116 protein-coding genes and 3 pseudogenes (2 of these 119 only partly in view) are annotated in these 111,764 nt (G+C 72.1%); 64 read left to right on the top strand and 55 right to left on the bottom strand.

Translation table 11 applies throughout. The features are described 5' to 3' along the window. The 5 genes in view from IE207_RS07320 to IE207_RS07300 are tightly spaced (at most 40 nt apart) and all read right to left on the bottom strand, a layout consistent with a single transcriptional unit that may run on beyond the window. Positions 1-130, bottom strand: the start of a protein-coding gene (locus IE207_RS07320; RefSeq protein WP_190183195.1) for a TadE/TadG family type IV pilus assembly protein. The gene continues 242 nt to the left of window position 1, outside the view; the window shows 130 of its 372 coding nt (coding positions 1-130); the start codon lies at positions 128-130; its stop codon lies beyond the left edge, outside the window. A gap of 1 nt (position 131) precedes the next feature. Beyond that, on the bottom strand, positions 132-464 hold the full coding sequence (locus tag IE207_RS07315; protein ID WP_229873437.1) for a TadE family protein: 333 nt from the start codon (positions 462-464) through the stop codon (positions 132-134). Positions 465-498: 34 nt separating this feature from the next. After that, on the bottom strand, positions 499-1,764 hold the full coding sequence (locus IE207_RS07310; protein WP_190183194.1) for a CpaE/TadZ family protein: 1,266 nt from the start codon (positions 1,762-1,764) through the stop codon (positions 499-501). 7 nt (positions 1,765-1,771) lie between these two features. Next, a complete protein-coding gene (cpaB, locus tag IE207_RS07305; RefSeq protein ID WP_190183193.1) occupies positions 1,772-2,473 on the bottom strand; it encodes a Flp pilus assembly protein CpaB in 702 nt (233 codons plus the stop codon). 40 nt (positions 2,474-2,513) lie between these two features. Then, positions 2,514-3,425 carry a hypothetical protein gene (locus IE207_RS07300; protein ID WP_190183192.1) on the bottom strand — a complete coding sequence of 304 codons (912 nt, stop codon included), beginning with the start codon at positions 3,423-3,425 and terminating at the stop codon, positions 2,514-2,516. 360 nt (positions 3,426-3,785) lie between these two features. Between IE207_RS07300 and IE207_RS07295 the strand changes: the two genes are divergently transcribed. Both IE207_RS07295 and IE207_RS07290 read left to right on the top strand, forming a co-directional pair. Then, complete coding sequence (locus tag IE207_RS07295) at positions 3,786-5,480, top strand: chitinase (RefSeq protein WP_190183191.1); 1,695 nt, start codon at positions 3,786-3,788, stop codon at positions 5,478-5,480. Between the two features lie 139 nt (positions 5,481-5,619). Continuing rightward, positions 5,620-6,957 (top strand): M14 family metallopeptidase, encoded by a 1,338-nt coding sequence (locus IE207_RS07290; protein WP_190183190.1) that lies wholly within the window; start codon positions 5,620-5,622, stop codon positions 6,955-6,957. A 93-nt stretch (positions 6,958-7,050) separates the two neighbouring features. Here the strand turns inward: IE207_RS07290 and IE207_RS07285 are convergent, their stop codons facing one another. Then, the gene (locus IE207_RS07285) at positions 7,051-7,461 is read right to left on the bottom strand and encodes a RidA family protein (RefSeq protein WP_190183189.1); all 411 of its coding nucleotides are present in this window, start codon (positions 7,459-7,461) and stop codon (positions 7,051-7,053) included. A 173-nt stretch (positions 7,462-7,634) separates the two neighbouring features. On the opposite strand from IE207_RS07285, the gene IE207_RS07280 reads away from it, so the two are divergent. The 10 genes and pseudogenes from IE207_RS07280 to IE207_RS07240 all read left to right on the top strand — a co-directional run bounded on the left by IE207_RS07280 (position 7,635) and on the right by IE207_RS07240 (position 16,054). Next, entirely contained in the window at positions 7,635-8,915 is a 1,281-nt protein-coding gene (locus IE207_RS07280; RefSeq protein WP_190183188.1) for an amino acid deaminase, read from the top strand. Positions 8,916-8,923: 8 nt separating this feature from the next. Next, positions 8,924-10,486, top strand: coding sequence for an N-acyl-D-amino-acid deacylase family protein (locus IE207_RS07275; protein ID WP_190183187.1), 1,563 nt, complete (start codon positions 8,924-8,926; stop codon positions 10,484-10,486). Positions 10,487-10,556: 70 nt separating this feature from the next. Then, positions 10,557-11,567, top strand: coding sequence for a YdcF family protein (locus IE207_RS07270; protein ID WP_190183186.1), 1,011 nt, complete (start codon positions 10,557-10,559; stop codon positions 11,565-11,567). Positions 11,568-11,680: 113 nt separating this feature from the next. Beyond that, complete coding sequence (locus IE207_RS07265) at positions 11,681-11,875, top strand: hypothetical protein (RefSeq protein WP_190183185.1); 195 nt, start codon at positions 11,681-11,683, stop codon at positions 11,873-11,875. A gap of 150 nt (positions 11,876-12,025) precedes the next feature. After that, positions 12,026-12,508, top strand: a complete 483-nt coding sequence (locus IE207_RS07260; RefSeq protein ID WP_229873436.1) for a nitroreductase/quinone reductase family protein — start codon at positions 12,026-12,028, stop codon at positions 12,506-12,508. Between the two features lie 37 nt (positions 12,509-12,545). Then, positions 12,546-12,872: pseudogene (locus IE207_RS33730) on the top strand (DUF6083 domain-containing protein); the annotation flags it as partial. Between the two features lie 91 nt (positions 12,873-12,963). Further along, positions 12,964-13,608: a TetR/AcrR family transcriptional regulator gene (locus tag IE207_RS07255; protein ID WP_190183184.1), complete on the top strand. Its 645-nt coding sequence runs from the start codon at positions 12,964-12,966 to the stop codon at positions 13,606-13,608. Beyond that, a complete protein-coding gene (locus tag IE207_RS07250; protein ID WP_190183183.1) occupies positions 13,605-14,135 on the top strand; it encodes a dihydrofolate reductase family protein in 531 nt (176 codons plus the stop codon). The genes IE207_RS07255 and IE207_RS07250 overlap by 4 nt, the downstream gene beginning before the upstream one ends. A 191-nt stretch (positions 14,136-14,326) precedes the next feature. Then, the gene (locus tag IE207_RS07245) at positions 14,327-15,538 is read left to right on the top strand and encodes a pyridoxal phosphate-dependent aminotransferase (protein ID WP_190183182.1); all 1,212 of its coding nucleotides are present in this window, start codon (positions 14,327-14,329) and stop codon (positions 15,536-15,538) included. 123 nt (positions 15,539-15,661) lie between these two features. After that, positions 15,662-16,054: an SCO4983 family protein gene (locus IE207_RS07240; RefSeq protein ID WP_190183181.1), complete on the top strand. Its 393-nt coding sequence runs from the start codon at positions 15,662-15,664 to the stop codon at positions 16,052-16,054. A 67-nt stretch (positions 16,055-16,121) separates the two neighbouring features. On the opposite strand, the gene IE207_RS07235 is transcribed toward IE207_RS07240, so the two are convergent. After that, a complete protein-coding gene (locus tag IE207_RS07235) occupies positions 16,122-16,337 on the bottom strand; it encodes a hypothetical protein (protein WP_308433563.1) in 216 nt (71 codons plus the stop codon). A gap of 364 nt (positions 16,338-16,701) precedes the next feature. On the opposite strand from IE207_RS07235, the gene IE207_RS07230 reads away from it, so the two are divergent. Then, positions 16,702-17,958, top strand: coding sequence for a helix-turn-helix domain-containing protein (locus IE207_RS07230; protein WP_190183179.1), 1,257 nt, complete (start codon positions 16,702-16,704; stop codon positions 17,956-17,958). A gap of 14 nt (positions 17,959-17,972) precedes the next feature. Beyond that, entirely contained in the window at positions 17,973-18,338 is a 366-nt protein-coding gene (locus IE207_RS07225; protein ID WP_190183178.1) for a hypothetical protein, read from the top strand. On the opposite strand, the gene IE207_RS07220 is transcribed toward IE207_RS07225, so the two are convergent. After that, positions 18,339-18,689: a hypothetical protein gene (locus IE207_RS07220; RefSeq protein WP_190183177.1), complete on the bottom strand. Its 351-nt coding sequence runs from the start codon at positions 18,687-18,689 to the stop codon at positions 18,339-18,341. Between the two features lies 1 nt (position 18,690). On the opposite strand from IE207_RS07220, the gene IE207_RS07215 reads away from it, so the two are divergent. After that, positions 18,691-19,032 (top strand): hypothetical protein, encoded by a 342-nt coding sequence (locus IE207_RS07215; protein ID WP_190183176.1) that lies wholly within the window; start codon positions 18,691-18,693, stop codon positions 19,030-19,032. A gap of 106 nt (positions 19,033-19,138) precedes the next feature. On the opposite strand, the gene IE207_RS07210 is transcribed toward IE207_RS07215, so the two are convergent. Further along, the gene (locus IE207_RS07210) at positions 19,139-19,552 is read right to left on the bottom strand and encodes a hypothetical protein (protein ID WP_190183175.1); all 414 of its coding nucleotides are present in this window, start codon (positions 19,550-19,552) and stop codon (positions 19,139-19,141) included. Positions 19,553-19,689: 137 nt separating this feature from the next. On the opposite strand from IE207_RS07210, the gene IE207_RS07205 reads away from it, so the two are divergent. The 4 genes from IE207_RS07205 to IE207_RS07190 are packed head-to-tail and all read left to right on the top strand — an operon-like array spanning position 19,690 to position 24,194. After that, complete coding sequence (locus IE207_RS07205) at positions 19,690-20,796, top strand: substrate-binding domain-containing protein (protein ID WP_229873433.1); 1,107 nt, start codon at positions 19,690-19,692, stop codon at positions 20,794-20,796. After that, on the top strand, positions 20,793-21,995 hold the full coding sequence (locus tag IE207_RS07200) for a toxic anion resistance protein (RefSeq protein ID WP_190183173.1): 1,203 nt from the start codon (positions 20,793-20,795) through the stop codon (positions 21,993-21,995). Before IE207_RS07205 ends, IE207_RS07200 begins: the two co-directional genes overlap by 4 nt. Then, entirely contained in the window at positions 21,995-23,593 is a 1,599-nt protein-coding gene (locus tag IE207_RS07195; RefSeq protein ID WP_373304690.1) for an extracellular solute-binding protein, read from the top strand. Before IE207_RS07200 ends, IE207_RS07195 begins: the two co-directional genes overlap by 1 nt. Then, a complete protein-coding gene (locus tag IE207_RS07190) occupies positions 23,580-24,194 on the top strand; it encodes a hypothetical protein (protein WP_190183171.1) in 615 nt (204 codons plus the stop codon). The genes IE207_RS07195 and IE207_RS07190 overlap by 14 nt, the downstream gene beginning before the upstream one ends. Positions 24,195-24,251: 57 nt before the next feature. Here the strand turns inward: IE207_RS07190 and IE207_RS07185 are convergent, their stop codons facing one another. After that, positions 24,252-26,090, bottom strand: coding sequence for a phosphoenolpyruvate carboxykinase (GTP) (locus IE207_RS07185; RefSeq protein WP_190183170.1), 1,839 nt, complete (start codon positions 26,088-26,090; stop codon positions 24,252-24,254). Between the two features lie 220 nt (positions 26,091-26,310). Between IE207_RS07185 and trhA the strand changes: the two genes are divergently transcribed. Next, positions 26,311-27,003, top strand: a complete 693-nt coding sequence (gene trhA / locus IE207_RS07180; protein ID WP_190183169.1) for a PAQR family membrane homeostasis protein TrhA — start codon at positions 26,311-26,313, stop codon at positions 27,001-27,003. 9 nt (positions 27,004-27,012) lie between these two features. On the opposite strand, the gene IE207_RS07175 is transcribed toward trhA, so the two are convergent. Further along, positions 27,013-29,067, bottom strand: coding sequence for a thioredoxin domain-containing protein (locus tag IE207_RS07175; protein WP_190183168.1), 2,055 nt, complete (start codon positions 29,065-29,067; stop codon positions 27,013-27,015). Positions 29,068-29,276: 209 nt separating this feature from the next. On the opposite strand from IE207_RS07175, the gene IE207_RS07170 reads away from it, so the two are divergent. Then, entirely contained in the window at positions 29,277-32,516 is a 3,240-nt protein-coding gene (locus tag IE207_RS07170; protein ID WP_190183167.1) for a tetratricopeptide repeat protein, read from the top strand. A 44-nt stretch (positions 32,517-32,560) separates the two neighbouring features. On the opposite strand, the gene IE207_RS07165 is transcribed toward IE207_RS07170, so the two are convergent. Together IE207_RS07165 and mca are read right to left on the bottom strand one after the other, a co-directional pair. Then, positions 32,561-32,788: a hypothetical protein gene (locus tag IE207_RS07165; RefSeq protein WP_190183166.1), complete on the bottom strand. Its 228-nt coding sequence runs from the start codon at positions 32,786-32,788 to the stop codon at positions 32,561-32,563. A gap of 2 nt (positions 32,789-32,790) precedes the next feature. Next, positions 32,791-33,672 (bottom strand): mycothiol conjugate amidase Mca, encoded by an 882-nt coding sequence (mca, locus tag IE207_RS07160; protein WP_190183165.1) that lies wholly within the window; start codon positions 33,670-33,672, stop codon positions 32,791-32,793. 133 nt (positions 33,673-33,805) lie between these two features. Here mca and IE207_RS07155 point away from each other — a divergent pair, with 133 nt between their 5' ends. After that, a complete protein-coding gene (locus IE207_RS07155) occupies positions 33,806-34,216 on the top strand; it encodes a DUF4307 domain-containing protein (RefSeq protein ID WP_190183164.1) in 411 nt (136 codons plus the stop codon). 214 nt (positions 34,217-34,430) lie between these two features. Then, positions 34,431-34,928, top strand: a complete 498-nt coding sequence (gene greA, locus IE207_RS07150; protein ID WP_190183163.1) for a transcription elongation factor GreA — start codon at positions 34,431-34,433, stop codon at positions 34,926-34,928. Between the two features lie 97 nt (positions 34,929-35,025). Here the strand turns inward: greA and IE207_RS07145 are convergent, their stop codons facing one another. The 3 genes from IE207_RS07145 to ilvA all read right to left on the bottom strand — a co-directional run bounded on the left by IE207_RS07145 (position 35,026) and on the right by ilvA (position 38,251). Further along, positions 35,026-35,886: an ABC transporter permease gene (locus tag IE207_RS07145; RefSeq protein ID WP_190183162.1), complete on the bottom strand. Its 861-nt coding sequence runs from the start codon at positions 35,884-35,886 to the stop codon at positions 35,026-35,028. Further along, positions 35,883-36,920, bottom strand: a complete 1,038-nt coding sequence (locus IE207_RS07140; RefSeq protein ID WP_190183161.1) for an ATP-binding cassette domain-containing protein — start codon at positions 36,918-36,920, stop codon at positions 35,883-35,885. The genes IE207_RS07145 and IE207_RS07140 overlap by 4 nt, the downstream gene beginning before the upstream one ends. Before the next feature lie 95 nt (positions 36,921-37,015). Beyond that, positions 37,016-38,251, bottom strand: coding sequence for a threonine ammonia-lyase (gene ilvA / locus IE207_RS07135; protein ID WP_190183160.1), 1,236 nt, complete (start codon positions 38,249-38,251; stop codon positions 37,016-37,018). 299 nt (positions 38,252-38,550) lie between these two features. Here ilvA and IE207_RS07130 point away from each other — a divergent pair, with 299 nt between their 5' ends. The 3 genes from IE207_RS07130 to IE207_RS07120 all read left to right on the top strand — a co-directional run bounded on the left by IE207_RS07130 (position 38,551) and on the right by IE207_RS07120 (position 39,854). Next, the gene (locus IE207_RS07130) at positions 38,551-39,072 is read left to right on the top strand and encodes a MarR family winged helix-turn-helix transcriptional regulator (protein ID WP_190183159.1); all 522 of its coding nucleotides are present in this window, start codon (positions 38,551-38,553) and stop codon (positions 39,070-39,072) included. 81 nt (positions 39,073-39,153) lie between these two features. Beyond that, a complete protein-coding gene (locus IE207_RS07125; RefSeq protein ID WP_190183158.1) occupies positions 39,154-39,603 on the top strand; it encodes a sigma factor-like helix-turn-helix DNA-binding protein in 450 nt (149 codons plus the stop codon). Next, the gene (locus IE207_RS07120) at positions 39,600-39,854 is read left to right on the top strand and encodes a hypothetical protein (protein ID WP_190183157.1); all 255 of its coding nucleotides are present in this window, start codon (positions 39,600-39,602) and stop codon (positions 39,852-39,854) included. The genes IE207_RS07125 and IE207_RS07120 overlap by 4 nt, the downstream gene beginning before the upstream one ends. 35 nt (positions 39,855-39,889) lie before the next feature. Here the strand turns inward: IE207_RS07120 and IE207_RS07115 are convergent, their stop codons facing one another. After that, positions 39,890-41,047: a cystathionine gamma-synthase gene (locus IE207_RS07115; RefSeq protein WP_190183156.1), complete on the bottom strand. Its 1,158-nt coding sequence runs from the start codon at positions 41,045-41,047 to the stop codon at positions 39,890-39,892. A 124-nt stretch (positions 41,048-41,171) separates the two neighbouring features. Here IE207_RS07115 and IE207_RS07110 point away from each other — a divergent pair, with 124 nt between their 5' ends. The 3 genes from IE207_RS07110 (at position 41,172) to IE207_RS07100 (ending at position 43,692) form a co-directional block, all read left to right on the top strand. Then, positions 41,172-42,278: a hypothetical protein gene (locus tag IE207_RS07110; protein WP_190183155.1), complete on the top strand. Its 1,107-nt coding sequence runs from the start codon at positions 41,172-41,174 to the stop codon at positions 42,276-42,278. Positions 42,279-42,415: 137 nt separating this feature from the next. Next, on the top strand, positions 42,416-43,090 hold the full coding sequence (gene msrA / locus IE207_RS07105) for a peptide-methionine (S)-S-oxide reductase MsrA (protein ID WP_190183154.1): 675 nt from the start codon (positions 42,416-42,418) through the stop codon (positions 43,088-43,090). Continuing rightward, positions 43,087-43,692 (top strand): DUF3885 domain-containing protein, encoded by a 606-nt coding sequence (locus tag IE207_RS07100; RefSeq protein ID WP_229873431.1) that lies wholly within the window; start codon positions 43,087-43,089, stop codon positions 43,690-43,692. Before msrA ends, IE207_RS07100 begins: the two co-directional genes overlap by 4 nt. Here IE207_RS07100 and IE207_RS33000 read toward each other — a convergent pair whose 3' ends face one another. Next, positions 43,693-43,926 carry a hypothetical protein gene (locus IE207_RS33000; RefSeq protein ID WP_229873430.1) on the bottom strand — a complete coding sequence of 78 codons (234 nt, stop codon included), beginning with the start codon at positions 43,924-43,926 and terminating at the stop codon, positions 43,693-43,695. Between the two features lie 406 nt (positions 43,927-44,332). Here IE207_RS33000 and IE207_RS07090 point away from each other — a divergent pair, with 406 nt between their 5' ends. The 7 genes and pseudogenes from IE207_RS07090 to IE207_RS33940 all read left to right on the top strand — a co-directional run. Then, positions 44,333-44,539, top strand: coding sequence for a hypothetical protein (locus IE207_RS07090; RefSeq protein ID WP_060178883.1), 207 nt, complete (start codon positions 44,333-44,335; stop codon positions 44,537-44,539). Further along, on the top strand, positions 44,526-45,035 hold the full coding sequence (locus tag IE207_RS07085; RefSeq protein ID WP_190183153.1) for a DUF6879 family protein: 510 nt from the start codon (positions 44,526-44,528) through the stop codon (positions 45,033-45,035). Before IE207_RS07090 ends, IE207_RS07085 begins: the two co-directional genes overlap by 14 nt. A gap of 23 nt (positions 45,036-45,058) precedes the next feature. Continuing rightward, positions 45,059-45,865 (top strand): helix-turn-helix domain-containing protein, encoded by an 807-nt coding sequence (locus IE207_RS07080; protein ID WP_268250180.1) that lies wholly within the window; start codon positions 45,059-45,061, stop codon positions 45,863-45,865. Positions 45,866-46,135: 270 nt separating this feature from the next. Next, positions 46,136-46,378, top strand: coding sequence for a hypothetical protein (locus tag IE207_RS07075; protein WP_229873429.1), 243 nt, complete (start codon positions 46,136-46,138; stop codon positions 46,376-46,378). A 14-nt stretch (positions 46,379-46,392) separates the two neighbouring features. After that, entirely contained in the window at positions 46,393-46,617 is a 225-nt protein-coding gene (locus tag IE207_RS07070; protein WP_190183151.1) for a DUF397 domain-containing protein, read from the top strand. An 80-nt stretch (positions 46,618-46,697) separates the two neighbouring features. Next, entirely contained in the window at positions 46,698-47,174 is a 477-nt protein-coding gene (locus IE207_RS32990) for a hypothetical protein (protein WP_229873428.1), read from the top strand. A gap of 134 nt (positions 47,175-47,308) precedes the next feature. Beyond that, positions 47,309-47,377 (top strand): annotated as a pseudogene (locus IE207_RS33940) (peptide-methionine (S)-S-oxide reductase MsrA); the annotation flags it as partial. 32 nt (positions 47,378-47,409) lie between these two features. On the opposite strand, the gene IE207_RS07065 reads toward IE207_RS33940, so the two are convergent. Beyond that, entirely contained in the window at positions 47,410-48,474 is a 1,065-nt protein-coding gene (locus IE207_RS07065) for an NAD(P)-dependent alcohol dehydrogenase (protein ID WP_190183150.1), read from the bottom strand. Between the two features lie 148 nt (positions 48,475-48,622). Between IE207_RS07065 and IE207_RS07060 the strand changes: the two genes are divergently transcribed. Then, entirely contained in the window at positions 48,623-49,519 is an 897-nt protein-coding gene (locus IE207_RS07060) for a helix-turn-helix domain-containing protein (protein ID WP_190183149.1), read from the top strand. Between the two features lie 180 nt (positions 49,520-49,699). On the opposite strand, the gene IE207_RS07055 is transcribed toward IE207_RS07060, so the two are convergent. Further along, a complete protein-coding gene (locus tag IE207_RS07055; protein ID WP_190183148.1) occupies positions 49,700-50,971 on the bottom strand; it encodes a L,D-transpeptidase in 1,272 nt (423 codons plus the stop codon). Between the two features lie 146 nt (positions 50,972-51,117). Beyond that, complete coding sequence (locus IE207_RS07050) at positions 51,118-51,405, bottom strand: hypothetical protein (RefSeq protein WP_229873427.1); 288 nt, start codon at positions 51,403-51,405, stop codon at positions 51,118-51,120. 165 nt (positions 51,406-51,570) lie between these two features. Between IE207_RS07050 and IE207_RS32985 the strand changes: the two genes are divergently transcribed. Further along, positions 51,571-51,984 (top strand): hypothetical protein, encoded by a 414-nt coding sequence (locus IE207_RS32985; protein ID WP_229873425.1) that lies wholly within the window; start codon positions 51,571-51,573, stop codon positions 51,982-51,984. A 65-nt stretch (positions 51,985-52,049) separates the two neighbouring features. On the opposite strand, the gene hutH is transcribed toward IE207_RS32985, so the two are convergent. The 5 genes from hutH to IE207_RS07020 all read right to left on the bottom strand — a co-directional run bounded on the left by hutH (position 52,050) and on the right by IE207_RS07020 (position 57,966). Beyond that, positions 52,050-53,591 carry a histidine ammonia-lyase gene (gene hutH / locus IE207_RS07040; RefSeq protein ID WP_190183610.1) on the bottom strand — a complete coding sequence of 514 codons (1,542 nt, stop codon included), beginning with the start codon at positions 53,589-53,591 and terminating at the stop codon, positions 52,050-52,052. Between the two features lie 83 nt (positions 53,592-53,674). Next, positions 53,675-54,787 carry a GGDEF domain-containing protein gene (locus tag IE207_RS07035; RefSeq protein ID WP_190183146.1) on the bottom strand — a complete coding sequence of 371 codons (1,113 nt, stop codon included), beginning with the start codon at positions 54,785-54,787 and terminating at the stop codon, positions 53,675-53,677. A gap of 94 nt (positions 54,788-54,881) precedes the next feature. Then, on the bottom strand, positions 54,882-55,682 hold the full coding sequence (locus IE207_RS07030) for an enoyl-CoA hydratase/isomerase family protein (protein WP_190183609.1): 801 nt from the start codon (positions 55,680-55,682) through the stop codon (positions 54,882-54,884). A gap of 41 nt (positions 55,683-55,723) precedes the next feature. Further along, positions 55,724-56,893, bottom strand: coding sequence for an adenylate/guanylate cyclase domain-containing protein (locus IE207_RS07025; protein WP_190183145.1), 1,170 nt, complete (start codon positions 56,891-56,893; stop codon positions 55,724-55,726). Positions 56,894-57,060: 167 nt separating this feature from the next. After that, positions 57,061-57,966, bottom strand: coding sequence for a biotin--[acetyl-CoA-carboxylase] ligase (locus IE207_RS07020; RefSeq protein WP_190183144.1), 906 nt, complete (start codon positions 57,964-57,966; stop codon positions 57,061-57,063). A 130-nt stretch (positions 57,967-58,096) separates the two neighbouring features. Here IE207_RS07020 and IE207_RS07015 point away from each other — a divergent pair, with 130 nt between their 5' ends. From IE207_RS07015 to IE207_RS07005, 4 genes are all read left to right on the top strand, one after another. Continuing rightward, complete coding sequence (locus IE207_RS07015) at positions 58,097-59,692, top strand: acyl-CoA carboxylase subunit beta (RefSeq protein WP_190183143.1); 1,596 nt, start codon at positions 58,097-58,099, stop codon at positions 59,690-59,692. Positions 59,693-59,707: 15 nt separating this feature from the next. Continuing rightward, entirely contained in the window at positions 59,708-59,914 is a 207-nt protein-coding gene (locus tag IE207_RS07010; RefSeq protein WP_190183608.1) for an acyl-CoA carboxylase epsilon subunit, read from the top strand. A gap of 114 nt (positions 59,915-60,028) precedes the next feature. Beyond that, the gene (gene mmpB / locus IE207_RS33725; RefSeq protein WP_268250178.1) at positions 60,029-60,163 is read left to right on the top strand and encodes a morphogenic membrane protein MmpB; all 135 of its coding nucleotides are present in this window, start codon (positions 60,029-60,031) and stop codon (positions 60,161-60,163) included. A gap of 34 nt (positions 60,164-60,197) precedes the next feature. Then, positions 60,198-60,815 carry a nucleoside triphosphate pyrophosphatase gene (locus IE207_RS07005; RefSeq protein ID WP_190183142.1) on the top strand — a complete coding sequence of 206 codons (618 nt, stop codon included), beginning with the start codon at positions 60,198-60,200 and terminating at the stop codon, positions 60,813-60,815. Here IE207_RS07005 and IE207_RS07000 read toward each other — a convergent pair. Further along, positions 60,796-61,257: a hypothetical protein gene (locus tag IE207_RS07000; RefSeq protein ID WP_229873423.1), complete on the bottom strand. Its 462-nt coding sequence runs from the start codon at positions 61,255-61,257 to the stop codon at positions 60,796-60,798. The two genes, IE207_RS07005 and IE207_RS07000, sit on opposite strands and share 20 nt — an antisense overlap. Before the next feature lie 391 nt (positions 61,258-61,648). Between IE207_RS07000 and IE207_RS06995 the strand changes: the two genes are divergently transcribed. Beyond that, entirely contained in the window at positions 61,649-63,412 is a 1,764-nt protein-coding gene (locus tag IE207_RS06995) for an acetyl/propionyl/methylcrotonyl-CoA carboxylase subunit alpha (RefSeq protein ID WP_190183141.1), read from the top strand. 179 nt (positions 63,413-63,591) lie between these two features. On the opposite strand, the gene IE207_RS06990 is transcribed toward IE207_RS06995, so the two are convergent. Further along, on the bottom strand, positions 63,592-64,545 hold the full coding sequence (locus IE207_RS06990) for a DeoR/GlpR family DNA-binding transcription regulator (RefSeq protein WP_190183140.1): 954 nt from the start codon (positions 64,543-64,545) through the stop codon (positions 63,592-63,594). Between the two features lie 175 nt (positions 64,546-64,720). Continuing rightward, positions 64,721-66,160 carry an NAD(P)H-quinone dehydrogenase gene (locus tag IE207_RS06985; protein ID WP_190183139.1) on the bottom strand — a complete coding sequence of 480 codons (1,440 nt, stop codon included), beginning with the start codon at positions 66,158-66,160 and terminating at the stop codon, positions 64,721-64,723. A gap of 220 nt (positions 66,161-66,380) precedes the next feature. Here IE207_RS06985 and IE207_RS06980 point away from each other — a divergent pair, with 220 nt between their 5' ends. The 5 genes from IE207_RS06980 to IE207_RS06960 all read left to right on the top strand — a co-directional run bounded on the left by IE207_RS06980 (position 66,381) and on the right by IE207_RS06960 (position 70,714). After that, positions 66,381-66,818 (top strand): gamma-glutamylcyclotransferase family protein, encoded by a 438-nt coding sequence (locus IE207_RS06980; RefSeq protein ID WP_030231145.1) that lies wholly within the window; start codon positions 66,381-66,383, stop codon positions 66,816-66,818. Positions 66,819-66,929: 111 nt separating this feature from the next. Beyond that, the gene (locus IE207_RS06975) at positions 66,930-67,736 is read left to right on the top strand and encodes a purine-nucleoside phosphorylase (RefSeq protein WP_190183138.1); all 807 of its coding nucleotides are present in this window, start codon (positions 66,930-66,932) and stop codon (positions 67,734-67,736) included. A gap of 37 nt (positions 67,737-67,773) precedes the next feature. Further along, positions 67,774-69,414 carry a phospho-sugar mutase gene (locus tag IE207_RS06970; RefSeq protein ID WP_190183607.1) on the top strand — a complete coding sequence of 547 codons (1,641 nt, stop codon included), beginning with the start codon at positions 67,774-67,776 and terminating at the stop codon, positions 69,412-69,414. 125 nt (positions 69,415-69,539) lie between these two features. Continuing rightward, positions 69,540-70,307, top strand: coding sequence for an SDR family NAD(P)-dependent oxidoreductase (locus IE207_RS06965; protein WP_190183137.1), 768 nt, complete (start codon positions 69,540-69,542; stop codon positions 70,305-70,307). A gap of 26 nt (positions 70,308-70,333) precedes the next feature. After that, on the top strand, positions 70,334-70,714 hold the full coding sequence (locus IE207_RS06960) for a MerR family transcriptional regulator (protein WP_195826305.1): 381 nt from the start codon (positions 70,334-70,336) through the stop codon (positions 70,712-70,714). Positions 70,715-70,742: 28 nt separating this feature from the next. On the opposite strand, the gene IE207_RS06955 is transcribed toward IE207_RS06960, so the two are convergent. Genes IE207_RS06955 through afsQ1 form a run of 3 tightly spaced genes read right to left on the bottom strand, consistent with a single transcriptional unit; the run spans position 70,743 to position 73,532 of the window. Next, on the bottom strand, positions 70,743-71,375 hold the full coding sequence (locus tag IE207_RS06955) for a hypothetical protein (RefSeq protein WP_229873422.1): 633 nt from the start codon (positions 71,373-71,375) through the stop codon (positions 70,743-70,745). Next, positions 71,365-72,957 carry a sensor histidine kinase gene (locus IE207_RS06950; RefSeq protein ID WP_373304689.1) on the bottom strand — a complete coding sequence of 531 codons (1,593 nt, stop codon included), beginning with the start codon at positions 72,955-72,957 and terminating at the stop codon, positions 71,365-71,367. The genes IE207_RS06955 and IE207_RS06950 overlap by 11 nt, the downstream gene beginning before the upstream one ends. Further along, positions 72,855-73,532 carry a two-component system response regulator AfsQ1 gene (gene afsQ1, locus IE207_RS06945; protein WP_180291024.1) on the bottom strand — a complete coding sequence of 226 codons (678 nt, stop codon included), beginning with the start codon at positions 73,530-73,532 and terminating at the stop codon, positions 72,855-72,857. The genes IE207_RS06950 and afsQ1 overlap by 103 nt, the downstream gene beginning before the upstream one ends. Positions 73,533-73,702: 170 nt before the next feature. Between afsQ1 and IE207_RS06940 the strand changes: the two genes are divergently transcribed. Next, the gene (locus IE207_RS06940; RefSeq protein ID WP_190183135.1) at positions 73,703-74,395 is read left to right on the top strand and encodes a SigE family RNA polymerase sigma factor; all 693 of its coding nucleotides are present in this window, start codon (positions 73,703-73,705) and stop codon (positions 74,393-74,395) included. Positions 74,396-74,768: 373 nt separating this feature from the next. Here IE207_RS06940 and IE207_RS06935 read toward each other — a convergent pair whose 3' ends face one another. Further along, positions 74,769-75,401 carry a uridine kinase family protein gene (locus IE207_RS06935; RefSeq protein WP_190183134.1) on the bottom strand — a complete coding sequence of 211 codons (633 nt, stop codon included), beginning with the start codon at positions 75,399-75,401 and terminating at the stop codon, positions 74,769-74,771. 155 nt (positions 75,402-75,556) lie between these two features. Here IE207_RS06935 and IE207_RS06930 point away from each other — a divergent pair, with 155 nt between their 5' ends. Then, the gene (locus tag IE207_RS06930) at positions 75,557-75,883 is read left to right on the top strand and encodes a hypothetical protein (RefSeq protein ID WP_190183133.1); all 327 of its coding nucleotides are present in this window, start codon (positions 75,557-75,559) and stop codon (positions 75,881-75,883) included. A gap of 69 nt (positions 75,884-75,952) precedes the next feature. Here the strand turns inward: IE207_RS06930 and IE207_RS06925 are convergent, their stop codons facing one another. From IE207_RS06925 to deoC, 3 genes are read right to left on the bottom strand one after another with little or no spacing between them, the layout of a single operon-like run. Beyond that, positions 75,953-76,849: an aldehyde dehydrogenase family protein gene (locus IE207_RS06925; RefSeq protein WP_190183132.1), complete on the bottom strand. Its 897-nt coding sequence runs from the start codon at positions 76,847-76,849 to the stop codon at positions 75,953-75,955. Next, on the bottom strand, positions 76,842-78,278 hold the full coding sequence (locus tag IE207_RS06920) for an aldehyde dehydrogenase family protein (RefSeq protein WP_190183131.1): 1,437 nt from the start codon (positions 78,276-78,278) through the stop codon (positions 76,842-76,844). The genes IE207_RS06925 and IE207_RS06920 overlap by 8 nt, the downstream gene beginning before the upstream one ends. 5 nt (positions 78,279-78,283) lie before the next feature. After that, the gene (deoC, locus tag IE207_RS06915; RefSeq protein WP_190183604.1) at positions 78,284-79,246 is read right to left on the bottom strand and encodes a deoxyribose-phosphate aldolase; all 963 of its coding nucleotides are present in this window, start codon (positions 79,244-79,246) and stop codon (positions 78,284-78,286) included. A 305-nt stretch (positions 79,247-79,551) separates the two neighbouring features. On the opposite strand from deoC, the gene IE207_RS06910 reads away from it, so the two are divergent. The 5 genes from IE207_RS06910 to IE207_RS06890 all read left to right on the top strand — a co-directional run bounded on the left by IE207_RS06910 (position 79,552) and on the right by IE207_RS06890 (position 82,818). Beyond that, on the top strand, positions 79,552-80,589 hold the full coding sequence (locus tag IE207_RS06910; protein ID WP_190183130.1) for a hypothetical protein: 1,038 nt from the start codon (positions 79,552-79,554) through the stop codon (positions 80,587-80,589). An 83-nt stretch (positions 80,590-80,672) separates the two neighbouring features. After that, complete coding sequence (locus IE207_RS06905) at positions 80,673-81,278, top strand: class F sortase (protein WP_190183129.1); 606 nt, start codon at positions 80,673-80,675, stop codon at positions 81,276-81,278. Positions 81,279-81,303: 25 nt separating this feature from the next. Next, positions 81,304-81,933 carry a PH domain-containing protein gene (locus IE207_RS06900; RefSeq protein WP_190183128.1) on the top strand — a complete coding sequence of 210 codons (630 nt, stop codon included), beginning with the start codon at positions 81,304-81,306 and terminating at the stop codon, positions 81,931-81,933. A 69-nt stretch (positions 81,934-82,002) separates the two neighbouring features. Beyond that, the gene (locus IE207_RS06895) at positions 82,003-82,563 is read left to right on the top strand and encodes a VanZ family protein (protein WP_190183127.1); all 561 of its coding nucleotides are present in this window, start codon (positions 82,003-82,005) and stop codon (positions 82,561-82,563) included. 42 nt (positions 82,564-82,605) lie between these two features. Beyond that, positions 82,606-82,818, top strand: coding sequence for a PspC domain-containing protein (locus tag IE207_RS06890; protein ID WP_190183126.1), 213 nt, complete (start codon positions 82,606-82,608; stop codon positions 82,816-82,818). A 25-nt stretch (positions 82,819-82,843) separates the two neighbouring features. Here IE207_RS06890 and IE207_RS06885 read toward each other — a convergent pair whose 3' ends face one another. From IE207_RS06885 to IE207_RS06875, 3 genes are all read right to left on the bottom strand, one after another. Next, complete coding sequence (locus IE207_RS06885; RefSeq protein ID WP_190183125.1) at positions 82,844-83,608, bottom strand: hypothetical protein; 765 nt, start codon at positions 83,606-83,608, stop codon at positions 82,844-82,846. A gap of 154 nt (positions 83,609-83,762) precedes the next feature. Next, on the bottom strand, positions 83,763-84,026 hold the full coding sequence (locus IE207_RS06880) for a hypothetical protein (RefSeq protein WP_190183124.1): 264 nt from the start codon (positions 84,024-84,026) through the stop codon (positions 83,763-83,765). Positions 84,027-84,164: 138 nt separating this feature from the next. After that, positions 84,165-85,313, bottom strand: coding sequence for an adenosine deaminase (locus IE207_RS06875; protein WP_190183123.1), 1,149 nt, complete (start codon positions 85,311-85,313; stop codon positions 84,165-84,167). A 114-nt stretch (positions 85,314-85,427) separates the two neighbouring features. Between IE207_RS06875 and IE207_RS06870 the strand changes: the two genes are divergently transcribed. The 3 genes from IE207_RS06870 (at position 85,428) to IE207_RS06860 (ending at position 87,956) form a co-directional block, all read left to right on the top strand. Beyond that, positions 85,428-86,141, top strand: a complete 714-nt coding sequence (locus IE207_RS06870; RefSeq protein ID WP_190183122.1) for an alpha/beta hydrolase — start codon at positions 85,428-85,430, stop codon at positions 86,139-86,141. A 92-nt stretch (positions 86,142-86,233) separates the two neighbouring features. Next, positions 86,234-86,602: a cupin domain-containing protein gene (locus IE207_RS06865; protein WP_190183121.1), complete on the top strand. Its 369-nt coding sequence runs from the start codon at positions 86,234-86,236 to the stop codon at positions 86,600-86,602. A 247-nt stretch (positions 86,603-86,849) separates the two neighbouring features. Then, complete coding sequence (locus IE207_RS06860; RefSeq protein ID WP_229873420.1) at positions 86,850-87,956, top strand: helix-turn-helix domain-containing protein; 1,107 nt, start codon at positions 86,850-86,852, stop codon at positions 87,954-87,956. Here IE207_RS06860 and IE207_RS06855 read toward each other — a convergent pair. Then, the gene (locus IE207_RS06855) at positions 87,907-88,833 is read right to left on the bottom strand and encodes a LysR family transcriptional regulator (protein WP_190183120.1); all 927 of its coding nucleotides are present in this window, start codon (positions 88,831-88,833) and stop codon (positions 87,907-87,909) included. The genes IE207_RS06860 and IE207_RS06855 overlap by 50 nt on opposite strands. 99 nt (positions 88,834-88,932) lie before the next feature. Here IE207_RS06855 and IE207_RS06850 point away from each other — a divergent pair, with 99 nt between their 5' ends. The 3 genes from IE207_RS06850 to IE207_RS06840 all read left to right on the top strand — a co-directional run bounded on the left by IE207_RS06850 (position 88,933) and on the right by IE207_RS06840 (position 92,159). After that, positions 88,933-90,213, top strand: coding sequence for an MFS transporter (locus IE207_RS06850; RefSeq protein ID WP_190183119.1), 1,281 nt, complete (start codon positions 88,933-88,935; stop codon positions 90,211-90,213). 179 nt (positions 90,214-90,392) lie between these two features. Beyond that, a complete protein-coding gene (locus IE207_RS06845) occupies positions 90,393-91,058 on the top strand; it encodes a L,D-transpeptidase family protein (RefSeq protein WP_229873521.1) in 666 nt (221 codons plus the stop codon). 93 nt (positions 91,059-91,151) lie between these two features. Next, positions 91,152-92,159, top strand: coding sequence for a sigma-70 family RNA polymerase sigma factor (locus IE207_RS06840; RefSeq protein WP_190183118.1), 1,008 nt, complete (start codon positions 91,152-91,154; stop codon positions 92,157-92,159). Here the strand turns inward: IE207_RS06840 and IE207_RS06835 are convergent. From IE207_RS06835 to IE207_RS06785, 12 genes and pseudogenes are all read right to left on the bottom strand, one after another. Further along, on the bottom strand, positions 92,046-92,381 hold the full coding sequence (locus tag IE207_RS06835; RefSeq protein WP_229873419.1) for an STAS domain-containing protein: 336 nt from the start codon (positions 92,379-92,381) through the stop codon (positions 92,046-92,048). The two genes, IE207_RS06840 and IE207_RS06835, sit on opposite strands and share 114 nt — an antisense overlap. A gap of 114 nt (positions 92,382-92,495) precedes the next feature. After that, positions 92,496-93,773 carry a thymidine phosphorylase gene (locus IE207_RS06830; protein WP_190183116.1) on the bottom strand — a complete coding sequence of 426 codons (1,278 nt, stop codon included), beginning with the start codon at positions 93,771-93,773 and terminating at the stop codon, positions 92,496-92,498. 101 nt (positions 93,774-93,874) lie between these two features. Continuing rightward, positions 93,875-94,273, bottom strand: a complete 399-nt coding sequence (locus tag IE207_RS06825; protein WP_190183115.1) for a cytidine deaminase — start codon at positions 94,271-94,273, stop codon at positions 93,875-93,877. Next, positions 94,270-95,535 (bottom strand): ABC transporter permease, encoded by a 1,266-nt coding sequence (locus IE207_RS06820; protein ID WP_190183114.1) that lies wholly within the window; start codon positions 95,533-95,535, stop codon positions 94,270-94,272. The genes IE207_RS06825 and IE207_RS06820 overlap by 4 nt, the downstream gene beginning before the upstream one ends. Continuing rightward, positions 95,532-96,647: an ABC transporter permease gene (locus IE207_RS06815; protein ID WP_190183113.1), complete on the bottom strand. Its 1,116-nt coding sequence runs from the start codon at positions 96,645-96,647 to the stop codon at positions 95,532-95,534. Before IE207_RS06815 ends, IE207_RS06820 begins: the two co-directional genes overlap by 4 nt. After that, on the bottom strand, positions 96,644-98,308 hold the full coding sequence (locus IE207_RS06810; RefSeq protein WP_373304688.1) for an ABC transporter ATP-binding protein: 1,665 nt from the start codon (positions 98,306-98,308) through the stop codon (positions 96,644-96,646). The genes IE207_RS06815 and IE207_RS06810 overlap by 4 nt, the downstream gene beginning before the upstream one ends. A 205-nt stretch (positions 98,309-98,513) precedes the next feature. Further along, complete coding sequence (locus IE207_RS06805) at positions 98,514-99,578, bottom strand: BMP family lipoprotein (protein WP_190183112.1); 1,065 nt, start codon at positions 99,576-99,578, stop codon at positions 98,514-98,516. Between the two features lie 229 nt (positions 99,579-99,807). Then, the gene (locus tag IE207_RS06800) at positions 99,808-101,052 is read right to left on the bottom strand and encodes an amidohydrolase (protein WP_190183600.1); all 1,245 of its coding nucleotides are present in this window, start codon (positions 101,050-101,052) and stop codon (positions 99,808-99,810) included. A gap of 137 nt (positions 101,053-101,189) precedes the next feature. Further along, complete coding sequence (locus IE207_RS06795) at positions 101,190-102,335, bottom strand: hypothetical protein (protein ID WP_229873414.1); 1,146 nt, start codon at positions 102,333-102,335, stop codon at positions 101,190-101,192. Between the two features lie 36 nt (positions 102,336-102,371). After that, a complete protein-coding gene (locus IE207_RS32980; protein WP_229873518.1) occupies positions 102,372-103,277 on the bottom strand; it encodes an N-acetylneuraminate synthase family protein in 906 nt (301 codons plus the stop codon). A gap of 369 nt (positions 103,278-103,646) precedes the next feature. After that, positions 103,647-104,003 (bottom strand): annotated as a pseudogene (locus tag IE207_RS32975) (cytidylyltransferase domain-containing protein); the annotation flags it as partial. A 197-nt stretch (positions 104,004-104,200) separates the two neighbouring features. After that, complete coding sequence (locus IE207_RS06785; RefSeq protein ID WP_190183109.1) at positions 104,201-105,553, bottom strand: DUF6716 putative glycosyltransferase; 1,353 nt, start codon at positions 105,551-105,553, stop codon at positions 104,201-104,203. Positions 105,554-105,708: 155 nt separating this feature from the next. On the opposite strand from IE207_RS06785, the gene IE207_RS06780 reads away from it, so the two are divergent. Both IE207_RS06780 and IE207_RS06775 read left to right on the top strand, forming a co-directional pair. Then, a complete protein-coding gene (locus IE207_RS06780; RefSeq protein WP_190183108.1) occupies positions 105,709-106,686 on the top strand; it encodes a glycosyltransferase family 2 protein in 978 nt (325 codons plus the stop codon). Beyond that, the gene (locus tag IE207_RS06775) at positions 106,683-107,990 is read left to right on the top strand and encodes a polysialyltransferase family glycosyltransferase (protein WP_190183107.1); all 1,308 of its coding nucleotides are present in this window, start codon (positions 106,683-106,685) and stop codon (positions 107,988-107,990) included. The genes IE207_RS06780 and IE207_RS06775 overlap by 4 nt, the downstream gene beginning before the upstream one ends. A 17-nt stretch (positions 107,991-108,007) precedes the next feature. Here the strand turns inward: IE207_RS06775 and leuE are convergent, their stop codons facing one another. After that, positions 108,008-108,652: a leucine efflux protein LeuE gene (leuE, locus tag IE207_RS06770; RefSeq protein WP_190183106.1), complete on the bottom strand. Its 645-nt coding sequence runs from the start codon at positions 108,650-108,652 to the stop codon at positions 108,008-108,010. Positions 108,653-108,738: 86 nt separating this feature from the next. After that, positions 108,739-110,331: an acyl-CoA mutase large subunit family protein gene (locus tag IE207_RS06765; RefSeq protein ID WP_190183105.1), complete on the bottom strand. Its 1,593-nt coding sequence runs from the start codon at positions 110,329-110,331 to the stop codon at positions 108,739-108,741. Between the two features lie 159 nt (positions 110,332-110,490). On the opposite strand from IE207_RS06765, the gene IE207_RS06760 reads away from it, so the two are divergent. After that, positions 110,491-111,369: a L,D-transpeptidase family protein gene (locus IE207_RS06760; protein ID WP_190183104.1), complete on the top strand. Its 879-nt coding sequence runs from the start codon at positions 110,491-110,493 to the stop codon at positions 111,367-111,369. A 208-nt stretch (positions 111,370-111,577) separates the two neighbouring features. Here the strand turns inward: IE207_RS06760 and IE207_RS06755 are convergent, their stop codons facing one another. Beyond that, on the bottom strand, positions 111,578-111,764 hold the end of the coding sequence (locus IE207_RS06755; protein WP_190183103.1) for a hypothetical protein. Its footprint extends 839 nt past the window's final position; only the last 187 of its 1,026 coding nucleotides appear in the window; the start codon falls outside the window, past its right edge; it ends in the stop codon at positions 111,578-111,580.

Raw genomic sequence — 111,764 nt, 5'->3', positions numbered from 1 at the left:
GGTGGACGTACCCGACCCAGCCGAGCTGGATGCCGCACAGCGCGACGAAGAGCAGGATGGGGATGAAGCCGATGTACTCCAGGGCCACTTGGCCCCGGTCGGGCGTACCACCGCGCCGGGTCCGCCTCATCTCACTCCCCCTCCTTCTCCTGTGACGAGCCGCCTTCGCCCGTGATGGGAACGCCGATGTCGAGCCCGGGGAACAGCACGGGGACGTGGAGACTCACGGTCGCCTTGTAGATGTCCCCCGCGCTCCCGCAGGAGACCTGCACGGCCCAGGCGTCCCCGATGTGCCTGCGCGCCGCCGCCCCGCAGGCGGCTTCGCCGTGCACGGCTCCGACCCGCGCCGCCTCGTCGGCCGCGTTGCCGGCCAGTGAGAACGCGTACCCGATCAGGACGCACTCCCACACCGCCGCGACGAGCAGCAGGATCAGGGGCACCATGCCGACGAACTCGACGGCCACCTGTCCACGGTCCCGGCTCCGCGCGGCCACGGCCTCACCCCTCCCGGCCCCGGCGGAGCCGGGCCAGTGGTCCGGCCGCCGCCCGTACGGCCAGTTCGGCGGAGGGGGATTCGGCGGAGGCGGTGGCCGGGGCGGACAGCAGGCCGAGTTCCCCCGCCAGCTTCCACAGAGCCTGCTTGACCGTCGATCGGTTGTCGAGGTCCTGGACACGGCCCGCGTCCACCACCGCCTGGAGCTCCTTGAACGCGGCGGGGACCGGGGTGCGGGTGACCCGGGTCCCGGTGATCTTCTCGATCAGGGCGGGCTGGATCTCCGTGTGCCTGCTCCAGCGGTTGACGACCATGACGGTGTCCTCGGCCTTGCGGACCTGGAGCCGCTCCCACATCCGCACCAGCCGCTTGGCGGCCCGCACCGCGACCACGTCGGGGGTGGTGACCAGGACGGCGACCTCGGCCAGCTCCACGGCGGCCGCGTTGGCCCCGGTGACCTGGGTCCCGCAGTCGATGACGACCAGCTCGTAGCGGGCGCGCAGGGCGGCGATGACGAGCCGGGCGGCCCGTTCGTCGACCTCCTCGCCCCGCTCGCCGTCGCCCGGGGCCAGCAGCAGCGCCAGCCCGGTGCGGTCGTCGTACACGGCGTCCTGGAGGACCCGGGGGGAGATGTCCTGGATCCCGGCGAGGTCGGCGACGGAGCGGCGGAACTGGACGTCGAGGTACGAGCCGACGTCCCCGGCCTGGAGGTCCAGGTCCACCAGGGCCGTACGGCGCCCGGAGGCGGCCGCGGCGAGGGCGAACTGCACCGCCGTGAAGGTGGTTCCGACGCCGCCCTTGGCTCCGGCGACGGTCACCACCCGGCCGCCGGGGCCGGTCGGCTGCTGCTGGCCCCCGCCCAGGTGGCGGCGCACGCCCGCGGACCACTGTGCGGCGGCCTGGACGCGGGCGGCCAGTTCCTCGTAGGTGACGGGCAGTCCGATCAGGCCGCGCGCCCCGGAGTCCATGGCGGCGGAGAACAGGGAGGGTCCCGCGTCGGACGACAGCAGGACCACGCCCACCGCCGGGAAGCGCAGGGCGACCTCGCGGATGAGTTCCAGGGCGGGCAGCGGGCCGATCCGCTCGTGGACGAGGACGACCTCGGGCAGGGCGTCGACGGACTCGGCGGCGAGCCGCGCCAACGTGTCGAGCAGGGCCGTCGAGTCGGTGACGGGCCCGGCCGGTTCGGCGGCCGGGAGCCGGCCCAGGAGGGTGGTGATGAGGCGGGCGGCGTCCGGGTCGCCGGCCGCGGGGAGGATTCGGGTGCTCATCCGGGCCTCACTTGTCCCCGTCGAGGGTGTACGTGCGCTCGCCCGGGCCGGGAGCCGACTCGGTACCGGGGGCCACCAGGGCCAGCCGTACGTGCTCGGCGAACGACTCGGCGTACGCGACGCGCTGGGTGTCCTTGGTGTTCAGGGCGAAGGTGATCGGGACCGCCTCGGCGGGGCCCTTCTTGTCGCTGTCCTTCTCCAGGGGGGTGAGCTTGCCGACGTTCAGGACGCGGGCGTTGGCGACGATGATCACCGAGCGGGAGGGATCGGTGTCCTTGGCGCCCTTGAAGGTGGCGATGATGTTGACCTTGGCGCCGGAGGTGATCTTGCCGGCCACGCCGGTCGCGGCGTCGATCATGATCGCGATCTCCTGCTCGCCCGGCTGGAGCTGCGGCCTGTCGACGAACATGTCCTGCTGGAGGAGGGAGCCCTTCTTGAGCGTGGTGAGGGCGATCTTGCCCTTGAGTGCGCCGAGGTCGGTGACGGCGGTCTCGGACAGCCACCGCTTGGGGACCTTGACCTCCTCGAACTGGCCGGCGCCGAGGGGGCTGTAGGGGGCGATGTCCCCCTTCACGCGGTAGGCGACGACCTCGGACCCGACCTTGGAGTTGACGTCGCCGATCACCACGAGGACCCCGGCGAACGCCGCGAGCGCGCACAGGACGGACAGCAGCAGCAAGATGACGCCGCGGCGCTGGCGTGAGTTCATGAGCCGTACTACCTCGCCGTTCTTCGTTCGTTCGGGCCGGTCAGAGTCGGGATCTGGACGGTGCGGCGCTCTGCCCGCCGACGGGCGGCGGCGCCGGTGGCGGCGCGGTCAGCGGGGCCGAGCAGAAGCCGCAGCGGTCGCCGATGAGTTCCATTCCGCACCAGCGGCACTCCTCGCGGCGGACCGAGGCGACGAGCTGGTAGAGCACGGACGGGTCCGGGATCGCGGCGGCGAACTCGACGAGTTTCGCGGTCGCCCACCAGGCGGCCGAGTCGGCGGGCAGCGGGTTCTCCATGACGCCCGCGACCTGCCAGGCGGGCGCCAGTTCGGCCGCCACCCAGTCGGAGGCGAGCTGGCCGCGGGCGAAGGTGAGGTGCGTGACGAAGCCGGGTCCGGGCGGCAGTACGGCGCCGCCGCCCGCGTGCGCGCCCGAGGAGGCCACGGGCGCCAGCCTGGCGAGGTGGGGCGTGGGGTGCGCGAGTACGGCGAACTGGGCGCCCGGTGACCAGGACCGGGCGTGGGCCTTGAGCCCGACCGGCACCCGGTCCAGTTTGGCGACGCTGCCCAGCAGGGCGCCCGCGTAGATGTAGTGCGACAGCAGCCGGGCCGCCGAGGCGAGGACCCCGGGGCTGAACTCGCAGACGCTGAGCTGACGCAGCTGACGTACCAGCAGGGCCACGCCCAGCGGCGGCAGGTCGGCCCCGACGAGCGCCATGCGGTCGGTTTCCAGGATGGCCCGTACGGTGTGCAGCCGCCGCACGGTCGCGGCGGGCAGCCAGGACGGCACGACGACCACGAGGTGGCCGTGCGCCTCCAGCAGGGCGGTGGTCTCGGCGAGCGCCCCTTCGAGGCCGAGCTGCCCGGGCGGGCGCAGGACGGCGGCGCCCGGGGTGTGCCGGTCGGGGGCCGGCAGCACCAGGTCGGCGCTGGTGACAGCAATGGCGGTCGGCACGCGAATCCCCCCGTTCACCCCGTACACCGCGGTCTTCGCCCGCCCGCCGCGCGGCATCCACCTCCGCGCACGAACGGCGCGACCGCGCACGACCAGCGCACTTCCCCCCTGCGTCAGCACCATATCCGCGTCGTCCGCGGTGGGGCAGGGCCTTGGTGATTCCCGTGCCGCGAGCACATGTCACAGGTGACCGGAAACCAGGACAACAGGGACCGGACGAGCGGGGGAACTGCGCTGATTTCAGGCCACATTGACAAGACTATTGACACGGGGATTGGTCTGGACCAACTTGGCTCCCGGGGTCCCCCACGTGCCCCCGTCACCCCGTTCACATCCCCTTCTCCCCCCACCGGAGCCTTCGTGAACCGCATACGCTCCCTCGCCCTGCCCCTCGCCGCCAGCCTTGCCGCCGGCGCCCTGACCGCCGTCACCGCCGGTACGGCACAAGCCGCCGACGTCAACGTCGTCCGTAACGGAGGCTTCGAGTCCGGCCTGGCCGACTGGTCCTGCACGGGCGGCAGCGGCGCCGCCGTCACCTCCCCCGTCTTCTCGGGCAGCGGCGCCCTCAGGGCCACCCCGGCCGGCCAGGACAGCGCCCAGTGCTCCCAGACCGTCACGGTCAAGCCGAATTCCACGTACACGCTCAGCGCGCAGGTGCAGGGCTCGTACGTGTACCTCGGCGCGACCGGGACCGGCACCCAGGACGTGTCCACCTGGACCCCGGGCTCCGGCGGCGGCTGGCAGAAGCTGTCCACCACCTTCTCCACCGGACCGAACACCACCAAGGTCACCGTCTGGACGCACGGCTGGTACGGCCAGCCGGCCTACACGGTGGACGAATTCAGCGTCTTCGGCCCGGACGGGGGCGGCGGCACCGACCCCGGTCCGAGCGTCCCGGGGGCGCCCTCGGGGCCCGCCGTTTCCGGTCAGAGCGCGAGCGCCCTCACCCTTTCGTGGAACGCGGTCAGCGGCGCGAGCGGCTATTACGTGTATCAGGACGGCGTCCGCGTCCGTACCGTCGCCGCCTCCCCCGTCCAGCTCACCGGGCTCACCGCCGCCACCTCGTACTCGCTCCAGGTGAGCGCGTACAACGCGGCGGGCGAGGGTCCGAGGTCGGCGGCGGTGACCGGGACCACCACCGGCGGCGGCAACCCGAACCCCAATCCTGCGGTGCCCAAGCACGCCCTGACGGGCTATTGGCAGAACTTCAACAACGGCGCGACCGTCCAGAAGATCTCGGACGTCTCCGCGCAGTACGACATCATCGCCGTCTCCTTCGCCGACGCCACGACCACGCCGGGTGCCATCTCCTTCACCCTGGACTCGGCCGGCCTGGGCGGTTACACGGTGGCGCAGTTCAAGGCGGACGTCGCGGCGAAGAAGGCGGCCGGGAAGTCGGTCGTCCTCTCGATCGGCGGCGAGAAGGGCACCATCTCGGTGGGCGACTCCGCCTCCGCGAACAACCTGGCGAACTCGGCGTACGCGCTGATGCAGGAGTACGGTTTCAGCGGCATCGACATCGACCTGGAGAACGGCCTCAACCCGACCTACATGACGCAGGCGCTGCGCTCGCTGTCCGCCAAGGCCGGGTCGTCGTTCGTGCTGACGATGGCGCCGCAGACGATCGACATGCAGTCGACGGCGGGCGGCTATTTCAAGACGGCGCTGAACGTCAAGGACATCCTGACCGTCGTCAACATGCAGTACTACAACAGCGGCTCGATGAACGGCTGTGACGGCAAGGTCTACTCCCAGGGGACGGTGGACTTCCTCACGGCCCTCGCCTGCATCCAGCTGGAGGGCGGCCTCGACCCCTCGCAGGTGGGCCTCGGCGTCCCCGCCTCGCCCAGCGGCGCGGGCAGCGGCTACGTCTCGCCGGCCATCGTGAACAACGCCCTGGACTGCCTCGCGCGCGGCACGAACTGCGGGTCCTTCAAGCCGTCGAAGACCTACCCGGGGCTGCGCGGCGCGATGACCTGGTCGACCAACTGGGACGCCAAGGCGGGTAGCGCTTGGTCCGACACGGTGGGTCCGAAGGTCCACGCGCTCCCGTAGGCGGTACGTGTGGGGGTGACCGGCGACCGACCGGCCCGACCGCTTTTTGGCCGGTTTCGGCTTCTTGACCCGGACATGCCATGAGAGCACGCTGTGCGCGTCCGCACGGCTACCCCCACACTCCCACCCAGGAGAACGCATGCGGCTCCACAACCGTCGGAGGGCCGCCGTCACGGCGGCCCTCCTGGCCCTGGCCCTCGGCGCACCCGCCTACGGGATGAGCGCGACGGCCGCCCCGCCACCCAGCCCCTCGACCGCCACCCAGGACGAGTCCATCGCCCAGTACGAGGTCCAGGGCCCGGCCACGGCGGCCGAACGCACCGCCCTGCTGCGCACCGGCGTCTCGATCGACGAGGTGGACGCCCGTTCCGTCGTCGTCAGCGCGGACCCCGCCCAGGCCAAGAACCTGCGTGCGCTCGGCTACCGGATCACCCCGCTGCCCGGACCGCCCGACCGCTCGCTGGGCGGCGTGGCCACGGGGGTGAACGACTTCCCGTCCGCCGACTCGAACTACCACAACTACGCCGAGGCGACGGCGGAGATCAACCAGCGCATCGCCCAGTACCCCTCGATCATGAGCAAGCAGGTGATCGGGAAGTCGTACCAGGGCCGGGACATCATCGCGATCAAGATCAGCGACAACGTCGGGACCGACGAGGCCGAGCCCGAGGTGCTCTTCACGCACCACCAGCACGCCCGTGAACACCTGACCGTGGAAATGGCCCTGTACCTGCTCAAGGAGCTCGGCTCCAAGTACGGCTCCGACGCCCGCGTCACCAACATGGTCAACAGCCGCGAGATCTGGATCGTCCCGGACCTCAACCCCGACGGCGGCGAGTACGACATCGCCTCCGGCTCCTACCGCTCGTGGCGCAAGAACCGCCAGCCCAACTCCGGTTCCTCCTACGTCGGCACGGACCTGAACCGGAACTGGAACTACAAGTGGGGCTGCTGCGGCGGCTCCAGCGGCAGCAAGAGCTCCGAGACCTACCGCGGCACGGCCGGCGAGTCGGCGCCCGAGGTGAAGGTCGTGGCGGACTTCGTCCGCAGCCGCGTCGTGGGCGGCAAGCAGCAGATCAAGGCCGCCATCGACTTCCACACGTACAGCGAACTGGTGATGTGGCCGTTCGGGTGGACGTACGACGACACGGCCCCCGGCATGACCGCCGACGACCTCGCCGCCTACAAGAAGATCGGCACCGGCATGGCGGCCAGCAACGGCTACACGGCCGAGCAGTCGAGCGACCTGTACATCACGGACGGGACGATCGACGACTGGCTGTGGGGCAACCAGAAGATCTTCGCGTACACCTTCGAGATGTACCCGAGCGACACCGGCGGCGGGGGCGGCTTCTACCCGCCCGACGAGGTGATCGACCGCGAGACGGCGCGCAACCGCGACGCCGTGCTCCAGCTGCTGGAGAACGCGGACTGCATGTACCGGTCGATCGGCAAGGAGGCGCAGTACTGCGTCTAGCCGGTGCGTGACGGGGGCGCCCCACCGCCAGGGGGGCGCCCTTCGCACAGGCCTGAGCACTTCGCGACGCGGGCCCGGGCCCGTCGCGCGGGCCTAACCCAGGACGGCCAGCGCGTCGATCTCGACGAGCATTCCGGCGGGCAGGCCCACGTAGACCGTGGTGCGGGCGGCCGGGGCCTCCTTGATGCCCTGCTCTTCGAAGTACGCGTCGTAGATGTCGTTCATCTCGGCGAAGTGGCCGGTGTCGGTGAGGTACACGCGGATCATCACCGCGTCCTCCCAGCTCGCGCTACCCGCCTCCAGTACGGAGCGGACGTTCTCCAGCGTGCGGAGCGTCTGCTCGCGCAGCGACGGACCGGCGAGGGTGGCCGGCTGCCCCTCCACGTGCGGCAGGTAGCCGACCTGGCCCGCGACCTGGAGGATGTTCCCCTTGCGCACGCCGTGCGAGAACCTCGCGGGCGGGGCGTTGTGGGTCTCGGGCGTGACGGCGGTCTTCTCGGTCATGGGGCGCCTTCCTTCGTCGGCTCGTACGGCTTGCCCGTACGGTCTCGTACGGCTCGTCGCCGTAGCGGAGCGGGAACCGGCCCCCGTTGCCCCGTCGTCAACGTGGATGTTAGACAGCAACAGGCACGACCTGCAACGAACGTCGCGCACAGCGTGACGCGAGAGGATTCCGCATGGGCAGCGACGCAGTCCGACGGCTCGCCGACGAACCGGTGGACCACCGCTTCAAGGGCCTCCCCCCGGACGCCGAGCGCTCCGCCCTGACCGTCGGTCAGCTCACCGCCGAACGCCGCGACCTGTTCACGGGCGGCTTCACCACCCCCGTCCTGACCCTCGACGCGGACGCGCTCGCCCACAACCTGACCGCGCTGGAGACGTACGCCCGGCGCCACGGCCTGGCCTTCGCCCCGCACGGCAAGACCTGCATGGCCCCGCAGCTGTTCCGGCGCCAGCTGGAGCGCGGCGCCTGGGGCATCACGGCCGCCGTCCCGCACCAGGCCCGCGTCTACCGCGCGTTCGGCATCCAGCGGATCTTCCTCGCCAACGAACTCGTCGACACCGCCGCCCTGCACTGGGTGGCCGCGGAACTCGCCGCGGACCCCGCGTTCCGCTTCGTCTGCTACGTCGACTCCGTGCGCGGCGTCCGCCTGATGGACCGCGCCCTCGCGGGCCGGGGCGCCACCGTCGACGTCGTCGTGGAACTCGGCGCCGGGGAGGGTGCCCGCACGGGCGCCCGTACCGAGGACGACTGCCGCGCCGTCGCCGACGCCGTCGCGCAGAGCGACACGCTGCGCCTGGTCGGCGTCGCCGGGTACGAGGCGGAGGTGCCCGGGGCGGATCCGGAGTCCGTGGACGCCTACCTGCGCCGGCTCACCGGTCTGGCCGTCGAGTTCGACAAGGCGGGCCGGTTCCGTGCCGACGTGGAGGAGATCGTCGTCAGCGCGGGCGGCTCGTCCTGGTTCGACGCCGTCGCCGACGTGTTCGCGCAGCTGCCGGATCTGTCGCGGCCGACGCTTCGGCTCCTGCGCTCGGGCGCGTACGTCTCCCACGACCACGGCTGGTACACGCGCCTGACGCCGTTCAACCGCCACCCCGAGGAGGGCGGCCTGCGCCCCGCGTTCCGGCTGTGGACGCAGGTCGTCTCCCGGCCCTCCCCCACCCAGGCCTTCGTCAACGCCGGCAAGCGCGACATCGCGTACGACCTCGGGCTGCCCGAGGCGGAGCTGGTGCGGGACCCGCTCGACGGCCAGGAGCGGCCCGCCACCGGGATCCGGGTGGTCAAACTGTCCGACCAGCACGCCTGGCTGGAGACCGACTCGGCCGACGACCTCCAGGTGGGCGACTGGGTGGCGCTCGGCATGTCCCACCCCTGCACCATCTTCGAGAAGTGGCCGCTGATCCCGGTCGTCGAGGCGGACGGCACGGTCGGCGACTACGTCCGCACCTTCTTCTAGCCGCCGCGGTGGACCTGCTGATCCGGGGGGCCCGCGTCGTGGACGGCACGGGCGGCCCCTCGTACGCCGCGGACGTCGCCGTCCACGAGGGCCGGATCGAGGCGATCGGCCGGATCCGGGCGGGCGGCCGGCGCACCCTGGACGCGCACGACCTGGTGCTGGCCCCCGGCTTCGTGGACATGCACGCCCACAGCGACCTCGCCCTGCTGCGCGATCCGGACCACAGCGCGAAGGCCGCCCAGGGCGTGACCCTGGAGGTCCTCGGCCAGGACGGCCTGTCCTACGCGCCCGCCGACGACCGCACCCTCGCCGGGGTCCGGGCGGCGATCGCGGGCTGGAACGGCCCCGGGGACGACGCCGACTTCGGCTGGCGCACCGTCGGCGGGTACCTGGACCGGCTCGACTCCACCGGCATCGCGGTCAACGCCGCCTACCTCGTCCCGCAGGGCACCGTCCGCGCCTACGCGGTCGGCTGGGACGACCGCCCGGCCACCCCCGCCGAGCTGGACCGGATGCGCACGCTCGTCGCCGAGGGCCTGGCCGAAGGGGCCGTCGGCATGTCCTCCGGGCTCACCTACACACCCGGCATGTACGCCGACGGCGCCGAACTGACCGAGCTGTGCCGGGTGGTGGCCCGGTACGGCGGCTACTACTGCCCCCACCACCGCTCGTACGGGCGCGGCGCCCTGGCCGCCTACGCCGAGATGATCGCCCTGGCCCGCGAGGCGGGCTGCGCCCTGCACCTCGCGCACGCCACCATGAACTTCCCCGAGAACCGGGGCCGGGCGGGCGAACTGCTCGCCCTCCTCGACCGGGCGCTGGCCGAGGGCTGCGACCTCACCCTCGACAGCTACCCGTACACCCCCGGCTGCACCACCCTCGTCGCCCTGCTGCCGAGCTGGGCGGGCGCGGGTGGCCCCGAAGCCGTGCTCGCCCGGCTCCGGGACGACGCCGAGGCCGGGCGGATCCGGTACGCGCTGGAGGTCGACGGCTCCGACGGCTGCCACGGTGTGCCGGTGGACTGGTCGGCGGTCGAGGTGTCCGGGGTCGTGGACCCCGCCTTCGGCGGGTACGTCGGCACCCGCCTCCGGGACTGGGAGCAGGCGCGGCGGCTGCTGCTCGGGGACCGGCTCCGCTCCACCGTCCTCCAGCACGTGGGCCACGAGGAGAACGTCCGGGCGATCATGCGCCACCCCGCGCACACCGGCGGTTCCGACGGAATCCTCCAAGGCGCGAAGCCCCACCCGAGGGCGTACGGCACGTTCCCCCACTACCTCGGCCGGTACGTGCGCGAGCTGGGCGTGCTGTCGCTGGAGGAGTGCGTGGCACACCTCGCGGGCCGTCCGGCGGCCCGGCTGCGCCTGCCCGACCGGGGGCTGATCCACCCGGGACACCGCGCCGACCTGGTGCTCTTCGACGCGGACACGGTGGCCGCGGGGTCGACGTACGAGAACCCGCGGGCGCTGCCCACGGGTATCCCCCACGTCCTGATCGACGGCCGTTTCGTGATGCGCGACGGGCGCAGGACGGACGTCCTGGCCGGGCGCGCGGTCCGCAGGACACCGTCGTAAGGACCGCAGCCACCAGGCCCGGCCGCCCTCGGCCGGGGACCGTTCACGCGGGACGCCTACGATGACCGCCATGATCGCTTTTGTCCCCGCCGCGGTGCTGTTCGTCTTCCTCTGCCTGAGCGTGCGCGAGGACCGCCGGCGCTTTCGCAACGCGGTCCTGCTGGGGCTCACGTTCATCAGCCTGGCGCTCGGGCTGCTGTCGCGGATATCGCAGCTGCCGCCGGCCCTCGCGGCACCGCTGGTGCTCGCCGTGCTCCTGCTGCCGGCCCTCGGGGTGGTGGCGCTCGCCTGCTTCCTGATCGCCAACGGCGTGACGATGGTGCGCAAGGAGGGCCGCAGTCTCGGCAACCTGCTGTCGCTGCTGGCCGGCCTCGCGATCTTCGGGGTGCTCGCGCTGGCACTCGTCACGGTACTGAGCGGCTCGGGCAAGCTGGCCGGGATGACCGCGATGGTGGTCATGATCGCGGCCTACGTCTCGTTCCTCTTCCTGTGCTTCCTCGCGTACGCCTACCTCTACGGGCGGCTCAAGGTGCGCGGCGACGTCGACTACGTCGTGATGCTCGGCTCCGGCCTGGTGTGCGGCGACCGGGTGCCGCCCCTGCTGGCCTCCCGGCTGCGCAAGGGCAAGCAGATCTACGAGGCCCAGCGCGCCCGGGGCGGCCGGACGCCGGTGCTGCTGCCGTCGGGCGGGAAGGGCTCGGACGAGAAGGTCGCCGAGGCGCGCGCCATGGCGGACTGGCTGATCGCGGAGGGCGTCCCGGAGGAGCACATCCGCCTGGAGGACCGCTCCCGTACGACGGAGGAGAACCTCTCCCTCAGCGCGGCCATCATGGCGGAGGGGACACCGGGGTACCGGTGCGTGGTCGTGACCAACAACTTCCACGCCTTCCGGGCGGCCATGATGGCCCGCAAGGCCGGGGTCGACGGGCAGGTGCTGGGGGCTCCGACGGCCGCCTACTTCTGGCCGAGCGCGACGATCCGCGAGTTCGCGGCGGTGTTCATGGAGCACAAGGGCGTCAATCTGGCCGTCTGCGGGTCGCTGTTCGCGCTGGGTGTGGTGCTGACGCTGGTGGTGCACTGAGCGCGGTTTGCTGCGGTTTGCCGGGGTTTCCGGAAGTTTGTCGGTCGACGTGCGTTCATGGCGTGTGCGCCGGAGGATGATGGGGAACGGGGACACCCCCGAGGAGGTACGCGATGGAACGTGAATCGGACCAGCAGCCCCAGCACGCGGACCGCCCGTCCAAGCTGTGGACCGGCGGCGAGCGGCCTTACGACCCCGAGGACCTCGTCATGGCGACGGGCGCCGACCCGACTCCGGAGCGGGTCGAGAAGGCCCGGAAGATGATCGAGCGCGAGGGGCCGTCGGTCATCGAACGCTACCTGCCGTAGGCACCGGGGCAGGTCCACGACGCCGCTCCCGGTCCGCGCCCGCCGGCCGGACCGGGAGCGGCGCTCTCGCGCAGCGCGCACGCGAAACCAGGGGCGCCCGCCGTCGTTAGGCCGCCCGGGGACCTCGGGGGGCCGAAGCCGGAGGACGCCGTGTTGCAGACCGTCGCCATGACGCAGACCGTCACCATCGACTGGGACCATCCCGCCGACCCGGAGCCGGGCCGCGTCCTCGACCACGTGCGGGCCTATACCGGTTCGGGGGGTCTCGACGGCCATCTCTGGCACGGGGTCCCGACCCTCCTGCTCACCACGGTCGACCGCGCACGGCACCGCACCGTGCGCACTCCGCTGGTCTACGCGCGCGACGGCGGTCGCCACCTCGTCGTGGCCGCCGGCCCGGTCCCCGGCGCCCCGGCCCCGCAGTGGTACGCGCACCTCACGGCCCACCCCGAGGTGCGGCTCCAGGTCGGCGCCCTCTCCTTCCAGGCGGCGGCCCGCACGGCGGACGCGGTGGAGCGGGAGACGTACTGGGAGGCGTTGACCGCGCTCTGGCCCGCGTACGAGGACCACCAGGCGGCCGCGGCGCCCGGCGAGGTCCCGCTGGTGATCCTGGACCGGCTCGCTCACCCGTAGGGGTGACCGGTCCCCCGTACGGCGGTTGCGCGCCTGCGTGCCGTGCTACCAACGGCACGGAGGTGGGACCCCGTTGCGCGATGATCCGCGCACGCCGATCGTGGTGGGCGACGTACTGGCCGGCGCCCTGGCGGCGATCGGCAGGCCCGACGGGCGCGAGGGCCGCCCGGCCACGTGCCGGGACTGCGGTGACGCCGCCCTGTGGCACCGCACGGTGCACGGCCGGTGGATCCTGATGCAGCCCGGGGGCGTGCCGCGCCACCTGGTCCCGCCCGGCAAGCGGTACCGCATCGGCTCCGACGGCACGGCCGTCCACCTCGGCGACGCCGCTCCCGCAGACACCTGCCGCGCGGCGGCCCGCTGCGGGCGCCTCCAGCGATCACCCTTCCGGAGGCCCGTGCTGCCTGCTTTAATAAATGAACAGCCATTTACTAATGGGCGCGGGAGGTGCCGACATGGCCGGACGACCCCGGAGCGTCGACGACGCCACGGTCCTGCGGGCGGCCGTCGAGGTGATGGGCAGGACCGGACCGGCCGGGCTCACGCTGGCCGCCGTGGCGCGGGAGGCCGGACTGGTGGCCGGGACGCTCGTGCAACGGTTCGGGTCCAAGCGCGGACTGCTGCTCGCACTGGCGGCGCGCGGCGGGGCGGAGTTCGAGGAGCTCCGGGAACGGGTCTGCCGGGAGCACCGCCCGGCGCTCGACGCGCTGGCCGAACTGATCACCTCGACCTGGAGCCCGATGGCCACGCCGGCCTCGTACGCGAACCATCTCGCGTTCCTGTGCTCCGACCTCACCGACCCGGAGTTCCGGCACCTGGCGCTCGCCTCGCAGGAGGCCCACCGCGGAGCCTGCCACGCCCTGCTCGGACGGGCGGCGGACGCGGGCGAACTCCGCCCGGGCACCGACATCACCGCACTCACCGAAACCGTTCAGGCGGCCGTCACCGGAGCCGGGCTGCTCTGGGCCGTCGACCACGAGGGCGGCCTCGCCCAGCGCCAGCGCGCCGCCCTCGCCGCCGTCCTGGCCCCGTACCGCACGGGCGCCGCCGAACCGGCCCCGTACCGCACGGGCGCCGCCCATCGAAGGGACCCCGCATGAGCTTCGACCGCACCTTCCGTACCGCCGTGACGATCGGCGTCAGTCTCGACGGGTTCATCGCCCGGCCCGACGGCGACATCGAGTGGCTGACGACCCGCGGCGAGGCGGCCGGGGACACCGGCTACGAGGAGTTCATGGCCGGGATCGACACCCTCGCCATGGGCCGCAACACTTACGAGAAGGTCCTCACCTTCGGGTTCTGGCCGTACGAGGGCAAGCGCGTGGCCGTCCTCAGCACCACCTTGAGCGCGGACGACCCGCGCGTGACGGTGTACCGCTCGCTGGAGGAGCTGCTGGCGGGCCTGACGGAGCAGGGCGCGAAGAGCGTCTACGTGGACGGCGGCCGGATGGTCCGCACGTTCCTGCGCGCAGGGCTGCTGGACGAGCTGGTCCTCACCACCGCTCCGGTCCTCCTCGGGTCGGGCCTGCCGCTCTTCGGGGAGCTGGATCAGGACGTGGAACTCACCCTGCAAGACGTCAGGGCCCTGGGGGCGGGCTTCACCCAGGCCCGGTACACCGTGGGGTGATCCGCACAACACCGGGGCGGCGGGCGATTTTGGGGGGCGGGGGTTCCGCAGGGTGGAGCGGGGGGTGCGCCAGGGTTTCCAAGGAGGGGGCGTGGCTTGGCCTCCGCATCTCGCGAAACGGGGCAAAGCAGCCCGACGGGCGGTCCCCGAATAAAGCGGCGCGGGCGCCGAGGGGGCCGTAAGCTCCCGTCATGCAGGTGATCCAGTCAACGAAACTCGCCAATGTCTGCTACGAGATCCGCGGACCCGTCCTCGAAGAGGCTATGCGGCTCGAAGCGGCAGGTCATCGCATCCTCAAGCTGAACACCGGCAACCCCGCGGCCTTCGGCTTCGAGTGCCCGCCGGAGATCCTCGAGGACATGCTCCGCAACCTCGGCAACGCCCACGGCTACGGGGACGCGAAGGGGCTGCTCTCCGCGCGGCGCGCGGTCATGCAGCACTACCAGACCAAGGGCATCGAGCTGGACGTCGAGGACGTCTACCTCGGCAACGGCGTCTCCGAGCTGATCCAGATGTCCATGCAGGCCCTGCTGGACGACGGGGACGAGGTGCTGGTCCCGGCTCCGGACTACCCGCTGTGGACGGCCTCGGTCAGCCTCGCCGGCGGCACGGCCGTGCACTACCGGTGCGACGAGCAGTCCGACTGGATGCCGGACCTCGCCGACATCGAGCGCAAGATCACCGACCGCACCCGCGCCCTGGTGATCATCAACCCGAACAACCCGACCGGCGCCGTCTACGACGACGAGATGCTGCGCGGCCTCACCGACATCGCGCGCCGCCACAACCTGGTCGTGTGCTCGGACGAGATCTACGACCGGATCCTGTTCGACGGGGCCACCCACACCAACACCGCCGCGATCGCGCCGGACGTGCTGACCCTGACCTTCAACGGGCTCTCGAAGAACTACCGCGTCGCCGGCTACCGGGCCGGCTGGATGGCGGTCTGCGGCCCCAAGAAGCACGCGTCTTCGTACATCGAGGGTCTGACGATCCTGGCGAACATGCGGCTGTGCGCCAACATGCCGTCGCAGCACGCCGTCGCCACCGCGCTCGGCGGCCGGCAGTCGATCAACGACCTCGTCCTGCCCGGCGGACGGCTGCGCGAGCAGCGGGACACGGCCTACGACCTGCTGACGCAGATCCCCGGCATCAGCTGCGTCAAGCCCAAGGGCGCGCTGTACCTGTTCCCGAAGCTGGACCCGGCGGTCTACAAGATCAAGGACGACCGGCAGATGGTCCTCGACCTGCTGCGGGCCGAGAAGATCATGGTCGTGCACGGCACGGGCTTCAACTGGCCCGAGCCCGACCACTTCCGGATCGTCACGCTGCCGAACGCCAAGGACCTGGCGGACGCGGTCACCCGGATCGGCAACTTCCTCGACGGCTACGCCCAGCCGTGAGCTCCCGGGGGCAGCTCCGGCGTCGCTCCTGACTCGCTGGAGACTCGAGTCTCGCCGGATCGAGCACAACTTTAGAACCGATCCAATGTAGGATGGTCTCCTGACCCCGCAGGAGGCCTCCTCATGTACGAGCCGATCCGCACCAAGTCGGTCGTCCACCGCATGGCCGGCAGCCGCACCGACTACCCGCACCGCAGCCGCGGCGAAGCCCTGGACATCCAGCTCGCCGGGCACCTCGCGGCGCTGCTCGCCGTCACCGACGAGCTCGGGCTCGGCGACGCCGCCGCCCGCATCGCCGACCAGGTCACGCGGCTGCGCGGGGCCCGGCCCGCACGAGCGGCCCACGGGCAGCCGTCGGACACGGCCGAACTGCACCGCCGGGCCCACGACCTCGCCGGCCGGGCGCTGCTCGTCGCCGCCTCCCGGGCCGACACCACCGTCGCGATCCTCGCCGCCGAGCGCATGGACGCCCACGCCGCCGCCCTGGAGTCCCCGGACCGGGCCGGCGCCCTCTGACGGCCCCGGTCCGGGGCCGCCAAGGCTCCGGACCGGGCGCCACGAACCCCTCCGTCTCGCGCCCGTCTCAGGGACCGTCCTGGTTCTCCCGGACCTGGCCGGACGAGCACCGCACGGGCTGGATCACCGCCTCGATGTTGCCGACAGCGGTGGTGAACTCACGGCCGGATACACCGCGGATGTACGCCAGTTCCACCCAGTGCGCGTGGGCGACGGAATCCGAGACGTTCTCGTTGATCACGGCCATCAGCTCCCCCTCTGCTCCGGAGGCGATGTCGCGCACGCGACGACGTAGGAGTCGGTGCGGCACGTATGCGTAACAGTCACTCACCGGACGCCCCCTCGAAGGTGGTGAGGAAGCGCTGCCAGCCGGCGAGCGCACGGTCCAAGAGCTCAGTGCCGGGCTCAACCATGGCCCTCACCCCGGGCAAGGGTTCGTCGAAGCTAGAGACCACATCCGGTCCGTGACTTCGATCGACGTCGGGCGTTGCCATGTCCGCCCCCTTCCGTAATCCGGTGGCCACGTCGTTTGCCACAACATCCAGGAAAGCGGTGGGAGTCGAAGACCTCCACGGCAAACGTGCGGCAGCATTGACGCAGATCGGTGCACGGAACCTGAGACGGTCAGAAGCACAAGAAGAGGTCGTATGGGACTGGCCGAACGGCGCAAGACCCTGGGTTACAGTCAGGAGAAATTGGCCGAGTTGCTTGGCGTGGACCGCACAACGGTCGGACGCTGGGAGAGCGGCAAGATCTCACCGCAGCCGTCTCAGCGGCCGGCTTTGGCCGACACCCTGGAAATCAGCCTGCAAGAGCTGGAAGCCCTCCTGCCACCGTCACGAACCACAGAGCGGGAGGCCGTACGGCGCACGTCCAGTGACCACCCGAGCGCGGGAGACCCCGACGAGATGATCCGCCGTGAATTCCTCCGGATACTCACTGTCAGCGGCGTACTGACCGCCCTTCCGTTCGACGAGGCACAGGCCCTGACGGACGGTGTGCACAGGGGCAACCCGGCAGACTTCGCCCGGATGAACGGCCACCTGTGGCAGGTGTACCACCTCGCCCGATCCAAGGGGACGCTCTTTCCCGTCGTTCGCGATCAACTGGCGACGCTGAACAAGGCCCTGTCCGCAACCCACGGCAGCAATTCCACGCCTCTCCTCCACGCGGCGGCCGACCTCTTCCAGCTGGCCGGCGAAGTGGCCTTCGACTCCAACCGGTACTCGGACGCGGCCGCGTCGTACGCCCTCGCGGCCTCCGTGAGCAAGGAGGCCGGAGCGTACGACCTGTGGGCGTGTGCGCTCGTACGTCACGCCTACGTCGCCATGTCAGAGCACGGGTACCGCGAGGCGGCAGAGGTCCTGCGTGCGGCGGAACGCGTCGCCGTCCGCGGCGACGGCATCCTGTCGACGCGGCACTGGGTGGCGTCGGTTCAGGCGCAGGCGCACGCCGGCGCGGGCGACCTGGCCGGGTGCGAGGAGGCCCTTGCCCGGGCCGAGGAAGTTCAGCACCTCGCTGACAACAGCTCGAATGGCGGGTGGCTCCGTTTCGACGGCACGCGGCTGGCCGAGGAGCGCGGTGCGCGATACGTACAGCTCGGCCGTTTCGACCTGGCGGAAGAGACCCTCAAACGGGCGTTGGGTCAGAGCGCGCTCGCTTCCGGCCACTCGTATCGCAGAAGAGGCGCGGTACTGGCCGACCTGGCCGTGATCGGGGCCAAGCGCCGGGATCCCGAACAGGTGGTGACGTACGCGCGCGAAGCGCTGGACCTGGCCCACGCCTCTTCGTCAGGGTACGTCGCCCGTAGACTCCGAAGCCTCTGCGATCAGTTCGGCCCCCTGAACCGGGATCAGCGTGTTGCCGGGCTGGGCGCGGAGATCTCCGCGCTGCGGACACCGTGACGAGAGGGGTTGGCATGACGCAGACCGAAGGCGCACGACTGTTCCGGAAAGCCTGGATCGAGGGGGTGCACCACCACTTCCCCGGCGAGCCGAAGGCCGGCTACGTAACCCCGTGGGACCGGACACCGCAGTGGGAACGCGAGGCCGCAGGGGCCGTGTACACGCAGGTTCGCCAGTTCATCGAGATCAGTGACGCCACCACGTCGCGGCTCTCCCGGGAACAGAAGAGCCGCTTCGTCGCCATCTGCTGGACCGCCCAGATGTTCAAACACTTCGAGGATCCGAAGCCCGCCTACGTGGCGGACTGGGCGGACCTGCCGTCCTGGCAGCAGGAAACTGACGCCGACATCTTCGAGGCCGTCGAGAAGTCCCTCGGCTGATCAGTTGGGGACGCGCAGGTTCCAGGTGGTGAGTTCGCCTTCGATCAGGCCGTACGAGCCTTCGTTGTAGCGGGTGGCGGTGACCTTGAGGACGCCGATCGGGGACTTCTCGTTGACCAGGCACACGCTGTCCCCTTCGGCCACCGTGACTGCCGAGCGCGACTGGGTCGCCAGCAGGTCCTTGCAGCCCTGGGCGGTGGGGGCCTCGGAGTTGGTCCACAGGGCGACGGTGCCCTTGACCTCCATCGAGCTCTCGCCGGCGCGCCCGGCCGCGGGGCGGATGCCGAAGCCGGACGTACCGGTGCGCGGCGGGACCGAGCTGAGGTCGATGCCTTCCAGCCCGAGGACCACCTTGCCCGTCCACCGGACGGAACCGGCCGACGACGACCCCGCCGACGACGACCCCGCGGCCGACGAGGCGGTGCCGCCCGCCGGTGGCTGGCTTTGGGCGGTCACCGACGAAGCCGGCGGTACCGCCGTGGGCGCGGGCGGGGGCGAGCCGTTGGAGAAGGCGGCGATGGCGCTCGCCACACCGGCGATGGCGCTCACCACGGCGGCTCCGGCCGCCCAGAGCTTGGCGTGGGAACGGCCCGTGGATACGGGCGCCGCCGCGGCCGACGGCAAGTACGGCGGCGGCGCCGGATATTGCGCCGAGTGGTGCGACGGATCCTGCACGATTCCCCCTGAGCGATAGACCTCCGTGACGATAGCAATTGCACCACGCGGTTCCGAGCACCGTTCGGCGATCGAGTGCGCCCGGACGACGGACGGGGCCCCCGCACCCGGGAGTCCGCCACCCTTTACTCCCGGCCCACCCCCACCACCCCGCACCACGGCGCGGTCAACGGGGGCCAGACCGGGCCGATGGCCTCCGTGCGGGACGGGGCGTCCGGGGTGAGGCCCGGGAGGGCGGCCAGGGCGCGGGCGGTGCGGGCGCCGGGGGCGGGGGGCGGGCTGTCGCGGAACTCGACCGTGACCACGTACGAGCCCTCGCCGCGGCCCTCGACCACCGCCACCACCCGCCGGCTCGGCGGATCGATGCGGCACTCGGCGATCCGTACGTCCGGCGGCGGCGCGGCCGCGGCACGGGCCCCGCCGCCGGCGCCGCCCCCGCTGGCCCACACGTACAGCCCCAGCGGGGCGAACACCAGGAGCCCGGCCAGCACCACCAGGCCGACCAGCCAGCCCTGCCACTTCAACGCGCTCACGCCCATGGCCCGATCCTCCCCGGCGCCCGCCCGGCCCACCAGCACCCGCGTGCCCACACAGCATTTCGAAGTGGGACCGCCCGGCCACCCGGAGTTCACCCGACCGGTCGCGGAATGTGGGTTTCCGCGAGCAGCCTGCACCCGTGAGACGCATCCTCGGAATCGCTCTGGCGGTCCTCCTGATCGGCGGCGTTGCCGCCGTCGTCGTCGGGGGCCTCAAGCCGGACACCACGGCAACGAAGACCGTGCGCGGCGTCATCGGCTCGGAGAAGTCCGACTTCTTCCGGGACCCCGACGTCATCAAGGCCCTCGCGGACAAGGGCTACACCGTGAAGACGGAGACCTCGGGCTCCTGGGCGATGAACCGGCTCGCCCTCAAGGAGTTCGACTTCGCCTTCCCCAGCAGCAGTGAACCCGCCCAGGAGATGGAGGCCTCGGCCGGGCTGAAAGGCGCCCAGACGGCCAGGCCGTTCTTCTCGCCGCTCGTCGTACTCGCCCGCCCGGGCGCCGCGAAGGTGCTGGCCGACAACGGCCTGGCGAAGATGACCGGCAAGAACTCCGGCACCCTCCTCATGGGCCCCTACCTCAAGGCCGCCGCCGAGGACCGCACCTGGCAGCAGCTCCAGGGCAGCGGACCCTACCCGGAGTTGACGGGCACGGTGTTCATCAAGACCACCGACCCCGCCACCTCCAACTCGGGCGCGCTGTTCCTCGCCGCGACCTCCAACGTGGCCAACAACCAGAGCGTCGTCGCCGACGACGCGGGGATCGAGCGGACCGCGCCCCTGATGCGCAAACTGATCTCCGTCCAAGGGGCGCTGGAGCCCAGCACCGACGACCCGTTCCGGGCCTTCGTCAGCGGCAGCGGCGAGCCGCTGATCCTGGTGTACGAGGCCCAGGTGGCCTCGCTGTTGCTCCAGAAGCAGGGCGGCGCCGAAATCGACTCGATGGTGGTGCTCTACCCGGACACCACCGTCAACTCCCCGCACACCTTCGTGCCGATCAGCGACAAGGCCAAGGACCTCGGGCCGCTCCTGACCAGCGACCCGAAGCTGCGCGCGCTGGCCGTCCGGCACGGGTTCCGCCCGCAGGAGGGCGTGGCCGAGTTCACCGCCGCCACCGCCCCGCACGCCGCGTACCTCAACCCGGGCCTGACCGGCATCCGCCAGGTCGGCGCACCCACCGTGAAGATCCTGATGGCGCTGGCCGCGCGCGCCAAGGGCGAGAAGCACCAGGGGGAACCCGTATGAACCCGACACCGCCCGAGGACGACGCGACAGGCGGCGTCCCGCTCGTCCTCAGCGCACCCGGACCCGTCGAGCCCGTCCGGCGCGAGCAGGCCGCCGGCCTGGTGCCGCTGCGGGACGAGGTCCGCGCCGAAATGGCCCGCCGGGCCGGGGAGTACGTCGGCTCGCTCGCCGGGGTCGACACCCGCTCGCCCGAGTTCGCCCGGCGCGTCGAGGAGATCGGCCGGCTCGGCAGCGCCGACATCCGCACCGCCGCCCAGCAGTCCAACCGGATGCTGGAGCGGGCCGTACGCTCACTCGGCTCCGACGGCGGCGGCGACGCCCAGACCCGGGTGGCGGGCTCGCTCGTGGAACTGCGCCGCACCGTGGAGGACCTCGACCCGCGGGAGGCGCCCGCCAAGGGGGTGCGCGGGCTCCTCGCGAAGCTGCCCGGCGCGGCCCGTCTCCGCGACCACGTGGCCACGTACGCCTCCTCACGGGCCACCCTCGACCGGATCGTCGGTGCGCTGCGCGGCGGCCAGGACGAGCTCCGCCGGGACAACGCGGCCCTGCACACGGAACGGGCACGCCTGTGGGAGACCATGGGCAGGCTCCAGGAGTACGCGGTGCTCACCGAGGCCCTGGACGCGGCCGTGGAGCAGCGGATCGCCGAGGCCGAGGGTGACGACCCGGCCCGGGCGGACGCGATACGCGCCGACGTGCTGTTCCCCGTACGGCAGAAGCACCAGGACCTGCTGACCCAGCTGGCCGTCTGCGCGCAGGGCTACCTGGCGATGGACGTGGTGCGGCGCAACAACGACGAGCTCATCAAGGGCGTGGAGCGGGCGGCGACCACCACGGTGTCGGCGCTGCGCATCGCGGTGATGCTGGCCTCGGCGCTGGAGAACCAGCGCAAGGTCACCGAACAGGTCGACAGCCTGCGCGGCACCACCGAGGACCTGATCCGGGGCAACGCCCGGATGCTGGCCACACAGAGCGGGGACGTCCAGCGGATCGCGGCGGACCCGGCCGTGGGCGCGGAGACGCTGCGCGCGGCCTTCGCGCAGATCTACCAGACGCTGGACGCGATCGACACGTTCAAGGTGCAGGCGACCGAGTCCATGGCCGCGACCGTGGAGTCCTTGACGGGTGAGTTGCAGAGCGCCTCGGCGTACCTGGCGCGCACCCGCACCGCGGGCGTCCTCGAAGGAGGGGCCCAGTGATCCGCCGGGCGCTGTGGTCCGTACTCGCCCTGGCCACGCTGGCGGCGGCGACGGCCTGTACGTCGCAGGACCCGGGCACGCCCCCGGGCAAGAGCGGACCGCCGGTGTACCGGCCGGGCACGCTACGGGTGCTCGCCTCCAGCGAACTCGCCGACATGGAGCCGGTGTTGAAGTCGGCCAAGGCTGCCACCGGGGTGACCGTCGAGTTCACCTGGTCGGGCACGCTGGACGCGGCCGAGCAGGTGGCCTCCGACAAGGCGGACGGCAGGTTCGACGCGATCTGGCTGTCCTCCGACGACTACCTGCGGCTGCGGCCCGAGGCGGCCGGGAAGCTGAGCAGCGAGACACCCGTGATGTCCTCGCCCGTCGCGATCGGGGTGAAGCCGCAGGCGGTGGCCCGGCTGGGCTGGAAGCCCGACGAGGTGACCTGGTCGGCGGTGCACGAGGCGGTCGCCGCCGGGAAGCTCACCTACGGGATGACCGACCCGGTACGTTCCAACTCCGGTTTCTCCGCGCTGGTCTCGGTGGCGTCGGGGCTGTCGGGCGCGCAGGCTGCGCTGACGGAGGCGGACGTGGCGACGGCCCGGCCGAAGCTCAAGGAGTTCTTCGCCGGGCAGAAGCTGACCTCGGGCTCCTCGGGCTGGCTGGCCACGGCGTACGCGCGGCGCGGCGACGTCGACGCGGTGGTCAACTACGAGTCGGTGCTGCTGTCGATGAACAGCACGGCCAAGGAGCCGCTGACGGTGATCCGGCCGCGCGACGGGGTGGTCACGGCGCACTACCCGCTGACCCTGCTGGCCTCGGCGCCGGTCGGGGCGCGGGACGCGGGCCGGGCCCTGACGGAGTACCTGCGGGGCGCGGACGCGCAGAAGGCGATCACCGAGAAGACCTTCCGGCGCCCGGTGACCCCGGGAGTGGCCCCGGCCGCCGGGCTGGGCGAGGACAAGCGGCGCGAGCTGCCCTTCCCCGGCTCGCGGGCGGTCGCCGACGGGCTGCTGGCCTCGTACGAGAACGAACTGCGCCGGCCCTCGCGGACGGTGTACGTACTGGACACCTCGGGCTCCATGGAGGACGAGAACCGCATCGGACGGTTGAAGTCGGCGCTCACCGACCTGACGGGCACGGGGAGTTCCGGCCCGGGCCGGCGGTTCCGGGACCGCGAGGAGGTGACGCTGCTGCCGTTCGGCGACAAGGTGAAGAAGGTGCTCACCCACGTCGTGGAGCCGGGCGATCCGGGGCCGGCGCTGGACGCGATCCGCAAGGACGTGGACGCGCTCGAACCGGAGGGCGGCACGGCCGTGTACGGCAGCCTCAAGGCGGCGTACCAGCACCTGGGGAAGGGCAACGCCGACGCGTTCACCTCGATCGTACTGATGACCGACGGGCAGAGCGGGGACAAGGTGCAGGACTTCGACTCCTTCTACGCCGGGCTGCCGGACGGGCAGAAGCACACCCCGGTCTTCGCGGTGCTGTTCGGCGACTCGGACCGCAGGGAACTCACGCACATCAGCGAACTGACGGGCGGCCGGCTCTTCGACGCGACCGGCGGCAGCGGCTCGCTGGACGGCGCCTTCGAGGAGATCCGTGGCTACCAGTAGCGGGAAGCGGGTGCTGGCCTACCTGGAGTCGGGGAAGAACCTGGCCGGCTGCGCGTGCGGGCTGGCCGGGGTGGGTCTGGCCCTGGCCGGCCTGGCGGGCGGCTACGGGCCGCTCGTGGCCGTGGCCCTGTACGGCGCGGGGGCGCTGCTGGCCCCGCCGGAGCGCGTCGCGCTGCCGTCCTTCCCGCCGCCGGCCGCGCAACTGGAGGTCCTGCGAGCCGACTTCGCGCGCCTGCGGGAGTACGTCGCGGAGGTGGAGCTGCCTCCGGCGGCCGGGGGGAGGCTGGCTGAGCTGCTGGAGCTGTACGAGGCGCTTCTGGATCCCGGCTGGGTGGCGGAGGTACTGGCCACGGAGCCGGAGGCGGTGCACGCGCTGTCCCGGGCGGTCCGGCTGGACGTCCCCGAGTGCGTGGACTCCTACCACCGCACCCGCTGGTGGAACCGGCTCACCCCGGGCGGGGAGTCTCCGGAGCGCCACTTGGAGCGGCAGCTGTCCGCCCTGCTCGACGAGGCGGAACGCGTGACGGCGGGCCTCCGGGAAGCGGAGGCCCGCCGTCAGCAGACGCATACGACCTACCTGGAGGACCGGGGCAGGTCCTGATCAGGCGCTCACCCCCGAAAGCTCAGGGGATCGCGGCGATCGCGGGGATCGCGGGGATCAGCCCAGGCGCTCGACGAGCGCGTGGTACTGGTCCCACAGCTCCTTGGGCGTGTGGTCACCGTAGGTGTTCAGGTGCTCGGGGACCAGGGCGGCCTCGTCGCGCCAGACCTCCTTGTCGACCGTCAGCAGGAGCTCCAGGTCCTCGGCCGGCAGGTCGAGGCCCTCGGTGTCGAGGGAGTCCGCGGTCGGCAGGATGCCGATGGGGGTCTCGACGCCCTCGGCCTTGCCGTCCAGGCGCTCGACGACCCACTTGAGGACACGGCTGTTCTCGCCGAAGCCCGGCCACACGAACTTGCCCGCGTCGTTCTTGCGGAACCAGTTCACGTAGTAGATCTTCGGGAGCTTCGCCGGGTCCGCGGAGGCGCCGACCTTGACCCAGTGGCCCATGTAGTCGCCCATGTTGTAACCGCAGAACGGCAGCATGGCGAACGGGTCGCGGCGCAGCTCGCCGACCTTGCCCTCGGCGGCGGCGGTCTTCTCGGAGGCGATGTTCGAGCCGATGAAGACGCCGTGGTTCCAGTCGAAGGACTCGGTCACCAGCGGCACGGCGGAGGCGCGGCGGCCGCCGAAGAGGATCGCGGAGATCGGGACGCCCTTGGGGTCCTCCCACTCGGCGGCGATCGTCGGGCACTGCGAGGCCGGGACGGCGAAGCGGGCGTTGGGGTGGGCCGCCGGGGTCCCGGACGCCGGGGTCCAGGGGTTGCCCTTCCAGTCGATGAGCTCGGCCGGGGGCTCCTCGGTCATGCCCTCCCACCAGACGTCGGAGCCGTCCGGGGTGAGCGCGACGTTGGTGAAGACGGTGTTCGCGTACATCGTCTTCATGGCGTTGGCGTTGGTGTGCTCGCCGGTGCCGGGCGCGACGCCGAAGAAGCCGGCCTCGGGGTTGATCGCGTAGAGGCGGCCGTCCTCACCGAACCGCATCCAGGCGATGTCGTCGCCGATGGTCTCGACCGTCCAGCCGGGGATCGTGGGCTCCAGCATGGCGAGGTTGGTCTTGCCACAGGCGGACGGGAACGCGGCCGCGATGTACTTGGGCGCCTCGGCCTCACCCTGCGGCGGGGTGAGCTTGAGGATCAGCATGTGCTCGGCGAGCCAGCCCTCGTCGCGGGCCATGACGGAGGCGATGCGCAGCGCGTAGCACTTCTTGCCGAGCAGGGCGTTGCCGCCGTAGCCGGAACCGTAGGACCAGATCTCGCGCGTCTCCGGGAAGTGCGAGATGTACTTGGTGGTGTTGCACGGCCACGGGACGTCGGCCTCGCCCTCGGCGAGCGGAGCGCCGAGGGTGTGGACGGCCTTGACGAAGAACCCGTCGGTGCCGAGCACGTCGAGGACTGCCTTGCCCATGCGGGTCATCGTGCGCATGGCGACGGCGACGTACGCGGAGTCGGTGATCTCGACGCCGATCGCGGAGAGCTCGGAGCCGAGGGGGCCCATGCAGAAGGGCACGACGTACATCGTGCGGCCCTTCATGGAGCCGCGGAAGATGCCCTTCTCTCCCGCGAACAGCTCCTTCATCTCGGAAGGGGCCTTCCAGTGGTTGGTCGGGCCCGCGTCCTCCTCCTTCTCGGAGCAGATGAAGGTCCGGTCCTCGACGCGCGCGACGTCGGACGGGTCGGAGGCGGCGTAGTACGAGTTCGGGCGCTTGGCCGGGTCGAGCTTCCTGAACGTGCCCTTGGAGACGAGCTCCTCGCACAGGCGCTCGTACTCGGCCTCGGAGCCGTCGCACCAGACGACCTGGTCCGGCTCGGTGAGGGCCGCGATCTCGTCGACCCAGGAAATGAGCTCCGTGTGGTTCGTCGGGATGGAAGAGGTGGGAGCCGCGTTGTCGCGCGCCACGATTGCTCCTTGTTGAGGGGTTTGTTTGGTGTATGCCCCGTGGGGGCTGCGACCCGGACGCTTCGCGCTCCGCTCATCCGGTGCCGACCGCACTCATCTGATCATCCGGTGCGTATGCGCATATGTCCAGAGGGCTTCTCACGTGAGCATCGCCACTCGCGTCAATCTTCCGTAAAGAGCATTAACGGAAACCTACGGACCCGTAGGTAGCATGTGCGGCATGACTTCTGACGCCTCCACCGTGGCCGAAACGGCACCCCAGGCTCCGGTGGTCCCCGCAGAGCTCAAGCCGCTCATGCGCGGCTGGCTGCACACCGCGATGTTCCCCGCCGTGGTGGTCGCCGGCCTCGTGCTCATGGCCTTCACCGATTCCACCAGGGCCCGAGTGGCCTGCGGCGTCTATGTACTGACGGCCTGCCTGCTCTTCGGGGTGAGCGCCGTCTATCACCGCGGCACCTGGGGGCCGCGGGGCGAGGCCGTGCTGCGACGGCTCGATCACGCCAACATTTTCCTGATCATCGCGGGTACCTATACCCCGCTGACGGTGCTCCTCCTCCCCGACTCCACCGGACGGACGCTCCTGTGGGCGGTGTGGATCGCCGCGGCGGCCGGAATCGCCTTCCGCGTCTTCTGGGTCGGCGCACCGCGCTGGCTCTACACGCCCTGCTACATAGCGATGGGTTGGGCGGCCGTCTTCTTCCTGCCCGACTTCCTGCGGACCGGCGGCATCGCGGTCCTGGTCCTCGTGGTCGCCGGGGGGCTGCTCTACAGCGCCGGGGGCGTCATCTACGGGCTCAAGCGCCCCAACCCCTCGCCCCGCTTCTTCGGCTTCCACGAGGTCTTCCACTTGCTGACCCTCGCGGCGTTCGTCGCCCACTACATCGGCATCTCGCTCGCCGCCTACCAGCACTGACCGCGGCCGTCAGGAGACGACGGAGCCCAACTGCTCCGCCAGCTCGGCCGGTTCCGTCGTGGGCCGCGAGCAGACGAAATGCCGGCAGACGTACGCGGCCGGCCGGTCCCCGACCAGGGACCGGCCGGCCAGCAGCGGGAACTCCCCGCCACTGCCGTCCGCCCCCTGCGGCACCCCCGCCGCCACCACGGCCCCCGGAGCCGTTCCCAGCAGGGCCGTCCGGTGCAGCACGGCCGTCGCCGGATCGTCCGGGTGCCCTACGACGGCCACCTCGCGCGGCCCGTCCAGCAGCGCCTCCGCGACCGCCAGCCCGTGCCCGATGAACCGCGGCACGCGCGGCCCGAGGGCGTGCACCACCCCCAGCGCCCGCTCGGCCGCCGTACGGTGCGCCTCGGAACCGGTGTGCGCGGCGTACGACAGCAGCGCCCCGGCGGCGGCGGTCCAGCCGGAGGGCGCCGCCGTGTCCGTGGGGTCCTGGGGGCGCCGGATCAGCTGCTCGGCGTCGTGCGCGGTGTCGTACAGGGAGCCGTCCTCGGCGGTGAACCGGTCCAGCACCAGGTCGAGGAGGAACCCGGCGAACTCCAGCCAGACCCCCTCGCCGGTGACCGCGCCCAGCGCGAGGAAGCCCTCCGCGACATCGCCGTAGTCCTCCAGGACCCCCGCGTTGGCGCCCACCCGGCCGTCCCTGCTGGTCCGCGCCAGACGGGCCTTGCCGTCCATGTGCACCCGCACCAGGAGGTCGGCGGCCTCGGTGGCCCGCTCGATCAGGTCGGGCCGCTCGAAGTACGCCCCGCACTCCGCGAGCGCCGCGACGGCCAGCCCGTTCCAGGCGGCGACCACCTTGTCGTCCCGGCCGGGCGCCGGACGCCGCCCCCGGGCGGCGAGCAGCCGCTGCCGGATCCCGGCCGCCCTCGCCCCGTCCAGGACGGGCCCCTCCTGCGGCAGTGTCAGCACGGAGGCGCCGTGCTCGAAGTTCCCCTCGTCGGTGACCCCGAAGTACACGGCGGCCAGCGCCCCGTCGTCCTCCCCGAGCACCTCGGTCAGCTGCGCGGGGGTCCAGGCGTAGTACGCCCCCTCCACGTGCTTGCCGCTGGCCGGGTCCTCGCTGTCGGCGTCGAGCGCCGAGGCGAACCCGCCCTCCCGGGTGCGCAGCTCCCGGACCATGAAATCGGCGGTCTCCAGCGCGACCCGCCGCGCGAGGTCCGACCCGGTGGCCCGCCACAGGTGGGCGTAGACCCGGCAGAGCAGCGCGTTGTCGTAGAGCATCTTCTCGAAGTGCGGCACCACCCAGTCCCGGTCGACCGAGTACCGGGCGAACCCGCCGCCGAGCTGGTCGTAGATCCCGCCGCGGGCCATCGCCTCGCAGGTGTCGGCCGCCATCTGGAGGGCGCCTTCGGAACCGGTGCGGGCGTGGTGGCGCAGCAGGAACTCCAGCACCATGGACGGCGGGAACTTCGGCGCGCCGCCGAACCCGCCGCGGGTGGCGTCGTACTCCCGCGTCAGCGAGAGCAGCGCCCCCGCCAGTTCCTCGGCACCGGGCGCGCCGGCCTTCCCGTAGTCGAGCTTGCGCCCGGCGAGGTCCCGGACGACGCGCTGCGCGACGTCGGCCACCTCCTCGCGCCGACCGCCCCACGCGGCGGACACGCCTTCGAGGACCTGCGGGAAGGAGGGCATCCCGTGCCGCGGCTCGGGCGGGTAGTAGGTGCCGAAGTAGAACGGCTCGGCGTCGGGCGTCAGGAACACGGTCATGGGCCACCCGCCCTGCCCGGTCGCGGCCTGCACGGCCTCCATGTAGACGGCGTCGACGTCGGGCCGCTCCTCGCGGTCCACCTTGATGTTGACGAAGTGCTCGTTCATGTACGCGGCGGTCGGCCCGTCCTCGAACGATTCGTGAGCCATGACGTGACACCAGTGGCAGCTCGAATAGCCGACGCTCAGCAGCACCGGGACGTCCCGCTCCCGCGCCTCGGCGAACGCATCCGGGGACCAGGGCCACCAGTCGACGGGGTTGTCGGCGTGCTGGAGGAGGTACGGGGAGGTCTCGTGCGCGAGGCGGTTCGACATGAGGCCAATCCTGCCTCACGCCAGGCGCCGCGGCCTGCGACCGGGCCGCCCGCGGGCCCCGGTCGCAGGGTCGGGCGGCGGGGTGGACATATGCGTGTGGTGGGGGTGCGGGAAGTCAACTGGCTCTGAACTAGCTCAGATTGGTCGCGCCGGCGCGGGGTGCGCAGGAGACTTGGGGGTCGTTGTCGGAGCGCTGGATGGGGACGCCGATGCGGGATGGTCATCGTGGTGAGGCCGAGCGGCTGTTGGAGCGGGCCGTCGAGGAGGAGGCGCGGCGGGGGCCGGTGGACAAGGCGGCGCTGCTCGCGCGGGGGCGGGAGGCGCTGGAGCAGATCGCGGCGGCCGCCGCCGAGGAGTACGAGGCGTACGCGCGGGCGCTGGACGAGGCGGCCGCCGGGGAGGAGTCCCTGGCCGAGGCGTTCCGGAGGGCGAACACCTCCACCGCCCTGCTGGTGACCGGCGTCGCGGCGGCGGCCGCCGCGGGGGCGGACCTTGCCTTCGGCGTGGCGGCCGGGACCGCCCTCGGCGCGGGCCTGGCCGCGGGCGTCGCCGGGGCCGCGGCGACGGTGGCGAAGGTGACGGCCCTGCACCTGCCGGCCGCGAACCGGCGGGCCGGCGTCCTGGGCCGGCCGGGCGGCGCCGAGCAGCTGCGGTTGCAGTGGCTGTCGGTGCTGGAGGTGCGCGGGATCCGGCCCTTCCTGGAGCAGCAGCGGCTGGTGTCGGCGGCGGTGCGCACCGGCTCGCGCGGCCCGGCGGGGGCGGGCGGCGCGGTGGTGGGCCTGGCCAAGCCGCCCGGCGGGGGCGGGCCGGCGCTGCGCGGTACGGACCGCAGTGCACAGGCCCGTCGGCGCAGTGCGCTGGAGCAGTCCTTCGGGCAGCTCCCGCAGTCGGAGGCGGTGTTCGCGGGGCGCCGGGCGGAGCTGGCCCGGATCGACCAGTGGGTGCAGGCGGCCCGGGCCGGTACGGAGACCCGGCCGGTGGTCGTGGTGCTGCACGGCGAACCGGGTTCCGGGCGGACGACCCTGGCGCTGCGGGCGGCGCACGCGCTGCGGGACCAGTTCCGGGGCGCGTGCGTGGTGGACCTGCGGGGCGGGGCGGCCGAGGCGGGTCAGGCCCCGCTGCCGACGCGGGAGGCGCTGCTGCACCTGCTGAACCGGCTCGGGGCCCCGCGCGAGCAGTTGCTGTTCCGGGAGGGCGCGTCCGCGCAGCAGCAGGTTCGGCGCCTGGCCGAGCTGTACCACCAGCACTTGCAGGGGCAGCCGGTGGCGGTGGTGCTGGACGACGCGGTGGACCCGGCGCAGGTCCGCGCGCTGGTCCCGGAGCGGTCGGAGAGCCTGGTGCTGGTGACGGCGCCGGGGCCGCTGGAGCTGCCGGCCGACCTCGCGGCGTGGGTGTACCAGTTGCCGGTGACGCGGCTGGCCCGGCCGGAGGCGGCCGAGTTGGTCCGGGCGACGGCGCGGGCGGCGGGCGGGGCCGCGTACGACGAGGAGGCGGAGGGGGCGCTGCTGGAGCTCGGCGCCGGGCTGCCGCTCGCGCTGCGGGTGCTGGCCCCGCTGGGGGAGGTGGCGGAGCCCGGCCCTCCGGGGCCGGGGCTCGAAGCGGCGCTGGCGCTGGCCTACGTCAGCCTGCCCGAGGAGCGGCGCCGGCTGCTGCGGCGCCTGACGCTGGCGGGGCGGGCCTCGCTCGGCCCGTCGGCGGCGGCCGCGCTGATCGACGCGGACGCGGCGGAGGCCGGGCGGCTGCTGCGCGAACTGGCGGACGCCGGGCTGCTGGACCCCGTACGCGGCGAGCGGTACCGGATGCACGACGCGGTGCGCGCGTACGCGGCGGCCCGGCTCGCGGCGGACGAGGACCGTGTGCAGGCGGCGGCCGCGCACGAGCGGCTGATCCGCAGCTACGCGGACCTCGCGGACTCGGTGATCCGGATGGTCGACGGGAAGATGTCGACGCGCGCCCACCACTTCGGCGGTCACGGCTTCGCTTCGCTCGACGCGGCGCTGCGCTGGCTGGACGACGAGTCGAGCTTCATCACGGCGGCGCTGCGGCATTCGCAGGGCGTGGACCAGCAGGCGGTACTGGACCTGCTGGGCGCGCTCTGCGACTTCTGCCTGTTGCGCGGGGACCTCTACCGGCTCGGGGAGATCAACGAGCTGGCCCGGGCGGTGGAGGGCGGACGGGCCGGCCCGGGCGGGCGGCTGGCGCGTTCGGTGCAGTGGCGTACGGGTATCGCGGCGCGCCAGCTCGGGGACCTGGACAAGGCGCGCACCACGCTGACGTCGGTGGTCGACCAGTACATGGAGGCCAGGCAGGAGGCGGGCGCGGCGATGGCGCTGGTCTCGCTCGGCATCACCCTGCACCACCAGGGCAACCTGCCGGAGGCGGCGGCCCGGCTCCGTGAGGCGCTGGCCCTGCAAGAGGGGGACGACCTGGCGGGTGACCGTGCGTGGGGTCTGCACGCGCTGGCAGCGGTGGAGCGGGACCGGGGTCTGCTCGCGGAGGCGCTGGCCCTGCTGGAGCGTTCGCTGGTGCTGCACCGGCACAGCGAGAGCGTGCACGGGGAGGCGTGGGCGCATTTGCAGCTGGGGCAGGTCTACCTGCGGCTGGGCGCGGTGGAGCGGGCGGAGGAGGAGCTGCGTCTGGCCTTGGAGCTGTACGGGCGCACCCGTGACGACCGCGGCGAGGCGTGGGCGCTGACGCAGCTGGGGCGGGCCCGGGTCGTCGCGGGGGATCCGGATCCGGCGCTGGAGCGGCTGCGGGACGCGCTGGCCCGCCACCGGCTCGCGGAGGACGCGCGGGGTGAGGCGTGGACGCTGTACTACCTCGGGCAGGCGCTGGAGGAGGGCGGGGAGCGGGACGCGGCGGTGCGTGAGCTGGAGCGGGCCCGGGCGATGTTCTCGCGGATGCGGGACGTGTACGGGCTGGCGCACGCCCGCCACCACTCGGGCCGGGTGACCCGTGACCAGCGCGCGGCGCAGACGGGGAACCTGCGCAACTCCGGCTACGCCCGGCAGCTGCTGGTGGACGCGCGGGCGGACTTCCGGCGGATCGGGCTGGCGCACGGCGAGGCGTGGACGTGCCTGGAGCTGGCGGTGGTCGACGCGGGCAACGCCCGGGTGCCGCAGGCGGTGGTGCTGTGCGAGGAGGCGGCGCGGCTGTTCGCGTCGTACGGGGACCTGCGCGGCGAGGACTGGGCCCGGTTCCTGCGCTGCACGCTGCTGCCGTACGGCGATCCGGCCGATCCGGCCGGTCCGCAGGAGGCGGCGGCGGAACTGGCCCGGCTGTCGGCGGCCCCGCACCCGCTGCGGGACGGCCGGCTGGCGGACTGCCTGGACTCGTACGCGGTGATCCTGGACCGGGGCGTGGATCCGGCGGAGGGCTGGCAGGCGTGGCGCCTGGGCCTGGTGCCGAACCTCCACTCCCGGGAGGTCATGGGCGTGCGCGTGCCGTGACCCCGCCACCGGGCGGGGTCACGGTACGGCCGGGGCAGCGGCCGCTACGGCTTGCGGGTGTCCGGGGCGGCGGCGGAGGCCGCCGGCTCGGGCGCCTCCTGGAAGTCGACCCGGCCCATGTGCCGGCTCATGGACTTCATCAGGCCCCACACCCCGAGGGCGAGGGCGGCGAACACGATGAAGCCCAGGAGCCCGGGCGTCACCTTGTTCTTGTCGAAGGTGTCGGCGGCCAGCGGAAGGAGCTGGGTGACTGCTGCCTGCGTAGCGCTCATAGCTACGCATTCTCCCGGATGCCCGCGAAGAGGTCGGACTCGGGGAGGGAAGTGTCCACGAGCGACTTCGCCAGCTCGTACTCCTCGGTGGGCCAGACCTCCTTCTGGAGGTCCATCGGAACGCGGAACCATCCGCCGTCGGGGTCGATCTGCGTGGCGTGCGCGATGAGGGCCTTGTCACGGATCTCGAAGAAGTCGGCGCAGGGCACGTGCGTGGTCAGCGTCCGCTCCGTGCGCTCGAACTCCTTCCAGCGCTCCAGCCACTCCCCGTAGGGGGATTCCATGCCGCGCGCCAGCAGCGCCTCGTGCAGGGCGATGGTGCGCGGCTTGTTGAAGCCCTGGTTGTAGTAGAGCTTCTGCGGCTGGTAGGCGGGGCCGAACTCGGCCTCGGGGTACTTCTCGGTGTCGGCCGCGCCGTCGAAGGCGACCATGGTGACCTTGTGGGTCATGATGTGGTCGGGGTGCGGGTAGCCGCCGTTCTCGTCGTACGTGGTGATCACCTGCGGCCGGAAGGCGCGGATCTTCTTCACCAGGCGGCCGGCGGCCTCTTCGACGTCCGCGAGGGCGAAGCAGCCCTCGGGCAGCGGCGGCAGCGGGTCGCCCTCGGGCAGCCCGGAGTCGACGTAGCCGAGCCACTCCTGTTCGATGCCGAGGATCTCGCGCGCCTCGTCCATCTCCTTGGCGCGCACCTCGTGGATGTGCTCCTCGATGTACTTGTCACCCTGGAGCTTGGGGTTGAGGATCGAGCCGCGCTCGCCACCGGTGCAGGTCACGACGAGCACGGGCACCCCCTCGGACACGTACTTGGCCATGGTGGCCGCGCCCTTGCTCGACTCGTCGTCGGGGTGGGCATGGACGGCCATCAGTCGAAGCTGCTCGGTCAAGACAGGATCCTCTGTGATTCGTCAGGGCGGAGGCTTCTATAGTGACCGAATCGGGGGACGGAAAATTCCTGGGGTGGGATCCGGCGGCGGTGCCGCTCCCCGGCCCGCTGGGCCCTCTCGAAAGGATCGGTCGATGAGCACGGTGCGCGAGGGACTGCCCGAGGGCCGGTACGGCCGTTCGGCGGACGAGCGGGCGGACCGGAAGCTCAAGATCGTCGGCTCGGTGCTCGGGGTGGCGTTGCTGGGTGTCGTGGGCTGGATCGGCTGGGACTACGTCGCCGGGCAGAGCGTCACCGCCGAAGTGATCAAGTTCCGGATCGTCTCCGCGAACGAGGTGAAGGTCCACCTGGAGGTCCGCAAGGACGCCGGTGTGACGGGGGTGTGCACCCTCAGCTCCCAGGACAAGGACCACGGCGAGGTCGGCCGGGCCGATTTCACCTTCGCGCAGCGCGACACGCGCGTGGACGAGGTCGTCTCGCTCAAGACCACCGGACGCGCGACGATGGTGGAGCTGGTGGGCTGCCAGGCGGCTCCCGCCGGCTGACCCGGCGGCTGCCGCAAGGCGGCCGGGACGGCGCGCGGGGGGTCCGCGACCGGGCGCGCGGGGGTTCCGTCACCGCCTGCACGGGGGTTCCGTGACTGGCGATGACACACTTCATACGGAAGGTGTCCTCCCCCTTTTCTTCCCGAATTGTTAGGCTCGTGGTTTCGTCCGCCGCTGGCGGCTTGTAGTCCCCCTGTACCGACGAGGAGCACCCGTGACCCAGACGAGCGAGAGCGTCACCTGGCTGACCCAGGCGGCGTACGACCAGCTGAAGGCGGAGCTGGACTACCTCTCTGGTCCTGCCCGCACGGAGATCGCGGCGAAGATCGCGGCCGCGCGCGAGGAGGGCGACCTCCGGGAGAACGGCGGCTACCACGCGGCCAAGGAGGAGCAGGGCAAGCAGGAGCTGCGCGTGCGCCAGCTGACGCAGCTGCTGGAGAACGCCAAGGTCGGCACGGCGCCCGCCTCCGACGGCGTGGTGGCCCCCGGCACCCTCGTCAAGATCGCCTTCGACGGCGACGAGGACGACACCATGGAGTTCCTGCTGGCCTCGCGCGAGTACGCGTCCTCTGACTTCGAGACGTACTCCCCGCAGTCGCCGCTGGGCATGGGCGTGATGGGCAAGTCGATCGGCGAGAACGCCGAGTACGAGCTGCCCAACGGCAAGAAGGCGGCCGTCAAGATCCTCGACGTCAAGCCGTTCAGCGGCTGATCACCCCCTCCCTTTGATCCGGGATGCGCGAACGCCCGGCCGGTCACTTCCGGCCGGGCGTTCGCGCGTCCGAGGGGCTCGCCTTCGCCGGCCTCGCCTAGGCCGTCGCGGAGCGGTACTTGCGGACCGCGAACGTCCGGAACGCCATGATGATCAGCACCGACCACAGGACCGACGCGAGGACCGCGTGCTGCATCGGCCAGGCCGTGGGCTCCGGGTAGCCGGGCGGCAGGTTGCCGAAGAGTTCGCGCGCCGCCTGGACGGTCGCGCTGAACGGGTTCCACTCCGCGATGTGCCGCAGGAAGGCCGGCATGTTGTCGGAGGGCACGAAGGCGTTCGAGATGAAGGTCAGCGGGAAGAGCCAGATCAGCCCGCCGGAGGTGGCCGCCTCGGGGGTGCGCACGGACAGGCCGATGAGAGCACCGATCCAGGAGAAGGCGTAGCCGAGCAGGAGCAGCAGGCCGAAGCCCGCCAGTACCTTGCCGAGGTTCTCGTGGGTGCGCCAGCCGACGATGAGGGCGACCACGGCGAGGACGATCACCGTGAGGGTGGTCTGGACGAGGTCGGCCAGGGTGCGGCCGGTCAGGACGGCGCCGCGGGCCATGGGCAGGGAGCGGAACCGGTCGATCAGGCCCTTGTGCATGTCGTCGGCGATGCCCGCGCCGGCGCCGGCCGTGGCGAAGGTGACGGTCTGGGCGAAGATGCCGGCCATCAGGAACTCGCGGTAGGCGGCGGGCGAGGTGCTGCCGCCGACGCTGATCGAGCCGCCGAAGACGTAGCTGAACAGCACGACGAACATCACCGGCTGGATCACACCGAAGATGATCATCTCGGGGATGCGGGACATCCGGATGAGGTTCCGTTTGGCGATGACCAGGGAGTCCTTGGCGCTCTGGACGATGCCGCCGCGCGGGCGGGGCGCCGCGAGCTGCGGGGCCGGGGAGGTGGTGGCGCTCATTTCACGGCCTCCTTGCGTGCCTGGCCCTTGCGGCCCTTCGCGTCGGCGGGTTCGGCGCCCGTGGGCGGCGCGTCGCCCGCCGCCGCGTCCGCCGGCTGGGCCGCGTGACCCGTGAGGGAGATGAAGACGTCGTCCAGGGTGGGGCGGCGCAGGCCGATGTCGTCGATCTCGATCCCGCGTCCGTCGAGTTCCCGGATGACCTCGGCGAGCAGCTTGGCGCCGCCGGTGACCGGGACGGTCAGTTTGCGGGTGTGTTCCTCGACGGTGGTCTCGCCCTTGCCGAAGCCGGCGAGGACGGTGCGGGCCTCGGCCATGTGATCCCGTTCGTGGACCACGACCTCGACGCGTTCGCCGCCGGTCTGCGCCTTGAGCTGGTCGGAGGTGCCGCGGGCGATGACCTTGCCGTGGTCGACCACGCAGATGTCGTGCGCGAGGTGGTCGGCCTCTTCCAGGTACTGGGTGGTGAGCAGCAAGGTGGTGCCGCCGGCCACGAGTTCCTGGATGACGTCCCACAGCTGCTGGCGGTTGCGGGGGTCGAGGCCGGTGGTCGGCTCGTCCATGAACATCACGGGCGGGCGGACCACGAGTGCGGCGGCGAGGTCCAGGCGCCTGCGCATGCCGCCGGAGTAGGTCTTGGCCGTGCGGTCGGCGGCGTCGGCGAGGTGGAAGCGTTCCAGGAGTTCGGCGGCGCGGGCCTTGGCCGCCTTGGAGCTCATCTGGTAGAGCTGGCCGACCATCTGGAGGTTCTCGCGGCCGGTGAGGTACTCGTCGACGGCCGCGAACTGACCGGAGAGGCCTATGGAGCGGCGGACTTCGTTGGGGTGCTTGAGTACGTCGATCCCGGCGACGACGGCCCTGCCGCTGTCGGGCCGGAGCAGCGTGGTCAGGACGCGCACGGCCGTGGTCTTGCCCGCGCCGTTCGGACCGAGGAGGCCCAGAACGGTTGCTTCCGGGACATCGAGGTCCACGCCGTCCAGTGCCCGTACGTCGCCGAAGGTCTTCACCAGGCCTTCGGCGTAGATGGCGCCTGGCATATGGAGTCTCCCTGTGCGGATCAGGTGTTTCCTCAGGAAATCCTATGGTCGGGGCGCGGGCGGCGCCCGGGCTTCCGCACAAGTGGGGTGCCGGCTCAGCCGCCGATGACCGTGTAGCCCGCCCCGTGCAGGGACCGCGCGACCTCCGTGCAGTGCTCCGGCCCCTTGGTCTCCAGGTGGAGTTCGACCTCCACCTCCGTGAGGCCGAGCCGCGGGTCGGTCCGCACGTGGCTCACGTCCAGGACGTTCGCGTCCACCGTCGACAGCACCCCCAGCAGCCCTGCCAGCGCCCCCGGCCGGTCCGCGACGCGCAGCCGCAGGGACAGGTAGCGGCCCGCCGCCGCCATGCCGTGGCGCAGGATCCGCTGGAGCAGCAGCGGGTCGATGTTGCCGCCCGACAGCACGGCGACGACCGGTCCACCGCCGTACAGTTCGGGCTCGCTCAGCAGGGCGGCGACCGGGCTGCACCCCGCCGGCTCGACGACGAGCTTGGCCCGCTCCAGGCACAGCAGCAGGGCGCTGGAGAGCGCGTCCTCCGACACCGTCCGGACCTCGTCGAGCAGTTCGGCGATGATGTGGAAGGGGACGTCGCCGGGGCGGCCGACCTTGATGCCGTCCGCCATCGTGACCGGGTTGTCGACCGACACCGGGTGCCCGGCCTTGAGCGAGGGCGGGTACGCGGCCGCGCCCGCCGCCTGGACGCCGACGACCCGTACGTCCGGGCGCAGGGCCTTCACCGCGACGGCGATCCCGGCGGCCAGGCCGCCACCGCCGACGCCGACCAGGATGGTCCGCACCTCCGGGCACTGCTCCAGGATCTCCAGGCCGACCGTGCCCTGGCCGGCGATGATGTCGCGGTGGTCGAAGGGGTGGATGAACACCGCCCCGGTGCGGTCCGCGTACTCCTGGGCGGCCGCGAGGGTCTCGTCGACGACCTGGCCGTGCAGCCGTACCTCGGCGCCGTACTCCTGGGTCGCGGCGACCTTCGGCAGGGGCGCCCCCACGGGCATGAACACCGTCGAGCGCACCCCCAGCAGGGAGGAGGCCAGCGCCACGCCCTGCGCGTGGTTGCCGGCACTGGCCGCGACGACCCCCGCCGCCCGCTGCTCGGGGCGCAGCCCGGCGATGCGCACGTACGCTCCGCGCAGCTTGAACGAACCCGTCCGCTGGAGGTTCTCGCACTTGAAGCGGACCGGGGAGCCGGTGAGGGCGGAGAGGTGGCGGCTCCCCTCCATCGGGGTCACCCGCGAGACGCCCGACAGCATCTTCTGGGCACCCCGCACATCGTCGAGGATGACCTGCGGCACGGGCTGGGGGACGCGGTAGCTCATGCCGCCAGTCTCGCAGGGACCCGCCCGCCCGCCCTGCCGGAAGCCCCGCCCCGGGCCGGGCCGGAGCCGGCACGGGCGAGGGGGCGAAGGAGCGGCGAGCGGCCCCGAGCCCGACCGGGCCCGGACAAGAGCCGGACCGGACCCGGGAAAAGAGGGGCGATATCTCGCCATGCGGGACACCTTCCGCATGGCGGCCGGCAGTGGCCGTACCAGTTCTCGTACGGGGCGGACGAGGCGCCGTGGGGCCGCGTACTGTGTCCCCCATCCTTGTCGGACCCACGCGAAGAGAGCCCACGGCCATGCCCTCCATCCCGGCCAGTTCCGACCTGTCAACGGCGGCCGAAACACCCGCCGAAGCCGGTCTCCTCGACGCGCTCCAGCACCAGGTCGCGGTCTTCGCCCGCCGGGCGGAGCAGACCCGCCTCGGCGGGGTGGGCCAGGCCCGCAACTCGATGGACCGCGCCGCCTACCTGCTGCTGAACCGGCTGGACCTGGAAGGGCCCATGGGCGTCAAGGCGCTCGCGGGCGGCATGGGCATCGACTCCTCCACCGTGACCCGGCAGGTCGCCCCGCTCGTCGACGGCGGCCTCGTCAAGCGCACCTCCCACCCCGAGGACGGCCGGGCCGTGGTCCTCGCGCTGTCCCCGCGCGGGCTGGCGCGGCTGGAGGAGGTCCGTTCCTCGCGACGGGAGCTGATGGCCCGGGTGACGCAGGACTGGACCGAGGAGGAGCGCGAGGCGTTCACCGCGCTGCTCACCCGGTTCAACGTGTCGCTGTCGGAGCTGATGGCCTCCGTCGCGGACGGCGACCCGGCGTCCTGAACCGGCCGGGCCGCTCCCCGCGCATCCGGGCCCGTCCCACCCCTTGACCGCGGTGGTCCCCCCGGCCGCACTATGTGGGCCATGGGGGCTGTGGACCACCGGGCGGGAACCTTCACGGAGTTCGAGGCGTTCGTCGCGGGCGCGGCGGGCCGGCTCCTGCACGTCGCGGTCCTGCTGACGGGCGAGCCGGAGACCGACCCGCCCACCGCGCGCCGGCTCCTCGCGGGCGCGCTGGCCCGGACGTACGCGCACTGGCGCAGGCTGCGCGCGGACGACCCGTACGAGTTCACGCGCCGGCAACTGTGCGCCGCGTACGCCCGCACCGCCTGGCGGCATCCCGCCGGCACCGGGCTCCTCGCCCGGCTGAGCCCGCAGGAACGGCTCGTGCTGGTGCTGCGGGTCTACGAGGGCGTCGCGGAAGAGGTCACGGCGGCGCAGCTGGGACTGCCGCCCGAGCGGGTGCAGGCGCTGCGGGGCGGGGCGCTCGCCAAGCTCCGCGCCGCGGCGGCCGACGGGGACAACGCGGCGTGAGCGGGTTCCCGGACCCCAAGGAGGCCCAGGTCAGGCAGCTGCTGGAGGGCCCGCACCCGCCGGTGCCGACCGGGCTGGCGGCGGCCGCGGCGGCTCGCGGGTCCCGGCTGCTGCGCCGCTACCGGGCGCTGCGCCGGTTCGGTTGGGCGGTGCTGTTCGCCGCGGCCGCGGCCTTCGCGGTGTGGGCTGCCCTGACCCGCCCGTGGGTGACGCCGCCGAGCGGTGTGTCCCCGCCCCTGGAGGGCTGGTAGCACCGCCCGGCGACGACGCGGAGCGACCGGGACCGTCAGCCCAGGGCCTGCGTCAGGTCCGCGACGAGGTCGTCGGCGTTCTCGATGCCGACCGAGAGGCGGATCAGGTCCGCCGGGACCTCCAGAGCCGATCCGACGACGGAGGCGTGGGTCATCCGGCCCGGGTGCTCGATGAGGGACTCGACGCCGCCGAGGGACTCGCCCAGGGTGAAGAGCTTCGCGCGGTTGCAGACGGCGACGGCCGCCTCCTCGCCGCCCTCGACCTGGAAGGAGATCATGCCGCCGAAGTTGCGCATCTGCTTGGCGGCGATCTCGTGGCCGGGGTGCTCGGGCAGGCCCGGGTAGAGGACCTTGGTGACCTTCGGGTGCCGCTTGAGCACCTCCACGATCTTGGCGGCGTTCTCGGCGTGCCGGTCCATGCGGACGGCGAGGGTCTTGATGCCGCGCAGCACGATCCAGGAGTCGAAGGGGCCGGCGACGGCGCCCATCGCGTTCTGGTGGTAGGCCAGTTCCTCGCCGAGCGCCGCGTCGGCGGTGACGAGGGCGCCGCCGACGACGTCGGAGTGGCCGCCCATGTACTTCGTCAGCGAGTGCACGACCACGTCGGCGCCCAGGGCCAGCGGCTGCTGCAGGTAGGGAGAGGCGAAGGTGTTGTCGACGACCAGCTTGGCCCCGGCGGTGCGCGCGATGTCGGCCACCATGGCGATGTCGGTGATGCCGAGCAGCGGGTTCGAGGGGGTCTCGACCCAGATGACCTTGGTCTTCGGGGTCAGCGCCGCGCGGATGGAGTCCGCGTCGGAGGTGTCGGCCACCGACCACTCGACGCCCCAGCGGGAGACGACCTTCGCGAAGAGGCGGAACGTGCCTCCGTAGGCGTCGTTCGGGATGACCACGTGGTCGCCGGGGGCCAGCAGCGTACGCAGCAGGCAGTCCTCGGCGGCGAGCCCGGACGCGAACGCGAGGCCGCGCACGCCGCCCTCCAGCGCCGCGAGGTTCTCTTCCAGGGCGGTGCGGGTCGGGTTGGCGCTGCGGCTGTACTCGTAGCCGCCGCGCAGGCCGCCGACGCCGTCCTGCTTGTACGTGGACACCTGGTAGATCGGGGGCACGACCGCGCCGGTCAGCGGGTCCGCCGTGTTGCCCGCGTGGATCGCGCGGGTCTCGAAGCTCTGGTGCTCGTGGCTGTCGTCGCTCATGTGGCAGATGCTATGCCCCGCGCGGCCCGCGGGTCCTGCCGGGCGTCCTGCCGGGCGTCGTGCCGGCCGGGCGGTCCGCGGAGGGCATTCGCGTTCGCGCGGGTCGGTCTGGTTCGCTGGGGTCATGGACATTCTGTGGTTCCTGATCGCGGTCGGGCTGGTCGTGGCCGCCTTGGGCCCGTACATCCGGCGCAGGCGCGGCGGTCTGCGGCTGGTTTCGCCCGCGAGCCCCGACGCCGCCGACCCGGCGGACTACGGATTCGACCGGCAGGAGGACCTCGACGTCCGGGTGCCCGGGCCGGACGGGGACTTGATGGATGCCCTGGAGAACGTGCGCCGCACCGGCGGCTGGCAGGCCGCCTCGCAGCTGCTGGCCGGCACCCCGGCGGACGGGGAGCTGCGCTGGCAGCGGGTTCAGGCCTTCGGCGGCGCGGCCGCGCTGGAACTGGCGGAGCATCCGGGGCAGGGCGCGCTGTGGCTCAAGGCGTGGCGCCTGGACGCCCCGAAGGACGCGGGCGGCGCACAGGTGCACGCGGAGCTGCTGGTGCAGCAGGCGTGGCGGCACTCGGGCGGGGTGGGGTCCACGGACCACCGGATCATCCTGGAGGAGGCCCGGGAGGCGTGCGGCCGGGCAGCACTGCTCGCCCCGGGCGACCCGGTCCCGTACATCACGGAGCTGGCGGTCGGGCGGGCGCTGGGGTACTCGGAGGCGGAGTACGACGCGCTGTGGGCGAAGGTCATCGACGTGGCTCCGGCGCACATGGGCGCGCACCTGGCGGCGCTCAACTACTGGTGCGAGAAGTGGCACGGCTCGCGGGAGAAGGCCGACGCCTTCGCGCACGCGGCGGCGGCCCGCGCCCCGCAGGGCTCGCTGCTGGCCGCGCTGCCGCTGTTCGCGGTGTACGAGCACCTCCCGGAGGTGGTGCTCGTGTCGACGTTCTGGCGCAGCGCGGTGGTGGCCCGGGCGGTGGAGGGGGCCATGTACGCGGTGCGTACGGCGCGCCCGGACGACCCGATGCTCGCGCACGTACGGCACATGCTGCTGTTGTTCCTGGTGCGGATGGAGCGCTGGGCGGAGGCGATGGAGCAGGTCCGGCACGTGGACGGCTACGTGGGCGCCCTGCCCTGGTCGGCCTCCCCGGACCCGGCGGCGGCTTACGCGATCCACCGCGCCCTCGCGGTCGCCGGCTACGAGGCGAACGGCGGCTCCCCGGCAACGCTGCCCCACTGACCGGACGGCGGTCCCCGACTGCCGGGCGTCGCGTGCGCGGGGCGGGCGCCCGACGGCGGGGGGACGGCAGGCCGGGGCGGGGCGGGGAATCCCGGCCCGGCCCCAGCCGTTGAACGGAGACCACTAGGAGGGAATCCATGTTCTCGTACCGCCGTACGCCCGAGCCCCCCACCCGCGAGGAAGCCCTCAAGGGCCGCCCCGAGCCCCTCTTCGACGTGCCGGCCGTGCACACGGTGCTCGGCAACCCGCTCTCCGGCCCCTACCCCGCGCACCTGGCCGTGGCCGACTTCGGGCTGGGCTGCTTCTGGGGCGCGGAGCGCAAGTTCTGGCAGACCCCGGGGGTGTGGACGACCCTGGCCGGTTACCAGGGCGGTTTCACGCAGAACCCGACGTACGAGGAGGTGTGCTCGGGCCTGACCGGCCACACCGAGGTCGTGCGGGTGGTCTTCGACCCGTCGCAGGTCTCCTACGCCGCGCTGCTCAAGCTGTTCTGGGAGTCCCACGACCCCACCCAGGGCTTCCGCCAGGGCAACGACGTCGGCACCCAGTACCGCTCGGCGGTCTACACCCACTCGCCCGCCCAGCAGGCGGAGGCCGAGGCCTCTCGCGCCGCCTACCAGCGCGTCCTCACCGCCGCGGGCCACGGTGAGATCACCACGGCCGTCCTCCCGGCCTCGGACCGCCCCTTCTGGCCGGCCGAGGCCCATCACCAGCAGTACCTGGACAAGAACCCGTCCGGCTACTGCGGCATCGGCGGCACGGGCGTCTCCTGCCCCATCGGCGTGGCCGCCGCCGAGGCGCCTGGGAGGTGAGCAGCGCCCCGCTCCCCGACCCTGCTCACGAGCGGCTGACCCGGCTCTGGCAGGCCCACAGGCCTGCCGGGCCGATGCTGCCGTGGGAACTGAAGACGGTGTACGGGAGCCGCTGGGTGCGCTTCCACAGCCTGCCGGAGTCGAAACGCTACGCGGAGGACGAGGCCGAGTACGCGGTCCTCCTCGACCGGTACAACACGGTCCTCGACGACCTCTTCTCAGACGGCGAGGCGTACGTGGTGACTACCGACTGGGCCGACCCGTCCGAGCCGACGGACTGGTCGGCCCACCGCGCTGCCCTCCACCCGGAGGGCACACTGTGGACCACCCTGGACGACACCGACGACCCGGATCCGGCCTTCCACACCCGCTGGTACTTCTACGCCGACCGCCGCCCCTGGCAGCGCGGCTGCCTGGACCCGCTCCTCCGCGCCGTCGCGGACGACACGCTGCCCGGCATCTTCGTGACGGACACCGAGCTCACACGTATCCACCATCCGTACGACGGCGGCGCGGACGTTATCCTCCCCACCCCCGAGGAACGGGACCGCCTGCGCAACCGCCACTCCGCCTGGCTGTCCACACACCCCTCGGGCTACTGATCAGGACGGGTCGTAGCCGTAGACCCGCTTCCCGTCCAGATGGAGTTCGTACGGGTCCCAGCAGTCTGCGGCGAGCGTGGCCACTCGGGCGCCACAGGGACAGGCACGGTTGAGTCCGCTGTCTCCGGACGGTCCGCAGCATCCGCTGCTGTTTTCCCAGTCCGGCAGAGGCTGGATGTCGGGCGCATCCTCGGGGTGGATCACGATGTTGTTGCGCGGCCCGGCAGAGATCACTGCAACCCCTTCGACACTCTCCAAGGGCCACGCGGCTGCGCAGGCCCGCCCTCTTCCTGGTCCGGATGCGGCACGTACGGGACACCCCATGGATTGGTCTCGATCGCGTAGTGCCCGTGCGGCACCGTGGCCGGCGCCCGCCGACTCTCCTTGTCCCGTTCTCCGTCGTCGGGTGCTGAGGGAACGGCGGGCAGTGGCGTCAGGTCTGGCGTAAGACTGCCGCCACACTTGGCACACAGGAAGAGGGTCATGCTGCCGTTGTACTCGCCGAGTACGTGCCAACGCATCCTCGATTCCAACCGAGACGGCTGCTTTCCTGTTCTGGAAAGGATCAGCGCTTGACCCCACCGCGACCGGCTCGGGAGCATCGAACGCGACAGGCGTACGCCGACATGTGGGGGCAAGGGTGCTGCGGAAGCTGTCCGGTGACCCGGAGTGCAGGAACGGAACGTGCCCGACGCTGTGGGGCACCGAAGACGCCAAGGACTACGTGGTCCAGGGGTACGTCATCACCGACCCCGAGCGGCTGGCGCAGCTCGACCTGCCAGAGGGCGAGACCGCCGTCGTGGTCCCGGCCGCAGTGCTGGAGGAGTACTTCCGTGCTCAACGGTGAGGAGTTCGGCCGTCTCTTCGAAACCTTCGAGCGGAGCGCCTTCCGGCTGGAGACGCTCTCCGTCTACAACGTGGAGGAGGAGCGCGAGGAGTTCGAACGCTTCCTGCGCGGCGGCGACATGGGCCCTGACTGGGACGACAACCCGTGGGTACGGTCGATGACCGACAAGGGCAAGGAGGTCTCGCGTGTCCATGTGCTCAGGTCCCCGCTGACCGACTACCTGCGGTACGAACTGGCCGCCTACCCGGGCAACATCACGGCTGGCGAGACCATCGGCATCATCGACCAGGCTGACCAGGAAGTGGCCGACCTGCCCGATCACGACTTTTGGTTGTTCGATGACCAGGACGTGTACCGGATGCACTACACGCCCGAAGGTGCGTTCATCGGCGCCGACCCGCTTCCTGCCCACTGCCTTGCCGAGTATCAGGACTACCGAGACCGCGCCTTGGCCGCAGCGGTGCCGTTCGCGGACTACTGGGAGAGGCACCGCTGACCGCCGACTCGATCGGGAATGCCCTGCGGGCGCTGCGCGACGCATCCGGACTCACGGGTGACTCGGTGGCCCGCAGGGCTTCCATGTCTGCCGGGAAGCTCTCGAAGATCGAGACGGGCAAGGTACGACCGACCGTCCAGGACGTGGATCTGGTCCTCACCGCTATAGGCGTGAGCCAGGAGGTCAAGGAAGAGTTCCTGTCGGCAGCCCGCGCCGAAGCCACCGAGGCCACCGCTTGGCGCCTGCTGCGCCGCATGGGCCCGTGGAAGCACCAGAAGACCATCCACGCCATCGAGGCCGGCACCACCACGCTCAGGCTCTTCCAGGGACAGCTCGTCCCCGGACTCCTCCAGACACCCGAGTACGCCTCCGCCGTCTTCTCCCTGCCTCCGGCCCTGCCGGAGGAGACCAGGACCAAGACCGTGGCGGCCCGCCTCGAACGGCAATCCGTCCTGTACGAGCCGGGCAGGTCCTTCCGCTTCCTGATCTGTGAGCACGTCCTCCGGTGGCGCATCAGTGAGCCCGTGGTCATGGCGCTCCAGCTCGACCGGCTCGTATCCGTGTCCCGTCTGCCTAACGTCTCACTGGGCGTCGTCCCGTCCGACCGCCGGATGCCCGACTTCCCCATGACCTGCTTCAGCCTGCACGACGACCGACTCGTCATCGTGGAAACGTTCCACTCCGAGGTCACCACCCGCGACCCGAAGGACATCCAGATCTATCTCGACACCTTCGGACGGTTCGCCGCCGTGGCCGTCTACGGCGACGCCATGAGAGCCCTGGTCGAGGGCATCCGGGATGGATTCTTGCCCCAACAGGAAAGGTCCTAGAACGAGTTGCTCACCGGGTGAAGCATCAGCGGTGCCGACACCCCCAAGGGAGGGAATCCCAGTGAGCAGCCCCAGCACCACGATGGACCCGCCGGTTCAACTGTCCCTCCCCCGCACACCTCCTGCGCCTGCGCCGGGTTGCGGCGTCTGCGCCGCCCTCGCGAAACAGCGCACAGCGGCGTACGGCGCCGGGGACCCGTCCGCCGTCTCGGACTGCAACATCGAGCTGACCGCGCACCCAAAGAAGCACCCCGGGGCGCGGTAGTGGACATGCAGACCTGGAGAGACGGACGTACAGCGGCTCTGAGCGCCTGCGATGCCATGCGCGAGGTGCTCGCCTCCCTGGGACTGCCGGAGAGCGCCTACGCGGCGATACGCCCGCAGGTGACTCCCCGAGGCGAGCCGCTCGTGCACCTGGGCTCGATTCCCGCTGCTTACGTCGAGCAGATCGCAGAGGCGCTGCGAGGCACCCGGACACACCGCGAGCGGGACAGCGGTGCCCTTCCCATCTGAATCAGGAGGACAAGATGACCGACCTGTACGGACTCGACATCTCCGGAGCCCACCTCAGCAAGGCGTGTGTAGGCAACACCCACCCGGACGGCGAGGCGTGCGTGACCCTCGCGAAGATCGGGCAGGACGCGTGGGCGATGGGCGACAGCAAGCGCCCGGACGCCGAGCCGCTGCGCTTCACTACGGCGGAGCTGGACGCGGCGGGTATCGACCCCACGCGCTTCGACCTCTCCGCCTGATCCACAGCACCACCTGAACTGACGGCCCTGCCCTCACGCCGACGGGTGGGGCCGTCGTCATCTCTGGGAACGGAGCGGCAGTGCACCACCATGGCTATGCATGGCTCGGGGAGAAGAAGACGTTCGACAAGGAGAGCATCCGCAGACCGGCCGGACAGGCCCCGATGGCAACCAGCGAGAAGGAGGTGCACGACCGGCACCGAGAAGCCGTTGCCGTCTTTCCGACTACCGACGTGCCCCCGATCCAGACGGCGCACTGGCTCATGAAACCGCCCTCTGTGATCCGAGGGACATGGCAGGAACCCAAGGAAGCCGGCGAATGGCCGGGGCTCCAACTCGCCGAGTTCGCACCCCGGTTCGCCTCTGAGGAGGATCGGGAAGTGGCCAGGCTGGTTCTCCTGGTGAGGGGTGCAGTCGAGCGGCTGACGTGGGGAGGAGACGTATCCCTTGGCCACTACCTGAGTGGCACTGCCTTCCACTCTGTCGCCCTCGTGACGTGCTCCCCGAACCGTGCTGCTCCCGACCTGCCCTGTCCTGTCCGGCGGGCCAGTGCGTGACAGAGACCCCCGACCAATGCCGGGGGTCTGGGTGAACGCCTGTGCGCCCGTCTCGGGCGCTCTCTCCTGTGTCGTGAGGTCTCAAAGCGCCCGGTAGACGGTCGCCTGACCTACACCCAGCGCTTGGCGACGGCGCCGGCTACTGCGGCATCGGCGGCACGGGCGTCTCCTGCCCCATCGGCGTGGCCGCCGCCGAGGGCTGAGGAGGCGGTCGGCGGCGGCGGCGTCGGCACGGTCAGATGGTGGAGGTGTCGATCACGAAGCGGTAGCGGACGTCGCTCGACCGGACGCGGTCGTAGGCCTCGTTGATGGCGTCGGCGCCGATGAGTTCGATCTCGGCGCCCAAGCCGTGTTCGGCGCAGAAGTCGAGCATCTCCTGGGTCTCGGCGATGCCGCCGATCATGGAGCCGGCGATGGTCTTGCGGCCGCCGATGACCGAGAACAGGTTCAGCGAGACCGGCTCCTCCGGCGCGCCGACGTTCACCAGCGCGCCGTCCACCTTGAGCAGGCCGAGGTACGCGTCGAGGGCGAGCGGGGCGGAGACGGTGGACACGACCAGGTCGAAGGTGCCGGCCAGTTCCTCGAAGGTGCTCTCGTCGCTCGTCGCGTAGTAGTGGGCGGCGCCCAGCCTCAGGCCGTCCTCCCGCTTGCGCAGCGACTGGGACAGGACGGTGACCTCCGCCCCCAGCGCGTTCGCGATCTTCACGCCGATGTGGCCGAGCCCGCCGAGGCCGACGATCGCGACCTTCTTGCCGGGGCCCGCCTGCCAGTGGCGCAGCGGCGAGTACAGGGTGATGCCCGCGCACAGCAGCGGCGCGGCGACGTCGAGCGCGAGACCGTCGGGGATGCGGACGGTGTAGTTCTCGTCCACGACGATGTGCGTGGAGTAACCGCCGTACGTGGGCTGCCCGTCCCGGCCGATGGCGTTGTACGTGCCGGTCATCCCCCGGGAGCAGAACTGCTCCTGGCCGCGCAGGCAGTGTTCGCAGGTGCGGCAGGAGTCGACGAAGCAGCCGACGCCGACGCGGTCGCCGACCGCGAACTTCGTGACGCCCGCGCCGACCTCGGTGACGACGCCGGCGATCTCGTGGCCCGGGACCATCGGGTAGATGCCCTCGCCCCAGCCGTCGGTGGCCTGGTGGATGTCGGAGTGGCAGATGCCGGCGTACTTGATGTCGATGAGGACGTCGTGCTCGCCCACCGCGCGGCGCGCGATGGTGGTGCGCTCCAGCGGAGCCTTGGGGGCGGGGGCGGCGTACGCGGCGACCTGGGTGAGCGGGGTGTGCTGAGTGGCGGACATGCGCTGCTTCTCCTGAGTTCCGTGGTGCGGTGCGCTCCACGATGCCCGGGGCGGCGGCACTCACCCAGCCCCCTGCGGAGCGTAGGACCGCTGGTCCTACCACTGGCGGGGTCAGGCTGCCGGTCCGCCGCCCGGCCATACTGGCGGTATGGACCAGCTTGATCAGCGCGCCGAACTGGGCGAGTTCCTCCGCTCCCGCCGGGCGCGCCTGCGCCCCGAGGACGTCGGCCTGCCCGACTACGGGCGCCACCGCAGGGTGCCGGGCCTGCGCCGGGAGGAACTGGCGCAGCTGGCGGGCGTGTCGGTGGCGTACTACACGCGCCTGGAGCAGGGCCACGGGCAGAACGTTTCGGCGGACGTACTGGACGCCATCGCGCGGGCCCTGCACCTGGACGGCACCGAGTCGGCGCACCTGACCCACCTGGCGAGCCCGCGCCCGCGCAGGCGCCATCCCTCGCGGCGCGCCGAGCAGGTCCGCCCGGAGCTGCGCGTGCTGATGGACGCGATGGAGGGCGTACCGGCGTACCTGGTGGGCCGGCGTCAGGACGTCCTGGCCTGGAACCGGATGGCGACGGCCGTGTTCGGCGACTTCGGCGCGCTGCCCGCACAGGAACGGAACCTGGTCCGGATGGTGTTCCTGGATCCGGCGACGGCCGAGCTGTACGCGGAGTGGGAGTGCCGGGCGTGCCAGGTGGTCAGCTACCTGCGCCTGTACGCGGGCCGGCACCCGGACGACGAACAGCTCTCCGCGCTGGTCGGTGAGTTGTCGGTGAAGAGCGAGGAGTTCCGGCGGCTGTGGGCCGCGCACACGCTGGCGGACAACAAGACGCGCGGCGTGAAGCGGCTGCGGCACCCCGTGGTGGGCGACTTGAGCCTGGCGTTCGAGACGCTTGTCCTGCCGGACGACTCCGAGCAGTCGCTGATCACCTTCCACGCCGCCCCCGGCTCCCCGTCGGCGGACGCGCTGCGCCTGCTGTCGTCCTGGTCGGCGGCGGACCCGGCCCCGTCGCCCACGGTGGGGACGGCCGAGCCCGCCGGGCAGTGACGCCGCCCCGAAGTCGTCGCCCCCCGCCCCGGGCGTCGGACATGCCCGCCGAAACGGTAAGCCGCCGGCGAGAGCCGGACGAGAACGACGAACGGCGGGGAACCCTCCAGGGTTCCCCGCCGTTCACGCACGTCTACACATCAGCGCCTCTACACGTTGGCGCCCCTACGGGTCGGCGCGTCAGGAGGCCGAGCCGGCCTTCCACTCCGCCCAGCTCATGTTCCAGCCGTTGAGGCCGTTGTCGGGCTTGATGGTCTTGTCGGGGGAGTTGACGACGGTGACCACGTCACCGATGAGCGAGTTGTCGAAGAACCACGCGCCCGCCGTGTTCGGGTCGTTGGCGCCCTGGGTGTCGTTCAGGCCGACGCAGCCGTGGCTGGTGTTGACGTTGCCGAAGATCGAGTCCGAGCCCCAGTAGTTGCCGTGGATGAAGGTGCCCGAGGTGGACAGCCGCATCGCGTGCGGAACGTCCTTGATGTCGTACTCGCCCTTGCCCTCGCCGTTCTTGAAGCCGACGGTGGCGCCGTCCATCCGGGTCTCCTTGAACTTCTCGGAGATCACCATCTGGCCGTTGTACGTCGGGTTCGACGGGGAGCCCGCGGAGATCGGGATGGTCTTGATGACCTGGCCGTCCCGGGTGACCGTCATCTTCTTGGTCTTCGCGTCGACCGTCGAGACCTGGCTCCGGCCGATCTTGAAGGTGACGGTCTTGCTCTGGACGCCCTTGATGCCCGGGGCGCCCTGCACGCCGTCCAGCGCGAGCTTGAGCGTGACGGTGGAGTTCGCCTGCCAGTACTGCTCGGGGCGGAAGTCCAGCCGCTGCGCGTCGAACCAGTGGCCGACGACTTCCTGGCCGCTGCTGGAGGAGACGTTGATGGCCGCCTGGACGGCCTTCTGGTCCTTGATCGGCTTGTTGAAGGTGATCGAGACCGGCATGCCCACGCCGACCGTCTGGCCCTCGTCCGGCACGAACGAGCCGATGAAGCTGTTCTCCGGGGAGACGGTGGTGAAGGAGGCGTTCTCGTGCGCCTCGTGGCCCGCCTCGTCCTTGGCGCTCGCCGACAGGGCGTACTTGGTCGACCGCTTGAGGGCGGCGTCCGGCTTCCAGCTCTTGCCGTCGGCGGCTATCTTGCCCGGCACGTCCGCACCCTCGGAGCTCTTGAGCTCGACCTTGGTGAGGGTGCCGTCACTGACCGTCACGCTCGTGGCGTCGTTCAGGCCGATGTTGGTGGCGCCGTCCTTGGGCGTGATGGCTATTCGGGCCTTCGAGGCGTCCTTGGCCGCCGCCGCGTCCACATCGGCCTGCGACTTGGCCGAAGCCTGGCCGCTGCCCTTGGGCTGGTCACCTCCGCCGTTGCACGCCGAAAGCACCAGTACGCCACCGAGGACGGCGGATACGGCCACCAGGGACCTCTTCCGCCGCTTGCTGTCCGTCCTCACACGCCACTCCATCGTTGCCGGAACCCCCGAGTTCCCTCCCAGCTGCCGCTGGAAAGTACCCACCGGGCAGGAGGCCATGCCCCCTGCCCACGGTTGTGACAACGCGTGAATGACCCGTTTCGGTTCCACATTCCGTTGGGATGTGGGCAACCCCACGGTCAGGCGTTGTCGGTCACCTCTTCGTCGAAGTCCCCATCTTCCTCGTCGATGTCCCACTCCATGGACTCGGGGTCGTATTCGACGGGCTCGCTGCTCCACGAGGCCTGCGCCAGGTCCACGCCGGGGATCTCCGCGACCAGGTCGGTGGGGTCGACGAGGTAGGCAAGGGCCTCCGACTCGTCCTCGCCCACCGCCGCCTCGGCATGGCCCCGCTCCTCGTCCGGCATGAACTCGTCGGCCTTGATGTGCGCGAGGGCGGCGCCGGTGAGCGCTGTGGTGTCGGTCACTTCAAGGACCAAATCCACCCGAAGACGTACGTACCGTGAGGTGTCAGAAGAGTTCATACGACGGAGAGTAAGCCCCGAACCTGTCCCGACTTTCCCACGACCCGCCCCTTTCACTAGCATCGGCGCACACGGCCAATTCGCTGCTGCCACAAGGGGGATCGCACCGTGTCCGCACGCCGATCGCTGCTCACCGCTCTCGGAGCGACCACCCTCCTCGCCGCCCTCTGGTTCGTGCCCTCGGCGAACGCCACCGCACCGGACCAGACGCCGAGCCGCTCCGGCCTGTCCTACCAGCGGAGCCTTTCCGACCAGCCCGGCCGGCCCGGCCAGGCGGACCAGCGCGGCGAGGCGGACCAGCCCGGCCAGGAGAACCGGGCCGCCCAGGAGAACCGGGCCACCCTCACGCCCGCCGCCGCGGTCGTCAACGCCTCGGCGGCCCGGGAGGCCGCCTCCCAGCCCCTCTCCCTCGCCGACACCGGCAGCGTCGACACCAGCCCCTACCTGCTGGGCGGCGCACTCTGCCTGGGCGTGGGGGCCGGCTTCGTCGCCTTCTCCGTACGCCGCTCACGCGCCCAGTAGGCAGCACACGACGAGGGCCGCGCCCGGGAACTCCCTGGCGCGGCCCTCGTCGCGTCACGTCATGCTCAGGCGAGCGGACCGGTGACCGCCTCCACGGCGGCGACGAGCGCACCGGAGCGCACGAACGCGTCGGCGGCGGCCAGGTCAGGGGCGAGGAAACGATCCGGCCCGGGACCCTGGACGCCCGCCTCCCGCACCGCCGCGATGGCGGCCCGGCTGGCCGGGGAGGGGGTGAGCCCGTGGCGCAGCTCGATGGCGCGGGTGGCCGCGTACAGCTCGATCGCGACGATCCGGGTCAGGTTGTCGATCGCGATGCGGAGCTTGCGCGCGCCCGACCACCCCATGGAGACGTGGTCCTCCTGCATGGCGGAGGAGGGGATCGAGTCGGCGGATGCGGGGACCGCGAGCCGCTTCATCTCGCTGACCAGCGCGGCCTGCGTGTACTGGGCGATCATCAGACCGGAGTCCACACCGGCGTCGTCCGCCAGGAACGGCGGCAGGCCGTGCGAGCGGTTCTTGTCGAGCAGCCGGTCGGTGCGGCGCTCGGCGATGGAGCCCAGGTCGGCGGCGGCGATGGCCAGGAAGTCCAGTACGTACGCCACGGGCGCGCCGTGGAAGTTGCCGTTGGACTCGACCCGGCCGTCGGGCAGCACCACCGGGTTGTCGACGGCCGAGGCCAGCTCGCGCGAGGCCACAAGGGCGGCGTGCGCCATCGTGTCGCGGCCCGCGCCGGCGACCTGCGGGGCGCAGCGCACCGAGTAGGCGTCCTGGACGCGCGGTGCGGTCTCCTCCTGGTAGTGCCGCACCAGGCCGGAGCCCTCCAGGACGGCGGCCATGTTGGCGGCGGAGGCACCCTGGCCCGGGTGCGGGCGGATGGCGTGCAGCTCGGGCGCGAGCACCTTCTCGGTGCCGAGCAGCGCCTCCAGGGTCAGCGCGGCGGTGATGTCGGCGGAGGTGTACAGCTTGCCGAGGTCGGCGAGGGCCATGATCAGCATGCCGAGCATGCCGTCGGTGCCGTTGAGGAGGGCCAGGCCCTCCTTCTCGCGCAGCTCGACCGGCTCGATCCCGGCCTCGGCGAGCAGTTCGCCCGCGGGGCGCACGATCCCGTCGGGGCCCTCGGCGTCGCCTTCGCCCATGAGGGTGAGGGCGCAGTGCGAGAGCGGGGCGAGGTCGCCGGAGCAGCCGAGGGAGCCGTACTCGTGCACGACCGGCGTGATCCCGGCGTTCAGCACGTCGGCCATCGTCTGCGCGACGGAGGGCCGGACGCCGGTGTACCCGGAGGCCACGGTCTTGAGCCGCAGGAACATCAGGGCGCGCACGACCTCGCGCTCGACGCGCGGCCCCATGCCGGCGGCGTGCGAGCGGACGATGTTGCGCTGGAGCTGGGCGCGCAGCTCGGGGCTGATGTGCCGGGAGGCGAGGGCACCGAAGCCGGTGGACACCCCGTAGACCGGCTCGGGCTTGGCGGCGAGCGCGTCGACGATCTCGCGGGCGCGGGCCAGGGCGTCCAGCGCCTCGCCGGACAGCTCGACCCGCGCGTTGCCGCGGGCGACGGCGATGACGTCCTCGGCGGTGGTCCCGGACGTTCCCACCACGACAGTGTGCATATCCATATTCAGCACCCTACGGACTGAATCTCTTCATGTCACTAGCGACTTGGTGGAGCAGTCGTTACAGCCTGCTACGGCCGCTACGCCCTGCCGCGGAACCGGCGCCGCTCCCCCCTGCCCGCCTGGGCCGCGTCGGCGAGCCGCACCACGGCGCTGTCCCGGCCGGCCACCACGGGCACCCGCGAGCGGGCGGCCTTGGCCTTGTACTGGGCCGCGTCGGCGAGGCGGAACAGCCGCCGGGAGGACTTCACCGGCCCGATCGGGTCCCCGGTGGAGGCGACCCCGCAGGCCACCCCCTCGCCGAGTTCCAGCTCGGCGGCGCGCAGGCACACCTCCTCGGTGACCCGCACCACCTCGTCCGCCGACGGGCCGACGCTGACCAGGCAGAACTCGTCGCCGCCGAGCCTGGCCACCAGCGCGCCGGGCAGTATGGCCCCGCACAGGCTCAGCACGGACCCGAACCGCTCCAGCAGCCGGTCCCCCATGGCGTGGCCGAGGGTGTCGTTGACCCGCTTGAGCCCGTTCAGGTCGCACACAACGAGGCTGACCACGGCCCCGCTGCGCCGGTGCTCCTCCAGGGCCTCGTCGAGCCGCATGTCGACGGCCCGCCGGTTGGCCAGTCCCGTCAGCGGGTCGGTGAACGCCAGGCGCCGGGCCTCTTCGAGGCGCTCGTTCTGCGCGAGCCCGGCGGCCACGACGGCGGCCAGTACGGTCGCGAACTCCGCGTCGTCCTCGTCGAAGTCCGCCAGCCCCTCGTCCCGGGCGACGTACAGCTCGCCCCAGGCCCGACCGCTGAGCACGATCGGCGCGACCACGCAGGTGCCGCGCCCGCGCAGGCGCAGCGCTTCGCCGCGCCTGCCCGGGCGGCCGGCGCCCGCGGCCTCGACCCAGGCGTGGGGACCGGCGCCGCCGACCCAGCGCTCGTGCAGGAACTCGGTGATCTCGGGGAATTCGTGGACGGGGTAGGACTCGTCCTCGGGGAACTCCTCCTCCCCCGCACGCCGCTCGCCCTCGTTCACGAGGACGCGCAGCCGGCCGCGCTCGCGCTCCCAGGCGGAGATGGCGGCGAACGACCCGTCCATGGCCAGGCGGGCGCCCCGCGCGGCCGCCCGCACGCTGTCCCGCGGCGCACATGCCGCCGCCATGGCCTGCGCGAGGCCCACGACGGCCCGAAGCCGCCCGTCAACTCCCATCGCAACAGGTTAGGGAGTTCCATCCGATTTGGTGACAATCGCCGCGATGTCCAGGCCGGTCAAGATCACGAGCGCCGATCGGAGCACACGCCGGCTACACGCCCGGCCACTGCGGCTTGCGCTTCTCGTTGAATGCCGCCACGCCCTCGGCCCGGTCCCCGGAGAAGGCCACCGTCCGCCACGCCGCGTCCTCGATCTCCAGGCCGGCCGCCAGGTCCATCCCGTGCCCCAGCCGCAGCGCCCGCTTCGCCGCCCGCAGCCCGACCGGCGAGTTCGCCGCCATCCGGGCCGCCAGCGCCAGCGCCTGCTCGCGGTCGGTCCCCGCCGCGACCACCGAGTCCACCAGACCCAGCTCCAGCGCCTCCGGCGCCTCCACCCGGCGCGCCGTGAAGACCAGCTCCGCCGCGCGGGCCGCGCCGACCCGCCTGGGCAGCAGCTGCGTGCCCCCGCCGCCCGGGATCACCCCGACCGACACCTCCGGCAGGCCGACCACCGCGGTCTCGTCGGCCACGATCACGTCGCAGGCCAGCGCCAGCTCGAAGCCGCCGCCGAGCGCGAAGCCGTGCACCGCCGCGATCGTCGGCATCGGCAGCTCCAGCACGCCCCCGTAGGCACCCCGCGTCGTCGGCCGCTGCCGTACCAGCTCGGCGTCCGACATCGCGTTGCGCTCCTTGAGGTCGGCGCCCACGCAGAACGCCCGGTCCACCGCCGAGGACAGCACGACCACCCGTACCGAGTCGTCCGCCGCCAGTCGCGCGCACGCGTCCCCGATGGCCCGGGCCATGCCCGTCGACACCGCGTTCATCGCCTTGGGCCGGTCCAGGACCAGCTCGGCGACCCCGTCCTCATGCCGGCGCACGGCCAGGAACTCCGACTCCACGGTCTCCGCCGCCACGCTCTTCGACGTCACAGGACAGCCCTCCCGGTTAACGAACGTTACCCGGGGATCCTAGGCGTCCGCCGCGTCAGCGACCAGGGCTCCACGACCCCGAGCCCGCGCACCGGCCGCTGCCACATCGGCTGCAGCGCGAACCGGTAGGTCCCGCCGCCCTCCTCCGACTCCGACTCCTTCTCCGAGACCGGCGCGGCACCCGTCCGGCCCAGTTCCTCGGCCATGGCCCCGTCCACCAGCACCGCGTCCTTGGGGGCTATGGACGTCAGCCGGCTCGCCAGGTTCACCGTGGTCCCGAAGACGTCGCCCATCCGGGTCGTCACCGTCCCGAACGCGATCCCGACCCGCAGCTCCGGCATCTGCGGGTCGGCCTCCATCGTCTCGATCAGCCGCAGCGCGATCTCCGCCGCCGTCGCCGCGTCGTCCGCCGCGTACAGCACCTCGTCGCCCAGCGTCTTGATCAGCCGGCCGCCGTAGGCGGCGATCAGGTCGGCCGCCGTCGTCTCGAAGGCCTCGACCAGCTCGCCGAGCTCCTCCTCCTCCAGCCGCCGGGTGAGCCGGGTGAAGCCCACCAGGTCCGCGAAGCCCACGGCGAGCCGCCGGTCGACCATCTCCTCGTCGTCCGCCACCTGCACCACGCGCCCGGTCGCGGCCGCCAGCTGGCGCCGCCAGACGTACACCAGGAACTCCTCCAGCTCCGGCAGCAGCAGCTCGACCAGCGGGTACGTGACCTCCGTACGGGTCATGCCGGGCTCCGGCGGCTCCGTCAGCCCCTCCAGGAACGAGTCGATCTGCCACTCCGCCAGCCGGGCGGTCGTCTGCCCGGTCGACCGCGCGACCTGCACCGCCATCGGCTCGCTCAGCAGGCCCGCCTCCACCAGACCGGCGAGCCGGCGCAGCGCCAGTACGTCCGCCTCCGTGAGGGCCTTGGCCTGGCCGATGTCCGCGAAGCCCATCGCCCGCCAGAAGCGGGAGGCGAGCTCCATCGAGACCCCGGCGCTGCGCGCGGCCTGGAAGGGGGTGTACCGGCGCTCGGCGCCCAGGATCAGCTGCTCCAGGCGGATGGCCAGCGGGTCGGCCGTCGGCTGGACGGTGTGGTCCACCTCGTGGTGGGGAGTGTGCTGGTCCCGCCCGATCGGGGTGCTGCCGGAACCGGCCTGGGCCGCACCCGCGCCGGACCCGGACGCGCCGGACGTAGGGTCGTCGACGGTCAAGGGCCGCCTCCTGTCCATTCCGTACGCACTTCCGACTGCCGAACCGGTTGATCACCGCATGGACCGGGACCTTCGCCGGCTACCGCTGGGTGCTGCCCCCAAAACCATACGGCAGGTGTGCCGTAGCTCACTCCCCGCTCCGGCCGCCCGGTCGGGCCGCCCGGCCGCTACCGGACGGAGCGCAGGTGGACCACGTCCCCGGCCCCGACGGCCAGCCGCTCGTCCTGCGCCGTGCGGATCACGAGCCGCCCGTCCGTGTCGACCGCTTCGGCCGTCCCGGTGATCGTGCGCCCGCCGGGCAGGTCCGCCCGCACGTGGCGGCCCAGCGTCGCGCAGCCCGCCGCGTACGTCTCCTGCAACCCGCTGGCCGCCGGGTCCCCGCCGGCCGCGCGCCAGGCCTCGTACCACTGCTCCAGGGAGCGCAGTACGGCCTTGAGCAGCGGCTCACGGTCGGTGACGGTGGCCTTGGCGAGGGCCAGGGAGCCAGCGGTGTCGACGGGCAGCTCGTCCTCGGTGAGGGTGACGTTCAGCCCGATCCCGACGACGACCCCTCCCCCAGAGCCTCCGGCCCGGGAGGGGCCCCCGGGGACGCGCTCGGAGAGGATGCCGCCCGCCTTGCGCTCCTCGCCCTCGACGGAGACCAGCAGGTCGTTGGGCCACTTGAGGGCGGTGTCCACCCCCGCCGCCCGGGACAGCCCGGTCGCGGTGGCCACCCCGGCGAGCAGGGTCAGCCACCCCCACCGCTCCTCGGGCACCCCCGGGCCGGGCTTGAGCAGCACCGAGAAGAACAGCCCGGAACGGGCGGGCGCGACCCAGCTCCGGTCCAGCCGCCCCCGCCCGGCGCTCTGCTCCTCGGCGACGAGCACGGCCCCTTCGCCCAGCTCCCCGGCCCGCGCGGCGAGGTCGGTGTTCGTGGACCCGGTGGACGAAACCACCTCCAGCGAACTCCACAACCCCTCCCCCACGAGATGCCGCCGCAAGGCGGCAGCGTTCAACGGCGGCCGGTCCAGGCTGGACCAACGTCCCCCGGGAGCTCCCGACGGAGTTCCTCCTGATGCATCTGATGGCGTCATGCAACCCACAGTAGGTGTGTCAAACGCCGCACTGCCGAGCGCCATGCCCGCCGATACGCTACGCACGAGTAGCCAGCAGCAGTCCATCAATTGACCAGGCACTTGACACCACACAGGGAGCCGCGCCCCGATGTCACAACCCTCAGAGCCGATCGACATGCACACGACCGCGGGGAAGATCGCGGACCTGCAGCGCCGGATCGACGAAGCCACTCACGCCGGGTCCGCGCGGGCGGTGGAGAAGCAGCACGCCAAGGGGAAGCTGACTGCGCGTGAGCGGATCGGCCTGCTGCTGGACGAGGGCTCCTTCGTCGAGCTCGACGAGTTCGCCCGGCACCGCTCGACCAACTTCGGGCTGGAGCAGACCCGCCCCTACGGCGACGGCGTCGTCACCGGCTACGGCACGGTGGACGGCCGGCCGGTGGCCGTGTTCTCGCAGGACTTCACCGTCTTCGGCGGCGCCCTCGGCGAGGTCTACGGCCAGAAGATCATCAAGGTGATGGACTTCGCGCTCAAGACCGGCTGCCCGGTCATCGGCATCAACGACTCCGGCGGCGCCCGCATCCAGGAGGGCGTCAGCGCGCTCGGCATGTACGGCGAGATCTTCCGCCGCAACGTGCACGCTTCGGGCGTGATCCCGCAGATCAGCCTCGTCGTGGGCCCGTGCGCCGGCGGCGCCGTGTACTCCCCCGCCATCACCGACTTCACCGTGATGGTCGACCAGACCTCGCACATGTTCATCACCGGCCCGGACGTCATCAAGACGGTCACCGGCGAGGACGTGGGCTTCGAGGAGCTCGGCGGCGCGCGCACCCACAACTCCACCTCGGGTGTCGCCCACCACATGGCCGGGGACGAGAAGGACGCCATCGAGTACGTCAAGTCCCTCCTCGCCTACCTGCCGTCCAACAACCTCTCCGAGCCGCCCGCCTTCCCCGAGGAGGCGGACACCGAGGTCTCGGACCTCGACCGCGAGCTGGACGTACTGATCCCGGACAGCGCGAACCAGCCGTACGACATGCACACCGTGATCGAGCACGTCGTGGACGACGGCGAGTTCCTGGAGACGCAGTCACTGTTCGCGCCGAACATCCTCACCGGCTTCGGCCGCGTCGAGGGCCACCCGGTGGGCATCGTCGCGAACCAGCCGATGCAGTTCGCCGGCTGCCTGGACATCAACGCCTCCGAGAAGGCCGCCCGCTTCGTGCGGACCTGCGACGCCTTCAACATCCCGGTGCTGACGTTCGTGGACGTACCGGGCTTCCTCCCGGGCACCGACCAGGAGTACAACGGAATCATCCGGCGCGGCGCGAAGCTGATCTACGCCTACGCCGAGGCCACCGTCCCCCTGATCACCGTCATCACCCGCAAGGCCTTCGGCGGCGCGTACGACGTCATGGGCTCCAAGCACCTCGGCGCGGACCTGAACCTGGCCTGGCCGACCGCGCAGATCGCCGTCATGGGCGCGCAGGGCGCGGTGAACATCCTGCACCGCCGCACGATCGCCGAGGCCGAGGCCTCCGGTCAGGGGGAGGAGACGCGGGCCCGGCTGATCGCCGAGTACGAGGACACCCTGCTGAACCCGTACACCGCCGCCGAGCGCGGGTACATCGACGCGGTGGCCATGCCGTCGGAGACCCGGGCGCACGTGGTGAAGGGACTGCGGCAGCTGCGGACCAAGCGGGAGTCCCTGCCCCCGAAGAAGCACGGCAACATCCCCCTCTAGGAGGTCAGTCCTGTGGTGATCAAGGTCGTCAAGGGGAATCCGACGCCGGAGGAGCTGGCCGCCGCACTGGCGGTGGTCCAAGCGCGCGCGGCGGCGCTGGCCTCCGCGCCGTCGGGCGCGCCCGGGGTCCCGGACGAGTGGTCGGCGCCCGCGAGGGTGGCGCGGCGGACACTGCCGCAGCCGGGCCCGCGCGCCTGGGGCCGTACGTACTGGCCCGCTTAGGGGCGCTCGGGGCGGCGCCGGGCCCGCCCCGGCGCGAAGATGGCGTGAACGGACGGTGGCGCCTGAGTACGGGTACTCAGGCGCCACCGGCCTGCGTGGGGCAAGGATCGGAGGATGCTCTGGTCAGACCCGAAGGACGAGCCGCCGAAGGACATGCGCGAGGCGCAGGCGATGCTGCGGCGGCTGATCGTGGTGCTCACCCTCGCGATGGTCGTCGTGGTGTACGTCCTGGGCGTGGGCCCGTTCTGAGGCCCCGTAGGGGGCCCCTCGGCGGCCCCCTACGATGGCTCGCATGACTGCTGCCGCGCCCCGCTCCGTCGTCCTCGCCTCCGCCTCGCCCGCCCGGCTGAACCTGCTGCGGCAGGCCGGGCTCGCCCCGCACGTGATCGTCAGCGGCTTCGACGAGGACACCCTCTCCGCCGACACCCCGGCCGAACTGGCGCTGGCGCTGGCCGAGGCGAAGGGCGGCGTGGTGGCGGCCCTGGAGGAGGCCGCGGGGGCGCTGGTGATCGGCTGCGACTCCGTACTGGAACTGGACGGGGAGGCGCTCGGCAAGCCGGCCGACGCCGAGGAGGCGACGGCCCGCTGGAAGTCCATGCGGGGCCGGGCCGGGGTGCTGCGCACCGGGCACTGCGTGATCGACACGGCGAGCGGCCGTCAGGTCTCGGCCACGGCGTCCACGACGGTCCGCTTCGGCGAGCCGACGGACGCGGAGGTGGCCGCGTACGTGGCCAGCGGCGAGCCGCTGCACGTGGCGGGCGCCTTCACCCTGGACGGCCTGTCGGCGCCCTTCATCGACGGCATCGACGGGGATCACGGCAACGTGATCGGCATCTCCCTGCCCCTGCTGCGCTCCCTGCTGGGCGAACTGGACGTGTCCATCACGGATTTGTGGGCCTGAGCCCCCCGGGCCCCTCCGGCGGGGCGTCCTGCACGTCCAGGACCTCCACGGGAGGCGCGGCGTAGAGCATCAGGGCCAGTACGAGCAGGCACAGGATCAGCATCAAGGCGGCGAAGGCGCCCCAGCCCACGAGCCCCAGGGCGAGGGCGCCGAGCACCGCATGGGTGACGGCGGCGACCACCAGGACGACGCGGGCGACGCGGCCGGGCGCCCGGTCCCGTACGGCGGTCACGGCGAGCAGGACGGCGCAGAGCAGCAGGAAGGTGCCCATCACCGCCCCGAGGCCGTAGGTGGCCCGGGCCATGAGCTCGGGGTCGCTGCCGGCGATCGACATCGACTGGTTCTGCGTCGCCTTCCCCAGCACGACGTGCACGAGTACGAGCACCGCCGCTTCCACGACGAGCACGATCGCGGCCAGTCCGGCCACGAGTCTGCGCAGCACCGACGCCCCCATCCCCAGAAGCCACGGACCGGAATCCAGAAGCCTGTTCGACGCCTGGAGGCTACTCATGGGTAAACGCGCGGACAAGGGGTGCGGGCAGCTTGGTTGCGGACGGGCCCGCGTGACGGCTCTCACGCAAAGAATGCATAGGCCGTTCGTAGGGACTCCACAAAGATTCACCAGGGGCCGCTGACCCGGTGAACAGAGACCTCGGCTGCGCCACGGGGTTACTGTGCAGTCGGGGATCTCCCTGACCTGGGGCGACACAAGGGTTTCTGGGCTCGGGCAAGCCTCGCTATCACGCTCCGTGTGGGGAAGCTCACCTGCGGATAGGGGTCGAAAGGCCGTGTCAGCTGTCCCTAAACTCAGCTTGTTTCTAGGAGGCGCCATCGTGCGCAAGGTGCTCATCGCCAACCGTGGCGAAATCGCTGTCCGCGTTGCCCGTGCCTGCCGGGATGCCGGGATCGCGAGCGTAGCCGTCTACGCCGACCCGGACCGGGACGCGCTGCACGTCCGCGCGGCAGACGAAGCGTTCGCGTTGGGCGGTGACACCCCGGCCGCCAGCTACCTGGACATGAAGAAGGTCCTCCAGGCAGCGGCGGACTCCGGTGCTGACGCCATCCACCCCGGATACGGCTTCCTGTCCGAGAACGCGGACTTCGCCCAGGCCGTTCTCGACGCGGGCCTGACCTGGATCGGCCCGCCGCCGCAGGCGATCCGCGACCTCGGTGACAAGGTCGCCGCCCGTCACATCGCCCAGCGCGCCGGCGCCCCGCTGGTGGCCGGCACCCCGGACCCGGTGTCCGGGGCCGACGAGGTCGTGGCATTCGCCGAGGAGCACGGCCTGCCCATCGCGATCAAGGCCGCCTTCGGTGGCGGCGGTCGCGGTCTCAAGGTCGCCCGCACCCTCGAAGAGGTCCCGGAGCTGTACGACTCCGCCGTGCGCGAGGCCGTCGCCGCGTTCGGCCGGGGCGAGTGCTTCGTGGAGCGCTACCTCGACAAGCCGCGCCACGTCGAGACGCAGTGCCTGGCCGACTCGCACGGCAACGTGGTGGTCGTCTCCACCCGTGACTGCTCGCTCCAGCGCCGCCACCAGAAGCTCGTCGAGGAGGCGCCCGCGCCGTTCCTCACCGAGGCGCAGAACGCCGAGCTGTACGCGGCGTCCAAGGCGATCCTCAAGGAAGCCGGCTACCAGGGCGCCGGCACCGTCGAGTTCCTCGTCGGGACCGACGGCACCATCTCCTTCCTGGAGGTCAACACCCGCCTCCAGGTGGAGCACCCGGTCACCGAGGAAGTCACCGGCATCGACCTCGTGCGCGAGATGTTCCGCATCGCCGACGGCGAGGCGCTCGGCTACGACGACCCGCAGCTGCGCGGCCACTCGTTCGAGTTCCGCATCAACGGTGAGGACCCGGGCCGCGGCTTCCTGCCGGCCCCGGGCACGGTGACGAAGTTCGCCCCGCCCTCGGGTCCGGGCGTCCGCCTGGACGCGGGTGTCGAGTCGGGCTCGGTCATCGGCCCGGCGTGGGACTCGCTGCTGGCCAAGCTGATCGTCACCGGTGCCACCCGCGAGCAGGCCCTCCAGCGCGCCGCCCGCGCCCTGGTGGAGTTCGAGGTGGAGGGCATGGCCACCGCCATCCCGTTCCACCGCGCGGTCGTCGCCGACCCGGCGTTCGCCCCGACCGACGGCACTCCGTTCAAGATCCACACGCGGTGGATCGAGACCGAGTTCGTCAACGAGATCCCGGCGTTCACTGCGCCCGCCGCCGAGGAGGCCGACGAGGAGCCGGGCCGCGAGACCGTGGTGGTCGAGGTCGGCGGCAAGCGGCTGGAGGTCTCCCTCCCGTCCTCGCTGGGCATGACGCTGGCCCGCACGGCCGCAGCGGGCGGTGCCAAGCCGAAGCGCCGCGCCGCGAAGAAGTCCGGTCCGGCCGCCTCCGGCGACACCCTGGCCTCCCCGATGCAGGGCACGATCGTCAAGGTCGCCGTCGAGGAGGGCCAGCAGGTCAACGAGGGCGACCTGATCGTCGTCCTGGAGGCCATGAAGATGGAGCAGCCGCTGAACGCGCACCGCTCCGGCACGATCGTCGGCCTCACGGCCGAGGTCGGCGCCTCCCTCACCTCGGGCGCCACGATCTGCGAGATCAAGGACTGACCCGCCGACGCGAAGGCCCCCGCCCGGTTGGGCGGGGGCCTTCGCGGATTCAGCCTTGCCGGCGTTTGCGGCGGGGGGTGCGGGGCGCAGCCCCGCGGAGCACGGCGCAGCACGGGGCGCTCGCGCCGCGGCGCCGGACCCAAACCAGCACCGGCACCGGCCACCGCACCGGCACCCGCTCAGCGCCGCCGCATGTCCGCGACCCGGGGCCGGTCCCCGGCAGCAGCCTGCTCCAGCATCGAGGCCGGCGCACTGCGCAGCTGCGCCGTCGGACCGCCGCGCCTCTGCACCGGCAGGGGCGACTCACGCCGCGGCCGGCGCCCCGCCATCCCCTCACCGCCGGAGGCCGCCGCGCCGCCCGCCACCGTGATCTGCACGCCCTGGTCGGCCAGCGCCTGGAGTTCGGTGGCGGCCCGTTCGTCGTGCGGCGGCGGCTCGTCGGTCACCAGCCGCGTCATGACGTCCGTCGGCACGGTCTGGAACATGGTGTCGGTGCCCAGCTTCGTGTGGTCCGCGAGGACCACCACCTCCGCGGCCGCCTGCACCAGCGCCCGGTCCACGCTCGCGGAGAGCATGTTGGACGTGGACAGCCCGCGCTCGGCCGTCAGCCCGCTCCCGCTCAGGAAGGCCCGCGACACCCGCAGCCCCTGGAGGGACTGCTCGGCGCCACTGCCGACGAGCGCGTAGTTGGAGCCGCGCAGGGTCCCGCCGGTCATCACCACTTCGACCCGGTTGGCATGGGCCAACGCCTGGGCGACGAGCAGCGAGTTGGTGACCACCGTCAGCCCGGGCACCCGTGCGAGCCGGCGGGCCAGCTCCTGGGTGGTGGTGCCCGCGCCGACGACGACGGCCTCGCCCTCTTCGACGAGGCTCGCCGCGACGTCCGCGATGGCGGTCTTCTCCGCGGTGGCGAGATGGGACTTTTGCGGAAAGCCGGACTCCCGCGTGAAACCGCCCGGCAAGACCGCACCGCCGTGCCGGCGGTCGAGGAGTCCTTCTGCCTCCAGTGCCCGCACGTCCCGCCGTACGGTCACTTCGGAGGTCTGGACGACGCGGGCGAGCTCACGGAGCGATACCGCTCCGTTGGCCCGCACCATTTCGAGGATCAATTGGCGACGTTCTGCAGCGAACACGAAACTGACAGTAACCCGGGCGACCGACTGCTTTCAGCTCCTTCCGCCGGAATACCGAAGTTGTCCAGAAGGTGGGGCGACAAGTGGTATACGCGGCCGGACAGTTGCGTGAACAGTCCGGTACTGCCCCTCCAGTCGCCCCAAGTCCCTTGCGGACCAGGGCGGTTCGCGGCGGTTACGCCTCCCCGGCGACCTTGCGGGTGTGCAACTGGCGCGCCACCTCGGCGATCGAGCCGGACAGGGAGGGGTACACGGTGAACGCGTTTGCGATCTGCTCGACCGTCAGGTTGTTGTCCACCGCGATCGAAATGGGGTGGATGAGCTCGCTGGCGCGCGGCGCGACGACCACGCCGCCGACCACGATGCCGGTGCCGGGACGGCAGAACAGCTTCACGAAGCCGTCCCGGATGCCCTGCATCTTCGCCCGGGCGTTGCGCAGCAGCGGGAGCTTCACGACGCGGGCGTCGATCTTGCCGGCGTCCACGTCGGCCTGGGTGTAGCCGACGGTGGCGATCTCGGGGTCGGTGAAGACGTTCGAGGAGACCGTCTTGAGGTTCAGCGGGGCCACCGCGTCCCCGAGGAAGTGGTACATCGCGATCCGGCCCTGCATGGCGGCGACGGACGCCAGCGCGAAGACGCCGGTCACGTCACCGGCCGCGTACACGCCCGGCGAGGACGTGCGGGACACCTTGTCGGTCCAGATGTGCCCGGACTCCTTGAGCCGGACCCCGGACTCCTCCAGGTTCATGCCCTGGGTGTTGGGGACCGCGCCGACCGCCATCAGGCAGTGGGTGCCGCTGATGACCCGGCCGTCGGAGAGGGTGACCTCGACCCGGTCGCCGACCCGCTTGGCGGACTCGGCGCGCGAGCGGCCGATGACGTTCATGCCGCGGCGGCGGAAGACGTCCTCCAGCACGGCGGCGGCGTCGGGGTCCTCCCCCGGCAGCACCCGGTCGCGGGACGACACCAGCGTCACTCGGGAGCCGAGGGCCTGGTAGGCGCCCGCGAACTCGGCGCCGGTCACACCGGAGCCGACGACGATGAGCTCCTCGGGGAGCTCGTCGAGGTCGTAGACCTGGGTCCAGTTGAGGATGCGCTCGCCGTCGGGCATCGCGTCGGGGATCTCGCGGGGGTGGCCGCCGGTCGCGATCAGCACCGCGTCGGCGGTCAGGACCGTCTCGGAGCCGTCGGCGGCGGTGACGATGACGTCCCGGGTGCCGTCGATGCCCTGCGGGCCGCCGAGCTTGCCGCGGCCGCGCATGACGCGTGCGCCCGCCCGGGTGACGGAGGCGGTGATGTCGTGCGACTGGGCGAGCGCGAGGCGCTTGACGCGCCGGTTCACCTTGCCGAGGTCGACGCCGACGACGCGCGCGGCCTGCTCGATGTGCGGGGTGTCGTCCGCGACGACGATGCCGAGCTCCTCGTACGACGAGTCGAAGGTCGTCATGACCTCGGCGGTCGCGATGAGGGTCTTGGAGGGCACGCAGTCGGTCAGTACCGAGGCGCCGCCGAGCCCGTCGCAGTCCACGACGGTCACCTCCGCGCCGAGCTGAGCCCCTACGAGGGCCGCCTCATACCCGCCGGGTCCGCCGCCGATGATCACGATCCGGGTCACGAAAACTCCGCCTCACGTCTACCCGGCCGGCTGCCGCCCCGGCCGGGGCTTCCGGGGGGTCTCCCCGGGGGATGCATTCCGTGCCCCATTGTCCCGCACGCTTCAAGGTGCTTCACGCCCGGTCCCTCCGTCGGCTCCGCCGAATCGGTCATGCTGTGGTCGCCCCCGGTCATCGGCCTGGGCACGCCGCCCGGGCCGCCCCTCCCGTACCCTCGACCTCATGTCGCTCTACGCCGCGTACGCCGGCAACCTCGACCCGCGGCTGATGACGCGCCGCGCTCCGCATTCGCCGCTGCGCGGCACGGGCTGGATCAACGACTGGCGGCTGACCTTCGGCGGCGAGCAGATGGGCTGGGAGGGCGCCCTCGCCACGATCGTGGAAGCGCCCCGCCACCAGGTCTTCGTCGCCCTGTACGACATCGCGCCGCTCGACGAGGACTCGATGGACCGCTGGGAGGGCGTCGGGCTCGACATCTACCGCCGGATGCGGATCCGGGTGCACACCCTGGACGGCGAGGAAGCCGCCTGGGTGTACGTGCTGAACGGCTACGAGGGCGGTCTGCCCTCCGCGCGCTACCTCGGCGAGATCGCGGACGCGGCCGAGTCGGCGGGTGCGCCGCACGACTACGTGATGGAACTGCGCAAGCGCCCCTGCTGAGGCCTTCAGGGCCGGCGGGAGTCATTTCGGCGGAAACGACAAGGCAACGATCCGAACACCGTGACCTGTGCCATCTACGCGCGTAGGCCAGGAACGGTTACGCTCGTCAGCGTGAACGCATCTGTTACCGACCCCTTCGCCGACGCCACCGCCGCGGCCGCCCGCCTGCGGGAGCTGACCGGCGCCGAAACCCACGATGTCGCCCTCGTCATGGGCTCCGGCTGGGCCCCCGCCGCAGAGGCGCTCGGCGCGCCCGAGGCCGAGTTCCCCGTCACCGAGCTGCCCGGCTTCCCGCCGCCCGCCGTCGAGGGCCACGGCGGCAAGATCCGCTCCTACAAGATCGGCGAGAAGCGCGCGCTGCTCTTCCTCGGCCGGACCCACTACTACGAGGGCCGCGGCGTCGCCGCCGTCGCCCACGGCGTCCGTACCGCCGTCGCCGCCGGCTGCAAGACCGTCGTGCTGACCAACGGCTGCGGCGGCCTGCGCGAGGGCATGAAGCCCGGCCAGCCGGTCCTGATCAGCGACCACCTCAACCTGACGGCCACCTCGCCGATCGTCGGCGCCAACTTCGTGGACCTCACCGACCTCTACTCGCCGCGCCTGCGCGCGCTGTGCAAGGAGATCGACGAGACCCTCGAAGAAGGCGTCTACGTCCAGTTCCCCGGCCCGCACTACGAGACCCCGGCCGAGATCAACATGATCCGCGTCATGGGCGCGGACCTGGTCGGCATGTCCACCGTCCTGGAGGCCATCGCCGCCCGTGAGGCCGGCGCCGAGGTGCTCGGCATCTCCCTGGTCACCAACCTGGCCGCGGGGCTGTCCGGCGAGCCGCTGAACCACGAAGAGGTGCTCCAGGCCGGCCGTGACTCGGCCTCGCGCATGGGCAAGCTGCTGACCCAGGTCCTCGCCCGCATCTGAGGACCGTACGAGAGGTAAGGCGGAAGTAGTGCAGGAAGTGCAGGACGACCTGATCACCCGGGCCCGGGCGTGGCTGGCCGAGGACCCGGACCCGCAGACGGCGGCGGAACTCGCCGAGCTGATCGAGGCCGGCGACACGGCGGAACTCGCGGACCGGTTCTCCGGCATGCTGCAGTTCGGCACCGCCGGGCTCCGCGGCGAGCTGGGTGCGGGCCCGATGCGGATGAACCGTGCCGTGGTCATCCGCGCCGCGGCGGGCCTCGCGGCCTACCTCAAGGCCCAGGGCCACGCCGGCGGCCTGGTCGTCGTCGGCTACGACGCGCGCTACAAGTCGGCGGACTTCGCCCGTGACACCGCGGCCGTCATGACCGGCGCCGGTCTGCGCGCGGCCGTCCTGCCCCGTCCCCTCCCGACGCCCGTCCTCGCCTACGCCATAAGGCACCTGGGCGCCGTCGCCGGCGTCGAGGTCACCGCGAGCCACAACCCGCCCCGGGACAACGGCTACAAGGTCTACCTCGGTGACGGCTCCCAGATCGTCTCCCCGGCGGACGCCGAGATCGCCGCGGAGATCGAGCGGATCACCACCCTCGACTCCGTACCGCGCCCCGAGTCCGGCTGGGAAGACCTCGGCGACGAGGTCCTGGAGGCCTACCTGGCCCGTACGGACGCCGTCCTGACCCCCGGCTCCCCCCGGGGCGTGCGGACCGTCTACACGGCCATGCACGGCGTCGGCAAGGACGTCGTGACGGCCGCCTTCGCCCGGCACGGCTTCCCCACCCCGGTCCTGGTGGCCGAGCAGGCGGAACCGGACCCGGCCTTCCCGACCGTGGCCTTCCCCAACCCGGAGGAGCCGGGTGCGATGGACCTGTCCTTCGCGAAGGCCGCCGAGGTGAACCCGGACATCGTCATCGCCAACGACCCGGACGCGGACCGCTGCGCGGTGGCCGTCCCGGACGACGGCGGCTGGCGGATGCTCCGGGGCGACGAGGTCGGCGCGCTCCTGGCCGCCCACCTGGTCCACAAGGGCGCCCGCGGCGTCTTCGCCGAGTCCATCGTCTCCTCCAGCCTCCTGGGCCGGATCGCGGACGCGGCGGGCCTCCCCTACGAGGAGACGCTCACCGGCTTCAAGTGGATCTCCCGCGTCGAGGGCCTGCGCTACGGCTACGAGGAGGCGCTGGGCTACTGCGTGGACCCCGAGGGCGTCCGCGACAAGGACGGCATCACGGCCGCCCTCCTGATCGCCGAACTCGCCTCGGAGCTCAAGGAGCAGGGCCGCACCCTGAACGACCTGCTGGACGACCTGGCGATGGCCCACGGCCTGCACGCCACCGACCAGCTGTCGGTACGGGTCTCGGACCTCTCGGTCATCGCCTCGGCGATGGCGGCCCTGCGCGCGCAGCCGCCGACGTCCCTGGCGGGCCTGCGGGTCACCTCGGCGGAGGACCTCAGCCGGGGCACGGAATCCCTGCCCCCGACGGACGGCCTGCGCTATTACCTGGAGGGCGACCACAAGGCCCGGGTGATCGTCCGCCCTTCGGGCACGGAGCCGAAGCTCAAGTGCTACCTGGAGGTCGTGGTACCGGTCTCGGAACCCTGCGACCTCACCCCGGCCCGCACCCGCGGCCAGGAGATCCTGGACGCGATCAAGAAGGACCTCTCGGCAGCCGCCGGCCTGTGATCCCTGCCGCGCCGCCCGCACGCACCGGCCCCCCGAGCCTCCCGGCCCGGGGGGCCGGTCTGCGTCCGACGGGTACCCGCGGGCCAACGCGGGGTTGACCTTGCCGCTGGCGGCAGGGTCGGACGATGACCGGCATGGACAGCACCGCACCGCAGAGCCGCAGAGTCGTCGTCGTCACCGGAGCCGGCACCGGCATAGGCCGGGCAGCCGCCCGCGCCTTCGCCGCCGAGGGCGCCCACGTGGTCGCGATCGGACGGCGAAGAGAACCGCTCGACGAGACCGCGGCCGGGCACGACCGGATCGTGCCGCTGGCCGCCGACATCACCGCCGAGGGGGAGCCCGAGCGGATAGCCCGGGCCGTCTCGGCGACGCATGGTCGACTGGACGTGCTGGTCAACAACGCCGGCATCGTGCGCGGCGGCGCTCTCGGCTCGCTCGGCCCCGCGCTGATCACGGATCAGCTCGCGACGAACCTCGTCGCTCCCCTCCTGCTGACCCAGGCCGTGCTGCCGTTCCTGGAGGCGTCGGGCGGAGTGATCGTCAATGTCAGTACGTCGGTGGGCCAGCGGGCGTGGCCCGGGAACTCGCTCTACGCGGCGACCAAGACCGCCCTGGAAGCGCTGACCCGGAGTTGGGCGGTCGAACTGGCGCCCCGCGGGATCCGGGTGGTGGCGGTCGCCCCCGGCGCGATCGACACCCCCATCGGCGAACACCAGGGCCTGACGCCCGAGCGGCGGGCCGCCGTGCGGCAGTGGCAGCTCGCGCACACCCCGATGGGCCGGATAGGCCGCCCCGAGGAGGTGGCGTGGGCCATCACCCGGCTCGCCGCGCCGGGCGCGTCGTTCGTCACCGGGGTCGTGCTCCCGGTCGACGGCGGAGCGGTCGTGGCGTGATAGGAGTGGCCCGGGAGGTGGGACGGGTGCGGATCGGTGAGCTGGCCCGGGCGACGGGGACGACCGCCCGTGCGCTGCGGCACTACGAGCAGGCCGGGTTGATCTCCTCGGAACGGGCCTCCAACGGCTACCGCGTCTACGAGGAGGGGGCGGTGGTGCGGGTCCGTAACATCCGCCACCTGCTGTCCGCCGGGCTCACCCTCGAGGACGTACGGGTGTTCCTGCCGTGCCTGGACGGCGACGTGGCCGCCGCACCGCCTTCGGACAGGGGCTTGCGGGTCGCCCGGGAACGGCTGGCGGTCCTCGACGAGCGAATCGCCGCCCAGACCGGCGCCCGCGACCGACTGGCAACCGCCCTGCGACAGCACGCCCGAGCCGCGGGCACCCCCGGCCCCGCCGGCTCTTGAGGCGCCGGCGCGGCCGCCCCACAGGCCGTCAGGAAGGGCCGGCCGACGGCCGGACGACGTCCCCCAGCGTCGGCACCGACTCCGGCCTGGAGCGGACGGCGTCGCTGCACTCCCAGGCCCTCGGCGGGTCGGCGTCCGGACCGCCCAGGACCACCGGCCCCGGGCCCGCCGAGACCGCCTCGCTCTCCGCCAGCGTGCACACGATCTGCGACAGGGCCACCGGCGGCAGATCCTCCGGCTTCCGGCTCAGCCGCACGGTCCCCGCCGGATCACCCGCCCGCGTCGGCGCCGCCGACAGGCCGGCCGGCACCCCGGTCGTGAACCCCGCGTCCCGCTCCTGCGCCGACGGTTCCCGCTCCAGCGCCTCCAGCAGCGCCTGCGCCGCCAGCACCACCGGTTCGCGCGCAGGCCGCTTCTCCGGCACCGGCACCACCCGTTCCACACCCACCAGCTGCGACCCGCACACCAGCTCCACGGTCGCCCGGAACCCCGGCACCCCGCTCGGCTGCTGCCCGCTCGGCTGCGCCGGGGTGTCGCAGGACACCCGCGACGGCGCCGCGCCCACGTCCACCGGCACGGTCGTCGCCCGAATCCCGCACCCCGACGTCACGGCCGCCACCAGCAGCAGCGCCCCCGCCACACGTCCGGTCCTACGCCTCACCGGCAATCACCTTCCCCACGTCCACCGGCAGCCGCAACGTGAACAGCGCCCCGCCCTCGCTGCCGTTGGCGGCCGTGATGTCGCCGCCGTGGATGTGCGCGTTCTCCATCGCGATGGACAGGCCCAGCCCGCTCCCGTCCGACTTCGGCCGGGACGCGCTCGCCTTGTAGAACCGGTCGAAGACGTGCGGCAGCACCTCCTCCGGGATGCCCGGACCGTTGTCCTTGACCGCGATGAGCAGCCACTCCCCCTCCACCCGCACCGACACCCGCACCGGCGAGCCGCCGTGCTTGAGCGCGTTGCCGATGAGGTTGGCCAGGATCACGTCGAGCCGCCGCGGGTCGAGCCGCACCACGATCCCGCGCTCCGCGTCCAGTTCCACGGCGTCGAGCCACGCCCGCGCGTCGATGCAGGCCGTGACCTGGTCGGCGACGTCCACGTCGTCCAGGACGAGGCGTGCCGTTCCCGCGTCGAAGCGGGTGACCTCCATCAGGTTCTCCACCAGGTCGTTCAGTCGCCGGGTCTCGCTCACCACCAGCGCCACCGCCGGTGCGATCATCGGATCGAGGTCGTCGACCTCCTCCTCCAGCACCTCGGCGACCGCCGTCAACGCCGTCAGCGGCGTGCGCAGTTCGTGCGACATGTCCGCCACGAAGCGCCGGCTGGACTCCTCCCGGGCGCTCATGTCCGCGACCTTCTTCTCCAGCGCCTCCGCCGTCTTGTTGAAGGTGTGCGACAGGTCGGCGAGTTCGTCGGTCCCCGACACCTCGAGCCGGTGGTCGAGTTCGCCCTCCCCGAGCCGCCGCGCCGCGTCGCCGAGGCGTTGTACGGGCTTGAGCACGGTCCGGGCCGCGGCCTGCGCCAGCAGCGCCGACCCGAGCAGCGCGAGACCCGTCGCGATGGTCAGCGACCAGCCGAGCGCGTTGAGGTCGTCGCGTTCCTGTGCGAGCGACTTGTACATGTAGCCCGTCGGGCCGCCGCCCACGATCCGCGTCCCGCCCACCAGGTAGGGGTTGCCGCGCGGCTTCGTCCGCTGCCAGTACATGTGGTACTCGGCGTCGTTGGCGGCCGTCGTCTTCTGCCGGTCGTTCACGGCGTTCTGGAGGGACTTCGGCACGTCTGCCAGCCCGAAGGAGTCGGGGCCGGCCGCGCCGAACACCTTGCGGCCGTCTTTCAGCTCGTCCACCAGCAGCACGCTGTACCCGGGGCTGCTGCCCGCCATCAGCTCGGCGGTGCGCTGCAACTCCTCGGGCGTCGGATCGGCGGGCAGCGCCGCGGCCCGGTTCTGCATCTCCTGGCGGAAGTCGCCGAGGGCCGCGTCCTGGGTACGGGTGAGCACCGCCTCGCGGTTGAGCCAGTAGGCGATCCCCGACGCGGACACGGCGGCCGTCAGCGCGACCAGGGCGAACACGACGAGGAGCCGCAGTCGCAGACTGGTCCAGCGCCGACCCGCGAACAGGCCCCCCGGGAACTGCTTGGTCACTGCGGGGAATCCAGGCGGTAGCCGACGCCGCGGACCGTACGGATCAGCGTGGGCGAGGACGGGACCTCCTCGACCTTCGCGCGCAGCCGCTGCACGCAGGCGTCGACGAGGCGCGAATCACCGAGGTAGTCGTGCTCCCAGACCAGGCGCAGCAACTGCTGCCGCGAAAGTGCCTGGCCGGGCCTGCGGCTGAGCTCCAGCAGCAGGCGCAGCTCGGTCGGGGTGAGTTGGAGGTCCTCGCCGTTCTTCGTCACCGTCATGGCGGCGCGGTCGATGACCAGGGACCCGAACACGGCGGAGTCACTGGCCTCGCGTTCGCCGCGGCGCAGCACGGCCCGGATCCGGGCGTCGAGCACCCGGCCCTGGACGGGTTTGACAACGTAGTCATCGGCTCCGGACTCCAGCCCGACGACCACGTCGATGTCGTCGCTGCGCGCGGTCAGCAAGATGATCGGCAGCTGGTCGGTGCGCCGGATCCGCCGGCACACCTCGAAGCCGTCGATCCCGGGCAGCATCACGTCCAGCACGATCAGGTCCGGCCGCTGCTCGCGCAGCAGTTTCAGGCCGTCCTCGCCCGTCGCCGCGGTGGCCACACGGTGGCCCTGGCGTGACAGGGAGAGTTCGAGGGCCGTGCGGATGGCGTCGTCGTCCTCGATCAGCAACAGGAAAGGCACGGGCTCATTCTGTCCCATCGGCCGTCGGGACTCGACCGTCCGTCGTACGCGGATGCGACGGCGGGCCGCTGTGACAGGGCTGTGACAGTCGCAGGACACCCCGGTTAAGTCGGGGGGGCAGGCTTCTAGCACAGACGGACCGAAGCAGACTCCACGACGGGGGGCGCGAGATGAACACGCTGCACAGCACCACGACCAGCGCGGTCGTCACGCGGCTGCACGATGCGAACCGCCGGGCGGGTGTCCGTACGGCGACGGTCGCCCGTCAGCGGCCGACGCATCCTGTAGCCATTGACGCGAACACGTACCAGGCGGTTCCCGCTCCGCGGCTTCCTTCCTCCTCGGAGGCGGAATTCACGGCGTACGTGCAGGAACGCAGGGCGGCGCTCTTCGCCACGGCGTTCCATCTCACCGGCGACCGGTACGAGGCGGAGGACCTGCTGCAGAGCGCGCTGTTCTCGACCTACCGGGCGTGGGACCGGATCAGCGACAAGGCGGCGGTCGGCGGGTACCTGCGGCGCACGATGACGAACCTGCACATCAGCGCGTGGCGCCGGCGGAAGCTGAACGAGTACCCGACGGAGGAGCTGCCGGAGACGGCCTCGGACACGGACGCGATGCGGGGTACGGAGCTGCGGGCGGTGCTGTGGCAGGCGCTGACCCGGATCCCGGAGCCGCAGCGGACGATGCTGGTGCTGCGGTACTACGAGGGCCGCACGGACCCGGAGATCGCGGAGATCCTGGGCATCAGCGTCGGCACGGTCAAGTCCAGCATCTGGCGGTCGCTGCGGCGGCTGCGCGAGGACGACGTCCTGAGCTTCGGCCGGGACGAGGCGGAGTCCTTCGGGGAACTCGTCGCCTGACGAAGACCATCGGGCCGGGGGGCCCGCCCTACGGGGGTAGGGCGGGGCCGCGGGGGGAAGAGGCGGGATCAAGCGGTCGGGGGTCCGCATGATCCCGCCTCTTCGCACGCGCCGCGCGCCTGCCCGCCGTTCGCGGCGCGGCCGGACCATTTCCGACCCCGCCGCGCGACTCCAGCCCCCGCCGCACACAGCCGGCCCCGCCGGCGTTTGAGGCGCGGGGTCTGGGGCGGAGCCCCAGGGAACCCGGCTCCGCCGGGCACCGGGCTCTGCCCGGACCCGCGCCTCAAACGCCGGCGAGGCTGGAAATGACCCGGCGAGACGGCAGTGGGCCGACGGCGAGGCCGGGTCGGCGCCGCGAGCAGCCGCGAGGGGGTCAGGCCGGGGTCGGGGTGCGGTGACGGCCCGCCGCGGAGGCGGCCAGGCGGCCGAGGGCTTCGTCGCGCCCGCAGGGATACGCTCCGAGCGCCGCGTGGCGGGCCACGATGCCCCGCTCCGCCCGCATCAGCCGCCAGCCCCTGCGCAGCAGGAACGGCACGGACTTCCGCCCCTCCCGCAGGTCCCGCGCCAGCCGCCGGCGGAACGTCGTCGACGGCCGCCCCCGCAGGCAGATCGCGTCCGCCAGCAGCCCCAGCTCCTGGCACCGGGCCACGATGTCGGCCGCGAAGATCCCCTCCGCGATGAACAGCGGCGTCCGGGCGATGTCCAGCGTCTCCGCCCCCGTCCGCGAGGACGTCGCGATGGAGTACACCGGCACCTCGGTACGCCCCGCCGCACACAGTTCCGCGATAGCGGCGACCGCCGCCTCCGAGTCCCACGACAGCGGCGAGTCCCAGTCGATGTCGGAACTGCCCTCCACCAGGGGCAGCGTGGGGTCGTCGCCCTCCTTGTAGAAGTCGTCCAGGCGCAGCACGGGCAGGCCCGAGCGGGCCGCGAGCGAGGACTTGCCGGAGCCCGAGGGCCCGGTCAGCAGGACGACGCGCGTGGGGAGGGGAGAGGAGGAGCTCACGGGACACCAGTGTGAACCATCACCTGCCGTACCGGTACATCGGTGACGCGTCCTGCGAGGACTCTCACACGCGGGGGCGGACCGCCGGTTGGAAACCCGGCCCACCGCTCCACTACGCTGCGTGCGCACGCGACTACGACCTAGGCGGGATCCTCATGGCAGCTCTCCGTACCGCAGGCCTGACCCTCTCGATGGCCGGTGCGGCCCTGGCGATGGCCGCCGGCGGCGCGCAGGCGGGCGAACTCTCCGTCCCGGCCGCCCTGGCCGGCGTCACCGACCCGATCGCGAACCTCAAGGTGAACCCGCTCGCCCACACCGGTGTCGACCCGCTGGACAACGGCGTGGGCACCAAGGTCGCGGACTTCCCGGCGGTCGGCACCACCATGGTCACCGGCATCCTGACGCAGGGCCCGTCGGTCGGTGAACTGCCCACCGCCGCCGCGGGCTCGCTCCTGGGCCCGCTGCTGCCCGGAGGCAAGTAACCGGACCGGGCAACACGAAGGCCCCGACAGCGCGGGGGACGCTGCCGGGGCCGGTTCTCGTGGGCCGCCCTAGTACGACGAGCCGGACGCGCCCAGCGAACCCGTGGGGTGCCAGACCGTCTTGGTCTCCAGGAACGCCGTCATGCGCGACGTGCCCGGGTCGGCGGTCCAGTCGTCCACAGGCTGTGGACGCAGGACGCGCTTGAGGTTGTCGGCCGCGGCGATCTCCAGCTCCTTGGCCAGCGCCGCGTCGGCGCCCGCCAGGTCGATCGCGTTGACGTCCTGGTGGGACGCCAGGTGCGGGCCCATCTCGGCGGCCTTGCCGGACAGGATGTTGACCACACCGCCCGGCAGGTCGGAGGTCGCCAGCACCTCGCCGAGCGAGAGGGCGGGGAGCGGGGACTCCTCCGAGGCGATCACCACGGCCGTGTTGCCCGTGGCGATGACCGGCGCGATGACGCTGACCAGGCCGAGGAACGACGAGTCCTGCGGCGCGACGACGGTGACGACACCGGTCGGCTCCGGCGTGGACAGGTTGAAGAACGGACCCGCGACCGGGTTGGCGGCGCCCACGACCTGGCCGATCTTGTCGGTCCAGCCCGCGTACCAGACCCAGCGGTCGATGGCCGCGTCGACGACGGCGGCGGCCTTGGACTTGGACAGCCCCTCGGCCTCGCCGACCTCGCGGACGAACTGCTCCCGGCGGCCCTCCAGCATCTCGGCGATGCGGTAGAGGATCTGACCGCGGTTGTACGCGGTCGCTCCCGCCCAGCCGCCGAACGCCTTGCGGGCGGCGACGACCGCGTCGCGCGCGTCCTTGCGGGAGGCCAGCGGGGCGTTGGCCAGCCAGTTGCCCTTCGAGTCGCTCACCTCGTACACCCGGCCGCTCTCGGAGCGGGGGAACTTGCCCCCGACGTACAGCTTGTAGGTTTTGAAGACGTTCAGACGCGTGGTCGTCTCAGACATCGAGGTAAGCCTCCAGGCCGTGGCGACCGCCCTCGCGGCCGAAGCCCGACTCCTTGTAGCCGCCGAAGGGCGAGGTCGGGTCGAACTTGTTGAACGTGTTGGCCCACACCACACCCGCGCGGAGCTTGTTCGCCACCGCGAGGATGCGGGAGCCCTTCTCCGTCCAGATGCCGGCGGACAGGCCGTACTGGCTGTTGTTGGCCTTCGCCACGGCCTCGTCGGGCGTACGGAAGGTCAGTACGGACAGCACCGGACCGAAGATCTCGTCGCGGGCGACGATGTGCGCCTGGGTGACGTTGGTGAAGAGGGTCGGCGCGAACCAGTAGCCGGAGGACGGCAGCTCGCACGCCGGGGACCAGCGCTCGGCGCCCTCGGCCTCGCCGGTGTCGGCGAGCGCGGTGATCCGGGCCAGCTGCTCGGCGGAGTTGATCGCGCCGATGTCGGTGTTCTTGTCGAGCGGGTCGCCCAGGCGCAGGGTGCTCAGGCGGCGCTTGAGGGAGTGCAGCAGCTCGTCGTGGATCGACTCCTGGACCAGCAGGCGCGAGCCCGCGCAGCAGACCTGGCCCTGGTTGAAGAAGATGCCGGTGACGATGCCCTCGACGGCCTGGTCGACGGGGGCGTCGTCGAAGACGATGTTGGCGCCCTTGCCGCCGAGCTCCAGGGTGACCTTCTTGTCGGTTCCGGCGACGTGGCGGGCGATCTTCTTGCCCACGGCCGTGGAGCCGGTGAAGGCGACCTTGTTGACGTCCGGGTGCTCGACGAGGGCCGCGCCCGCGTCGCCGTATCCGGTGAGGATGTTGACGACGCCCTTGGGCAGACCGGCCTGGCGGCAGATGTCCGCGAAGAAGAGGGCGGAGAGCGGGGTGGTCTCGGCGGGCTTGAGGACGACCGTGTTGCCGGTGGCGAGCGCGGGGGCGATCTTCCACGCGAGCATCAGCAGCGGGAAGTTCCAGGGGATGACCTGGCCGGCGACGCCGAGCGGGCGCGGGTTCGCGCCGTAGCCGGCGTGGTCGAGCTTGTCGGCCCAGCCCGCGTAGTAGAAGAAGTGCGCGGCCACCAGGGGGAGGTCCGCGTCGCGGGTCTCCTTGATCGGCTTGCCGTTGTCCAGGGTCTCCAGGACGGCCAGCTCGCGGCTGCGCTCCTGGATGATGCGGGCGATGCGGAAGAGGTACTTGGCGCGCTCGGAGCCGGGCAGCGCGGACCACTTCTCGAAGGCCTTGCGGGCGGCCTTGACGGCGCGGTCGACATCGGCGGCGCCGGCCTGGGCGACCTCGGCGAGGACCTCTTCGGACGACGGCGAGACGGTCTTGAAGACCTTGCCGTCGGCGGCGTCGGTGAACTCGCCGTCGATGAAGAGCCCGTAGGAGGGGGCGATGTCGACGACCGAGCGGGACTCGGGAGCCGGCGCGTATTCGAATACAGATGCCATGGTGATCAGTCCACCGTCACGTAGTCGGGACCGGAGTAACGGCCGGTGCTCAGCTTCTGCCGCTGCATCAGCAGGTCGTTGAGCAGGCTGGAGGCGCCGAAGCGGAACCAGTGGTTGCTCAGCCAGTCCTCGCCCACGGTCTCGTTGACCAGGACCAGGAACTTGATCGCGTCCTTGGTGGTGCGGATGCCGCCGGCCGGCTTCACGCCGATCTGGATTCCAGTCTGCTCCTTGAAGTCCCGGACGGCTTCGAGCATCAGGAGGGTGTTGGCGGGGGTGGCGTTGACGCCGACCTTGCCGGTGGAGGTCTTGATGAAGTCGGCGCCCGCGAGCATGCCGATCCAGGAGGCGCGGCGGATGTTGTCGTACGTCGACAGCTCGCCGGTCTCGAAGATGACCTTGAGGCGGGCGGCACTCCCGTCGGGACGCACGCACGCCTCCTTGACGGACTTGATCAGCTCGTACGTGTCCAGGTAGCGGCCGGCGAGGAAGGCGCCACGGTCGATGACCATGTCGATCTCGTCGGCGCCGGCGGCGACGGCGTCACGGGTGTCCGCGAGCTTGACGGGCAGCGCGGCGCGGCCGGCCGGGAAGGCGGTCGCGACGGAGGCCACCTTGACGTCGGCGCCGTTCAGGGCGGCCTTGGCGGTGGCCACCATGTCCGGGTAGACGCAGACCGCGGCGGTCATGGGCGTCGTGCGGTCGGTCGGGTCGGGGTTGACGGCCTTGGCGGAGAGCGCCCGTACCTTGCCCGGGGTGTCCGCACCCTCAAGCGTGGTCAGGTCGATCATCGAGATGGCCAGGTCGATGGCGTACGCCTTGGCCGTCGTCTTGATCGAGCGGGTGCCGAGGGAGGCCGCGCGGGCCTCCAGTCCGACTGCGTCTACGCCGGGCAGCCCGTGCAGGAAGCGGCGCAGCGCACTGTCGGACGTCGTCACGTCAGCGAATGCGGTGAGGGTGGTGGGCATGGTCACCAGATGAGCATATCTACGCGCGTAGCGACATGTCACCCCCCGCCGGTGCACATCTGTGCGCGCTCTCCCGCATCCGGGCGCGGCGGGCGTCCGGCCGCAGCCCGCCCTGCGGACCGCTGACCTCCGGTTTTGCTGTTACACGGCGCGGACAGAAACCCCACGTTCCGGTCGAACAAGATCCGTAAATTTCTCTTCAGCAGCCCGCCAGACCTCCGGATGAAAGCTTCGGCAGAGAACCCGTAGAGAAAAGGGGCATGCGACTCTCCCACCTTCCCGCGACAATGCTTCCTGGAGTCGTTATGCGTTCCGCCCTCCGCACCTCGATCGTCACCGCCGCCCTCGCCGGCGCCCTGCTCGCGCCGGCCGCGACGGCGCTCGCCGCGCCCGCCCCGCAGACCGCTGCCGGGACCGCGGCAACCGGATCGGTGTCGGACGAGGGCCGCTACACGGGCGAGCCGGTCTACATCGGCAAGGGCCTGGTCGCGGTGCTGCGCAACGGCGCCGAGGGCCCCGAGGCCTGGATCCGCGCCGTGGGCCCGAACTGGAAGCCGGGCGACGACTACATGGTCCGCGTGGTGGCGGTGGTGGACCGCACGCACCCCGCCCTTGCGGCCAACGGTCTGCAGCTGCGGCTCACCAAGGCGGAGACGGCCGCCCCGGTGCTCGTCGTCACCACGGACGGGGTGGCCAAGTCCTACCCGCTGCCCAAGGGCAAGACCGGTCCGGTCTGCGGGACGGAGACCAAGGAGGTCGCCCTCGGCGGGGCCCTCTTCGCCGACGTCGCGATGTCCACCGCGGGCCCGGAGGTCACCATCCGGACGGACGTCACCGACAACTGGCGCCACCTGGACCGCACCTTCCCCGCGCTGCCCGCGTCCGACGGCATCATCGCGCGCATCGTCAACCCGAGCGGGGCGGCGCCGATCTTCGAGTGGAAGGCCCAGGGCGGCGACACGCCGCTCGGCCGGACCGCCTTCCCGGCTCTGCCCAAGGGCTGCAAGCCGGACTACAAGGTCACGGAGGGCCAGGGCACCGACAAGCCCGCGCCCAAGCCCTCCCCGTCCGCCGCCACCCCGTCCGCCGCCACGCCGTCCACCGCCACGCCGTCCACCGCCGCCAAGCCTGCCGCCCCGGCCGACGTCAAGCCCGTCGCCGACGTGAAGCCCCAGACGGGTGCGCAGACCGTGGTCGTGCCCCAGGGCCCGGTCGCCGCCGGGGCGGAGATCGCCGCCGAGGAGACCGGCAACGCCACCACCGTGGCCGCCGGCGCCGGGCTGGCCGCCGTACTGGCCGCGGTCGGGGCCGCCTTCCTGATCCGCCGCCGCGCCCAGCGCTGACGCGTACGGCCCGCACTCCCCCGACCTGCCTCCGGCGGGCCACCTCCGCGGTGGCCCGCCGGCCCCGTTTCCCGGAGCCCCCGATGACCCACCGCACACGCCCGCTCCTGGCCGCCGTACTCCTCGCCGCCGCCCTGACCGGCTGCGGCGGCGCCACCACCGGCGCCACCGACCCCGCCGCGCCGCCCGCCGTCGCCCCCGCGGCCGCCCCCGCGGCCCCGGCGACGGCCGCACCCCTGGCCGCCTCCGCGCCCGTACGCGTACGCATCCCCTCGGCCGGGGTGGACGCCTCCCCGGTGCTGCGACTGGGCCTGGCCGCGGACGGCACCGTCGAGGTGCCCCCGGTCTCGGACGGGGACAAGATCGGCTGGTACACCAAGGGCGTCACCCCCGGCGAGACCGGTCCGGCCGTGCTGATCGGGCACTTCGACACCGCCCGCGGGCCGGGCGTGCTGAGGGACGTCTCGCACGTCCGCACCGGCGACGAGATCGGCGTCACCCGGGCCGACGGCAGCACGGCGCTCTTCCGCGTGCGCGAGCTGGAGCAGGTCGGCAAGAAGGCGTTCCCCACCGCCAAGGTGTACGGGAACACCACCCGTCCGGAGCTGCGCGTCATCACCTGCGGCGGCGAGCTCACCGACGGCCACCGCCCCGACAACATCATCGTGTACGCCGATCTCGTCGGCTGAGACGGCGTGAGGCAGAATCGGGCGCATGAGCAGCCAGCAGCCCGCCGACGGGCCGGTCTACGCCGATCGCGTCTACCGATCGTCCATGGCCGTCGTGACCGGGGTACTGACCCTCGCGCTGATCGTGTGGCTGTGCGGGGACGCCGTCCTGTACGGGGACGGCCGCACGCGCTGGATCGGCCTGGCCGTCGCGCTGTGCGCCGTACCGCTGACCGTCGCCTTCACCATCCGGCCGGCCGTCTTCGCCAACGACGACCGGATGCGGGTCCGCAACCCCTTCCGCGTCATCGAGCTGCCCTGGGGCTCCGTGGACGTGGTGCGCGCCGGGTATTCGGCGGAGGTGCTGGCGGAGGGCGAGAAGTACCAGCTGTGGTCGGTCCCGGTGTCCTTGCGGGAGCGGAAGAAGGCGCAGCGCCAGTACGGCCGGGGTGCCAAGGCGGTCGCCGGGGGCACGGAGCCGGCGACGGGCGCGGTCACCCAGGGGCCGCCGCGGGCGCTCGCCGACAAGGTCGTGGACGAGCTGCAGGAACTGGCCGAGCGCGGGGCGGCGCGCGAGGGCGCCCGGGGCGGCGTCAAGGTCCGCTGGTCGTACGAGGTCATCGCGCCGGCCGCGGCGGGTGCGGTGCTCCTGATCGTGCTGCTGGCGCTGGGGTAGGAGCGGGTGCGTCCCGTCACACCGGGGCGGAGCGGAACCGCGGCCACCGGGGGTTGCGTCCTCGCAGGTGTGCAGCGTCATGAGGCCGGCGACAACGCCGCGACAGCCATCCACCTCCGGCTCCGGCTCTTCGGCGGGGCCCTGCTGGCCGCCCACCTCCTCCTCGTCGGCTGGCTGACCCTGCGGCCGCTGGACGTGCCCTGGGCGGCCGCCGCGAACCTGACCCCGCTGGACGGCATCCGGGCCGACCTGGCCTACGGGCCCCTGGAGGCGGCCCGCCGGATCGGCGGGGGGCTCGCCCTGCTGGCCCCGCTCGGGGTGCTGCTGCCGCTGGCCGGCGGGCGCCTCGCCCGGTCGCCGCTGGGGGCGTGGTCCTCGCTCGCCCGCTCGGGAGCCGCGGCCGCACTGCTCTCGCTGAGCATCGCGATGCTCCAGAGCGGGGTGCCGGGGCAGGTCGTCGACGTCGACTCGGTGCTGCTGAACACCGTCGGCGCACTGCTCGTGCACGCGGCGGTGGTACCGGCCCTCAGGGCCAGGCTGCGGCGCTCTCAGGGGCCCACCCCGAGAATTACCAGGGTCGACGTGAGCCCCTGGGCCGAGGTTCTGTCGGCGGTCCCCCGCGAGTATTGAGGCATCGCAGGAAAGCGGTTCCGAGATACGAGGAGAGACCCCATGAGCGCGATTACCCGCCCCCGTGACGGACGGATGATCGGTGGCGTCTGCGCCGGTCTCGCGCGACGCTTCGGAATGCGGGCGAGGACGATGCGGATCATCTTCGTCCTGTCGTGCCTGCTGCCCGGCCCGCAGTTCCTGATCTACCTGGCGCTGTGGCTGCTGCTGCCGAACGAGAAGCAGGGCGCGGGCTCGGCGCAGACCGCCTGGTAGCGGCCCCCGCCGCCGGCGCGTCCGCTCAGCCCGCCTTGCGGACCTTTTCGAGCTGCTTGTCCGCCACCTCTTGCGGCACCTGTGCCTTCTTCGCGGCGTCGGCCACGTTGAGGGCCATCAGCCGCACGACGGTGGCGCCCTGGCGGACGACGACGAGGTGGACGTGCGCCGAGACGCCCCCGGCGACGGCGGTGGTGGTCCAGCTGACGTTCTCGTCGCCGCCGGTCTTGTACGCGAGGGGCTGCACGTCGCGGTAGCTGCCGGTCTGCTTCTGGACGGTGGCGGAGAAACCCGTACCGCATTCGGCGACGGCGTCGCGCAGCCGGTCCATCAGTCGCTTGGCGTCGGCTTCGGCATAGGAGCTGACGGAGGCGGAGACCGCGAGGCCGACCTGCTTCTGCGAGCCGACGCCCCGGTTGACGGTCTCCTGTGCCGCGGGGTCCGGCTTGTCGCCCATGACGTCGGCGAGGGGCTGGCAGGCCTTCCGGTCGGCCTGGGGCTGGCCGGAGGGGGCGTTGGGGTTCTTGCCCTGCGCGGAGATCTGGTAGCCGTCGAGGTCGCCCGGCTCCAGGGCCGAGCGCTCCAGCCTGCTCGCGGCGGCCTTGGGGGAGGCCGGGGCGGCCGAGCCGGCGGGGGGCGTGGCCGTGGCGCGCGGCGCTTGGGAGCCCTTCGCGTCGGGGGCCGCGCCGGGGCTGTCGGCGGCGCCGCCGCATCCCGTGGCGGCGAGGAGCAGGGCGGGAAGCAGGACGGCGCTCGCCGTCCGTGCCGTGAACCGTTCCTTCAAGCGCATGACCGAGACCCCAAACACCTTGCTTCGGTGGGCAGTTGCCGGTGATCGTGGCACACCGCGCAACGTGGCGCACACCTGGTCGAAGGGGTGTGCGCCACGGGTGCGCGCGTGCGGATGACGCGTGCGGACCACGCGTACGGGCAGCGCCTACGCGTCAGCTGCCGAGGTTGCTGAGCGGCACGCCACCGAGGAGGCTGGTGACCGTACCGAGGGCCTCGCCCGGGTCACTCGCGTCCCGGCCTTCCTTGGCACCCATGTGCTGCTGGCTGGTGAGCCCCTGGACGGCGCCGGTGGCGGTGCCCAGCGCGTCGGTCAGGCCGACGGCCGGGACGGCGGCGGAGGCGGAACCGGCGGCGACGGCGGCGAAGGCGGCACCCAGGGCGGCGGCACCGAGCGTCTTGGCAGCTGACTTCTTCATCAAAATCGTCCTTGCGACGGGGAATTGAGCGGCTCCGCAAACTAGTCACTTCAAACCCCGGCCCGCAAACATCCTTAAATATGAGAAGGCGTCCGGGAATTACTGTTCCCGGACGCCTCACTCATGTCACGCAACGGCCTAAGCCGATACAGAACCGCTGGTCGAAGCAGTCTGACGGAACAGCCACTCGGACTTGAGCTCCGCGTAGCCCGGCTTGATCACGTCGTTGATCATCGCCAGTCGTTCATCGAAAGGAATGAACGCGGACTTCATCGCATTGACGGTGAACCACTGCATGTCTTCCAGCGTGTAACCGAACGTCTCGACCAGGTGCTCGAACTCGCGGCTCATGCTCGTACCGCTCATCAGCCGGTTGTCGGTGTTGACGGTCAGCCGGAAGTGCAGCTTGCGCAGCAGGCCGATCGGGTGCTCGGCGTACGAGGCGGCGGCGGCCGTCTGCAGGTTCGAGGTCGGGCACATCTCCAGGGGGATGCGCTTGTCCCGGACGTAGGACGCCAGGCGTCCCAGCTTCACGGAGCCGTCGGCGGAGACCTCGATGTCGTCGATGATCTTCACGCCGTGACCCAGGCGGTCGGCGCCGCACCACTGCAGGGCCTGCCAGATCGACGGCAGGCCGAAGGCCTCGCCCGCGTGGATCGTGAAGTGGTTGTTCTCGCGCTTGAGGTACTCGAAGGCGTCGAGGTGGCGGGTGGGGGGGAACCCGGCCTCGGCGCCGGCGATGTCGAAGCCGACCACGCCGTTGTCGCGGTAGCGGTTGGCCAGTTCGGCGATCTCCAGCGCGCGGGCCGCGTGGCGCATCGCGGTCAGCAGGGCGCCGATGCGGATGCGGTGGCCGTTCGCCTTCGCACGGCGCTCGCCCTCGCGGAAGCCGTCGTTCACCGCCTCGACGACCTCTTCGAGGGTCAGGCCGGCTTCCAGGTGCTGCTCGGGGGCGTAGCGGATCTCGGCGTACACGACGCCGTCCTCGGCCAGGTCCTCGGCGCACTCGGCGGCGACGCGGAACAGCGCCGCCTTCGTCTGCATGACGGCGCAGGTGTGCGCGAACGTCTCCAGGTAGCGCGGCAGGGAGCCGGAGTCGGCGGCTTCCCGGAACCAGACGCCCAGCTTGTCGGCGTCGGACTCGGGAAGGTTCTCGTAGCCGGCCTCCCGGGCCAGCTCGATGATGGTCCCGGGGCGCAGGCCACCGTCGAGGTGGTCGTGCAGGAGCACCTTGGGGGCACGGCGGATCTGATCCGGGGTGGGCAGGTTCGGGGTGTCGCTCGTCATCTGGGCACTCTAGCTCCTACGCGCGTAGAGCGCGCCGTCGGCGTGAGCCGTCGATACGTAACAGTGACCGTACGGACGGGTCGCGTACACCTGCCAGTCTGAGACTGTTCCGCCATGGCACAGCATGCGCCGCCGGCGCGCGGTGCCCGCCTCGGGCGGGCGGCCGGCGCGAACGGCTCGGTCTCGACGGTCAGTGGTGTGGTGCTCCTGCTTCCCGGGGGGTCCAGATTCTCCCCCGGTCCGCTGCGTCCGCTCGCGCGGGCACTGGCCCGGGCGGGCGGGGTGCAAGGCCTGGCGGCGCACCCGGTGCTGCACGGGGCGGGCGCCCGCGAGGACGACGCCCGGTGGGCGGCCGACGAGGCGGTACGCAGGTACGGGGACGTGCCGGTCTGCCTGGCGGGGTACGACGCGGGCGGCCTGGCGGCGCTGCGGGCGGCGGGGCACGAGGCCGTCCGGGCGGTGCTGGCGCTGGCCCCTTCCGTGGACGGTACGACGGACTCCGCGGAGCCGGTGAAGCAGCTGGCGGGGCGGCAGGTGCTGATCGTGCACGGGACCGACGACGGGCGCTGCGACCCGGAGTCGTCGTTCCTGCTGGCGGCGCGGGCGAAGAAGGCGAATCGTTCCACGTGCCGCTTCGAGGTGCATTCGGACGGGCACCGGCTGCGCGAGCACCAGGCGGAAGTGGTCGCCCTCGGGGTGGACTTCGTCCTCGGCGCGATGTTCTCGGGCCGGTACTCGCGGCCGGTCACGGACGCGCTCGCCGCGCCTCCGCCGCTCGGGCTGCGGATGCCGCTGGCCTCGGGTTTCGGGCGCTCGCTGCGGGGCTGAGCCGTCCGGCCGACGGCGCCGTCCGCGCGTAAAGTGGAAAGCGGACTCGGGTGGTTGTCCTCGGGGGCTTCTTCCACGGGAGGTGACGGGGCATGGCCCAGATCCTGCGCAAGAACTTCGACGACGCGGACGAGACGCGCCCGTTCCAGGACGGCATGGGCCGGCTGGACGTGATCCAGGCGGAGGGCGGGGCCATCGGCCGCGCCGTCTTCGAGCCGGGCTGGCGCTGGTCGGAGCACATCAAGCCGCTCGCCGGCACGGACAGCTGTCAGGCCGCGCACACCGGATACGTGGTGAGCGGCCGGATGAAGGTCGTCATGGACGACGGCACGAGCGAGGAGTACGGGCCCGGGGACTTCATGCAGGTCGCGCCCGGGCACGACGCCTGGGTCGTGGGCGACGAGCAGGTGGTCGCCGTCGACTGGACCGGCTTCGGGGACTACGCGAAGTCCTCCGGCTGAAAGACCCGATGGCGACGGGCGACGCGCCGGACCGGCGGAGCCCGCCGATCCGCCCCCTCACGGTCGGACGGCTGCGGCCGGTCCGGCGCGCCTCGCGCTGCCCTCCCCCGTCGGCCCTTCCCCCCTCGGGCCGGATCCCACTGTGCCCGTTCGGCATGCGCCCCAGTGCCGCGTCCATGCGTCGTCTTGCCGCCTTGCGGGAATACGAGGGGTTTACAAAACCTCACCCACAGGGAGAAATGGGTCCATGTCGGACGACGGCCCCGAAGGGAGCGCCCGGGGAGACGGACTGAGCCCCGCCGCGCGGCGTCTCTACGCGTACGCGGTGGAGCGGCGCGCCTTCACGGCCGGGGAGGCCGCGGCGGCCCTGGGGGTCCGCGCCGGTACCGCCCTCACCGAGCTGGCCGCCGCCCACCTGCTCCAGCGGACCCCCGGGCCCGGCCCGGAGCGGTGGAGCGCGGTGGCGCCCCGGGCGGCCGCGGCCCGGGCCCTGGCCCCGCTGGCGCTGCTCGTCCGGGAGACGCACGACGAGATGGACCGGCTGCGCGGGCGGCTGGAGGAGCTGGTCCCGGCCTACGAGGCAGGAGCCGCCCACCGGGACCCGAGCGGCTCGGGGCACCTGGAGCTGGTGACGGACCTCGGGGCGGTGCGCGGGCTGATCGCGGAACTCGCGGCGGGCGCCGAGTGCGAGTTGCTGACCTCGCAGCCGGGCGGCGGCCGGCCGCCGGAGTCGCTGGAGGAGGCGATCGGGCGGGACGAGGCGCTGCTGGCGCGCGGGGTGCGGATGCGGACCGTCTACCAGCACACGGCCCGGTACTCGCGTCCGACGGCGGCCTACGTGGAACGGGTGACGGCACTGGGCGCGCAGGTCCGCACCCTCGGCGACGGGCTGATGCGGATGCTGGTCTTCGACGGCCACACGGGGCTGATGGATGTACCGGACCGCAGCGGGGCGGCGCTGGTGGTGCGCGAGCCGAACGTCGTGCACTTCATGAAGGCGGCGTTCGAACGGTCCTGGGTGGCGGCGGAGCCGTTCCCCGTGACGGTGGGTCCGGATGCGGCCCGCTCGCTCACGGACGAGCTGCGGCGCACGATCGTACGGCTGCTGGCGGAGGGGCTGGAGGACAAGGTGATCGCGCGCCGGCTGGGCATGTCGGAGCGGACCTGCCAACGGCACATCGCGGGGATCATGCGGGCGGTCGGCGCCAAGTCCCGTTTCCAGGCCGGGTACTTGCTGTCGACGGGAGCGCCGCCGGGACCATCGAACGGAGCGCTGCCCGCCGGCCCCCGGACGGGCGCCCGGCTCACGCTTCGGGAAGCAGCCGGCCCCGACGGGACAGCAGGAACCGCTTGAACTCCGCCACCGGAGGTGTGTCGGGGTGCCCGTCGAGCCAGGCGACGCCGATCTCGCGGACCGCGCGCGGCGCCGTCACCGTCAGCTCCACCACGCCCGGCCGGGCCACGGCGGGCGGTGGCAGCAGAGCCACCCCGAGGCCGGCGGCGACGAGCCCGCGCAGGGTCTCCGCCTCCTCGCCCTCGAAGGCGACCCTGGGGGTGAACCCGGCTTCCGCGCACAGGTCGTCGGTGATGCGGCGCAGCCCGTAACCGGGCTCCAGGGTGACGAAGGTTTCCTCGGCTGCCTCGGCGAGGCGGATGCGTTTGCGGCCCGCGAGGCGGTGGTCGTCGGGCACGACCAGGCGCAGCCGCTGTTCGTCGAGCCGGCGGCCCACCAGGTCGGGTGCGTCGGGCACCGGCGAGGTCAGGCAGAGGTCGAGTTCCCCGGCCCGCAACCGCTCCAGCATGGCTTCCCCGTAGTTCTGGACGAGGGAGAACCGGATCCGGGGGTGGTCGGCGCGGAAGGCGCGGATCAGGCCGGGTACGGTCTCGGAGCCCAGGGTGTGCAGGAAGCCGAAGGCGACCTTGCCGGAGGCCGGGTCGGCGTCCTGCTGCACGGACTCGGCGGCGCGGGCGATCTCTGCGAGGGCCCGCCGGGCGCTGGCGAGGAAGGTGTGCCCGGCGGTGGTGAGGGCGACGGTGCGGCCCTTGCGGGCGAACAGCGTGACGCCCAGGTCCTGTTCGAGGCGGACCATGGCCCGGGACAGGGTGGACTGCGGCACGCCCAGCTCGTGTGCGGCGCGGGTGACGTGCTCGTGCCGGGCGACCGCGACGAAGTAGGCGAGCCGGGGGGCCAGCAGACTTGTCACGGGGATGTCTTCTTCGTAACGACTCATTGACACGCACCTCTCTGAGCTGGGCTGATGCATGAGTGGATCGATTATCGCGATTCTGTGCATTGGACGCATGAAACGGCCCGGGTCTACCGTCGAAGCATGCCTCCCGCTCATACCGGGGCACCCTCCATCCCGGGTGCCTCCATCCCGTCGTCCCCCGGACCGCAGCCCCTCTCCCCCGGCCGTCCCGGCTACCGCCGGATGAGCCTCGCGCTCTTCGCCGCCGGACTCGCGACCTTCGCCCTCCTCTACTCCACGCAGGCGCTGCTGCCCGCGATCTCCGGCGACTTCGGCGTGACGGCCGGACAGGCCAGCTGGACGGTGTCCGCCGCGACCGGCGCACTCGCCCTGTTCGTCCTGCCGCTGAGCGCCCTGTCCGAGCGGTTCGGGCGGACCCGGATGATGACCTGTGGGATGGCCCTCGCCGTCGGGGTCGCCCTGCTCGTCCCGTTCGCCCCGAGCCTGGAGTGGCTGGTGGCGCTGCGCGCCGTCCAGGGCGCGGCGATCGCCGGCATCCCCGCCTCCGCGATGGCGTACCTGGCGGAGGAGGTCCGGCCGAAGGCGCTGGTCGGCGCGATCGGCCTGTTCGTCGCGGGCAACTCGATCGGCGGGATGAGCGGCCGCATCGTCACCGGCTGGGCCGCGCAGCTGTGGGGGTGGCGGGCCGGGTTGCTGACGGTCGGGCTGATGGCGCTGGCGTGCGCGGTGGCGTTCCTGGCGCTGCTGCCGAGGGCGCGGTTCTTCCGGCCGGCGTCGCTGGAGCCGCGCGCGGTGGGACGTACCGTCGCGGGGCACCTGCGGGACCCCCTGCTGCTGCGGCTGTACGGCATCGGCGCGCTGTTCATGACGGTGTTCGGGGCGGTGTACACGGTCATCGGGTACCGCCTGGTGGACGAGCCGTTCTCGCTGGGACAGGGCGTCGTCGGCTCGGTGTTCCTGGTCTACCTGGTCGGTACGGTCTCCTCGGCGGCCGCCGGTCAGCTGGTGGCCCGGATCGGACGGCGCGGCGCGCTGTACCTCGCGGTGACCACGACCGCGCTCGGGCTGCTGCTCTCCCTGGCGGACTCACTGGCCGGGGTCCTGGCCGGCCTGGTGCTGATCACGGCCGGGTTCTTCGCGGGGCACGCGGTGGCCTCGGCGGCGGTGAGCCGGACGGCGACGACGGGCCGCGCGCAGGCGTCGGCGCTCTACCAGTCGGCGTACTACCTGGGTTCGAGCGCGGGCGGCACGCTCGGTGCGCTGGCCTACCACGCCTCGGGGTGGGCGGCCACGGTCGGGATCGCGCTGGTGGCGGTGGTGGGCGTCGCGTCGATCACCCTGTACGGGTCGCGCGTGGCGCGCACCGAACGCCGCCCGACCTCGCTGGCCGCGATGCGCTGATACGTCGGCGCGAGCACCCGCCGTACGACATCGGTACGAGGTGATTTACGGAGCCCGGAGCCCATCACGCTCCGGGCTCCGGCACGTTCGGCCTCCGGGCAGGGAAGGAATGCCGTGGGGAGGCGGATGTGACATCCACACGGAAACGACGGATTCGTACGAAGGGCCGGGCGGCAGCACTGGTGGGCGCGGCGGTGGCCCTGGCGGCGCCGCTGCTGGTCGTGGGGGGCGGGCCGGCGCGGGCCGCTACCTGCACCGCCACCACCGGGCCCTACCAGCGGCAGGTCGAGCAGTTCCTGGGCCGGCCGGTGGACGGCGTGCAGTCGGCGGCCGACTGCACGGCCATCAGGTCGTTCCAGGCGACGCACGGCATCACCCCGACCGCGGGGTACGCCGGGCCGCTCACCTGGCAGACGATGAGCGTGATGCTGGCGCAGCGGGCGGCCGGCACCACCCCCAACCGGGACGGGTCGTGCCCGGTCGACCTGGGGCGGACAGCCTGCGTGGACCTGACGCGCCAGCTCAGCTGGGTCCAGGACGGCGGGAAACTGGTCTACGGCCCGGTGCCGGTGCGCACGGGCAAGGACGGGACCGAGACGCGCACCGGTCACAAACAGATCTACTACCGCAGCATCGACTTCTGGTCGACGCTCTACGACGTCGCGATGCCGTACGCACAGTTCTTCGACGGCGGCATCGCCTTCCACTCCGTCGACAAGAGCATGTGGAACCCGCCGGGCTCCGGCGGCTGCGTGAACATGCGCCCGGCGGACGCCAAGGCCTACTGGAACCTGCTCCGCAACGGTGACGACGTGTACGTGTACGGCCGCAAGCCCGGTACCTGAGCCGCGCCGCGCGCGGCGCCGGACGGTCCGGCTGCCGTTGTCGGACCCCTCCGGTAGTTTGCGACGTAGTGGAACTACTGGGGGACGGCAGCCATGAGTGACCTCGCGACCAGCCCGGAACTCGACTCGGCGATGGACCGCTACCGGGTCGAGCTCACCGGTTACTGCTACCGGATGCTCGGCTCGTCCTTCGACGCCGAGGACGCGGTGCAGGACACGTACCTGCGCGCCTGGCGCGCCTACGGCAAGTTCGAGGGGCGTTCCTCGCTGCGGTCCTGGCTGTACCGGATCGCCACGAACGTCTGCCTGGACCTGCTGAACGCCGGGAACAAGCGGGCCCGGCCGATGGACCTCGGCGCGCCGCAGCACCAGGCGTCGGCCGTGCTCAGCGAGCGGCCCGAGGTGACGTGGCTGGAGCCGGTGCCGGACGGGCGGGTGCTGACGCAGACCGCTGATCCCGCGGAGGCGGCGCTGGCGAAGGAGTCCGTCCGCCTGGCCTTCGTCGCCGCGCTCCAGCACCTGCCGGCGAAGCAGCGGGCCGTGCTGATCCTGCGGGAGGTGCTGGCCTGGAAGGCGGAGGAGGTCGCGACGCTGCTGGACACGACGGTGGCGTCGGTGAACAGCGCCCTCCAGCGGGCGCGGGCCACTCTCGCCGGCCGGGAGATCCGGGCGAGCGATCCGGCGGATCCCCTGGACGCGGACCAGGCGAAGCTGCTGGAGCGGTACCTGAGCGCCTTCGAGGCGTACGACATCTCCCGGCTCACCGCCCTGCTGCACGAGGACGCGGTGCTGTCGATGCCGCCGTTCGACCTGTGGCTCCAGGGGCACGCGGACATCGCGGCGTGGCACCTGAACCAGGGCATCGGCTGCAAGGGGTCCCGGCTCGTGCCGACGACGGCGAACGGCATGCCGGCCTTCGGGCAGTACCGCCCGCGCGAGGACGGCCGGCCGGGGCACGAGCCGTGGGCGCTACAGGTGCTGGAGATATCAGGGGGCAAGATCGTCGGCCTGAACGCCTTCCTGGACACCGCCAGGTGGTTCCCGCTGTTCGGGCTCCCCGAGCAGCTCGACGAGTCCTACGAGGTCCAGCAGGGCGCGTAGCCGCGGCGGGACACCGGCCAGGCTGAGGCGGACCCCGGCCAGGCGGGCGGCGAGCGCGAGGCGCGCGAGCGCGTCCACCTCGGCGAGCCCGGCGGTGGCGAGCGCCCCGGCGGCGCACACCACCCACAGCGGGCGGGGGCCGTCGCGGCACAGCGCGTCGAGCCGTTCGGCGTCGCCGGGGCTCACGCCCGGGCCGGGCAGCACCAGTCTTCTGATCTCCACGAAAGGCTGACCGGGCTCGGCCGCCGAACTCATCGGTGGGCGGAAAGCCGTCGGCGCGGCTCCGGACGGGGAGCCGCGCCGACGGGGTCTGGTGCCCTTACCGGAGGGTGCCGGTCAGGCGATGCGGTCCAGCACGATCGGGTTCGCGGTGAAGGCGGTGCCCGCCGGGGCGATGTCGTACGAGCCTTCCAGGGCGGCCAGCGCGTACTCGAACTTCTCCGGGGTGTCGGTGTGCAGGGTCATCAGGGCCTGGCCCGCGGTGACCGTCTCGCCCGGCTTCGCGTGCAGCTCGATGCCCGCACCCGCCTGGACGGGGTCCTCCTTGCGGGCGCGGCCCGCGCCCAGGCGCCAGGCGCCGACGCCCACCGCGTAGGCGTCCAGCCGGGTCAGCACACCGGAGGCGGGGGCGGTCACGACGTGCTGCTCGCGGGCGACCGGCAAGGTCGCGTCCGGGTCGCCGCCCTGGGCCGCGATCATCCGGCGCCACACGTCCATGGCGGAGCCGTCGGCGAGGGCCTTCGCCGGGTCGGCGTCCTTGATGCCCGCGGCCTCCAGCATCTCCCGGGCCAGGGCCAGGGTCAGCTCCACGACGTCGGCCGGACCGCCGCCGGCGAGGACCTCGACCGACTCGCGGACCTCCAGCGCGTTGCCGGCGGTCAGGCCGAGCGGGGTGGACATGTCGGTGAGCAGGGCGATCGTCTTGACCCCGCTGTCGGTACCGAGGGCGACCATGGTGGAGGCGAGCTCGCGGGCGTCCTCGATGTTCTTCATGAAGGCGCCGGATCCGACCTTGACGTCCAGGACCAGCGAGCCGGTGCCCTCCGCGATCTTCTTCGACATGATGGAGGAGGCGATCAGCGGGATCGCCTCGACCGTGCCGGTCACGTCGCGCAGCGCGTACAGCTTCTTGTCGGCGGGGGCGAGGCCGTCGCCCGCCGCGCAGATGACCGCGCCGGTGGTGTCGAGGACGTTCAGCATCTCCTCGTTGGAGAGCAGCGCCCGCCAGCCGGGGATGGACTCCAGCTTGTCCAGGGTGCCGCCGGTGTGGCCGAGGCCCCGGCCCGAGAGCTGCGGCACGGCCGCGCCGCAGGCCGCTACGAGCGGGGCCAGCGGGAGGGTGATCTTGTCGCCGACGCCGCCGGTGGAGTGCTTGTCGGCGGTCGGGCGGGAGAGCGAGTCGAAGTTCATCCGCTCGCCGGAGGCGATCATCGCGGCGGTCCAGCGGGCGATCTCGGCGCGGTTCATGCCGTTCAGCAGGATGGCCATCGCCAGCGCCGACATCTGCTCGTCGGCGACGACGCCGCGCGTGTACGCGTCGATGACCCAGTCGATCTGTTCGGGGCTCAGTTCGCCGCGGTCGCGCTTGGTGCGGATGACGGAGATGACGTCCATGGAGAGCTTCCTTCTACGCGCATAGAGAGAGGGGGGAAGGATATGACGGAAAGAAAGACGACGGTCCTCCGCCCGGGAGGAGCGGAGGACCGTCGCTGCGGCTATCTCAGGTGGTCGGGCCCGAAGGCCTGCGGGAGCATCGCCGCCAGCGGCAGGACGCCTTCCGGCGTCTCGACCTGGAGTTCGGGCCCGCCGAACTCGAAGAGCAGCTGCCGGCAGCGGCCGCAGGGGACCAGGATCTCGCCCTTGCCGTCCACGCAGGTGAAGTGGGTGAGCCGGCCGCCGCCGGTGGCCTGGAGGGAGGACACCAGCCCGCACTCGGCGCACAGTCCCAGCCCGTAGCTGGCGTTCTCGACGTTGCAGCCCACGACCGTACGGCCGTCGTCGACCAGTGCGGCCACGCCGACCGGGAAGCCCGAGTACGGGGCGTACGCCCGCGTCATCGCCTCCCGGGCGGCGCTCCGCAGCGCCTCCCAGTCCACGGGCCCGTGCGAGCTCACTTGCCCTGGCCCTTGCGGTACGGCATCCCGTCCGCCTTCGGCATCCGCAGCCGCTGCGCCGACAGCGCGAGCACGAGCAGCGTCGTCACGTACGGGGCCGCGTCCACGAACTGGCTCGGGACGGCGTCGGTGAGCGCGTACCAGAGGAAGAGACCGGCGGCGCAGACGGCCGCGATGCCCGCCTGCACGTACTTCCTCTTGTACAGCTGCCAGGCGACGACGAGCACGAGCAGGATCGCCAGCAGCAGGAGCATGGCGTGGACGTTCTCGGAGCCGCCGCGCAGCCGGAGGCTGTAGGTGAAGCCGAAGAGGCCCGAGCCGAGGGCCATGCCGCCCGGCATCCAGTTGCCGAAGATCATCGCGGCGAGACCGATGTAGCCGCGGCCGCCGGTCTGGCCCTCCTGGTAGATGCCGGTGGAGACGATCGCGAGGAACGCGCCGCCGAGACCGGCCATCGCGCCGGAGACGACCACGGCGATGTACTTGTACTTGTAGACGTTGACGCCGAGGGACTCGGCGGCGATCGGGTTCTCACCGCAGGAGCGCAGGCGCAGACCGAAGGCGGTCCGCCACAGGACCCACCAGGTGGCCGGAACCAGGAGGACGGCGAGGACGGTCAGCAGCGAGAGGTTGGTGACCAGACCGCCGAGGACTCCGGCGATGTCCGAGAGCAGGAACCAGTGCTTGCCCTGGAGCGTGGCCAGCCAGTGCGAGAGCCCTGGAATGGTGATCTCGGTGATCGGCTCGATGCGCGGGGACTGCTTGGAGGAGCCGCCCGGGACCGTGTCGAAGGTGAAGTTCGACAGGTACTGGGTGAAGCCGACGGCCAGGATGTTGACCGCCACACCGGAGACGATGTGGTTGACGTTGAACGTCACGGTGATGATCGCGTGCAGCAGGCCGCCGATGGCGCCGCCGACGATGCCCATGAGGACACCGGTCCACGGACCCCACTGGTAGCCGGCCCAGGCGCCGAACCAGGTGCCCAGGATCATCATGCCTTCGAGGCCGATGTTGACGACGCCCGCCCGTTCCGCCCACAGACCGCCGAGGCCCGCGAGGGCGATCGGCACGGCGAGCTGGAGGGCGCCGGAGACCTGACCGACGGAGGTCAGGTCGTCGGCTCCGGAAATGATCCTGACAAGGGAGATCAGGGCGATTCCGCCCGCGATCATCAGCAGGATCCAGGGCAGGGTGAGCTTGCGGCGGCCGCCGCCCTTCTTGGGCGCGGCGCTCGTCGCGGAAACGGTGCTGGTGCTCACGCCGCGACCTCCTTGTTGTCGGTCTTGAGGGCGTGGCCGGCGGCCAGCTCTTCGCCGACCTTCTGCTGCTGGCGGCGGATGCCGTAGCGGCGGACGAGCTCGTAGCTGACGACGACGGCGATCACGATCAGGCCCTGCAGGATCGTGCCGATCTCCTTGGCGTAGCCGTTCTGGTCGAGACCGGCGGAGGCCTTGTCGATGAAGGCGATCAGGAGTGCCGAGAAGAAGATGCCGACGGGGTTGTTGCGGCCGAGCAGGGCGATGGTGATGCCGGTGAAGCCGATGCCCAGCGGGAAGGACAGGTTGTAGGTGTGCGACTCGCCGAGCAGCAGCGGCATGCCCGTCAGGCCGGCGACCGCACCCGAGATGAGCATCGACGTCATGATCATCTTCTTGGCGTCCACACCGGAGGCCTGGGCCGCGCTCTCGCTGGCGCCGGTGGCGCGCAGGTCGAAGCCGAAGCGGGTCCGGTTCAGCACGAACCAGTAGACGATGCCCAGTGCGAAGGCGACGAAGGTGAAGCCGTAGATGTCGCCGCCGGGGAGGGAGAGCGACGGGACCCAGCCGGACTCCGGGATGTCACCGGTGGTGAGGTCGTTGGAACCGGCCGGCTGGACGCCGAAGTTCTTCGGCAGGATCAGCCAGGCGATCAGCGACGTCGCGATGGCGTTGAGCATGATCGTGGAGACGACCTCGCTCACCCCGCGGCGGGCCTTGAGGGCGCCCGCGATGCCGGCCCAGAAGGCGCCCGTGAGCATGGCGACGACCACGATCAGCAGGACGTGCAGCGGACCGGGCAGCGAGACCGCCGTACCGACCACCGCGGAGATCATCGCCGCGAGGCGGTACTGGCCGTCCACGCCGATGTTGAAGAGGTTCATCCGGAAGCCGATGGCGACGGCCAGGGCTGCCAGGTAGTAGATGCCGGCCTGATTGATGATCAGGACCTGGATGTCTTCGTAACCGGCCTGGTCGATCATGATGCGCAGCGGGTCGATCGGGTCGACGCCCGAGGCGGCCAGCACGATCACGGTCAGCACCAGGGCGCTGACCAGTGCGAGCACCGGTCCGGCGACCGCGAGCAGCAGCCGGTCCTTGTCGAATTTCTTCATCGGGCCTCGTCCTCCGTCGTCTCACCGTCGGCAGCGGCGGAGCCTTCAACGTGGTCGTTGTTCGCTTCCAGGTGCCCGGTGGCGGCACCCGTCATGGCGGTGCCCAGTTCCTCGGGCGTGATGGTCGCCGGATCGGCGTCCGCGACCAGGCGGCCGCGGTAGATGACGCGCAGGGTGTCGGACAGGCCGATCAGCTCGTCGAGGTCGGCGGAGATGAGCAGCACGGCCAGGCCCTCGCGCCGGGCATCGCGGATGGCGTCCCAGATCTGCGCCTGCGCACCGACGTCCACACCGCGGGTGGGGTGGGCGGCGATGAGGAACTTGGGGTTGTGGCTCATCTCGCGGCCGACGATCAGCTTCTGCTGGTTGCCGCCGGAGAGGGAGGCCGCGGTGACGTCGATGCCCGGGGTGCGGACGTCGTACTCGCGCACGATGCGCTCGGTGTCCTTGCGGGCGGCCTTGAGGTCGAGGACACCGCGCTTGGAGTTCGGCGTCTCGGTGACGTGGCCGAGGATGCGGTTCTCCCAGAGCGAGGACTCCAGCAGCAGCCCGTGCCGGTGGCGGTCCTCGGGGATGTAGCCGATGCCGCCCTCGCGGCGCTTGCGCACCGGTTCCTTGGTGATGTCGCGGCCGTCGAGGGTGATCACGCCCGCGTCGGCGGCGCTCATGCCCATGAGGGCTTCGATGAGCTCCGTCTGGCCATTGCCCTCGACACCCGCGATGCCGAGGACCTCGCCCTTGTGGATCGTGAAGGTGACGTCGTCGAGCAGGAGCCGGCCCGCTTCGGCGCTCTCGCGGATGTAGGAGTCCTCCGGAGCCGTGCGCCCCATGGTCTCCGGTTCGGCGGCGACGGCGTCGGCCGCGGCCAGGGTCAGGCCCTCGACGGTCAGCATCGCAACGGCCGTCACCGTGGACTCGCGGGTCTCCGGCGAGGGCAGCTCGCTGCCGACCATCAGCTCGGCGAGCTGCTTGGTGGTGGCGGTGCGGGGGTCGGCGGTGCCGACCGTGGTGCCGCGGCGGATGACGGTGATGTCGTCGGCGACCTTGAGCACCTCGCCCAGCTTGTGCGAGATGAAGATGACGGTCAGGCCCTCGGCCTTGAGCTCGCGCAGGTTGTCGAAGAGAGCGTCCACTTCCTGCGGCACGAGCACGGCGGTCGGCTCGTCGAGGATCAGGGTGCGGGCGCCGCGGTAGAGGACCTTGAGGATCTCCACGCGCTGGCGGTCGGCGACGCCGAGTTCCTCGACCAGGGCGTCGGGGCGGATCCCGAGACCGTACGCGTCGGAGATCTCCATGATCTTCTTGCGGGCCTTGCCGCCGATCCCGTACAGCTTCTCGCCGCCGAGGACGACGTTCTCAAGGACGGTCAGGTTGTCGGCGAGCATGAAGTGCTGGTGCACCATGCCGATGCCGCGGGCGATGGCGTCGCCCGGGTTGGCGAAGGAGACCTGCTCCCCGTCGACGGCGATGGTGCCCTCGTCCGGCTTCTGCATGCCGTAGAGGATCTTCATCAGGGTCGACTTGCCGGCACCGTTCTCACCGATGAGGGCGTGGACCGTGCCCTTGCGAACGGTGATGTCGATGTCCTTGTTGGCGACGACGCCAGGGAAACGCTTGGTGATGCCGTGCAGTTCTACGGCGGGGGGGCTGGACGCGTTGATGACGCACTCTCCTTGGCGCGAAGGAGCGGAAGGCAGGGGGACAGGGCGGGGAGAGAAGGTACCGCGTCCACGGTTCCTCTACGCGCGTAGCACTGTCGGAAGTGAAAAGTCGTGACCAGGTGGCCACTTGACGCGGGCCGGGGCCCGGGTGACGGCAGAGCCGCTACCCGGACCCCGGCAAACCGATCGGCTGTCAGGCCGTCCCTTACGGGGCGGTCTTGACGGTGATCTTCTTGGCGATGATGTCGGCCTTGGCCTTCTCCACCGCGGCGGTGACGTCGGCCATCGCCTTGTACTGCGGGTTGGAGTCGGCCAGCGCGACTCCGTTCTTGTCCAGGCCGTAGCGGACCTCTCCGGACTCCGGCTTGCCGTCCTTGACCGACTTGATCAGGTCGAAGACCGAGAGGGAGACGTCCTTGGTGACCGAGGTCAGGATGTGGTCCTTGTACTTGGCAAGACCGGGCTGGTTGTACTGGTCGGAGTCGACACCGATGGCCCACTTGCCGGCGGTGGCGGCGGCCTCGATGGCACCCGAGCCCGCGAGGCCGGCGGCGGCGTAGACCACGTCGGCGCCGGCGTCGAGCTGGCCCTTGGCGGCGGCCTTGCCGAGGTCGGGCTTGGCGAAGCCGGAGAAGTCCGGCGGCTGGGTCAGGTAGGTCGACAGCACCTTGGCGTTCGGGTTGGTGTCCTTGACGCCCTGCTCGAAGCCCGCCTGGAACTTCTTGATCAGCGGGACCTCGACACCGCCGATGAAGCCGACCGTGCCGGTCTTCGACGTCTTGGCGGCGGCGACGCCGGCCAGGTAGGAGCCCTGCTCCTCGTTGAAGACCAGGTTCGCGATGTTCTTGTCGGTCTGCGAGGTGTCGTCGATGATGCCGAACGTGGTGTCCGGGAACTTCGCCGCGACCTTCTTGATGGCCGGCGCGTAGGAGAAACCGACGCCGATGACCGGGTTGTTGCCCTTGCGCGCGAGCTCGGTCAGGCGCTGGACCTTGTCGGCCTCGGACTCGCCCTCGGTGGGCTCCGCCTCGGCGGTCTTGATCTTGAGTTCGGTCTTCGCCTTCTCAAGACCGGCGTAAGCGGCGTCGTTGAACGACTGGTCGCCACGGCCGCCGATGTCGTACGCGATGGCGGCGCTCGCCTCCTTCGTCCCGGAGGAGGAGGTGGACGAACCGGCGTCCGACGACTTCTTTCCGCCACAGGCGGTGGCCGAGAGGGCCAGCGCCGCGGACGCGAGGCCCACGGTGGCGATCCTGGTGATCCGGCGCAAGGGGAGGCTCCTTCAAAACCTGACCGAAGCGCCACGACCGGCGCTGGTTTCGCGGCGATCGTAACGCGCGTAGATGTCAGTTAAGAGCCCGTTCATGAGTCGTTATCGGATCGTCGCGAACCGGACAGTGACCGATCGGTAACTGGTCAAGCGTCCAGCCCTTGCGTATCAAGGGCTGGACAGGTGCGCCGGGTGCCGCTCAGATGTTGTACAGATTTTGCCCCGGCTTTTACCTGGAAGGCCTGGCGCGCCTCCCGTCGAGCAGGGCGGCGGCCGTGAAAAACTCCACGCCCACCGTGATCGCCGACTCGTCCACGTCGAAGTCGCCGCGGTGCAGGTCGCGCTTGGCCGGATCACCGGGCTTGTGCACCCCGAGGCGGGCCATGGCGCCCGGCACGTGCTCCAGGTACCAGGAGAAGTCCTCGCCGCCCAGGCTCTGCTCGGTGTCCTCGATCGCCTCCGGGCCGCGCCGGGCCGCCATCGCCTCCCGCAGCAGCTCGGTGACCACCGGGTCGTTGACGACCGGCGGCACGCCCCGGACGTAGGTGATCTCGGACTTGGCCCCGTGCAGGGCGGCGACCTCGTCGATCGCCGCGTGGATCTGGTCGGGGGCGTCGTGCCAGGCGTTCAGGTCCAGGCACCGCACCGTCCCGGACAGCTCCGCGTGCATCGGGATGACGTTGCAGGCGTGCCCCGCCTCGATCCGGCCCCAGGTGACCGACATGCCCGAGCGGGCGTCCATCCGCCGGGCCAGCACGGCCGGTACGTCGACCGCGACGCGGGCGGCCGCCGTGACGAGGTCGGTGGTCAGGTGGGGACGGGCGGTGTGGCCGCCGGGGCCCGCCAGCGTGACTTCCAGGCGGTCGCAGGCGGAGGTGATGGGGCCGGGGCGCAGCCCGATCTTCCCGGCGTCGACGCGGGGGTCGCAGTGCACGGCGATGATCCGGCCGACGCCGTCCAGCACCCCGTCCTCGATGGCGTCGCTCGCACCGCCCGGCAGGACCTCCTCGGCGGGCTGGAACAGCAGCCGGACCGGCCTCGGCAGCAGGCCCTGCCGGTCCAGCTCGGCGAGCACCAGGCCGGCGCCGAGCACGGTCACGGTGTGGACGTCGTGGCCGCAGGCGTGCGCCCGGTCGGGGAAGGTCGAGCGGTAGGGGACGTGGGTCTTGGTGTCCGGGATGGGCAGGGCGTCGATGTCCGCGCGCAGGGCCAGCACGGGCGCCACCCCGTCCCAGGTGCCGACGTCACAGATCAGGCCGGTGCCCGTGTTCAGCACCCGTGGGCGCAGGCCGGCTTTTTCCAGCCGGGCCTTGATCGCCGCCGTGGTGCGGAACTCCTGGTGCCCGAGTTCGGGATGCATGTGCAGGTCCCGGCGGAAGGCGATCAGTTCGGCACGCAGGTGGTCCGGAAGCGTGCCGGGCAGCTCGGGCCGGTCGGGCGTGCCGGGCAGGGCGGTCTGGGACTCGCGGGACATCAACTGGTTCACCCGTTGAAGGGTAGGCCCACGGATGGGTCAACTGGCCGGAGATCACAAAAAGTTCATGCCGTTAGGGGATAGAAACCCGGCCTCCGGACGCATGACCGGATGCGCCGGAGGGTAAACTCGCGCGCTCACCCGGCCGCCGGAGCCGCCTGAGCGGGGAGTCTGCGCACGTCCCGGGCGGTGTCCGTGACCGCCGCGAGGAAACCGCGGGCCCGGGGCGAGGCGGCGTCGGTGAGCCAGGCCGGTTCGACATCGCATACGGCGACGGTGACGCCGGTACCCGCCAGGGCGTACGGCAGCGTGTGGACGACCGTGGACGGGAAGCTGACGATGGTCCGGCCCACCGGTCCCCGCCGGGCGATCAGCTCCAGGGGCAGGTCCGGCCGTACGATCTCCAGCCCGGCCGCCTCGCTCAGCGCCCGCAGCTTCTGCGGGGACTCCCGGCGGTGCGCGAAGTACCGCGTCGCGCCGTGCTCCCGGCTCAGGGCGCACACGGCGTCGAGATAGCGGGCCGGGTCCACCACGCCGGTCTCCACCAGCGAGGTGCCGACCAGATCGGTCCCCTTGGTCAGGCGGGGCGGCCCGAAGCGGGAGCGGGTCCAGGCGAAGTCGTTGACCCTCAGCTCCATCCCGGGCAGCGGGGGGACCGGCATCGAGGTGAACACCCGCACGCGGCGGCGGCCGCCCGGGGTGAGCCGGCGCCGCGCGGTCCCCGACACCGGGGCGTACGCGAGTTCCCGCACCCGGGACGCGGTGCCGCCGCCGGTGCGGTGCCAGCGGCGCAGCCGTTCGCCGCGGCCGAGCTGCGCGAGGAACTCCATGGTGGCGGTGCCGTCGTCGACGACCACCAGTTCCGCGCTGCGGGCCGCCGGCGCGAGCAGGAGCTGCACGAAGCGGGAGAAGGGGTCCCCGACCACGATGCGCTCGGCCCTGCGCACTTCGGCGGCGAGCGCCGCCAGCGCCTTGAACGGGGCTCCCGCGCCACCGCGCGCCTCCTGCCACCGGACGGTGAACCCCTCGTCGCGGGCCAGGGCGGCGACGCGGCGCAGCTGGCCGCGGGACATCGGGTCGGTGGGCGGGAGGACGACGATCAGCGGGGCGTGCGGACGGCCGGCCGCGCGGGAGGCAGCGGTGGGCTGACGGGGCACGGCCCCCAGGAGCGGGCCGGGGGCGGGGCTGTTCTCGGCGTGGGCCCATTCGAGGACGTTGAGCAGCTGGACCGGGCTCTCCACGAAGGCCAGGGTCGAAGCGGGGGTGGAAGCGGAGGGGATCACCACGTACTCCTCGTTCCTCGTCAGAGGCGGTCGGGATCAGACGGCGGCGGGGACCTGGCCGGAGAAGCGGCGGAGCTTCTTCATCGGGGCCAGCTCGGAGTCGTAGACGCGCTTGACGCCGTCCCCGAGGGCGGTCTCGATGGTGCGGATGTCGCGCACCAGGCGGGCGAGGCCGCCCGGTTCCACGGAGGCGGCCTGGTCGGAGCCCCACATCGCGCGGTCGAGGGTGATGTGCCGCTCGACGAACGCGGCACCGAGGGCGACGGCGGCCAGCGTGGTCTGCAGGCCCGTCTCGTGGCCGGAGTAGCCGATCGGGACGTTGGGGTACTCCTCGCGCAGGGTGTTGATCACCCGCAGGTTGAGCTCCTCCGCCTTGGCGGGGTACGTCGAGGTGGCGTGGCAGAGCAGGATGTTGTCGCTTCCCAGCACCTCGACGGCGTGCCGGATCTGCTTCGGGGTGGACATGCCGGTGGACAGCACGACGGTCCGGCCGGTGGCGCGCAGGGCGCGCAGCAGCTCGTCGTCGGTGAGGCAGGCGGAAGCCACCTTGTGGGCGGGCAGGTCGAACTTCTCGAGGAAGGCGAGGGCCTCGGTGTCCCAGGGGGAAGCGAACCAGTCGATGCCGCGCTTGGCGCAGTGCGCGTCGATGGCCCGGTAGTCGTTCTCGTCGAACTCGACGCGGTGGCGGTAGTCGATGTAGGTCATCCGGCCCCAGGGCGTGTCGCGCTCTATGTCCCACTGGTCGCGGGGGGTGCAGATCTCCGGGGTGCGCTTTTGGAACTTGACGGCGTCGCAGCCGGCGTCGGCGGCGGCGTCGATCAGGGCGAAGGCGTTGCCGAGGTCGCCGTTGTGGTTGATGCCGATCTCGCCGACGACGTAGACGGGCTGGCCGGGGCCGGCGAGGCGCTTGCCGAAACCGCGCAGACGGGTGGTGGTGCTCATGGTGGGTGACGTCCTTCGTACGGGGGGCGGGGGCGGAGGCGGAGGCTGGTCTTCGCGGGGGGTGTCGAGCAGGGGCGCGAGGAGACGGGCGCGGGCCAGGTCGTGGGGGTCGTCGACCTCCAGGACGCGGGCCGGGTCGGTGACGACGGGCCGGGTCCGCCCGAAGAAGCGGTGGCGGGCGGCGCGGAAGCCGTCGGTGGCCATGGCGTAGGCGGCGCCGGTCTCCAGCAGGTCCTCGGGGCGGTCCTGGCGGCGGGGGCGGTACGCGGCCTCGTGGTTGACGCCGGCGCCGGTGCCGTCGGGCCCGGCGCGCCAGAGGAAGCCGTGGAACGGGGCCACGGTCAAGGCGGAGTCGGCGGCGCCGGAAGCGACGGCCGTGGCCACGGATTCGATGTCGGACGGGGTCAGGAAGGGGCTGGTGCACTGGACCAGGAGGACGACGTCGACGCGGACGGAGTGCAGTTCCTCGAAGGAGCCCAGCGCGTGCAGCACGGCGGCTTCGCTGCTCGCGGTGTCCCCGGCGATGGCGGCGGGCCGGCGCAGGGCGACCGCCCCGGCGGCCCGGGCGGCCGCGGCGATGGCCTCGGAGTCGGTGGAGACGACCACGTCGGTGACGGCGGGCGCCGCCCGGCAGGCCCGCACGGCGCGGGCGACGAGCGGGACCCCGCCGACCTCGGCCAGGTTCTTCCCCGGCACCCCCTTGGACCCGCCCCGCGCCGGGATCACGGCGAGCACCCGCGGGACGGCGCGCTCCGGCGCGGGGGCCGCCCCGGACGCGGGGTCCGGGCCGCCGGGGTCGGGGGCGGGCGGGGGCGCGGGCGCGGGCGCGGCGGCGGGTGCCGCCCCGGGGACAACCGCGGGTGCGGCGGCGGGTGCCGCCCCGGGGACAACCGCGGGCGCGGGGGTGGGGCGGGGGCGGTGGGTCACAGCTGCCCCAGGCGGCGGATCACCGGGGCCACCCGCTGGACCCCGTGCCGGTACGCCCCCCGCGCGGCCTCGCGCAGCCGGCTCCGGAGCCAGCGGCGGGCCCGGGACTCGCCGGAGTCGAGCCGGACGGCGCCGGGCAGCGGGGTCCCGTCGGGGGCGAGGTGGTGGCGGGCCAGGATCCCGGGCAGGTACCCGGGGGCGGTGGCCCGCGTGTAGTACGGGGCGACGGGCGGGAGTTGCTCCCGTGCGAGCAGCTCCGCGAGCCGGGTCCGGGCGGCGGCGAAGGGCTCCCCGGCCGGGGTCACACCCTGCTCCGCGAGCCAGCCCGGGTCGGCCTTCGGCAGCAGCCCGTCGTCCAGTTCGTCCCAGGAGGCGAGGCAGCCGGAGCCGAGGAAGTGGTGGTTGCCCAGCGCCTCGCGGATCCCGAGGTCGGTGAGGACCGCGGTCGGGACACCCCGGTGCATGGCCTCCAGGGCGGCGGTGGAGGAGACCGTGACCAGCAGGTCGGCGCCGTCCAGTACCGCACCCATGTTCCCGTAGACCAGGCGGCAGTTGGCCGGCAGTCCGCCGGGCAGCCGCCCGGCGAGCCGCTGGTACGGCTGCTCCTCCAGGTGTGTGGTGTGTTCCCCGGGCAAACTGCGCAGCTTGACCAGCACCTCCCGGCCCGGGTGGAGCCGGGCGTGGGCGGCGGCCCGTGCGAGCAGGTACGTACGGTCGGCGCGGCTCTCGGGGACGGAGGGCTGCACGGCGAAGACGACGGTGCGGGCGGCGGCGCCCGGTTCGTGCGGGGCGCCTTCGAGGAAGGGCAGCGCCGTCTCGGTGACGGAGTCCGACGCGGCGCCCACCCCCTCGTACACGGCGCGGAAGCGGGCCGCGTCGTACGGCGAGTTCGCGAGGACGAGGTCCGCTCCGTGCCGCAGCAGCAGCCCGTCGGTGAGTTTCTCGTAGACCACGCCGACGTAGCCGGTCACCAGGACGGGACGGGCCGCCGGGTCGGGCCACAGGGCGCGCACGCCGTGCAGGACGGCCTGGACGGCGCCGCCGACGAGGGCCAGGACGATCACGTCGTAGCGCTCCGCGCCGTTCGCCCGCCCGATCTCGGCCAGGAACTCCGCGCAGGTCACCTCGGCCGGCCCGGCCGGCCCCGTCCCGATGCCGACCTCGCCGAGCTGGCGTGCGGTCGGCGTGGCCCGGCCGCGCAGCAGGAATCCGGCGGGCCGGTGGCCGGGCGCGAGGCGCCGGGCGGTGAGCGCACCCCATTTCCATCGCGTATCGGAATCGGCGAGTACGGCGATGCGGAGATCGCCACTATTACTGGTGGCTGGCACCCGGCAGAAGCTATTCCGCATTTCCGCTGACCGGCCCAACGACCGCACAACAGATGGTTAACAACCCGTCGATTTCATGCGGAAGCGCACGGGTTAACGCGACCGCCCCGCGTCGTTCACACGCAGTCCTCGTACGGGCCACGGTGAATGCCGGGCGGCGCCCTAAGGTCACGCGGGTGCCCAAGCTCTCTGTCGTCGTGCCGTTCTACAACGTGCAGACATACGCGCCGGACGTCCTGCGGAGTCTCGAACTGAACGCCCGGGAGGATTTCGAGTTCCTGCTCGTGGACGACTGTTCGACGGACGGGACGGCCGCCTTGCTGGAGCGGGCGGCGGACCGGCTGCCCGGCGCCGTGCTCCTCGCGCGGGAGGCGAACGGCGGCCTCGCCACGGCGCGCAACACCGGCCTGGACGCGGCGCGCGGCGAGTACGTCGCCTTCCTGGACGGGGACGACTGGCTCTCCCCCGGCCATCTGGCCCGCACGCTGGAGGCGGTCGAGGCGCTCGGCTGTGACTTCGTACGGACCGACCACGTGCAGGTCACGGGCCGGACGCGGAGCGTGCAGCGGGTCCCGTTCGGGCCGCAGGGCGTCGTGAGCGACCCCCGCTCCGCGATCCTGCCGGCCTCACGGGCGACGGCGGTCGACTACCCGTACGCCTGGGCCGGCATGTACCACCGGCGGCTGCTGGACCGGGGGTTGCTGCATTTCACGGACGGTCTGCGGACGGCGGAGGACCGGCCGTGGATCTGGCGGCTGCACCGGGAGGCGAAATCCTTCGCGGCGGTCGGGGAGTCCGGAATTTTCTACCGGCGCGGCATTTCGACCTCGCTGACGCAGATCGGGGACGAGCGCCAGCTCGATTTCATTCGCGCATTCGATCAAGTTCTGTCGGATACGGCCACGGACCGGGAATCGGGACAGCTCCTTCCGAAAGCCGTCCGAACATATTGTGCGATCATCGCCCATCAGATCGGATCCATCGAGAGGTTCGAACCGGCCGTGGCCGGAAAACTGCGCCAACTGAGCGCCGCCGCGCTGGCGCGCATGCCCGGCGCGCTGCTGGACCAGGCACTGGACTCGATGGACGCCGACCGCTCCGCCCTGCTGCGCCGGCTGCGGCGCCGCACCCCGGCCGCGGGGGCCGCCGCGTGAGCGTCACCCGGATCTTCCTCGCCTCCACCCCGTACGGGACGGCCACCCTCGCGGCGGCCGTCGACGCCGGCCGCTTCCCGCCCGCCGACCGCCGCATCCTGCTGACCAGCAACCACTCCCCCGCCCCCGAGGTCACCCCGGGGCTCGCCGCCGTACCGGGCTTCGCCGCGCTGCGCGCCCGCTTCGACGAGGTGATCGACTGGAACGCCGTCATCGCGCCGCAGCACCCGGGCGTATGGGCGCCGCGCGAGGAGGACGTCCCGATGTGGGAGCGGCAGTTGCGCGCGCTGTGGGGGCTCGGGGACGACCGGGTCGAACTCGTCGTGGAGTCCCTGCAAGTCCCTCCCGCGCAGAGCCTGTGCCGGCTGTTCCCCGGCGCCGCCGTCGACGTCTACGCCGACGGGCTGATGAGCTACGGGCCCACCCGCTTCCGGCTCGACCCGCAGATCGGGATGCGCGTGCGGCGGGTGCTGCACCTGGACCTGGTGCCCGGGCTGGAACCGCTGCTGCTGACGGAGTTCGGGGTGCCCGGGGAACTGGTGCCCACCGCCCACTTCTTGAAGGTGGTGGCCGAACTCGCCCCGTACGCGCAGCCGGTCCCGGCCGTCGGCGAGGCCCCGGCGCTGCTGCTCGGGCAGTACCTCTCGGCGCTGGAGCTGATGTCGGCGTCCGAGGAGGAGGACCTGCACGTGGAGATGGTGCGCGGAGCGTACGCGCGGGGCCACCGGGAGCTGGTCTTCAAGCCGCACCCGAGCGCCCCGGCGCAGTACTCGCGGCGGGCACAGGCGCAGGCGCGGCGGCTGGGGGCGCGGCTGACGGTGGTCTCGGAGCCGGTGCTCGCCGAGACCCTGTACGAGCGGCTGCGGCCGGCGCTGGTGGTGGGGTGCTTCTCGACGGCGCTGCTCACGGCGGCGACGCTGTACGGGATCCCGGTCGCACGGACGGGCACGGAGGCCGTGCTGGGGCGCCTGGAGCCCTACCAGAACAGCAACCGGATCCCGCTGACGCTGGTGGACGCGCTGCTGCCGGAGCTGTCCGGGGCCGAGTCCCCGGCCGTGCCGGACGTGGCCGCCCTGGTCACCGCGGTCGGCTTCACGATGCAGCCGCGCATCCTGGCGGCGCGGCGCGAGGAGGCCCAGAGGTACCTCTCGGGGTCGCTGACCCCGCGGACCCGGCGGTACTTCAAGCGCCGCCGTCTGACGGTGCTGGGACTGCCGGGCGGCGTACCGGCGCGGCTGGCCTTCCTGCCGCGCAGCCCTCGGCTGCGCCGGGCGGTCCACCGGGTGCTGCGCCGCCTGCGCTGAACGCCGTTGGCGGGCCGTCAGCCCGTGGCGAGCTTGGCGGCGAAGCCGAGGAAGAGCACGCCCGCCGCCGAGGTGGCCCCGGCCGAGAGCCGCTTGCGGCGGCGGAAGGCCGCCGACAGCCGGGTCCCGGTGAATATCAGCGTCGACAGGTACAGGAAGCTCGCCAGCTGCGACAGCGCCCCCAGCAGCAGGAACGACAGCGCGGGGTAGGCGTACCCAGGATCCACGAACTGCACGAAGAACGAGAGCAGGAACAAGATCGCCTTCGGGTTGAACAGGCTCACCACCAGCGCCCGCCGGTACGGCCGCTCGTCCGGCACCTCCGGCTCGGCCAGGGCCTCCTCCTGCCGGGCCGCCCGGTCGCGCCACATGCCCCACGCCGTCCGCATCATGCCGAACGCGAGCCACGCCAGGTATCCGGCCCCGAGGAACTTGACCAGCGTGAACACCACCGGGCTGGCCTTGAGCAGCGCCCCCGCCCCGGCGGCGGTGAGGGCCATGAGGACGGTGTCGCCGGTGAACACCCCGCAGGCGGCCTTGTACCCCTCGCGGACTCCCTTGCGCGCGGCGACGGACAGCACGTAGAGGGAGTTCGGTCCCGGCAGGAGGACGATGAGGACGAGGCCGGCGAGATAGGTCGGCAGATCGGTGACACCCAGCATGGGAGGGAGTGTTTCACGCCGTCCGACCGGCCGGTACACGTCCCGCGGCCCCTGAAAGCAAGGTCACAGGAAGCGAGGTCACAGGATCAGAAGGCGTCCGCCGGGACATGGGTGCCCCACACCTCCCGCAGCGCCCCGCACACCTCCCCCACCGTGGCCCGGGCCCGCAGCGCCTCCTTCATCGGGTAGAGCACGTTCGCCGAGGCGTCGGCCGCCGCCGCCCGCAGGCCCTCCAGCGCCGCCGCCACCGCCGCCCCGTCGCGCTCCGCGCGCAGCCGCGCCAGCGCCTGGCACTGGCGCGCCTCGATCGCCGGGTCCACCCGCAGCGGCTCGTACCGTTCCTCCTCCGCGAGCGCGAAGCGGTTGACGCCGACGACGACCCGTTCGCCCGCCTCCTGCTCCCGCGCGAGGCGGTACGCGTTCCGCTCGATCTCGCCCTTCTGGAACCCGGCCTCGATCGCGGCCACCGCGCCGCCCAGTTCCTCCACGCGCCGCATGAGCGCGAGAACGGCCTCTTCCAGTTCGTCCGTCATCCGCTCCACCGCGTACGACCCCGCGAAGGGGTCCGCCGTGTGCGGTACGTCCGTCTCGTGGGCGAGCACCTGCTGGGTGCGCAGCGCGAGCCGCGCCGACTTCTCCGTGGGCAGCGCGATCGCCTCGTCGAAGGCGTTGGTGTGCAGGGACTGCGTGCCGCCCAGGACCGCGGCCAGTGCCTGGACCGCGACCCGTACGAGGTTCAGTTCGGGCTGCTGCGCGGTCAGCTGGACCCCGGCGGTCTGGGTGTGGAAGCGCAGCATCAGCGACTTCGGGTCCCGGGCGCCGAACTCCTCGCGCATCACCCGCGCCCAGATCCGCCGGGCGGCACGGAACTTGGCGACCTCCTCCAGCAGGGTGGTCCGGGCGACGAAGAAGAAGGACAGCCGGGGGGCGAAGTCGTCGACGGGCATGCCCGCGGCCAGTGCGGTACGGACGTACGCGATCGCGTCGGCCAGGGTGAAGGCGATCTCCTGCGCGGGCGAGGCTCCGGCCTCCGCCATGTGGTAGCCCGAGATGGAGATGGTGTTCCACTTGGGGATCTCGGCCCGGCAGTAGCGGAAGATGTCCGCCGTCAGCCGCAGGGAGGGGCCGGGCGGGAAGATGTACGTCCCCCGGGCGATGTACTCCTTGAGTACGTCGTTCTGGATCGTCCCGGTGAGCCGGTCGGCCGTGATGCCCTCCTCTTCGGCCACGAGCTGGTACATCAGCAGCAGCAGCGCCGCCGGGGCGTTGATGGTCATGGAGGTCGAGACCCGGTCCAGGGGGATCCCGTGGAACAGCAGCCGCATGTCCTCGACGGAGTCGACGGCGACGCCGACCTTGCCGACCTCGCCGTGGGCGAGCGGTGCGTCGGAGTCGTGTCCCATCTGGGTCGGCAGGTCGAAGGCCACCGACAGGCCCGTGCCGCCGCCTTCGATCAGGGCGCGGTAGCGGGCGTTGGACTCGGTGGCCGTGCCGAAGCCCGCGTACTGGCGCATCGTCCAGGGCCGTCCGGTGTACATCGTGGGATGGACGCCGCGGGTGTAGGGGTAGTCCCCCGGGGCCCCCAGCTTGACGGCCGGGTCCCAGTCCGCGAGGGCCTGCGGACCGTAGACCGGTTCGATGGGGATTCCGCTTTCGGTGCGTGCTGGGGGACGAACCATGACCCACTCCTTAGTGGTGCCGGCCGGCCCGGGGTCACCGCCCGGACCCCGCCGCGACGGCCGCTGGTCACAATGGCGCAACATCGCGGACCACTCCGCAACTGTCCACGCCCGTCAGGCATCACCTACTTACACAACGGAGAACAAACGGGGGACACCATGAACCGCCAGAGAGCAATAGTGCGCACGCTGGGAATCGCCACCGCCGTCGCGCTCGCCGCGACCGCCTGCGGGCCGCAGAAGTCGGGGGCCGCGGGCTCACCGTCCTCGGCCGCGTCCGCGTCCGCGGCGGTTCCTTCCTCCTCGCAGTCCGCCACCGACGACGGCAAGGCCGCCTCGCCGTCGCCGTCGGGGTCGTCTTCCGCGTCGGGTTCCCCTTCCGCGTCGGCCCCGCAGTCGCCCGCCGTCAAGGCGATCATGGCCAACGGCGACGAGAGCGACCAGATCCGCGAACTCCAGGCGCGCCTGCGCCAGCTGAAGCTGATGTCGGTGGCGCCGACCGGCTTCTACGGTTCGAAGACGACCGCGGCCGTCCGCACCTTCCAGTCCGGGCACGGGCTGCCTGCGACGGGTTCGGTGGACGAGACGACCTGGAAGAAGATCGAGGGCGCCAGCAAGAAGCCGACCGAGGACGAGCTGCGCCCGCCGACCACCAACGAGGTGGACGCGCCGGACCCGCGCTGCATGCACGGCCGGGTCATGTGCATCAGCAAGGAGAGCCGCACCCTCGCCTGGATGATCGACGGCAAGATCGTCTCCACGATGGACGTGCGCTTCGGGTCCGAGAACACGCCGACGCGCGAGGGCGAGTTCAAGGTGGAGTGGAAGGCCAAGGACTGGGTCTCGACGATCTACCACACGCCGATGCCGTACTCGATGTTCTTCAGCGAGGGCCAGGCGGTGCACTACTCGTCGGACTTCGCCGCCCGCGGTTACGCCGGGGCCTCGCACGGCTGCGTGAACGTCCGGGACAAGGGGAAGCTGTCGTCCCTGTTCGACCAGGTCCAGGTCGGCGACAAGGTCGTCGTCTACTGGTGAGGCCGTTGCCGCGCTGACCGGCGGATCGGGCCGGGGTCGAGGTAGGGGGCGCGGGCGGGGCCGGGGGAACGTGCCCCGCCCGCGCCGGTTGCGCAGAGCCCAGGGGTACGGGGGGAACCCCGGCTCATGCGCGGCCGATGACCAGTCGGCTCGTTATGTACTGCGCCGCCGGGTCGGAAAGTGTTACAGCCGCGTGTGACGGTGTCCGTCAGGCCGGCGTGCGGAAGCGCAGTGCCCCGCCCGGGAGCAGCGTCGGGGCCGGGAGGACGCCTCCCTTGTCACCGCCGGGGGTGGCCGCGCCGGGGCCGGACGAGCCGCTCTTGGTGGTGCCGCCGGGCCCGTCGAGGATGTCCGCGCAGAAGTGCGGGATCTGCGCCACCGTCTTGGCGAGCTTG

It is taken from the genome of Streptomyces cirratus (assembly GCF_014650775.1).
Taxonomy (GTDB): domain Bacteria; phylum Actinomycetota; class Actinomycetes; order Streptomycetales; family Streptomycetaceae; genus Streptomyces; species Streptomyces cirratus.
The sequence above is the reverse complement of the archived record's forward strand: the minus strand, read 5'-3'. Positions and strand labels throughout refer to the sequence as shown.

Coding starts and splice junctions, on each gene's coding strand:
- IE207_RS07310 (WP_190183194.1), bottom strand. CDS start 1,764: ATGAGCACCCGAATCCTCCCCGCGGCCGGCGACCCGGACGCCGCCCGC.
- cpaB (WP_190183193.1), bottom strand. CDS start 2,473: ATGAACTCACGCCAGCGCCGCGGCGTCATCTTGCTGCTGCTGTCCGTC.
- IE207_RS07290 (WP_190183190.1), top strand. CDS start 5,620: ATGCGGCTCCACAACCGTCGGAGGGCCGCCGTCACGGCGGCCCTCCTG.
- IE207_RS07285 (WP_190183189.1), bottom strand. CDS start 7,461: ATGACCGAGAAGACCGCCGTCACGCCCGAGACCCACAACGCCCCGCCC.
- IE207_RS07280 (WP_190183188.1), top strand. CDS start 7,635: ATGGGCAGCGACGCAGTCCGACGGCTCGCCGACGAACCGGTGGACCAC.
- IE207_RS07270 (WP_190183186.1), top strand. CDS start 10,557: ATGATCGCTTTTGTCCCCGCCGCGGTGCTGTTCGTCTTCCTCTGCCTG.
- IE207_RS07265 (WP_190183185.1), top strand. CDS start 11,681: ATGGAACGTGAATCGGACCAGCAGCCCCAGCACGCGGACCGCCCGTCC.
- IE207_RS07255 (WP_190183184.1), top strand. CDS start 12,964: ATGGCCGGACGACCCCGGAGCGTCGACGACGCCACGGTCCTGCGGGCG.
- IE207_RS07250 (WP_190183183.1), top strand. CDS start 13,605: ATGAGCTTCGACCGCACCTTCCGTACCGCCGTGACGATCGGCGTCAGT.
- IE207_RS07245 (WP_190183182.1), top strand. CDS start 14,327: ATGCAGGTGATCCAGTCAACGAAACTCGCCAATGTCTGCTACGAGATC.
- IE207_RS07240 (WP_190183181.1), top strand. CDS start 15,662: ATGTACGAGCCGATCCGCACCAAGTCGGTCGTCCACCGCATGGCCGGC.
- IE207_RS07230 (WP_190183179.1), top strand. CDS start 16,702: ATGGGACTGGCCGAACGGCGCAAGACCCTGGGTTACAGTCAGGAGAAA.
- IE207_RS07225 (WP_190183178.1), top strand. CDS start 17,973: ATGACGCAGACCGAAGGCGCACGACTGTTCCGGAAAGCCTGGATCGAG.
- IE207_RS07210 (WP_190183175.1), bottom strand. CDS start 19,552: ATGGGCGTGAGCGCGTTGAAGTGGCAGGGCTGGCTGGTCGGCCTGGTG.
- IE207_RS07200 (WP_190183173.1), top strand. CDS start 20,793: ATGAACCCGACACCGCCCGAGGACGACGCGACAGGCGGCGTCCCGCTC.
- trhA (WP_190183169.1), top strand. CDS start 26,311: ATGACTTCTGACGCCTCCACCGTGGCCGAAACGGCACCCCAGGCTCCG.
- IE207_RS07175 (WP_190183168.1), bottom strand. CDS start 29,067: ATGTCGAACCGCCTCGCGCACGAGACCTCCCCGTACCTCCTCCAGCAC.
- IE207_RS07170 (WP_190183167.1), top strand. CDS start 29,277: ATGCGGGATGGTCATCGTGGTGAGGCCGAGCGGCTGTTGGAGCGGGCC.
- IE207_RS07165 (WP_190183166.1), bottom strand. CDS start 32,788: ATGAGCGCTACGCAGGCAGCAGTCACCCAGCTCCTTCCGCTGGCCGCC.
- IE207_RS07155 (WP_190183164.1), top strand. CDS start 33,806: ATGAGCACGGTGCGCGAGGGACTGCCCGAGGGCCGGTACGGCCGTTCG.
- IE207_RS07145 (WP_190183162.1), bottom strand. CDS start 35,886: ATGAGCGCCACCACCTCCCCGGCCCCGCAGCTCGCGGCGCCCCGCCCG.
- IE207_RS07140 (WP_190183161.1), bottom strand. CDS start 36,920: ATGCCAGGCGCCATCTACGCCGAAGGCCTGGTGAAGACCTTCGGCGAC.
- ilvA (WP_190183160.1), bottom strand. CDS start 38,251: ATGAGCTACCGCGTCCCCCAGCCCGTGCCGCAGGTCATCCTCGACGAT.
- IE207_RS07130 (WP_190183159.1), top strand. CDS start 38,551: ATGCCCTCCATCCCGGCCAGTTCCGACCTGTCAACGGCGGCCGAAACA.
- IE207_RS07125 (WP_190183158.1), top strand. CDS start 39,154: ATGGGGGCTGTGGACCACCGGGCGGGAACCTTCACGGAGTTCGAGGCG.
- IE207_RS07115 (WP_190183156.1), bottom strand. CDS start 41,047: ATGAGCGACGACAGCCACGAGCACCAGAGCTTCGAGACCCGCGCGATC.
- IE207_RS07110 (WP_190183155.1), top strand. CDS start 41,172: ATGGACATTCTGTGGTTCCTGATCGCGGTCGGGCTGGTCGTGGCCGCC.
- msrA (WP_190183154.1), top strand. CDS start 42,416: ATGTTCTCGTACCGCCGTACGCCCGAGCCCCCCACCCGCGAGGAAGCC.
- IE207_RS07075 (WP_229873429.1), top strand. CDS start 46,136: ATGCAGACCTGGAGAGACGGACGTACAGCGGCTCTGAGCGCCTGCGAT.
- IE207_RS07070 (WP_190183151.1), top strand. CDS start 46,393: ATGACCGACCTGTACGGACTCGACATCTCCGGAGCCCACCTCAGCAAG.
- IE207_RS07065 (WP_190183150.1), bottom strand. CDS start 48,474: ATGTCCGCCACTCAGCACACCCCGCTCACCCAGGTCGCCGCGTACGCC.
- IE207_RS07060 (WP_190183149.1), top strand. CDS start 48,623: ATGGACCAGCTTGATCAGCGCGCCGAACTGGGCGAGTTCCTCCGCTCC.
- IE207_RS07055 (WP_190183148.1), bottom strand. CDS start 50,971: ATGGAGTGGCGTGTGAGGACGGACAGCAAGCGGCGGAAGAGGTCCCTG.
- hutH (WP_190183610.1), bottom strand. CDS start 53,591: ATGCACACTGTCGTGGTGGGAACGTCCGGGACCACCGCCGAGGACGTC.
- IE207_RS07035 (WP_190183146.1), bottom strand. CDS start 54,787: ATGGGAGTTGACGGGCGGCTTCGGGCCGTCGTGGGCCTCGCGCAGGCC.
- IE207_RS07020 (WP_190183144.1), bottom strand. CDS start 57,966: ATGACGCCATCAGATGCATCAGGAGGAACTCCGTCGGGAGCTCCCGGG.
- IE207_RS07015 (WP_190183143.1), top strand. CDS start 58,097: ATGTCACAACCCTCAGAGCCGATCGACATGCACACGACCGCGGGGAAG.
- mmpB (WP_268250178.1), top strand. CDS start 60,029: ATGCTCTGGTCAGACCCGAAGGACGAGCCGCCGAAGGACATGCGCGAG.
- IE207_RS07005 (WP_190183142.1), top strand. CDS start 60,198: ATGGCTCGCATGACTGCTGCCGCGCCCCGCTCCGTCGTCCTCGCCTCC.
- IE207_RS06980 (WP_030231145.1), top strand. CDS start 66,381: ATGTCGCTCTACGCCGCGTACGCCGGCAACCTCGACCCGCGGCTGATG.
- IE207_RS06965 (WP_190183137.1), top strand. CDS start 69,540: ATGACCGGCATGGACAGCACCGCACCGCAGAGCCGCAGAGTCGTCGTC.
- IE207_RS06940 (WP_190183135.1), top strand. CDS start 73,703: ATGAACACGCTGCACAGCACCACGACCAGCGCGGTCGTCACGCGGCTG.
- IE207_RS06930 (WP_190183133.1), top strand. CDS start 75,557: ATGGCAGCTCTCCGTACCGCAGGCCTGACCCTCTCGATGGCCGGTGCG.
- IE207_RS06925 (WP_190183132.1), bottom strand. CDS start 76,849: ATGTCTGAGACGACCACGCGTCTGAACGTCTTCAAAACCTACAAGCTG.
- IE207_RS06920 (WP_190183131.1), bottom strand. CDS start 78,278: ATGGCATCTGTATTCGAATACGCGCCGGCTCCCGAGTCCCGCTCGGTC.
- deoC (WP_190183604.1), bottom strand. CDS start 79,246: ATGCCCACCACCCTCACCGCATTCGCTGACGTGACGACGTCCGACAGT.
- IE207_RS06910 (WP_190183130.1), top strand. CDS start 79,552: ATGCGTTCCGCCCTCCGCACCTCGATCGTCACCGCCGCCCTCGCCGGC.
- IE207_RS06905 (WP_190183129.1), top strand. CDS start 80,673: ATGACCCACCGCACACGCCCGCTCCTGGCCGCCGTACTCCTCGCCGCC.
- IE207_RS06900 (WP_190183128.1), top strand. CDS start 81,304: ATGAGCAGCCAGCAGCCCGCCGACGGGCCGGTCTACGCCGATCGCGTC.
- IE207_RS06890 (WP_190183126.1), top strand. CDS start 82,606: ATGAGCGCGATTACCCGCCCCCGTGACGGACGGATGATCGGTGGCGTC.
- IE207_RS06885 (WP_190183125.1), bottom strand. CDS start 83,608: ATGCGCTTGAAGGAACGGTTCACGGCACGGACGGCGAGCGCCGTCCTG.
- IE207_RS06880 (WP_190183124.1), bottom strand. CDS start 84,026: ATGAAGAAGTCAGCTGCCAAGACGCTCGGTGCCGCCGCCCTGGGTGCC.
- IE207_RS06875 (WP_190183123.1), bottom strand. CDS start 85,313: ATGACGAGCGACACCCCGAACCTGCCCACCCCGGATCAGATCCGCCGT.
- IE207_RS06870 (WP_190183122.1), top strand. CDS start 85,428: ATGGCACAGCATGCGCCGCCGGCGCGCGGTGCCCGCCTCGGGCGGGCG.
- IE207_RS06865 (WP_190183121.1), top strand. CDS start 86,234: ATGGCCCAGATCCTGCGCAAGAACTTCGACGACGCGGACGAGACGCGC.
- IE207_RS06860 (WP_229873420.1), top strand. CDS start 86,850: ATGTCGGACGACGGCCCCGAAGGGAGCGCCCGGGGAGACGGACTGAGC.
- IE207_RS06855 (WP_190183120.1), bottom strand. CDS start 88,833: ATGAGTCGTTACGAAGAAGACATCCCCGTGACAAGTCTGCTGGCCCCC.
- IE207_RS06850 (WP_190183119.1), top strand. CDS start 88,933: ATGCCTCCCGCTCATACCGGGGCACCCTCCATCCCGGGTGCCTCCATC.
- IE207_RS06840 (WP_190183118.1), top strand. CDS start 91,152: ATGAGTGACCTCGCGACCAGCCCGGAACTCGACTCGGCGATGGACCGC.
- IE207_RS06830 (WP_190183116.1), bottom strand. CDS start 93,773: ATGGACGTCATCTCCGTCATCCGCACCAAGCGCGACCGCGGCGAACTG.
- IE207_RS06815 (WP_190183113.1), bottom strand. CDS start 96,647: ATGAAGAAATTCGACAAGGACCGGCTGCTGCTCGCGGTCGCCGGACCG.
- IE207_RS06800 (WP_190183600.1), bottom strand. CDS start 101,052: ATGTCCCGCGAGTCCCAGACCGCCCTGCCCGGCACGCCCGACCGGCCC.
- IE207_RS32980 (WP_229873518.1), bottom strand. CDS start 103,277: ATGAGCACCACCACCCGTCTGCGCGGTTTCGGCAAGCGCCTCGCCGGC.
- IE207_RS06785 (WP_190183109.1), bottom strand. CDS start 105,553: ATGCGGAATAGCTTCTGCCGGGTGCCAGCCACCAGTAATAGTGGCGAT.
- leuE (WP_190183106.1), bottom strand. CDS start 108,652: ATGCTGGGTGTCACCGATCTGCCGACCTATCTCGCCGGCCTCGTCCTC.
- IE207_RS06765 (WP_190183105.1), bottom strand. CDS start 110,331: ATGGTTCGTCCCCCAGCACGCACCGAAAGCGGAATCCCCATCGAACCG.
- IE207_RS06760 (WP_190183104.1), top strand. CDS start 110,491: ATGAACCGCCAGAGAGCAATAGTGCGCACGCTGGGAATCGCCACCGCC.